The following is a 115,343-nucleotide window of genomic DNA, read 5'->3' on the forward strand; positions in this document are numbered from 1 at the left end:
AGGTGAAAGGTCATTAGCACCATGTCATTGCGAGCGCAGCGTGGCAATCGCACGGAAGCATAGCCGCTCTGCATAGTATGCGATTGCTTCGTCGTTCCTCCTTGCAATGACATGGGTCTTTTGTATTTCCAATGCTTGTATAATAAAGGAGTGATGTCAGCGCAAATGAACTTCTACTAAAGCTGGAAGCTTTAGTAATGCTAATGCTACACCACGGGTTACGCTATCACTAAACCCGCGACAGTGAAAGCCATTAATCCAAAAAATCCGTTTAATCCCGGTTCAGAAAAAATCAGCGAAATCAACGTAATCAAGAAAAAAATCAACGGTCACTCCTGGCCCATAGCATCCAGGTATTTTGACGGGATACTGTTAAACTCGGCCTTAAAGGTACGCACAAAGTATTTCTGGCTCTTGAAGCCAACCTTATGGCAAATTTGAGATATGGTAAGGTGACCGGTTTCCAGCAACTGTGCGGCACGTTTCAAACGCATGGAACGCACAAGTTCGTTAGGAGTTTTACCGGTCATTTGAAGTATCTTTTTATAAAGCGTGTAACGGCTTACAAACATCTCGCTGCTCAACTCTTCAACAGAGAAATTAGGGTTAGAGATATTGGCATCTATCAGCATTAGTACCTTTTTAATAAACATTTCCTCTGGCGAATCCACGTGCAACTCGGTGGGTGTAACATCTACCTGCTTTTGGTAGGTTTTGCGCATTTTTTCCTGCTGGCTGAGGATGTTCTTTATTTTAGAATGCAGGATCTCAAAATTGAAGGGCTTGGTCATATAATCGGTAGCGCCGGTTTCCAGGCCTTTGATCTGTTGCTCCTCTCCCGTTTGAGCTGTAAGCAATATTACCGGGATATGTGATGTACGTGAGTCTCCCCTGATTTTACGGCATAAGTCGATCCCATTCATTTCAGGCATGCTGATATCGCTTACTACCAGGTTGGGGTGCTGGGCCAGCGCCTTTTGCCAACCTTTTTTACCGTTTTCGGCCTCGATAATATTAAAGGCATCCTTCAGATTATCTTTAATGTAAAATCTGAAGTCCTCATTATCTTCTACCAATAGTACCGTCGGTTTCTTGATATCTCGTGTTTCCTTTTGCTGGGCAGGTTTTACCTGGTCAGCATCCGTCATAAATTCCGTACTATGCTGCAAATGATATTCGGTATCAGTAAACAGTGTTTCATCAACCTTTTGCAATGGTAATATTACTGTGAAGCAACTCCCCTGATTATGTTCGCTCTCCACAAAAATCTCGCCCTGGTGCAGCTTCACAAACTCCTTAGTAATGGCAAGCCCGATCCCGCTGCCCTGATTTAACATAGAACCGGGAATATCATGTTGAAAGAAAGGGTCAAAGATCCTTTCCCTTTTATCAGCCGGGATCCCTATGCCGGTATCCACCACCCTTATCTCCAATAGGTACCCGGTATCTTCATCGCAGCGTTTCAGGTTAAGCAACACGCTTACCTGTCCTCCCTCATGTGTAAACTTGTAAGCGTTTGAAAGCAGGTTAAACAGTATACGCTCAATTTTATCATGATCAAAACTGGTAACAAACTCTTCGTTATCGGTATCAAAAACAAATTTGATGTGCTTTTGATCAGCTATATCGGTAAACGACCACGACAAATCTTTAATAAAGTTGATAATGTTACCCGATCGTTTATACAATTTAAGTTCCTGGTATTCCATTTTCCGGAAATCCATTAGCTGGTTAACCAGGTTGAGCAGGCGTTTGGCGTTGCGGGTGATCATCGTAAGTTGGCGCCGCGTTTCGGGTTCGCTTACCTGTTTCAGAATCTTATCAACCGGTGCCATAATAAGCGATAATGGCGTACGGAACTCATGGCTTATGTTGGTAAAGAATTTGATCTTCATCAAATCAAGTTCATGCATACGCTGGGCTTTTTCCCGTTCTTTTTCAATAGTGAATTGCTCCCGCAGCTTTTTGATGCCCCTCTGCCTGAAATAAAACAGAGCTCCAATACCCAGCAGACCGTAAATCACATAAGCCCAGGTAGTTTTCCAAAACGGCGGCAGGATTCTGATATGCAGGGCTATTTCTTTTCCATTCCAAAACTCATTTTGAGTTGCCCGCACCTTAAAGGTATAATCACCGGGCTCAAGGTTGTAGGTGGCCTTCCGGAGCTTATTATCAACAGAGATCCAGCCATCATAAAAACCTTCCATAGCATATTGCAGCTTTACCTTATCGGGATTAAAAAAGGTAAGCGCCGCAAATTCAATCGAAAATACGTTTTGATCGTAGTTAAGTACTATTTCCTTAAGCTCAGAAATGGATTCAGGTAATATTACCCTGCCGTTAACCTTTTCGCCTACGCCAAGGCTTTTATCAAACAGTTGAAAATCGGTAAACAGTAATGCCGAACTGCTTTTGTTAAAATGCAGGGCCGATGGCTTAAAAATATTAAAGCCATTACCTCCGCCAAAAATCAATTCCCCTTCACGGGTTTTTACCGATGAATTTTCGGCAAACTCGCGCCCCTGCAAACCATCGGCCTCATTATAGTTTATGAAATTGAACTTAAGTTGTGGCTTGCTTCTGTTTACAATAATATTTGAAAGCCCGTTTGGTGTGCTCACCCATATATTGCGGTTTTCATCTTCCCTGATATCGATAGTTGTATTATCGGGCAGGCCATCCTGTTTGGTAAGGGCTGTAAATTTTTTAGTATCCGGGTTAAAAATATTAAGTCCTTCGCGGGTACTGATCCATATTAATCCCCGGCTATCTTCTAAAATATTATTGGTATTGTTATTTACCAGGCTGTTAGGATCTTTATCGTCATGCAGGTAATGCATAAATTTGTTATCCTTCTGCACCAGTACATCAACACCATAAGCAGTTACTATCCATATGTTTTTACGCCTATCCTCAAGCAAGGCACTTATGTAGTTTGAATGAATGTTATTTTTGCTGATATCTCCGTCAAACTTATAACTCGCTACTATCTGCCTGTTTTTATCGAGCTTATTTAAACCGGCCGACAAAGTGCCTACCCAAAGATTTTGTTCGCTATCTTCCATAATAGAACAGATCCTGTTTTCAGAAATGCTGTTCGGTACCCCATCGCTGTGCTGATAATGTTTAAATGTTTTACCATCATAACAATCAAGGCCGCCATAATAGGTGCCTATCCACAGCTTTTGCTCGTGATCAACAAATAAGCAAACCACCACATTATTACTGAGGCTGTTTTTATCATTGGCATTGTGCAGGTATTGTTTAAAGCTTCCGGTTTTACGGTTCCAGTAAATAAGGCCGCCGCCGTTTGTACCAATCCAGATATTGCCCAGCTTATCTTCGGCAAAATTATTTACGTCGCTAAAGGGCAGGCTGTTTGCATCGCTTAAGTGATGTGTATAACCTGCAAATTTGATAATGCTTGGATGGTAATAGCTAAGCCCTCTTTTGTAAGTTCCACACCATACAATGCCTGAGTAATCGCGATAAACACAGGTTACACTGTTTTGCCCCACTGTTTTGTCATCATCCTCGCGGTTTAAGAGGTAGCTTAATTTAAAATCCTGCTTATCAAGCAGGTTTATACCTCCATGATCTGTAGCTATCCACATCCGGTTTTGATCGTCCTCGGCCAGGTCCGATACTACATCCGTATTCAAACCAACACCGGCCTGGCCTTTGCCAATATGCTTAAAGATGCCTTTTTGCATATTGAGGTAAAACACACCCGATGAATAGCTTGGTACAAATACCCAGATATCATCCTGCCTGTCGATATATATTTTGTATGACGAGCTCAGGCCCGGAGGCAACTCACCCAAAGCTCTGCGGTAGTTAACTTTGTAAGTAACCGGATCAAGCCTTTCCAAAACCCCTGTGCTGGATACCAGCCAGATACCTTTCTTTGAATCGACAGAAAGATCGGTAACCAAATTGGAGGAAATGGAACTACCGTCATTATCCTTATGCACCAGGTTAGTAAGTAGTTTTGCTTTGGGATCATATTTATATACACCCTGATTTTTATTATGGTGCAAAAACCAGAAATCGCCAAACCTGTCGCTTTTAATGGCTGCTATGTAAGGGTCATACAGTTTTATTTTATACAGGAAATCTTTATAGTTGCGGGTAAATTTTTCTGTCGCGGGATCATAAATATTAAACCCCATACGGGTCTCGATCCAGAGCTTATTTTCCGGGCCGGGGGTTATACTAACTATGTAGTCGTCATCTAACGTAGTTGTATCATTACTGACATGTTTAAAGGTCTTGATCTTGTAACCATCATACTTGTTAAGCCCCGACAGGGTGCCAAACCACATAAAACCTTTACTATCCTTGTAAACGCAGTTGACCTGGTTATGAGACAATCCGTTGTTAATATCAAGCCTTGAAAACTGAAATGGGTTTGATTGCGCACTTAAAAATGCCGGCAAATACAGCATAGTAAGGCAACATATCAAAATTTTACACTTCATTAACTATATTTTAGGGGCTGTGTTACGCTATATAAATTTTAACTTTTAGGTTTGCAGGCAAATAAGTTTAAACATTTAACCCAAATGGTCAAAAGGATTTAATTAGCCGTAATTTAATCTGCCATTAACACTGTATTTGATAATTTGCCTGCTTAAATACCGGTACCGATTTTGGCCGGTGTTTTGCTAAAGCATTTATAATTGGTATATTATCAAATGTACTTTTAATACACAGGTAAGATATAATACTTTTTTTACATTATTTGGTTTTAAATTAACAAAAAGGTTTAAATCATTACTACAAACAGCACAATAAAGCATTGATACATAATACTTTTATTTCATTTTATCAACCGGGCAAAGGTTTTCAAAACGATTTAAAAAGTGTTTTCAATGAAATAAAATAAATACGGCAAACAAAGCCCGGCGGGTTTTGTAGAAATAACCGTATATTAATACAAGTACCTATTGAATGGATAATACGCAAAGCATACCCAGGCATCCAAAAAGGTTCTCTAAGCTTAAGCAAAGCCTGAGCGACTTTTTTTTGACGCTTTATAAGATAAATCAATTTATCCTCCGTTTTTTCAGGGAGGCCTTTGTACCACCTTTTGAACTTAAAGAAGTTGTACGCCAGTGCTATGAAGTAGGAGTACGTTCATTTACGCTGATATCTGTTACCGGTTTTATTGTTGGCGTTATTTTCACCAAACAATCAAGGCCATCATTATCCCAATTTGGGGCCGAATCATGGCTGCCCTCCCTCGTATCAATAGCTATCATGCGTGCACTTGCGCCGTTGGTTACCGCATTAATTGCATCGGGAAAAGTAGGGTCAAGTATCGGCGCCGAGCTGGGATCGATGCGTGTTACCGAGCAGATAGATGCCATGGAGGTATCGGGTACTAAGCCATTTAAATACCTGGTATGTACCCGCGTACTGGCTACTACGCTTACTATTCCAATTTTATCAACCTACACCGGTTTTGTGGCCTTGTTTGGGGGTTATTTAAATGTTACCCAAAACGAAGGCACCACATGGACAACCTTTATCCAGGAAGTTTTTGAACCCTTAACCTTTACCGATTTTGTGGCATCGCTCATCAAATCAATTGTATTTGGTTTTACCATAGGTATTGTTGGTTGCTACCAGGGTTACAACTCAAACAAGGGCACCGAGGGCGTAGGTAAAGCAGCGAACGGCGCGGTAATTACTGCCATGTTCCTGGTGTTTATTGAAGAAGTTATTATTGTACAGATAACCGGCTGGTTCCGCTAATTAACTGAGATATGAGAAAAGCAGCAGTACAGGCAGATCATAATAACCCGGTTATCAGTATCAGGGGGCTTAAAAAAGCTTTCCAGGATTATGCGGTGCTTAGGGGCATTGACCTTGACCTTTACCAGGGCGAAAATTTGGTTGTACTTGGTCGTTCGGGTACAGGTAAATCCGTACTGATCAAGATTATATCGGGCCTGCTTAAGCCTGATGAGGGTATGGTGAAAGTATTTGATCAGGATATTGCCCATATTACAGAAGATGAACTGCAAAAGCTCCGCATCAGGATAGGCTTTTCATTCCAGAACAGCGCATTGTACGATAGTATGACCGTGCGCAAAAATCTGGAGTTTCCTCTGGTACGCAATAAACGGAACCTCACCCGCGGAGAGATCAACACCGCGGTTGAAACTGTGCTTGATGCGGTTGGGCTTTCGCAAACCATTAACCAGATGCCCTCTGAGCTTTCGGGCGGGCAACGTAAGCGGATCGGGATTGCCCGTACGCTGATCCTGAACCCCGAGATCATGCTGTATGATGAGCCTACAGCCGGTCTCGACCCTATTACCTGTATTGAGATCAATGACCTGATTAACGAAGTACAGCAACGCTACAATACTTCATCCATCATCATAACACACGACCTTACCTGCGCCAAACAAACCGGCGACAGGATTGCTATGCTCTTAGACGGGCAGTTTCAGCGTACCGGCACTTTCGAAGAAGTATTTAATACAAACGACAGCCGCGTGAAACCTTTTTACGATTACAACTTTATTGAATAACAACACTTAGATAAGATATACCATTATCATGGATCCAGCAGAAAACAGAAAATCAATCATAGTAGGCATATTCCTGGCACTTGGCCTCGTATTATTTATATTGGGGGTATTTACCCTGGGCGGTCAGCAAAAAGCCTTTGTTAAAAATATAAAGCTTAGCGCGGTGTTTACCGATGTTGCCGGTTTAAAGAAAGGCAATGCCATTTGGTTTTCGGGCGTTAAGGTAGGAACTATCAGCAATATCAATTTTATCGGCCCATCAGAAGTTCAGGTATACATGAATGTTGACGAGGCTGCCCAACAATATATCCGCCGCAATGCTATGGCCAAAATCGGGTCGGACGGCTTAATAGGTAATAAGCTTATTGTGATAGAGGGTGGCACCGCACAGGCGCCGGTAGTAGAAGATGGAGATGTTCTGCAATCAGAAAAAATGCTCTCGACCGATGATATGTTAAAAACCCTGCAAGACAATAACCAAAACCTGCTGGCCATCACTAACGATTTCAAATCATTAAGTCATAACATACTGCAAGGCAAAGGTACTGTAGGCGCTTTATTGGCCGACAGCACTATGGCTATACAGCTGCGTGGCGCCATGCGCAACCTGCAGGCTACCACCCAAAGCGCGGCTTTAATGGCGGTGCAGCTCGATAAGTTTAGCCGTAAAATGAATACCAAAGGTGGCCTTGCCGATAAAATGCTTACGGATACAGCCACATTTGCTCAAATTAAACAGGCAGTAACCCAGTTACAGCAAACTGCAGCAAACGCTTCAACGCTTACCAATAACCTTACCAAGGCAAGTAACAAACTTAATAGTACCGATAATGCGCTGGGTGTATTATTAAACGACCAGAAAGCGGCAGTGCAAACACAATCAGCTATTAATAACCTGCAGGCAGCATCAATTAAATTAAATGATGATCTTGAAGCTGTGCAACATAACTTTTTCCTGAGAGGATTTTTCAAAAAACGTGAAAAAGCAAAGGCTGATAGCTTAAAGGCGAAGCAGTAGCCCGTTTTCCATAAAAGATGTCATTTCGATAGAGCGGAGGTGGGAACGGGTGTTAGGGCGAAAGAGAAATCTTATACACCCTGCTAAGCGATCATGTCAGGTTTGCCGCACGTATAAGATTTCTCACTCGTACCTCGTTTCGAAATGACATTAGATTCATTTCCCTCCCCTTTAAACAAAAAAGTGCGTCCCGTATCTCACCCCGGAACGCAAATCCCGATAACATCTCAAAGCTATCGATCAACTAAATCAGGTTAAATCTCAGCCTGTACTTTATTACACACCTATATCCTGCCATTATTTTAAACAATTAAAAACCAACACCTTAAACAATAACCCATTCCTCTCCAACTGCTTGATTCTGCACATATCATGTTCAATTACGGTCATATAATTGGTTAAGGCTGGTCTTTCCCATTTTTTAATTTTATTTTCACCTTACCTCCTAATCAACTAATAGGGAAACATGACATACAGTCTATCATATGAAACGGAAATAAATAAAATGGTTAATATTAATGCCCCGGTTTTAAAGGTGTGGAGTGCCCTGACAAATCCGGCATTAATTAAGCTATGGATGTCTGATTCAGCAATTAATGTGATATCCGACTGGCAGGTTGGAAGCTCAATAATTTTCCGGGGAGATCTGCACTGGACGAGTTTTGAAAACAGGGGCACTATCCGGCAATTCGATCCCGAAAAGGTTTTTCAATATAGTTACTGGAGCTCGCTTTCAAACCTGCCCGATATACCTGAAAATTACACGGAAGTCCGTTTTGTACTAACTCCCACTGAGGATAGCACCACGGTTAGGCTTACGCTCACTAATTTTCCGGATGAAATAATTTATAAGCATGTTAATTTTTATTGGAGTGTAACACTTAACATATTAAAAAAATTGTGTGAACAATTATAAATTAATATTAAAGCTCATACCAGTCATCTATAGGGAATTTTACCAATAACACCACAAACTTCTGCATGTTACACCAGGGTAACACCTTAGTAAACTATTATACAATTACATACAACATACAGGAGTGTGAAATATAGTACCCGGTTGCACACATTTTGTGCAATTTCTCTTTAATTTGTAACATAGTTTTTATATATTCCGTTGAATAATAAAATATACTATTTTAATTGACCCCCTAATTTGAATACGCGGTTACAAACACCTGCACTCATGGTCCAGAGCAAATCGGCGGCCGTACTGAACCTGTACAATAATTACTCAGCAAAACTTCTGGGTTATATTTATGAGGTTGTGCAAAATAAGCTGGTAGCTGAGCAGTACCTTGCAGCTGTTTTTAACGATGTACCAAACGAGCTTGAGGAGTTTTCAAAAAACGGAACAAGCGCCCTTTGCCGCCTGCAAATAATGGCACGCAAAAAATTGGTCCACTTTTTTGAGGCGTTGGAAAATGATACCGACAAAAGAGCCTGGGAAAATTTACCCCGCATTAATAACTGGTATGTAGCTTTAATGACGCCCTTTCAACAGCAGGTTTTTTGCGGTATTCATTACCAGTGCAAATCGGCAGGAAATATTGCTACAGAACTGAATAAAACAGAAGAAGAAATCAGAAAAACGTTAAAAGAATGTTTTACCATTATCCGGAACGGGAGGAACAATGAAAGAGTACATTGATAGTGGGATACTTGAAGTTTTTGTAATGGGTGTGGCTACCGATGAGGAAGTAAAGGAACTGATGTATATGAAAGCCAAATATCCTGAGGTAGACGACGCCCTTAGGCAACTGGAAGCCGATATGGAAAAGTTAGCCGCCAACATGGCTATTACCCCGCCTCCGGGAACCTGGGACAGGATTGAGGATGAAATCAACGATCTTATCCGCAGGGAGAACTTCGTTCAACCTGTTAAATTCCGGACAGATCATGGGCATAATGGTTATGAAAAAGCAGCTCCTGCCGATCAGTTCATCCCAATCGAGTCTGAATCGAACCATATGCGCCTGCATAAATCATGGCGATGGGTATTTGCTGCCGTATTTGTATTAGGAAAAATCTTTTTAGGCTTCGCGATATATTTTTACCTCGAAAACCGTCAAACTCAGCAACAGTTGCAGGAGCTAAAAACCGAAATAAGGGAATTAAAGAAGAAGTGATTAGAGGTTGGAGGTCAGAGATTAGGTTTCCTGTTCGTTTAAAATATTTGAGGCATCCATTGGGATGCCTTTTTTTGCTTTGAATTTAAAAATAACCTTAACTTAACACATAACAAAAGGCGTTAAAGCCCGATGAAACTCAAAAAATGAAAATATTAAATGAAGATAACAAGTTGTTTTACTTGAAATCAGTGAATCTTAATGAACAATCCAACACAATATCATTATTTTTCAGGCAGGAGTTCCTATTTTTCTTAACCAAAGATTCTGCAAAATACTTGCAAGACTACCAAAATGTCTTACTAATGCTTTACTTTGATGATCCGCTAACAGCCAGCGAGAATTTCAAACTATTGAAAGACTTTTACTTGGATGATACCCTTTCTATAGACGAAATCAGCCCCAAAGAAATTGAATTTATTGGCAAACATGATCTCATTATAAAAGTAACCAATTATGTTGAACAGGTTATTGATCAATTCGCTGATGACTGGGTGGAAAGATATAAATATGCTTCGCAGTGTTATTTTGATACTATAAGTAAGAATAATGAACTCCACAGCTTGATGAATGAGATCAAGATTGTGCTCGAAACTACAAAAATTCAATATCAGGATAATGCGGCAGTAGATGTTTTATATCATACGATAATTGAAAAAATAAAAATTCATGAAAATAACTTATGGAAAACGATTATTTAACCAGCGTAAAAAAGCAATTTGCCTATTACAAATCTCTTGGCGAAAAAACTTTTGAGCAGCTTACCGACGAACAGCTATACTGGCAATATAACCCTGAATCAAACAGTGTTGCCATGATCGTGAACCATATGTCGGGCAATATGATTTCCAGGTGGACTGACATTTTTACCTCCGATGGTGAAAAGCCCACCCGTAACCGTGAAGCTGAATTCGCCCCATCTACCTCCACCCGTCAAACAGTTTTAGATACCTGGGAACAGGGCTGGAAATGTTTGTTTGGTACGCTTAATAAATTAACTGCCGATGACCTCAGCAAGATCATCTATATCCGCAACCAGGGGCATACTGTTATGGAAGCCATAAACCGCCAGTTGGCCCATTACCCCTATCACGTTGGCCAGATAGTTTTTTTAGGCAAGATGCTGTGCAACGAAAACTGGCATTCATTGTCTATCCCAAGAGGCCAATCTGAAAGCTATAATGCCGATAAGTTTGCCAAAGAAAAACGCAAAGCGCACTTTACCGACGAGGAATAGATCCACTTATCCCCTCTTATGACATCCTATCTCTTCATCTGCCTTAAACACGCACTTTAAAATATTTTTCAAATAAATTTCCGCAACCGATTAATTGCATTTATATTTGCAATCAAACGGTTGCAAAAAGAGATTTTATGAGAAGAGATGTATTTCAGGCCATTGCCGATCCTACCCGCAGGGCCATTATTAGTCTGCTGGCCTTACAGGCCATGACGCCCAATGCCATTGCCGAACATTTTCAAAGCAGCAGACAGGCTGTATCTAAACATATCCAGATCCTGAGCGAATGCCAATTGGTGAGCCAAAAACAAACCGGTCGCGAAATCTATTATCATTTTAACGCTCAAAAAATGAAAGAGGTAGATGTTTGGATGGATCAGTTCCGCGCCCTGTGGGAAACCCGTTTTAGCCAGTTAGACAATGTTTTACAAAACCTAAAAAACAAACAATCATGACAAACAACGAAGCTGTATTTACCAAAGACCTTCAAAACAAAAAGTTAAATGTGGTAAGGACTTTTGATGCGCCGCTTAACTTAGTATGGCAGGCATGGACCGAAAGCGAAATCCTTGACCAATGGTGGGCTCCAAAACCTTATCGTGCCGAAACCAAAACCATGGATTTCAGGGAAGGAGGTTACTGGTTGTACGAGATGGTTGGCCCCGAGCATACCGAACATCCAACATGGTGCAAGGAGGAATACAAAACTATTGTAGCCCGGCAAAAAATTGCCAATGCGGTTTCCTTTTGTGATGAGAATGCTGTAACAAATACCAGTTTCCCTGTCATGAACTGGGAAAAGAACTTTACCAGCGAAGGCGAGCAAACCACCGTTAATATCGATATCTATTTTGATAAAGTGGAAGACATGCAAACCATCGTTGGCATGGGATTCCAGGAAGGTTTCACCGCCGGCTTAAGCAACCTGGATCATTACCTGAGCACCGCTTTTAAAATCAGGAAAGACCTGAAGCCAAACAACGCCGCAAGGGTTACCACTTATTTAAACTTCCCTGGCAATACCGAAGAGGCTTTAACTTTTTACAAAGAGGTTTTTAAAGGGGAGTTTACCGGTAAAAAACTTACACGTTTTAGCGATATAGAGTTGCCTGCGGAGGTCCGGATGAACGAAGCTGATAAAAAACTGATCATCCATGGTGAACTTACCATTATGGGCGGCCACGTACTGATGGCTACCGACGCGCCGGAAAGTATGGGTTTTAAATTGCAAACCGGCAATAACATGCACATTAACGTTGAGCCCGAAAGCCGCGAAGAAACCGAACGTTTATTCAATGAGCTTTCGGCAGGAGGCAATGTGACTATGCCATTAAGCGATATGTTTTTCGGGGCATACTTCGCAGAGCTTACAGATAAGTATGGCATTAACTGGATGCTGAATTATCAGAATGTCTGAACCGGGATTTGGGGGGATTTCTGGGATTAATAGGATTTTACTTACGGATTTAACCTTGCGCTCGTTTGCAACGAGCGCTTAATGTGGCTTAGCGATTGCATCGCGGCCCGCATTACAAATGCGAAACCATATTAAACACTCATCACAGATGAGCGCAAGTTGGGGGAATCTTCCAAATAAAAAAATCCGAAATCCCAATTCTCAATTCCCAAATCAAAATCCTATCTTTGCCCATGCAAGAAAAAATCCTCATTCTTGACTTTGGTTCGCAATTTACCCAACTTATAGCGCGCCGCGTCAGGGAGCTCAATATTTATTGTGAGATCCACCCCTTCAATCATTATCCCGAAATTGACAGCACTGTAAAAGGTATCATCCTTTCAGGCAGCCCCTATTCTGTAAGGCAGGAAGACGCTCCTCATTTCGATTTTGAAAAATTCCACACCACACGCCCTATTTTAGGCGTTTGCTATGGTGCTCAATACGTTGCCCATTTCCACGGCGGCGAAGTATTGCCATCAAGCACCCGCGAATACGGTCGTGCCAACCTGGAATATATTAAACAGGATAACCCTTTATTTAAAGACGTTCCCGGTGGTTCACAGGTATGGATGTCGCATGGCGATACCATTGCTACCATTGGCGATAACTTTGAGGTAATTGCAAGTACCGATAGCGTTAAAGTTGCCGCTTACCAGGTAACCGGAACCCAAACTTATGGGATCCAGTTCCACCCTGAAGTTACCCACAGCATTGACGGCAAGCAATTGCTGCAAAACTTTTTGGTTGACATATGCGGATGCAAACAAGACTGGACACCGGATTCATTCATCGAAACCACGGTTGCTGCTCTTCGCGAAAAACTGGGCGATGATAAAGTAGTGCTTGGCTTATCAGGCGGTGTTGATTCATCGGTTGCGGCAGTATTGCTTCACCATGCTATAGGCAAAAACCTGCACTGTATATTTGTTGATAACGGCCTTTTGCGTAAAGATGAGTTTGAGCAGGTGCTTGATTCATACCAACACATGGGCTTAAATATAAAAGGCATCGACGCCAAACAACGCTTCTACGACGCATTGGCCGGCTTAACCGATCCTGAAAAGAAACGTAAAGCTATCGGCCGCGTATTCATCGAAGTATTTGATGATGCCGCTCACGAAGTACAGGATGTAAAATGGCTTGGCCAGGGTACCATCTACCCGGATGTTATCGAATCGGTATCAGTTAAAGGCCCTTCGGCTACTATCAAATCGCACCACAACGTAGGTGGTTTGCCTGATTTTATGAAACTTAAAGTTGTTGAGCCGCTTAACACCTTGTTTAAAGACGAGGTAAGGAAAGTAGGCAAGGCTTTAGGTATCGATCCTAATATTTTAGGTCGCCACCCATTCCCCGGCCCAGGCTTGGCTATCAGGATCCTGGGCGATATCACACCCGAAAAAGTGGCGATATTACAGGAAGCTGATGCAATTTATATAAACAATTTACGTGCTGCCGGGGTTTACGATAAAGTTTGGCAAGCCGGTGCTATATTTTTACCGGTACAATCGGTAGGTGTAATGGGCGATGAGCGTACTTACGAAAACGTGATTTGCCTCCGTGCCGTTGAATCGGTTGACGGAATGACCGCCGACTGGTGTCATTTACCGTACGACTTGCTGGCTAAGATCAGCAACGAGATCATCAACAACGTAAAAGGAATTAACCGGGTAGTATATGATATCAGTTCAAAACCACCGGCCACTATTGAGTGGGAATAAGTGGTTAACGTTTTTTTGCATAACCTTGCTGCTGGCCGCATGTTCACCAAAAACGCGGCCGGTAGCAACTACCGTAAAAAAACCGACTGATAATACCGAAAAAAAGCCCGGCAACACCACCGAGAAACCGGCAGAAAAGGCTTCGGAACAAAAAGTGGCAAATATAGCCATGCTTTTGCCCCTTAATCTTGAGCACTTAAATCCGGCTCAAAAATACAGTCCTTTACAACTAAGCCAGGCTAACATAGCTGTTGAATATTACCAGGGATTTAAACTTGCCCTTGATTCGCTTACCGCTTATGGCAATAACTATAAGCTGCAGATTTTTGACTCAAGAGATGAAGTCATGCAAGCGCATGACCTGGCTTTAAACGCGTTTGTCCGTTCAAGCGATTTGATAGTTGGCCCTGTTTTTCCGGATGGCGTAAAGGCATTTTCCGGTGCGCTATCCTATTCAAAGGGGCCTATTCTATCGCCTTTATCACCGGCTAACCCGGCTACTATCAACAGCAAAAATTTGATCACCGCTATCCCTCCGCTTGAATATCATGCCTGGGGCGCCGCCGAATACATCAACAGAACGGTAAAACCCAAAAAGATCTTTATCCTGCGCTCCGGCTTTAACCAGGAGAATGATTACGCGGTTAATTTTAAAAAAGCCATTGACAGCTTAAGCAAAAAGAAAGTAAAGGTTATCAATGTATATGTTGTACGCGGAAAGCTGAGCAGCTTATTGCCGCAACTTTCAAAAACCGAGAAAAACGTATTTGTGATCCCTGCTATTGATCAGGCATTTTTAGGCGTAACCTTACGGTCGTTAGATACGCTGAACAAGCACTATCCTGTTATGGTGTTCGGGCACCCAAGCTGGGACAAGTTCAGCTTCCTGAAACCACAGCTTCTACAACGTTTGAATACGCATATCACTTCAACCGAAAAAATAAATTACAAAGCCGGGGCTACAATAACATTTTTACGTAACTATAGGCGGGCATATCACGTTGAACCGACCGAATACGCTATTAAAGGTTTTGACGAGGGGTTATACTTTGGCAGGCAGCTTTTTGCCGATAAAGGTTTAGCTTCAATTGAGGGGACCGATTTTACCGGCTTGCATAACGGCTTCCATTTTATTAAAAAGCCGGGACAGGGCTGGATCAATACCCATGTAAATATATTAATGTACACTAACTTTGAGCTAAAACAGGTAGAATGAAGGCTATAAATCAGCTTAAAACGTTTCAGCGAATTTTGGGTGAATACCCTGCCGATACGCCACTAAGTAAATTTTTACCCGGCTTTTACCGGCAAAACAAACAAATGGGCTCAACCGACAGGCGGGTTGCCAACCGGTTGGTGTATAATTACTTTCGCCTGGGCAAAGCACTGCCTGATGTACTTGAAGACGAACGCCTGTTAGTCGCAGAATTTTTATGTAATACCCAAACTAACTCCTACCTCCAAAACTTCAAACCTGAGTGGGCGGTATGTGTAGGATTTAGTGACGACGATAAACTCGCCCTCGTAAAAACTGCTTACCCGGATTTTAAACTGGAAGATGTTTTTCCCTGGAGCAACCAACTTTCGGACGGAATTGATAGAGAGGCTTTCCTGAAATCATTTTTTTGCCAACCCGATCTGTTTATCCGGGTACGCAACGGCTATGATCATTTGGTAAAGGCTGAGCTAACCAAAGCACAGGTTGTTTTTAAGGATGAGGGTAACGGCTGCTATTCTCTGCCTAACGGGACACGCCTCGAAACCATATTCCCCAAACAACACTGGTTTGAGGTGCAGGATTATTCATCGCAGCAAACGGGTAATTACTTTAAGCCACAGCGTTGGGATAGCTGGTGGGATGCCTGTGCGGCATCGGGAGGTAAATCCTTATTATTACATGAGGATGAGCCTAATATCAAGTTGGTAGTATCTGATATACGTGAATCTATACTGGCTAACCTTGATGAGCGCTTTCAATTGGCCGGGTTAACCAAATACCAGAAAAAAGCCCTCGATCTCACCCAAAACATTGATTCGGTAATGCATGATTATGCTTTTGATGGGATTATCCTTGACGCTCCCTGCAGCGGCTCCGGCACCTGGGGACGTACTCCCGAAATGATAGCCCAGTTTGATCCGCATAAAATAGAGTTTTTTCAAAAACTCCAAAAAAGCATCGCCCAAAACGTAGTGAAATATCTTAAACCGGGTAAGCCGCTTATCTACATCACCTGCTCGGCTTTTAAAGGCGAAAATGAAGATGTGGTTGATTATTTGGTAAATGAGCTTGGTTTAAAACTTGAAGAGAAGGCGGTTTTAAAAGGCTATGAGCGTAAAGCTGACACCATGTTTGTGGCGAGGTTGAGCCCCCCGGCCTTCTAAAGGGGGAGATCCCCCCTACACTGTCCAGTCAGTCAATGTCAATAAGTGTATTTTATCATCGCTCTTTATTTGGCGGGGACAACGGTAAGAAATCAGCAAAATGCTTTTCAAGTTCCCCCTTTAGGGGGCCGGGGGGCTACAAATGCGTATTACTCCTGAACAGCTTAATAGCTATAGCCAGCAAAATTATCCCGAATGCCTTGCGCAGTACACTCAACCCTATCGGCCCAAGCAGCCTTTCAAGCCACTTTACATTTTTAAGTACAAGATATACCACCAGCGTGTTTAACACAATACCTACAAGGATATTTTGTGTTTGATATTGCGATTTAAGCGACAATAAGGTAGTCATGGTACCGGCACCAGCAATAAGCGGGAAAGCCAATGGAACAATGGATGCGGCCTGCGGTAATTCCTCTTTAAAAAAGTCAACACCCAGGATCATTTCCATGGCGATGATGAAAATAACAAGTGAGCCCGCTATCGCGAATGAAGAAATATCCAGACCTATTACAGCAAGCAGCTCATCGCCAATAAAGAGAAAAGTCACCATAAGCACCAGCACAGCTATACTGGCCTTTTCCGATTCGATATGGCCTACCCGTTGCCTGAGCTGAATAATTACCGGTATGGCGCCCAAAATATCAATAATAGCAAACAGGATCATCGTAACCGAAATGATCTCTTTAAATATAAACGGGTGCGGCATGGTGTCTTGAATTTATTCTTTTTTCTTTAACCGGATACTTAGCAGCAAAGCAGCCAAAATATAGCATGAAGATAAGAAGAAAATAGCATGTACCGATAGCAAAGCTGCAAAGCCCGCGGTAACCGGCCCAAGGGTTTGCCCTATAGAAGCATACGATTGATTGATCCCCAATATTTTGCCTTGTTCTTTATGATCAATATGATCGGCAATAATAGCGTTGAGCATAGGGTTTCGTAACCCATTGAACAAACCATAAATACAAATGCCAATAACAAAAGGAATAAAATGATGGGTGAGCCCTGTTACAAACATTGCAGCGAAACAAAGCAGCGTAGAGAGCATCAGAATTGTTGATTTGGACGAGAACCACTTCGTGAACAGCGGCAAGCAGAGTTGCATGATAATGCCACTTACACCGAAACCGGCATACAAAATACCGATCTGAGTAGGGTTGATCTTCAATACATCAACACTAAAGGTTTGAAAGCCTATGATCATGGTAAACTGCGCCATGGTAAGCATAAAGCCGGTAAACACCGCCGTACCAATAACAGGGCGTTTAAGGGTTGTTGCCAGGGCCGTGAACGAGAACTTAGTTTTCTCCGAATCCTTTTTTGTTTTATCTGGCGGATTAGTTTCCTTCAAAAAGAATAGGCTACAGAGCGTGCCAATAAGCGATATCCCCGCCGCGAAATAAAAAGGAACCTGCATGCCATACCTGTTTAGCAAACCGCCTATGGCTGGCCCAATCACAAAGCCGAACCCGAACGCCGAACTCAAAATACCAAACCTTTTGGCCCGGTTATCGGGTCTGGCCGTATCCGATACCATAGCTTGCGCTACAGATACGTTACCACCGGTAAGGCCATCCAGGATCCGCGCGGCAAAGAGCATGATCATGCTGCGCGCTTCGGCAAAAAGGATAAAGGAGATACAGGTACCTGTAAGGCTAATCACCAGTAAAGGCTTCCTCCCCCATTTATCAGAAAGGGCGCCCAACACCGGCGTAGCAAAAAACTGGGCTATCGAGAAGGATGCTGTAAGGATACCTAATGTTTCGCCTGTAATGCCAAAGGTTTTACCATATGAGTAAAGTATCGGTACAATGATGCCGAACCCCAGGGAGTTGATGATACATACAAATACTAATACCCACAGGTTTCTATCGCCCTTCATGAAGCGGTTTTATTGGTTTGACACCATAAAAAAGGGAATGTAACAAAAAAGGTTCTGAAAAATTCAGAACCTTTTTATTTATGATAACATTGTTATAATTACTCAACAAATTTAGGATTGATAGGATCATTTGCACCTTCAACCTTACCATGGCGCACATGCGAGCGTTTGATACTGTAGCCAAAATAAATGATAAAACCAATCAGCAACCAAACAATAAGCCTTGCCCAGTTTTCCCAGCCTTCGCTGGCAATCATACCTAAACAGATTAATGCGCCAAGCGGGCACACAATTAAATAAGCTGGCGTTTTGAACGGACGCTCGATATTTGGATCGGTACGGCGCAGGATAAAGATACCAATACACACCAACACGAATGCAAACAGGGTACCTATACTCACCATGTCACCTACAATACGGTCAGGAATGAAGCCTGCAAAGAAAGCCACAAAACCGAAGAACAACCATTGTGATTTGTATGGGGTGCTGTATTTAGGGTGCAGTTTTGAAAATACTTTAGGCACCAAACCGTCAGTACTCATCGTGTAAAACACACGTGTTTGGCCCAAAAGCATCACCAGGATAACTGAAGAGAAACCTGCAAGAATAGCCACTGTTACAAATTTGGCCAACCAGCCATAACCCGGCATAAACTTGTTGATAGCGTATGAAACAGAAGCCTCTTTACCGTTAATCAGGAAGTCTTTGTAAGGTGCCAAACCTGTTAATACGTGCGAGAACAGGATATAAAGGATAGTACAGAATACCAGCGATATCAGGATACCTTTTGGCATATCTTTTTGTGGATTTTTAGCTTCCTGAGCGGCAGTTGATACAGCGTCGAAACCAATAAAGGCAAAGAACACCACACTCGCGCCACGCAATACACCAAGCCATCCGTGGTTAAATGTATCGCCATAATTAATATCACCGGTACTGGTATGTACAACGCCGGCATCGGCAGGGATCATGTACGGAGTATGGTTAGCAGGGTTAATAAAGCCCCAGCCCAAACCGATGATCAGCAACACGATAGCAACTTTAACAATAACGATGATGTTGTTTACAGCAGCAGATTCGGCAGTACCACGGATCAGGAGCATCGACAACAGGAATACGATCAGGATGGCAGGCAGGTTCACAATACCATGAACCCCCATCTGATCTACATACATACCGGTTGTAGATATATTATGCTCCCATGGTGAATGGCACCACTCAAATGGGATGTGTACATTGAAGAATGTATTCAGGAACTCGTTGAAATACTGCGACCAGCCAATTGATACGGTAGCAGCACCGAGGGCATACTCAAGTACAAGGTCCCACCCTATGATCCAGGCAATCAACTCGCCCATGGTAGCGTATGAATAAGTGTAGGCGGAACCAGCGATAGGGATCATACTGGCAAATTCAGCATAGCATAAACCTGCGAGGGCGCAACCTGCAGCTGCAATGATGAACGAAATGGTAACCGCCGGACCAGCATGTTCGCCGGCAGCAGCAGCAGTACGCACAAATATACCGGCACCAATAATGGCACCAATACCCAGTGCAATCAGCGAGCTTAACCCAAGCGTGCGCTTCAGTGTTTTCTCAGTCTCCTTTGAAGCAGCAAGCAGTTGCTGAATGGGTTTCTTGATAAATAACTTCATTTTAAATTAGTAAGATCAGTCAAAAATTAAAAATTCACATTTTCCCCAAACGTACTTAAATTTATTGAAAACATAAAGAGCCGAATGAAACAACAGTTAAGTATTAATTATCAAAATATTAAACTGTTAAAGGCTATTAAATCTATAGAGATAGAGACTGAACCGTGATTTAGAGGATTAAAGGATTTCCTAATGCGGAGCACAGCAAGCTGCCTACTGTAAAACTGCCACTGCCAACTGTTACTGCTCCCCTTCCCGCTTTACCAGCAGCACCTCGTCATTATCTAACAACAGGTAGCCATATTCGTAATTAAAAAAATAAGTCGAGCCGGTTTTTGTTTGATAGATGCTGGTGATATGATCAAAATCAAAGCCTTTCGCCGTAAGTTTTTTACGGGTTGTTTTTGTTTTGCCTGTCGGGTTTAACTCTTCAAGCACACGTCGGTTACGACGCAGGATATTATTGATATTACGCACCAGGTTATAGCTGTTACTGTTAAGCTGGTTATTATAATTGTTGCGGCACAGATCATTACAAAACTTTTTATCGGCACGGCCTTGTAGTGGTGTTCCGCAATCTAAGCATACTCTTTCCTGGTTCATAGTATAAAGATAGCTATTAATTTATCCGTTTGCAAACGCTTACAAACGGATACTATCGACTATAAACGGTTATTATCCGGTTAATTTTTCCACTCTGTCCCATCTTTGTATCGTTGATTCAAACAAACATTAAACAGTAAATATTAAAACGATGAACTCATTAAGAAACAGTGTGCGCCTGGTAGGTAACTTAGGTATGGATCCTGAAGTAAAAGTATTCGACAGTAATAAAAAGATGGTGCGCCTATCCATAGCCACTAACGAAAGCTACAAAAACGACAAAGGCGAAAAAATAACTGATACGCAATGGCACAACCTCGTTTTCTGGGGCCCGCAGGCCAAACTTGCCGAAGACCTGCTTAAAAAAGGCGATGAAGTTGCTGTAGAAGGCAAACTGGCTAATCGTAATTACACCGATAAGGATGGCATTAAACGCTACGTATCAGAAATAGTGGTTAACGAATTTTTAAAAGTGGGCGCTAAAGGCTGAAAAGCAAATGGCGAGATCCTTAAAGCTACGGGACATTGGCGGGTAAAGCCAGTTGATTCAAGGGCGCAGGTATCGCCAAGGGAGGAACAACCGTCACCTGAAGTTTAAAATACGTTTTAAACTTCAGGTGTAATGCAATTTTATAATGATTGATTTGCCACTTAAAAAGGATACATACCCAATTTATATTTAAGGCGCGTCCAAAACACCCTTAGCCGATGATTTAGCGGATTCAATTGCCAATTGATATCAAATTTTTTATCCCTGTCCTCTTTCAGCGCCCTGTAATTCGGTATTGGAACCTTACAGTGCAGCATAGGCGGATCGATAATTATTGTATCCCGACACCTTGCATCTAATGAAGTTTTCAGATAATAAGCAATTTCAATTATTGTAACATTTCTTTCAGCCCTGTAAACGTATAAATTGATGTCGTGAAGATTATCAAAAAGTGAAAGCAATTGCGGCGTTACGTCGGCCAGCGACTGGGGTATCTTTTGATCATTCTTTTGTTTCCTCGACTTGTGCAGGTCACAAAAATCCTGCGTGCTGTTTTCTATTTCAGACGTAACGTACAAACAGTTGTCAGTTATTGTGTTCCATGACGCCTCCCTCGCCATTTCAAGTAAAGAAATCGTAGCGTCGGACAAATTATTATGCAAAGTAGTCTTGGTAATTGTATTCATATTTTCGTCCTTGACTTACGCGTCCGCCCCAAAAGCTTTGATATACGCCGTTCTTTCCACAATAGAATGAATTACCCCATCAAGTTGCTGTGATGTTGTATCAATATGTTCGATGATCTCTTTATTAAGCGGGTTTTGCAAGTCGTCGTTATCAAACAAATTAACCAAACCTAAAATAGTAGCTACCGGTTTACGCAACTCATGCGAACTGATATTAGCGATAGTTTGTAGCCTATTGTTCTGTTCCCGGATGTTATCTTCCGTCTTTTTGCTTTCTATTAATACCCGAAGAATATTTACTGTACGTTCGATAATACTCAACTCATCATCATTTGGCTCACGTATTGTGCGGTAGTAAATACCAAACACGGCTAAAACTTTTGAGTTTTTTGAACTCATTACCGGCGATGACCAGCAAGCTTTAAGGCCATAGGGTTTAACCAGATAGACATAGTCGGCCCAAAGCGGGTCATTCTCAATATCACTTACTATGACTTGTTTACGGTGAAATGCAGATGTACCGCACGACCCTATATTGGGCCCTATTGACAAACCTTCCAGCTGGTTGCTGTAATCCTGGGGTAACCGTGGCCCTGCAAGTGTATACAACCTTTCCTGTGCATCATCAACTTCTAACACCGAACAGATCATATCCGGGAAAATCCTTTCTATACCGGTAAGCAGTTCAACAACAGATTGCACAAGTGTATATTGTGCCATAGCGTTCAATTCCAGCACCCTTTTTTCAAGTTCCAATATCCATTCCTGCATTTTTATCTCCGTTATATCACGTATAAAAACAGCCAGTTGGTTATGGTAAGGATATATATTGATACGAAGCCAGCTGTTTGAATATTCATTTAGATATTGTACCTGTATTGATTTTTTACAGGTTAATGAAAGCTGAAACTCGCTCTCTACCTTTTCGGTTAAACCAAGGCTTTTGATTTCAATGAAATTGGCACCGTCAAGTTCATTTAAACTAACATTTACCATGGCCTGGAAAGCCGGGTTAAACGAAATTATATCCCAGTTGGCGTCAAGTACAATAAAACCCTCATTAAGACTTTGAATAGTGTGCTGAACGATATCGTTTTCGGGCTGCCCAATCATACCCGCAAGGGTATTGCCACTTGAGTAAATAAGGCCATCATCCTCATTTAATATCACCGACCAGATAACGCTAAAGTAGCAGCCATCTTTTGCCTTTATTCGGCTTTGATAACCTATCAGTTTTTTATGGATTAACAGGCTGGCTTGAGATTCGTCCTGTCGTTCCTTATCTGCGGGGTGACAAACGGCCGCTATATTTAAATCGGCTAAGTCCTCGTCATTATAATTAAATGTATTCCGGAAAGCATAGTTGGTATGCAGGATCACTCCATCCATATCCATGACAAAAAAAATGTCTTTTGAATGAGTGAAAAGGGATGTGAACCTCGTATCCATAGGCTGCCGGCATAACATATTTATAATAACTAAGTTATAAAAAATGTTTGCAATATTATCTAATATTTAAGGAGTAGTTGCGGCTACAGGTATTATTTTCCCGTTAAAGAACTTGCTTCCGGTTAAAGCAAAATCGGCGATGTATTTACCCATTTCAAATGCCATTACCGGCGATTCATAACCCGGAAAAGCTTGTTCAAGCATTTCGGTTTGTGCCGATCCTAATGCCAAACAATTTACTTTAATACCTTGTTCTGTTAGCTCCTGTGCCAAACACTCGGTTAGGGTATGTAAAGCCGATTTACTTGCAGAATAAGCCGCTAAACCGGGGAATTTCGCACTCCCCTGGAAGCCGCCCATACTACCGATGTTAAGGATATGTGATCCGGAAGGCATTAAAGGCACTAAAGCCTGGATAGCGCGCACGTGACCAATAAAATTGCTTTGCAGCATCTCCACAAAATCCGATTCAAGCAATTCTGTAAACGGTTTATTGATAAGCACCCCGGCATTGTTGATCAAAATATCAACCCGGTTATCAAAATGCGATGCTATAAAATGTTGCAAACCTTCATAGTCGTCATGAACAATATCAAACTTTAAGGCAAACAACTGGCAATCGGGGTTTAAACCATGAGCTATTTCCAGCAAACGTTCCAGTTTATCCTGTGAGCGGGCCAAAGCAATTACTTTGTGGCTGCCCGAAAGTATCAGTTCAATTACGGCTTCAAAGCCCACGCCACTACTGGCGCCGGTTATTATAATGTTCATATGCCCCCTACCCCCCTAAAGGGGGAATAATTGTTTGTTATTAATTTTATTTCCCAACGTCATTGTAAGGTACGAAGCAATCCCCAATTAGCGGAGCAGCCCTGTAAAGTTTGGAATTGCTTCGTACTTTATAATGACGTGAATGTAAGCTATTGATTATTTGGTTTGTTTTTTTTAAAAATTCATCTATAAATATGGGCGTTGCCTGCGGCCCGTGCTATCCGCTCATACTGCACAGGCATTAGCCACAAGGCCGGTATCCGCTACTATCACTAACGCGGCCCCGCGCACCATCGCTAAAATATATTTTACACGTCATCTCGGTTTTTTTCAGGTTCCTGATGATTGCTCGCAATGACGCTTGATTTTATACCCTAAGATGATAAATCATTGCTAAACTACCAATTTTTGCTCAACCGGGTGCTTGATCAAATAAAAACCATCACTGATAAGCTTACCGTACTCAGGCTCATTATGTCCTTTTTGTTCAAGAAAATATTTAATCTCGGCAGCTAATGCCGGCTCTACGCCTTCATGATCAAGTATTTCCAGTATCTCTAAAGCACAAAGCCAGTCATCGTGATGGTCTTTTTGCAATTGTAACCATACGTTACCTAAAAAGCCATAGTCGCCATGATTGATACGGCAATTCCGTACCTGCTGGTAAAGCCTGTGCAGTTCTTTGGTTTTATGATCATGCGCGGCATGATGGGTTTCTGTTTTTGATTTATAAACAATTGTTTCATAAGCTTCCCTGTCGGCCGCGCCGCAAAATACCGAAACGATCTCTCCGCCAACAGCCATATCATAAACGCCCCAGGCCGGATCAAACAACACCATTCCATCTTTATCGGTAACGGTGGCTTCATCAAAAGTAATTAGGTAGATCTTACCATCCGCATAAAGAATATTTTTGACAAGGCCAACTACCTTAATCCCGCTTTCAAAAAGTAATTCAGTTTTGTTACCTTTTACTATGCCGGCTGTTTTTAAATCATCTTCCGAAAAATCTTCCAAAGCAACATTGCTACCTTTCAATTTACCAACCGGCGAACTGAAACCATCCTTATGATAATCTTTACCGTGCCCTTTTAGTTGTTTATTATTAAACGCCAAAGCAGCTGGGCCGGTTGTTTTAATAAAATAAGGTTTACCATCGTCTCCGGTCTTAAAATCGGTAATGTTGCCCGAAACCTGCAATCCCGAACTATAAACCGCGGTGCAGGTATTTTTACTTTCAACAGCTTTCTGCAAGCCATAAGTACCGCCCTTTCTGAACGACATGCTATTGGCAAACTCTTCCAGCACATTGATCAGGTTTTGAAAATCAGGCGTTACAAAAAGCTGCGGCTGGGGTTTGGTAATATCATAGCTGTACTTTACAGCATCAATGGTATACCATAACTTTTCTACATGCTTTTGCATACAGGTCGAGCTCTCCCCAATCGACGAAAGCAAACCTGCTCCGTAAATCTTTGGCTCCTCCAACGTACCGATTAGCCCATACTCAACAGTCCACCAATGTAAACGGCTCAATAAAGCCATTTCTGAAGGCTCGCCCATATTTTCCTGGCAATAAGTTACCAGCTCCTCGGCTTTAATGATTTCCTCTTCATCGGCATCGGGCATTTCTTTTAATATCGATAAGGCACGGATAGCCTCATACAGTTCAAAATCCTGTGCCGAAAACATGGCCCTGGCCCCTATCGATCCAAAATAGCTCAGGTACTCATGGTAATCCTTATCGGCAATTATAGGCGCATGCCCTGCCGATTCATGGATGATATCAGGCGCCGGGGTATATTCAATATGTTTCAACTGGCGGATATCAGCTGCTATAACCAGTACCCGGTAAGCCTGGTACTCCATAAAGGCAGCCGGCGGGATAAAGCCGTCAACGGTAACCGCTCCCCAGCCAATTTTGCCGAGGGCATCATTCATTTCCTGCAAATTGGGAATGTGCTCAATGGTTAAACCGGCTTTTTGCAGGCCAGGGATATACGGATAGTAGGCAACATCCTTAAGATAGCTGTAATTCTGCCGCATGACGTAGCGCCAAACCGCATGATCAACAGGTGTGTAATGCTCGTAGTGCTGGTCGACTATAAATTGTTTTAAATGACCGGGCAATGCCGCAACCTGCGGATTATTAAAATCATTAAAAAGGCTCATTTGATAACTGGCGATTTATAATACAACACCAAGTTTAGCAGATGGTTGCCATGAAAACAAACTTCAGTTTATTATTATGAAATTAAACTTAAAACAGAATATTATTCTTCTATTGGGTGATTTTCCAATTTTGGTTCTTCTCCTTTTTTAAGTCCTGCGTCCAGGCGTTTCGGAACAAGTACGTAATAAACGCCTAATAAAGCCACAATAATTGAGATGAGATAAAATCCAAAGCTCAGGTAAACCGCCATATCTTCGGTCAGGTTAAACTGGCGGGCCAGCGTGAGGAACAGTGCATCGCGGATACCGCCACCGCCCAAACTAAACGGAATAATTGCCGCTAACGATGAGAAAAGAAATGACAGCAGATATGGAGCAAATTTACCGTTGAAATCCTGCGCAAGCAGTAAACAAACAATGGTGAGTAATTGCATGCTTTGTACACCTATGGCTTTCAAATGCGCCTGTACAAAGTTGTGGGTATATTCTTTAAAAAACTTACGGGCTACAAAATAATAGATCACCGAACCAACCGATACTATACCAAGCGGCCATGCCAGGTGATAAGGAAAACTTGGTATTAAAATAATCAGTCCCACTACTATAGCTCCTATAGCCCAAAAACCGCTAAGCCTGTCAAACAGGATAGCCCAGAATACTTTTTTTGTGGGTAAATGATAGCGTTTGTGCAGCAGGTAAATTTTGTAGCCATCGCCGCCGATACCGCCTGGCAATAGCACATTATAACACAAGCCAAGAAAATATAAGCGCAGGTTAAAGCGCCAGTCTAACCGTAAACCAATGGATTTGAAATAGCTTAATAACCGCCACGACGAAAAAAGCATTGAGCCAATATAACAGGCTATAGCTGCGGTTAACCAGGCGCGGTCGGCATGGACTAAGCGATATTTAATTTTCGCAAACGGAACCTTACTGAATACATAGTAAAGCAAACCGCCGGTTACTACTATAATAAGGATTACTTTTATAACGCCCCAAAGCTTACCTTTCCAGGTTTTATGTTCGGCACCTTCGTCAATGAGATCTTCTGTTTGTGTCATTCGGCTGCAAAGCTATGTTATTTTTTTATTTGGATGTACTGGATAGTCAATTAACAATTTTTCTTCATTTTGTTTTCACAAACATTAAAACCAGTAAATCAGGTTATTATTTCAGGGAGGGTGCAACATAAAATGGCAAAGGCGATCTCATGCCAGTGTAATCCCACTTTCAACTGAGTGTAATCATAATATTAAATGGGTGAAATCCTTGTTACAAAGTGTTATTTTTGCGCAAATTTTTTGGAGATGAGTAAAGTAAAAGTTGGTTTAGTACAAATGAGCTGCACTGCTGACAAACAGCAGAACCTGCAAAAAGCGATTGTTAAAGTAAGGGAAGCCGCTGCTAAAGGCGCGCAAATAGTTTGTTTACAGGAACTTTTCACCTCGCTTTATTTTTGCGATGAAGAAAATTACGACAATTTTAAGCTGGCCGAAGCTATCCCCGGCCCATCAACCGATGAACTTTCAAAAGTTGCTGCCGAGCTTAATGTGGTGATCATTGCTTCATTATTTGAGAAACGTGCTCAGGGTGTTTACCACAACACTACCGCAGTACTTGATGCCGACGGTAGTTATTTAGGCAAATATCGCAAAATGCATATCCCTGATGATCCGGGCTTTTACGAAAAATTTTACTTCACCCCTGGTGATTTAGGCTACAAGGTTTTCAACACCAAATTTGCCCGTGTAGGCGTATTGATTTGCTGGGACCAATGGTACCCTGAAGCCGCCCGCATCACTGCCTTAATGGGTGCCGATATATTATTTTACCCAACCGCTATCGGCTGGGCTACTACACAGGATGAAGCCACTAATGTTGAACAATACAACGCATGGCAAACTATCCAGCGTTCGCACGCGGTAGCTAACGGCATACACGTAGTAAGTGTTAACCGTGTAGGCGAAGAAGCCGGTGTAAAATTCTGGGGAGGTTCATTCTTTGCTAATCCATTTGGTGCAATTATCCATCAAACATCACATAATGATGAGGAAGTGGTAGTACAAGAGCTTGATCTGGATAAATCTGATTACTATAGAAGTCATTGGCCGTTTTTACGCGACAGAAGGATTGACAGCTATCAGCCAATAACAAAAAGGCTATTAGACGAAGACTAACGTCTTGAGTCCGAAAGTCAGCAAAGTCCGTAAGTCCGAAAGAAAAATTTTAGTATGAGTTTTAAATTTGAAAAACTAATTGTTTGGCAAAAGGCTGTTGACCTATCAGTCGACATTCATTATCTAACTAAAACTTTTCCAAAAGATGAGTTGTTTATTTTAACGTCTCAAATAAAACGGACTGCGGATTCTATTTCATTAAATATTGCTGAAGGTTCAACCGGGCAATCAAATGCCGAGTTTAATAAATTTGTGGGTTATGCTTTACGGTCGGATATTGAGGTTGTAGGATGCCTTTATTTGGCGCAAAAACGAACTCTAATATCTGAGGAAGATTTTTCAAAACTATATCAGCAATGTGAAGAAGTTTTAGCTATGTTGAATGGATTACGTAACTCCCTTAAATAACCAATTATATTAAATGTCATCTTTAAAAGATATATCAACTAAATCCGGACTTTCGGACTTTCGGACTTCCGGACTTTCGGACTCGCCTTTAGCACAAGGCTTCTCTTTCCCTGCCGAATGGGCTAAACATACCGCTACCTGGCTGAGCTGGCCTCACAAAGAGGCTTCATGGCCGGGTAAGATCGATACCATTTACGCGCCTTACATTGAGTTTATCAAAATAGTTGCCCAAGGCGAACTGGTACGTATCAACGTAGCAAACGAGGACATGAAAGCCTCAGTGATTTTCCAGCTGCAAAATGCAGGAGTTGATTTAAGCAAAATAGAGATCTTTGAATTCCCTACCAATGATGCCTGGTGCCGTGATCACGGTCCGGCGTTTTTGATAAACCCAACAACAAAGCAAAAAGCTATTGTCGATTGGGGCTATAACGCCTGGGGCGGCAAATACCCTCCTTTTGATCTGGATGATGTGATCCCTACCAAAATAGGCAATCACTTTGGCTTACCCGTATTTAACCCGGGGATTGTGATGGAAGGTGGCTCGGTTGACTTTAATGGTAAAGGCACTATTTTAACTACTACTGCCTGCCTGCTTAACAAAAACCGTAATCCGGAGCTTAGCCAGCAGCAAATTGAAAGCTACCTGCAAAACTATTACGGAGCAGAGCAGATCCTTTGGTTAGGTGATGGCATTATAGGTGATGATACAGACGGCCATATTGACGATATTACCCGTTTTGTAAACGAGGATACAGTGGTTACCGTTGTTGAGGAAGATAAGAACGATGAGAACTACCACATTCTTCAGGAAAACCTTGAAACCCTGAAAACCATGCGCCTGCTTAACGGCAAACAGCTTAACATTGTTGAATTGCCAATGCCCGACGCCGTAGTATATGAAGATACCCGCCTACCGGCATCTTACGCTAATTTTTACATAGCCAACTCGGCCGTGATTGTACCTACTTATCGTTCAAAAAATGACGATAAAGCACTTGACATATTAACCCAATGCTTTCCCGACCGTAAAGTTGTTGGCATTGACAGCACCGATATTATCTGGGGCCTCGGCAGCTTCCACTGCCTAAGCCAGCAGGAACCGGAATAAGCCCCACCCAACCCTCCCCTTCAGGGGAGGGCTTTAAAAGAATAGTAGAACGGAACAAAAATATCGATCTCCCCCTGTTACTTATTCTTTAGCCTATCATTGATTTTAGATTATTTATTTACGCTGCTCGATACCAAATATCTTATTAAATTGTTACAATCATCTAATCAGTATCACGAATGCATTTCTATAAGAAATATGTTGGCCCTATCTTGATAACAATCTGCGTTTCTTGCTTTTGCAAAAATTCTTTAGCTCAGAGTCCAAACGAAACATTTAACCGAGATTCATCAAAAACAATTACACTTATAGAATTTAAACATCGTGTGGGCAGAGCTACGAAACTTCTTAAAACAGAGAAGCTCTCAGCAATCTCAGATACAGACCATATTAATATTATGATGTGCCTGAATACGATATTTATGACTCATCTTTATAAAAATGGCCTATTCGAAGCCCGGTTTGAAGCAGCTGAATATAAAAATCTTGAAATTTTAGCAGATAAAAAAAACTATTCTCGTGACATTGTTAAAGTTTATTCTGAATGGGTTCCCAATAGAGGCATGGGTTATTACTTTCCGAAGCTAAAGATGGAATTATATGGTACTCCTATGAGATATGCAATATTCAATGTATTAGAATAACGTGCTATCTTCCCTTCTTCTTGACTCTTGACTTCCTGACTCTTGCCGCTCCGCCTCCTTTCACCGCCTTTATCCCCTGCTTTACCGACATCTCCCCCAACATCGCCAAGTATTGATTGCCCCGCCTGCTGCATCGCTGTAGATTTGGGTAACATTAAAACTTAAAGCGATGAACAACGATATAATAAACACCGAAAACAAAAGAAATGGCAAAATCATGTTAGGAATAATATTACTGGCAGCCGGTGGTTTATTTCTGATAGATCAGCTTAATGCCTTACTTATTCCTGATTGGCTTTTTAGCTGGCCAATGTGGTTCATAGCCTGGGGCGCTTACATGGGTGCCAAACACGACTTCAAGAAACCATCATGGATCTTTATGATACTCTTAGGCATAATATTCCTGGTAAATGATAACGTTAATGATGCCGACCGTATAACCTGGCCAATAGCATTGATGCTGCTTGGCGCCTGGATAGCCATCAGGCCGGCCAAACAAACCGACAGAGATTTCTGGGAAAAGAACGAAAAAGCTAAACAGCATTTCGACTTTGAGCAACCCAAAGCCGAAGCTTAAACTCAATCATCCATCATATATATCAAAGCCGGGGCATTTTAAAAAAGCCCCGGCTTTTTGTTGATATTTCCGGGTGTTCAACTTTTTCAGGTGTAAACACTTGCGTTTTTTGCCGAAAGTAAATAGCATTGAAAATCAACAACTTTGATTTTTGGTTTATTTTCAATCAATCAAACATGAACGCATCAATACTGATAATCAACAACTTAACTTTTCTAAAAATAAAAAGTTGAACACCCGTTTTTCAAAAAGTTGAACACTGGTTCGTGTCACTGAATGCATCGAATATTTATGCTACTTACTGATATAAAACCATGGCATTTTAAAAAGCCCAGATTTTAGATTTACGTATACAGTATCCCCAACTTTAACCTGGTCATAAAGCGATTTGGATACTTCGGTTTCTTCGCTTTCCCTCGGCCCCCATTTACTCAAAGTTAAATCATATGATGTGTGTTTACCTGTCGATATCCTTTGACTAAGTACTTGCGCTTTATACTCTTTTGGGGCGCTATAATCAAAATTGCAATTAATTATAACAGGGGCAGTAAAACCGTATAACAATACAAATGCCGCAGCGCTAAGCCAGGTTGTTTTGTTTGAACGTGCTTTTTCTTTCGAGCTCATTATTATCCCAAAAAAAGCAGCCCCTAATACAACTATCGCTGTAAACGCGGGCAAGAGCATATCTGTTAAATGCATCAGTTTAAAATCAACCAGTATCCTCAATAAAAGCCCAACTGCAGGCAGTATCAACGCTTTACTTAACGATGGATACATGGCCTGTTTCTTATTGTCAGCACTGTTAAGCACAACTACATCCCTTTTTAAATAAAACACAAACATAACTATCAAGGGCCATGCTATACCGGCTAAAACAGCATAATCGTAAGGCGCAGGATGTATAAACAGCCAAAAACACAAAGCGATACCTCCGTAATTAAAGTATGAGCAAAAGCGTTTTAACTTTTTTAGTTCGGCTAACCTTTCTTCGCTGCTGTGACCATAGCTATCATCATTTTGTATCTCCTCTATACCTTTTTGTTCTTGTTCGGCATCAAGATCTTTGCAATTCGAGGCTACCCATTGCAATATTTCGCTGCCATCGGCAAAATAGCTGTAGTCACTTAAAACTATTGCTTTTTTTGATTTATCGACAGGGCGTATTGTTATCCTTTTACCCTGGGCGGTGTCATAACCTTTAATATCGTTAATTAAAAGTTCTCTGCTACTGAAATAGCCCACTCGTTTTATGCCGTTGTTGGAGACAATTATTTTGCTTGCCTTCAATTCGAGATAGAGATAAAGTCCTAACATTATCAGTCCAATCCCTACTAGTACAAGCCACCAGCTTTTATCGGCGATAGAAGTATAGGTCAGATAAGCGCCCCCGATGACCATCGCCGCTATAAAGATGTACAAAAATATTTTCCACCCGATGCCGAGGGTGTATTCCTTTTCAAACACAATACCGCGGATTGGGCTAAAGTCCTGTTTCATTTTAATGATAAAGTTTAGTACGGTTATTTACTGATAAAAAACCGTCGCAACTTACAATTTTTTATTTTTGCCGAATGTTAAAAAATCAACCGCAACTTTTTCACCGCCAAAACATCCCCACTCACCGATTTCTTTAAATACATCGCCAATTTTTGTTTGGCTCAACTATAATGTTACCTTAGTTTTGGATATGATTTCAATTTGCAGATAATACAATGAACAACGATATAGAACATCCAAAAGATCCCAACAAAGGCAAGTCTGTTGCCGGGATCATTTTACTTGCTGTAGGCGGCATATTGCTGCTTCAGCAATTCCGAATTTTTTTCATACCCGATCATCTCTCCCTGTGGCCATTATGGCTTATTTTCTGGGGTATATATGTAGGTGCTAAACACAATTACAAAAAAGCATCATGGGTAATGCTGGTTGCTTTAGGTACTATATTCCTGATCACCCAAAACATTAACAATTCTGATCGTATAGTAGGCCCTCTGGCTGTAATTGGTTTCGGGATGTGGTTGATATTAAGGCGTAACAAACATTTTGATCCGCAGCAATGGAAACACGATTTCAAAGCAGAAAAATGGACCAACTGGGATAAAAAAGAGCCTTTTCAATTCGAAAAAACCGAGCCTGTGGACTATACAGTAAAAGATGAAGGAGATCCGATCCCCCCTGTTGATCCGTACACTCAAAAACAGCAGCAGTACAATACCAAATATTCAGGCGATGATTATATCGATACTGTATCCATTTTTGGTGGTGTTAATAAAACTATTCTCTCCAAACAATTTCGCGGAGGCGATATCGTAAACATATTTGGCGGCGCCGAGCTTGATTTTACACAGGCAGATATCAACGGCAGGATTATCATTGACATTACTCAAATTTTTGGTGGCACCAAAATCATTGTGCCATCAAACTGGCAGGTAGTATCAGATCTGGCAGCTGTTTTTGCAAGTGTTGATGATAAACGCATCAGGAGCACCGCAAGTGTAGGCAGCGAAAAAGTGCTGGTACTTAAAGGGGTATCCATTTTTGCAGGGGTAGATATTCGCAGTTATTAATTAAGGCAGATAATTACGAAAAGCATAAAACAACATGAACTGGTACGTAGCAAAATTAGTTTTCAGGGTGATAAGCGGGGATGGCGATCATCAGGCGCAATTTGATGAGCAATTAAGGTTGATCAGCGCGGATAGTGAATTAGTAGCTTATGAAAAAGCAAACCGTATAGGTCACGCCAATCAGGATAGCTTCAAAAATATTGAAAAGCAAACCGTTAAATGGCAATTTATAGATGTAGCCGAACTTAACCAGCTTGGCGAACTTGCAGACGGTACCGAACTGTATTACAATATACATGAAACGCCCGATGCCGACCTGTACATAGCCTGGGCGCACCATAAATCGGCCTTATTGGGCATCAGAAATTAAACCTTAAACCACAGAAAGCAACCCGTTTTGGAAGTTCCATCAATACAATCATCAAAACTATACGCGGCATTTGTAATATGCGGTGTGGCCTGGGCTGCACTGCAAACTTACATCATCCATAGTTTTGGTTTTTTATGGTTCACTGCCGCTACTGATGGCCTGTTGAGCGCCATATTGCTTTCATGCGCCTGCTGGCTTATCAATAATAACTTACGCTACTACCAACCCGGTAAAGGCAGTTACATTAACCTGTTTATATGGTGCGTTGCGCTTGCAGGCATTTGTACAGCCGGCTGCCGTTACCTTTTACCGTTAATAAACAGCGACACCATTTATACGGGTTTCCTGGCCCAATCATTAACCATCCGCTTGTTCACCGACTTTTTGGCCATCGGCTGGATGGCTATGATCAGCTTATTGTGGTTTTCGCAACTGGATCAGAAAGAAACCCTGAAACGTAAAACCGAAGCCGAGCAACTGGCTCGCGAAGCCGAATTATATAACCTGAGGCAGCAATTGCAGCCCCACTTCCTGTTTAACAGTCTTAACTCTATCAACGCGCTTATTGGCTTTAAACCTGATGAGGCCCGCAGGATGATCCACCAGCTATCCGACTTTTTACGCGGAACGCTTAAGAAAGACGATCAGCTGCAGGTGAGCCTCACTGAAGAACTTGCGCACCTCAACTTATACCTCGATATAGAAAAAGTACGCTTTGGTCATCGTTTACAAACCGAAATAAGCTGCGACCCAAAATGCGGAACCGCCATATTACCATCCATGTTGTTACAGCCTTTGGTTGAAAATGCCATTAAATTTGGCCTTTATGATACCATAGGCGAAGTTACCGTGAGCATTCGTGGTGAAATTGAGGATGGCTATCTGAATTTAATGGTACAGAACCCGTATGATCCGCAAACATCCAAACCAAAAAAAGGTACAGGTTTTGGTTTGCGGGGAGTGCAACGGCGATTATATTTGCTGTATGCCCGCAATGATTTAATGGAAACCCATGCGAGCGATGATCTGTACACAACCATTATAAAAATACCGCAACTATGAAGCGAGCTTTAATTATTGATGATGAACCTTTAGCCCGCATGGTTGTAAGGGAATACCTGCTTGATTTTAAAGACATTGAACTGATACAGGAATGTAACGATGGCTTTGAAGGTCTTAAAGCTATTCAGCAGCACCAGCCCGATTTGGTTTTTTTAGATATCCAGATGCCTAAAATTACCGGCTTTGAAATGCTTGAACTGGTTGAGCAGCCCCCTGCCGTGATATTTGCCACCGCATTTGATGAATACGCCATAAAAGCTTTTGAAGCCCACGCGGTCGATTATCTGTTAAAACCTTTCAGTAAAGAGCGCTTTAATAAAGCAGTAGAAAAATTCCTGGCTACGGCAGCTCCAAAACCTGCCCCTAAACAAACGGAAGAACTGCTGGAAACCGCAGCCACTCAATCCCCTGCACAACACGAGCGCATTGTGGTAAAAACCGGTACCAAAGTAAAGATCATCCCTGTTGCCGATGTTGAGTACCTGCAGGCCGATGATGACTATGTAAGCGTGATTACCAAAGAGGGCTCGTACCTCAAAAATAAAACCATGAGCTTTTTTGAGCAAACACTTGATCCTAACCATTTTGTACGTGTACACCGCTCATACATCGTGGCTATACCACAGATCACCCGTATAGATCCTTATGAAAAGGACGCACACCTCGCTATCCTGAAATCCGGCGCTAAAATCCCGGTAAGCAAAACAGGATATGTAAAGTTGAAGCAGGTATTGGGGATATAAGATCAACCGCTCACAAAAAATGTCATTGCGAGAAGCAGCACGGGCAAAGAGCACGCGGGGCGACGCGGCAATCTCGTCGCCAATGCATAGCAGCCTTGTATGTCCGATAGAATAGCTGCGAGATTGCCACGCTTCACTCGCAATGACATGGAGGTTATAACCAGCTTTTTCCGTTTATAAAAAATCCTTCATTCAATATAATTTTCTCTCAACAACTCCGTTAGCTACAATCATAGTTAACAACCTAATCAATGCCTAAACTGATCACATTGCTGCTATTAATTCTATTAATAGCCCTTCACAAAACCGAAATCCCCGACAGTAAACGGGCCAGCGATGTTCGCCTTAAAATATGGCCTAAACTTCAGAAAGAACTTAAAGACAAAGGCTTTGCCTCCTATGGTTCTGTTTACCTCCGTATTATCAAAGACGTCAGCGTACTTGAAGTATGGGTAAAATCGGCCAATAAATACCAGCTTTTTAAAACTTATGATGTGTGCACCTACTCCGGAGGTCTCGGTACAAAAACCCGCGATGGTGACGGCAAAAGTCCGGAAGGTTTATATACCATTGAACCTAAACAGCTTAACCCGGTAAGTAATTATTATTTAGCTATTAATGTTGGCTACCCCAACGTGGTTGATAAAGCCAAAGGCTATACCGGCAGCGCCATTATGGTACATGGACATTGTGCTTCGATAGGTTGTTACGCCATGACTGATGCCCGCATAGAAGAAATTTACACCTTGGTTTACGAAGCATTTGTAGCCGGCCAAAAACAAATCAGAGTTGACATTTTTCCCTTTAGGATGGATGATACAAATTTAAAGCGCTATTCCGCCTACAAACAAGATGCCTTTTGGCGCTCATTGAAGCCAGCGTATGAGCTATTTGAAAAACGGCAGCTACCGGTTGATTATCATCTTAAAGGAAAGGATTATGCTTATTGATGATTGATCCACATTGCAAAAAAAATGTCAATTGCGAGCGTAGCGTGGCAATCGCACGGAGGCAGGTCGGCCCTGTATAGCAGCGATTGCTTCGTCGTCCCTCCTCGCAATGACATTTTTTATTACATTCACGGCTATTCCCCACGCAGGTATCACTCCATTAGCAATACCATCAAAGCTTCCTCTACCCTTTCCACTTCCAACAGTCGTTTAGCTTTCAAATGCAATTGTAGTTCACGCGTTTGGCTATCGCCGATGGTGGCGTCGAGTACTTCTTTTATTTCGGGAGTTAGCGCGAAGGCCTCAATGGCCTCATCGGTGGGTATCGCCTCGAGGTTACCCAACTGTCCGAGGTTGTTACCGGTCAATATTCTCGAATTACGGATAGCATAAGGCAGAGCATCAACTCCTATACCTATTTTGGTGTTTGGTTTGGCTACTTTAAACAGGTTGTCGTTAGTAACACGGCAATACCAATCTCCGCCAAGACGGGCTACCAGGTCCATTTTGACCTGGTCTATCTTTCCGTCCTCGCCTAAAACAGCGTCACTAACGTGGATCAGTTTAATTTCGGCGAGTACAAGGTTACCGGCACCATGGCTTTGCCCTAATTCAATAACCTCGTTAACTACGCATTCCAGCTGCACATATGACTCGGCCACACGTGGCGGTTTTACCAGTTGCGATGGCAGCGGTGTTAACCCCGATTTAATAAACTCATTAACCCCCAACGGATACTCCACGCTTGACAGCGAGGTTTGCTGTACCATATCATAGTTAACAATATTGATCACGCACTCGGGCACTTCTTTTACATTTTCGAGCGTGTGCTTGGTAGTATTGTCCCTCACCCTGCGCGACGGCGAAAAAACACATATCGGAGGATTGGTACTAAAGAAATTAAAAAAGCTGAAAGGGCTCAGGTTTACGTTACCCGCTTTATCCACAGTAGAGGCAAGGCATATTGGCCTCGGCGCTATTACATAGTGCAAATAACTCTGAAGTTGAACCGGCGAAAGATCGGCTATGTTGATGGTAGGCATGGAGGTTGTACTTTTAAACCGTCATTGCGAGGTACAAAGCAATCGCGAACTTTACAGAGCGGCTCTGCTTATCGGGGATTACTTCGTACCTTATAATAACACAATCGTAAATTGTTGATTATTAAGATATTTTAATAATTTTATAACATGGGCGTTGCCTGCGGCCCGGGCTTTCCGTTACAAGTCCTCACCTTTCCTACCCTCACTCCCTACACACGCTGCGGGCTTTACACTGCAATCCCTAACGCGGCCTCCGCACAACATCCCTAAAATATATTTTGCTCGTCATCACGATTTTTTCCAGGAGCTCTCTGGTGATTACTCGCAATGACGCGTTTGTATTTCTATGGATAGTATTTTCTTATTTCTTCAACTTCAATATCGAAAAATCGCTATCTGCTTTCTCAATGATGTTACCCAGCATACCCAACCCTGTTACCTCCATTTCAACCAGATCACCGGGTTGCAGCCATTGCGGTTCATAATCAGCATTATTAAGTACACCGGTACCGTTCAGTTCAAGGAAGCAGCCGGTGCCTACCGTGCCAGAGCCTATCACATCGCCCGGCAAAACGTCGCAACCATAGGCAGCACGCTCAATGATCTCGGCAAAAGTCCAGTCCATATCGGCCATATTACCTGCCGATACCTGTTTGCCGTTCACCACACATTTCATCTCCAGGTTATAAGCATTCCCTGTATGACCAGGTTTTGCAGGCACTTTGTATTGCTCCAATTCATCGGGCGTTACCAACCACGGACCAATCACTGTTGAGAAATCCTTGCCCTTTGCCGGGCCAAGGTTTAGCAGCATTTCTTCCATTTGCAGGGTGCGGGCACTCATATCATTCATAATCATATATCCTGCAATAAAACTATCCGCTTCGGCTGCCGTTATATTGCGCCCTTTTTTATTCAAAACTACAGCCACTTCCAGTTCAAAATCCAGTTTCTTAAAATGATCGGGCATGCACTCAATTTCGCCGGGGCCTTGTATGGCATTATGATTGGTGAAGTAAAAAATAGGGTACTGATCAAACTCCGGTATCATATCCAGCTTACGGTTACGCCTCGCCGAAGCCACATGCTGCCTGAAAGCATAACCGTCGCGACATGACGTTGGGTGAGGTACAGGCGCCATCAGTTCAAAAAACAATTCCTCTTTAGCCTCTATTTTTCCCGACCGGATATCTTCATTAACCCGTGCAGCATGTTCCATCAGTTCGGGGCCTCCCCACAAAAACTCGTTCATATTGTCGGGGATCAACTTATCGCAGGAGTTTAAATTATAGATGTGGCCATTAACAAAAACGCCAAGATGTTCGCGGTCTTCGGTTTTATAGGATACTAATTTCATAGAGTAGCTTAATTGGTATAATCAAAGCTAATGATTTTTTGTTAGGTGAATGGTTGATTAAGTTGATTAGGTGAGTGGTTTCTTGCGCGGATATATTCCGCCGCCGAGCGGTGGCATAAATAAAAAACCACAAGGCAACCACTCACCTAATCAACCCAATCAACTACTCACCATTATTCAATCAACCACTCACCTAAATTTGCATCCTAAATATAATCCCGCTAACTTAGTATCATGTTACGCATACAAATGCATTTTCTGTATTCGTTGGGGTTAACCTCCATGAGCGATGCCTCATCGTTCAGAGATGCTATGCTTGCCAAGATCGTACTGGCGCAATACTAATATCTTCCATTCCCGCTATCTTCATTTTTTAACCATTATTTATTAATGGTTAGGGCAATGCTTTCGGACTTATTATTCCGAACACAAATCAGCATTTTATACGTTTTATTGTTAACCAATTAAACCAATTCATGCCTCTATATCATAGTTTAGGATCAATTCCGCCTAAGCGGCATACGCAATTCCGTAAGCCCGATGGTAGTTTATATGCCGAAGAGCTTGTTTCGACCGAAGGTTTTTCAAGCCTGTATTCGCTGGTGTACCATGCCTACCCGCCCACCATTGTAAAAACACTTGGTGAGCCCTACAGCGTGGAGCCTAAAATAGCGCGCGAAAAACACCTGAAGCATACCAGTTTGATAGGCTTCAACATACAACCAGAAGATGATTACCTGCAAAGCCGCAAGCCCGTACTGGTAAACAGCGACCTGCATATTTCGCTGGCTGCACCACGCCAAAGCATGACCGACTATTTTTACAAGAACAGTCAGGCCGACGAGGTGGTTTTCATCCATGAAGGTACCGGCACTTTAAAAACAGGTTTCGGCAATATCAAATTTCGGTATGGCGATTACCTGGTGATTCCCCGCGGCACCATTTATCAGATGGAGTTTGATGGTACGGCAAACAGGCTTTTTATTGTAGAAAGTTTCAGCCCTATCCGTCCGCCCAAACGTTACCGTAACCAGTACGGACAACTGATGGAACATTCGCCCTATTGCGAGCGGGATATCAAACTACCGGCCGATCTGAAAACTTATGATGAGCATGGCGATTTTAAAATCCTGATTAAAAAACAAGGACTCATTTATCCTTACATCTATGGCACCCATCCGTTTGACTTTATAGGCTGGGATGGCTTTCATTACCCCTGGGCTTTATCCATCCATGATTTTGAGCCGATAACGGGCAGGTTGCACCAGCCCCCACCGGTTCATCAAACATTTGAGGGCAACAACTTTGTGATTTGCTCATTTGTGCCCCGCAAATTTGACTATCATCCACTATCAATCCCCGCCCCTTACAACCACAGCAATGTGGATAGCGATGAGGTTTTGTATTACGTAGATGGTGATTTCATGAGCCGCAAAAGTGTGGTAAAAGGCCAAATTACCCTGCACCCCGGCGGTATCCCGCACGGACCGCATCCTGGCTCGGTCGAAAAATCAATAGGCAAAGAATCAACCGATGAGCTGGCTGTAATGATTGATCCTTTCAGACCGCTGATGTTAACGGAGGATGCTATTAAAATAGAGGATGAAAATTATTATAAAAGCTGGCAATATTAACTACTAACCCCATATCATTGCGAGCGTAGCGTGGCAATCGCATGCTATACAGAGCGAATCTGCACAGTTCGCGATTGCTTCGTTCCTCGCAATGACATATTTAAATTCATTAAAATGCACACTCAAACTTTAGATAAACAACCAACCACAACCGATTTCCTACCCCTTAACGGTACGGATTACGTTGAGTTTTATGTAGGCAATGCCAAGCAGGCGGCCCATTATTATAAAACAGCTTTCGGCTTTCAGAACCTGGCTTATGCCGGGCCTGAAACCGGTGTACGCGACAGGGCATCATACGTTTTGCAGCAGGGTAAGATCAGAATTGTACTTACCACTCCCTTACACTCCGAACATCCCATTGCCGAGCATATTAAAAAACATGGCGATGGTGTAAAAGTGCTGGCACTTTGGGTTGATGACGCTTATGATGCTTTTGAGCAAACCACTAAACGTGGCGCCGAACCTTATCAGCAACCACAAACCTTAACTGACGAGCATGGCGAAGTGCGTACGAGCGGCATTAAATTATATGGCGAAACCGTGCACATGTTTGTTGAGCGTAAAAACTACAAAGGTTTGTTTTTACCCGGCTATCAAAAACTGGAAAGTAATTATAACCCAACAGATGCCGGACTGTTATATGTTGACCATTGCGTAGGCAATGTAGGCTGGCATAAAATGAACGAGTGGGTTAATTTTTATGAAGAAGTTTTAGGCTTCCGTAACATCCTCACCTTTGATGATAAAATGATCTCGACAGAGTATTCGGCTTTAATGAGCAAGGTAATGAGCAACGGGAACGGCTTTGTAAAATTCCCGATCAACGAGCCTGCCGAGGGCAAGAAGAAATCACAAATTGAGGAATATCTTGAATTTTATGAGGACGAAGGTGTACAACATCTTGCCCTCGCTACCCATGATATTGTAGCAACCGTTACCGAACTGCAAAACCGTGGCGTTGAGTTTTTAACCGTACCCTCAACTTATTATGATGACCTGATTGATCGCGTTGGTCATATAGATGAAGACCTCGAGCCCCTGAAACGTTTAGGCATCCTGGTTGATCGTGATGACGAGGGCTACCTGCTGCAGATCTTTACCAAACCTGTTGAAGACAGACCTACATTATTCTTCGAGATCATCCAGCGCAAGGGCGCAAAATCATTCGGGGCGGGCAATTTTAAAGCCCTGTTTGAAGCAATTGAGCGCGAGCAGGAAGCACGGGGAAATCTATAGATAGATTTGAGACATTAGATATGAGATTTGAGAAATAGTTTTAAGCCGGGCGTTGCCCGGCTTTTTTGTTGCAATTTATTATTTTTAACTCATGCATAAATACCTGACCTTCTTCCTCACACTGTTGTGCTCTGCAGTATTCGGCCAAAAAAGTTTGAGCAGCAAAGGCGATAGTCTATACGAGGCGAAAAACTTTGTTCAGGCCGGACATTGTTACCTGCTATCGGCCCAACAAGCAGAATTTAAAGCTTCGGCCACCGGCGATTATTATAATGCGGCCTGTTGCTATGCGCTATCGGGTAAAACAGATAGCGCAATGATCATATTGAAATTAGCTGTAAACAGCGGCTATAAAAATGCCATACACCTGATCACAGACTCAGACCTCAATTCATTGCATCAAATGCCCGAATGGCGACCGCTGCTCAACTCCTTAGAAAAGCAGGCTAAAGGATTCACCGATGATCCCTTAAAAGCCAAACTTGTAACCAGCGATATTAAAAACTTCTGGACGGCTTATGACCGTGCTCAAAAAGACACAGCCAACCGGCTTAAAATTTACAAACAATATTATGTTGACCCTGGATCAGCAGGCTTGCAGGATTATTTTGCATACAAAGTTATACACATGAAAAACTTTGTAAAAGGTCATGATAAAAAGCAAAAGTTTTATGCGGCCATCCGCAAAAACACCTATACGGTTGATAAACAAAAGCCGCAGATGATGGCATCGTTTGTAAAACTTAAAGAGCTTTACCCGCAGGCTAAATTCCCGGATGTATATTTTGTAATCGGTGCATTTTCATCGGGAGGCACTTCATCAGATAATGGCCTGCTCATTGGCCTTGACCAGGCAGTTCGTACGCCTGATATACCGGTAGATGAACTTACCCTTTGGGAAAATAACAACTTTGGTAAGCTTGATTACATTCATAACCTTGTAGCTCACGAACTTATTCACTTTAACCAGGATGGCATGTTAGGCGGCGATACCACACTACTCCGGGCCGTTTTGGTTGAAGGCATGGCCGACTTTTTGGGCGAACTGATTTCTGGCCATACTGCTAACGAGCGCCTCCATGTGTGGGCAAAAGGACGCGAAAAACAAATATGGACCGATTTTGAAAAAGAAATGTATTTAAAGCGCGGCTACAATTGGATAGCCAACTCCAATCAGGAAACCGCTGATAAACCAGCCGATCTGGGTTATTGGGTTGGCTACCAGATCTGCAAGGGCTACTATGATAATAGCCCGGATAAAAAGCAGGCTATTTATAATATGCTGAACATCAAAGACTATAAAGCTTTTTACGAGAAGAGCGGAACAAATAAAAAGTTCAGCAACTAACATAAAATACTGTACTGTATAGGCTTTTAAGCCGGGCATTTGCCCGGCTTTTTATTTGGCAGCCATTAGGTTATATTTGGTATAACTAATTAACGATTTTATGAAAAAAGCTTTACTTATCCTTACCGCTGCCATACTAAGTGTTAACTGCTTAGCCCAAAGTTCACCATCCGCCAAACCCGTTTACGATGCCGCCCTTGCAAAAAAGCTTGGTGCCGATGATTATGGCATGAAAAAATATGTAATGGCCTTCCTGAAAGAAGGCCCAACGCAACTGAAAGATTCGGCTGCTAACATGCAGCTGCAAATGGCGCACCTTAAAAATATTGGCAGGCTTGCTGCCGAGGGCAAGCTGGTAGTAGCCGGTCCGTTTTTGGACAACCAGCCCTTACGTGGCATTTTTATTTTTAATGTAGAAACTGTAGAGGAAGCCCAAAAACTTACCGAAACCGACCCGGCTATCAAAGCAGGGGCTTTAGTGATGGAGCTGCACCCTTTTTATTGCAGCGCTGCCCTGATGCAGGTTGTGCCCATACATAACACCCTTCAAAAGAAAAGCATGACTAACTAAATGGATGCCGTACAATTTGTACTTGAACAGCTTAAAGAAAAAGCTGACGCTACCTATTTAAAAGGGATGGCCCGCTTTGGAATTGATAGTTCAAAAGCTTTAGGTGTAAGGCTACCCGAGATCCGTAAACTGGCAAAAGTCATTAAAAAAGACCATGACCTGGCGTTAGGCCTTTGGGATACACAAATACATGAAGCCAGGATGCTGGCCTCCATGATAGCCGACCCTCAACAGGTTACACCTCAATTGATGGATAAATGGGTAAGCGATTTTTACTCCTGGGACATTTGCGACCAGGTTTGCGGCAATCTCTTTGACCGTACCCCGTTCGCCATTGATAAGGCTATTGAATATAGTAGTCAGGAAGAGGAGTTTGTGAAACGTGCCGGCTTTGTTTTGATGGCCGAATACGCCATCCATAATAAAACTGCACCAGATGAAGTATTTATAAACCTGTTCCCCATCATGGAGCGGGAAGCCTGGGATAACCGGAATTTTGTTAAAAAGGCCGTTAACTGGGCTTTACGTCAAATAGGCAAACGAAATATTACACTAAAGGTTAAAGCTATTAATACTGCAAGAAATATTTATAACCAACCCGCCAAATCAGCAAAATGGATTGCCAATAATGCACTTAATGAACTAATAAGCAAATAGAATATATAATATTTTTCCATAAAATTAAATGCAGATAAATTGCCTGTAAAATAGGACATTATAATACTCAATAATAGTTCACCCATATTCACTAACTTAGTGCCCACCATTTTTTACAATCAAATTACATCGGAGTGTTTTATTGAAGATATCTTCAACTCTTAATGTATTTAAGTACAGTACAGGTTATTTTACAAAATATTACTTCAATTAGGAGTACATATAGCAAGATATTTTAAAAACCGTAAATACCAGTAAAAGAATACATTATAAAGTATCAAAAATATTATATTTGAGGCTGAGCAAATGTGGAATAATGAATGGGAGGAAAGTCACAGCCAAACAACTGATGGTTGTAAACTTAAAAACTTTAAATCGTGGCACATATTTTAGTAATAAGCATGTGTCAAAAAACAAATTGAATTAGTGAACGGATTGTTGATATGAGTTTTTCGGAAAAGGGTAAACTTTCTGGCGATGATATATATCTTACCCCTTTGATCAATGATCTGGATACGGGTATCTGGAAGTATAATTTCAATACAAAGGAAGTAAAGTGGTCGACAGGCTTTTATAAGGTATTGGATTTTCAATTAAATGAAATTGAATGCAATGCCTATACTTTTTTTGAGCATTTACTTTATCATGGTGATAAACCGGTTTTCCTTAACGCCATCAATAACCGGATTACCGAAAATGCCCCTCCGCTGCAATTACGCTTTTTAACAAAAAAAAATGGATACCAGTGGTTTGAAACCACCATTAGGAAACAGGACAATGAGCATGGCTGTATAGCTTACGGTTCGCTTGTAAACATCAACCGTTACAAACATAACGACCTATTATCGGCACACAACCAGATTATTAATGATGATGCCTTTAAAACGGCACGCCTTGGGAGCTGGGAGATTAATGCCCAAAGCACTGGCACCATTGAGCTGTCAACACAGGTATATGACTTATTTGATCTTCAAAATCACTTAAACCTTAGTGTTGAAGAGTTTATTAGCTTTTTTGAGCCGCCATACCGGCCTGTTTTGCAAAATGCTATTAACCTTACCTTTGAGCATAGCCGGCCCTTTGACATTAATTTACTACTGCGCTCGGCCAAAAACAATATGTTATGGTTGAAGGTAAAGGGCATACCCGTAATTAACCATTTCGGCAAATGTACTTCTATTAAAGGCATTGTGCAGGATATCGACAGCGAAAAAAGAAAACTGCTGAAACTTGAGCAGTCGATAAATTTACTGACCGACCAAAACCGCCGTCTGCAAAACTTCGCGTACATTGTATCTCACAACCTTCGCTCGCATACAGGTAATCTTCAGTTTATGGTAAACCTGTTTGAACAAACCGAAACAAGTGAAGAACGGGAGGAGATCTTTTCGCACATAAAAACCATCAGTGATAGCCTGGATCTTACTATTGAACACATTAACGAAATAGTTAAGATCCAAACAGAAATTACCAAAGAGCGGAAAATAGTTGAATTGGAGCCGATGTTCAAAAATATCTGCTCGGCGTTAAAGAATAACATTGAAGCTATAAACGCCCGCATTGAAGGTGACTTTACGCAATGCCCCGAGATTAGCTATATCCCGGCCTACATGGAAAGTATTTTGCAAAACCTGCTTACCAACTCGTTAAAATACAGCCACCCCGACAGGCAGCCTGTTATAAAATGCTACACTTTAACAGAAGGAAATCACATTTATCTGATTTTTGAAGATAATGGCCTCGGTATTGACCTGGAGCGTTATGGCGACAAGATTTTCGGTATGTACAAAACTTTCCATCAAAATACCGACGCTAAAGGCATTGGCCTGTTTATTACCCGTAACCAAATTGAAGCATTAGGCGGCAGCATCAAAGTTGACAGCACAGTAAATGTTGGCACAAAATTTACTATCAGACTGGCATAATTAAATTAACGAGAGATGATTGCAGAGCGAAATCCGGTTAACACCTGGATTGTGGATGATGATAGTATTTATGTTTACGGCTTAAAAAAATTAATAGGTATAAAGGAACTGAATACCCGGCTTAGCCATTTTATAAATGGAGAAGAAGCTATTGTTGCATTAGAAAAAGCAAACGAAGATCGTAACCTACCTGATGTAATATTACTGGATATTAATATGCCGGTTATGGATGGTTGGGAATTTATGAATGAATTTGCGAAAATAAAACCCCGATTAGGGAAAAAGATTGCAGTTTATATCGTGAGCTCATCAGTTGATCTGAATGATATTCACCGGGGTAAAAATATTTCTGAAATTACCGACTATATTTTCAAGCCGGTAAAAACCAACCATCTTACAGAAATTTTTGATCAAACTATTCGGCAGGCAAATGAAAACATAATGAAATACGGAACATAATAAATGCTCCGTATTTCTTTTATTGCTTAACTAAAACCGATGTGGATATAAAGTATTGAGAGGTATCTTTAAATGTAAGTTGAACCTTCCCTCCTGCATTGCTCAATTGACCGTACGAAGTATTGCTACCTGAAAAGGTAAACTTTATTCTGCTACTACCACTTATTGTCCAATTGCCAGTAGTGGATTCACCTTTCGATCCAATAATTGTGAAACTATCCGGAGTTCTTGAAACGTAGCAATCCTCAGCTCCCACATAAGCCGCAGCCCATGTTCCATCATCTTTAAGCGTGGTTTGGTTATCGCTCATACAAGGTGAAGCTGTACTTGTATACGTTTCAGATACACCTGTTCCAATGTTCAAATTAGTTTCAGAAACAAGAACATATTTACCGGCAAATGCGCTTTTAGGATTGCTGTTTTCTTTCTTGCAGCTATTACCGGCAAATAATATTGTTAAAATCAGGCTTAAGAATAATAATCTTTTTTTCATACAGGCAGGTGTATCAACACTGGATTATTCAATATAACTTTCAAGTATTTTAAAGCCGCCTGTTGTTTCCAGCTCAATTTTATCGATGCTTTTTGGCAACAGGATACATTCGCCCATTTTAACGGCGTACGCTTCATTGTTATATTTTACGGTATATCCGCCTTCAACACAAACATGGATCACAAATGAATCAAGTGCCGAATAGTCTTTCGACGTACTTTCATCAAAATCAAGCACATTGGTTGTAAAGTACGGGCAGCTAACCAGTTTTACGGTTTCATTTTCTTTAGGCTCGTATAACGTTTTGTATTCGGGATAATGCCTGTAATCTATAGCAGCAAGAGCCTCTTCTGTATGCAACTCGCGTTTGTTACCTTTATCATCAACGCGGTCAAAATCGTAAATACGATAAGTGATATCAGATGTTTGCTGAATTTCGGCAATCAGTAAACCTTTACCTATTGTATGTACCCTGCCTGCCGGTAAAAAGAAAACGTCGTCAGCAACTGCTTCTTCCCTGTTCAGAATATCCATGATATGGCCGCTGTTTAAAGCGTCTACATATTTTTGCTCGGTCATGTCCTGGTTAAAACCGGTAATCAATGTCGAACCCGGATCGGCCTCGATGATATACCACATTTCGGTTTTACCAAATGAGTTATGGCGCTCTTTAGCCAGTTTATCATCAGGGTGCACCTGTACCGAAAGGTCATCATTGGCATCAATAAATTTTACCAATAAAGGAAAGATATTACCGAAGTGATCATAAACCTTTTTACCAACCAACTCATCTTTGTATTGCTCCAGTAAATCAGCTAATGATTCACCTTCAAGCGAGCCGGAAGCCACAACCGAAACATCAGATTTTACGCCTGATATCTCCCAGGTTTCGCCGCAGTTTGGCAGGCTGCCAAAATCCTTATGCAAATAGGTTTTGATCTTTTGACCGCCCCATATCTTGTCTTTATAAATGGTTTTAAATTTTAATGGATATAATGCCGACATAGTGTTGTGTATTTTGCCTGCTAAGTTAGGAGTTAAATGTTTAATTGAAAATGCTAAATTGATTTACTTAATATGTTGTATAACAAAAAAGCCCATGCTCATGCACGGGCTTCTTAATATAAAGCTATCGGAAAATTACTTACCTAAGCGTTTTTTCAGGTTCTCGTCAATTGCAGCTAAAAACTCTTCAGTGTACAGGTAATCGGTACCATGCTCCACTTTTGGTTTAATAGTGATGGCCAAATCTTTGGTCATTTTGCCGCTTTCAACTGTTTCGATACAAACTTCTTCCAAAGCTTTGCAGAAGTTGATTAATTCTGTGTTTTTATCCAGGATACCACGGAATTCCAAACCTCTTGTCCATGCAAAGATAGATGCAATCGGGTTAGTTGAGGTTGGTTTACCAGCCTGGTGGTCACGATAGTGACGGGTTACTGTACCATGGGCAGCTTCGGCTTCCATTACGGTACCGTCCGGGGTAACCAAAGTTGAGGTCATTAAACCCAATGAACCAAAGCCTTGTGCTACAGTATCAGACTGGACGTCGCCGTCATAGTTTTTACAAGCCCAAACAAAGTTACCGTTCCATTTCAGGGCCGATGCAACCATGTCATCAATTAAGCGGTGCTCGTAAGTGATGCCAGCAGCGTCAAACTTCTGTTTGTAATCATTTTGATAGATCTCTTCAAAAATATCTTTGAAGCGGCCATCATATTTTTTAAGGATGGTATTTTTGGTTGAAAGGTATAAAGGCCAGCCTTTCATTAAAGCCTGGTTAAAGCAGGCATGAGCAAAACCTCTGATAGACTCATCGGTATTGTACATGGTTAATGCAACACCATCACCTTTGAAGTTAAATACTTCGTATGATTGCTCAGGGCCTCCATCTTCAGGAGTAAACTTAACAGTAAGTTTACCTTTACCTTTGGTTAAGAAATCAGTAGCACGGTACTGATCACCAAAAGCATGACGACCGATACAGATAGGAGCTGTCCAGTTAGGTACCAAACGAGGTACATTTGACATAACGATCGGCTCACGAAAAACTGTACCATCCAGGATGTTACGGATAGTTCCGTTTGGTGATTTCCACATTTGTTTTAACCCAAACTCAGCAACCCTTGCTTCGTCGGGAGTAATAGTAGCGCATTTGATACCAACGCCATATTGTTTAATAGCGTTAGCTGCGTCAATAGTTACCTGGTCGTCGGTTTGGTCGCGGTACTCGATACCCAAGTCATAGTATTTGATATCAAGATCAAGATACGGGGTAATCAATTTGTCTTTGATGAATTTCCAGATAATTCGGGTCATTTCATCGCCATCCAGTTCAACTACCGGATTCTCTACTTTTATTTTTGACATGCCTGATGTGGTTTTTGTTATACAAACGGCCAAATATATAAAATTGACTTTATCAATTTTATCAAATAATGCAATGAAAAATTATAGATTTCGTTATAATGACAATTATTACTACCAGCATTGTTGTTTTTATAAACTTTGGTGCTATTTTTATAAAATAAAAACGCTTACCATAAAACAAACTCCTTTTAACCGGAGTTATCGTTCATTATGATAAAACTCATACTAAAAACCTCCATTATAATCCTGTTGTGTTCCGTATCATTTTTAGCAAAAGCCCAGATAGGTTTTGATTACGCCCAATATGATGTTGGCTTTGCTGCAGGTATTAATCAGGCCAGCTCGGTTGATGTACAATCTCTAAAAACAACCCCCTCTATAAATCTTAACTTTACCTACAACCAAAGCCCCTTTTTAAATTATATAGTAAATTTAGAAGTAGGCCGGTTAAAGGGAGGTTCGCCCAATACTGCTACACAAAGGCAGTTTGAAAATCATTTCAGTGCTTACTCATTCAGGGTGCAGGTACAGGCAGGCGAGTTAATTGACTACTCGAAAAGTGCTGTTGCAAACGCCTTTAAAAACCTCTATGTATCCTCGGGTTTGGGATATATCAATAATAACGTTGTGTACAGGACAGACGATGCCCTTTTATTGGAGCATGACCAGGTATTACCTTTTACACCTAAAACAAATGAAATATTTATACCGGTACGCTTAGGTTATGAGTTTAAGTTTTTTAACAGCTACAATCAGCCTTCCGTTAAAATTGACCTGGGTTATCAATACAACTTTATCATGGGCGATAATCTTGACGGCTATGTTGCCGGAGCTCATAATGACGCATATTCACAAATTACATTAGGCTTTAAATTTGCTATCGGTGGCGTTACTTCGTACCGAAAACAAATCCATTATTAAGCTTTAAGTAAAAATCTTTTTTTTAACTTGATTTGCTTTTTGGCAGGGTTTTTACTGTGTATATTTATATTATAAAAACACAGAACTATGAACAACGATCAAATTGACGAAGCAGGTTTCAATGACGATCTCCCCGATCGCGACGAAACGCTGAGGGACGAATTGGGAGAAACAATCGATACAGAAGATCTTAGCTACAATCCCGACGATAACAGCTACGAATACGACGTTAAAAGTGATGATCCGGATTATGACCATCCCGATCCATATCATACCACAGCAAAAAACGGCGAGGATTTTAACTCCACTTATGATGAAGCAAACCCATACGATGTTGATGGCGAATTTGATGAAGACCGTTCGCTTGAAACTGATGTAGATGAATTAGGAATGCACATTGATAATGGAGAAAGTGTTGAAGTTGATCCTGTTGATGCCGCCTTATCTCATACGCCCGAAGATGACCGGGATGATCTTGACGAGGAAGGGTACCCCAAAAACGACAGGGAACATCTGAAATAATTTTGTTAACTGTTGAGTTGTAAATTTTAATTAGTTACACAACTCAACAGTTAATCAAAGTCGAGATTAAACCTGCTCTTTAATTCCAGCAGCTCCGGGTTACGGGCTGCCATATGCTGAAACTTTTCGGGTGCGGTATAAGGTTTGCGTACTACTTTTTGCTCATCAACCCGGGCATTTACCTCAATAGTAAAATTCTTGAGGTTACTGCGCAGATAATTAAGCATAATCGGCTTTTCATCCCTGAAAATATTTTCCTGCACCATATTGCCTACTATTACCTCAAAAACGTAAGGCTTCAGCATACGCGGTGCATTGGATGTAAAAATGGTTACCAGATTTTTCTTCCCTTCTTTTTTTGCGTATGCTGCAAAATCACTCCAGCATTGCAAAAACGCATCCATGGTAAAATCCTCTTTATCATCGCCTTTTAAATAAGGATCTTCCTCTTCAAGTAATTGCTCCTGCGTTTTTACCTCGCCGGTTAATGAAGGCGTAAGCGTACTGCGCAACGGCATTACTATCCTGGGTTTTTCGGCTGGCGAGGTGTCTTTTGCTTGTGCAACCGGTGTTGCTGTTTCTTTTACAGGTGTGTTGTATATAGGGGCGGCCTCGCTTGCTATAGATACAGCAGGGCTTGCCGGGGTGCTATTAGCAGGCGTTATTGCTGAGGTATCAGGTTTTTTTTTTAATCCCCCGTCGGTAGCGGGCGTTACTGTTAGCGGTGTGGTTGCCAGGTTAAATACCGATGGCAGATGGCACATCTTGAGTAACGCTAACTCAACCTGCAGCCGTTGGTTTTTGCTGAGCTTATAACTGATATCGCACTGGTTGGCGATATTCATGGCCGAGAGCAAAAACGAAACCGATGCGTGCTGCGATTGCTGCAGATATTTTGTCCTGATGCCCTCGCTTACTTCAAGCAGTTTTATTGTTGATTGATCCTTTCCAACTAACAGGTTTCGGAAATGTTCGGAAAGGCCCGCTATAAAATGAGCACCGTCAAACCCGCGCGAAAGGATCTCGTCAAAAAACACTAATACTTTTGCGGTATCCTCCTTAAGCAGGCTTTCGGTTATATTAAAGTAGTAATCATAATCCAGTATGTTCAGGTTATCGATAACCGAACGATAAGTGACTTTTCCACCGGAAAAGCTTACAATCTGGTCGAACATGGAAAGCGCGTCGCGCAAACCTCCGTCGGCCTTTTGCGCAATAATGTGCAAGCCATCCGGTTCATAACTGATATTCTCCTTGCCGGCAATTGATGCCAGGTGCCCGGCCATATCCTCAACCCTGATGCGGTTAAAATCAAAGATCTGGCAGCGGGATAGAATAGTTGGAAGAATTTTATGCTTTTCGGTAGTGGCTAATATAAATATGGCATAATGAGGCGGCTCCTCAAGCGTTTTCAGGAACGCGTTAAAAGCGGCCTGCGATAACATGTGCACCTCATCAATAATATAAACCTTGTAGCGTGCTGCCTGTGGCGGAATCCTCACCTGCTCAATTAAACTGCGGATATCATCAACCGAGTTGTTGGATGCAGCATCAAGTTCGTGAACATTAAAGGAGTTTCCATTTTCAAAGGCTTTGCATGACGCACACTCGCCACAGGCTTCACCATTAGGCTGCAAATTGGTGCAGTTAATAGTTTTAGCCAGGATCCGGGCACAGGTAGTTTTACCCACACCACGCGGCCCACAGAACAAAAATGCCTGTGCCAGCTGGTTATTTTTTATAGCGTTTTTGAGCGTATTGGTTATATGTTGCTGACCAACAACGGTTTCAAAAGTAGCCGGGCGATACTTACGGGCCGAAACAATGAAATTATCCACAAGTGCTAAGGTAGTGAGAAATTAGATTTGGTGAAAGAGCGCTTTTGCTAAAATTTTGAACACTCATATCCGTTAAAAACCTTAATTTTGAAATAAGCGCCAAAAACTATGCAATTATCCGATCTTGATGTATCAAAAACTTACACTTACGCTGACTATCTGAAGTGGACATTTGACGAACGACTGGAGCTTATTAAAGGAAAGATCTTTAAAATGAGTCCGGCTCCGGGATCGGTGCATCAATTAATTTCAGGAGCCATTTTTGCTGAACTTTATAATTATCTAAAAGGAAAACCCTGTAAAGTATTTCATGCGCCTTTTGACGTAAGATTAAATAAACGCTCTATAAATAATAAGGATATACAAACTGTTGTACAACCCGACATCAGTGTGGTTTGTAACCCCCTAAAAATTGATGAAAAAGGTTGTCTCGGGGCTCCTGATATTGTGGTTGAAATTTTATCGCCCGGAAACAACAAGAAAGAATTGCAAAACAAATACGAAGTGTACGAAGAAAACGGGGTGCTTGAATACTGGATCATTCATCCATCCGAGAAAACTTTTCTCAGATACAGCCTTGTTGAAAACCGGTATCAGGCCTCCCGTTTACTTACTACAGGGGATGAGGTTACCACACCGATATTACCAGGTTTTGTATTAAAGCTTGACGAATTATTTGCAGCGGCTAACAGCTGATGCCTTTATTGCAAATCATCATCGGGCAAATGATCATCATCTTCAGGATCGGGTTCCCCCATATCATCATCTACCTGTATTTCATGCAGATCTTCCTTATCATCAAGTATATCGTCAAAATCCTCATCTTCCTGATCGTTCCAGTCGCCTTCAAGAGGATCATCTCCTCCCCCGTACATCAGGATCTCATCAAACGAAAGTGGACTAGCTTTTTCTGTTTGAACAGTTACGAATTGCATAGATTAAAGATTTTATATTTCTGAAACCCCAAACTATAACAGTTGTTTTACGCAAGTTTATTTTTATTCACTGAAAATTACGAATCTACCTTTTCTTTACGATTATCGCTGAACTTTTTAAAGCCTTTAGAAAAAGCATTTGCATTAATTAAATCTCGAGCATCTCTTAATTTTTGTACGTAATCTTCCAGCATTTCTTCATTCAAATTACTTCTGTTTACTAAATGCCTTATTGGAGCATATAGCCTTTCAACATGGTCTGATAGTAAGCCATTATCTCTTTCCAATATACTATTTATAATGGAGCAAAAACCCAGCACCAAATCTTCTAAAACTCTTGGATCTAATGCCACTTCTGGCCTTTCTAAAGAACGCCCACGTGTTATAGACAAATTCCTCGTCAAAGACAATATTTCCTCTAATAAATCTCTTTCATCCCTAAGTCCCTTTTCATTAGAATTAGCGTTTTTAGGAGATTTTTTTAATTCCACTTCAATTTTCTCAGATAACTTTGGCCACCACATTTCAAAGACATTTTCAAATACCTCAACTGTTAATGAGCTGTCGCCCAACTCTTGGTTAATCATACGAGCGACTTTCTTTATTTCCTCTTTACTAAATTTTGCAGCTTGAAATTGGATTAAAGGCCCCTGAATATCTGCGGGATCAATTCCAAATAATATAGGACATACTTTTGAACTATCAATATTTTTCGATAAAGCGCCAGCTTCAAACATTATCCACGCGCTGTTTAGATTATCCTTCGTAAGACAAATTATCCCCACTTTACTATCATCTAATTCCTTCGATATCTCCGTTCCCCATCTTGTCCCTTTAGTAATATCATCAGGGGAATAATATGGCTTTACCGATTGAATCACACTTGGCAACCATTGCCTTATAATTTCGGCAATATTTTTCGACGTATCACCAGACCAACTTATAAATACTTTCATCTTATTATTATTGTTAAAGGTTTATTATTCCAAATATAGTATCAAAAACAATAACTCAATCAAAAATCACGAACTAAAAACATTTGAAAATCACAAAACTATTTGTACATTTGCAGCCCCGTTAATAGCGGGTAAATAATTAAAAATCAAGTATAATGCAACAGTACGAAATCGTGATCGTTCTAACCCCGTTGCTTTCAGAAGAAGTTGCTAAAGAGGCAAATGCCAAATTTAGCAAGATCTTAACTGATGGCGGAGCCGAAATTGTCCAGGAGGATAATTGGGGTTTGAGAAAATTAGCGTACCCTATCCAAAAGAAAACTACAGGGTACTATCACTTAACTGAATTTAAGGCTCCGGGTGAATTAATTAACAAATTGGAGGTAGAGTTAAGGCGCGATGAGCGTGTATTGCGTTTCCTGACCATTGCTTTGGACAAACATGCCATTGCTTACAATGACAAAAAACGCAGCGGTGCTTTCAACAAAAAACCAGCAGCTAAAGCAGAGGAGGCAGCAAACTAATGGCTAACGAACAAATTAAATACGTTACCGCTCCAAAAGTGGAGGATAACCGCAAAAAATACTGCCGTTTCAAAAAGAACGGTATCAAGTATATCGATTACAAAGACGCAAACTTTTTATTAAAGTTCATTAACGATCAGGGTAAAGTATTACCACGTCGTTTAACCGGTACTTCATTAAAATTCCAGCGCAAAGTAGCTCAGGCTGTTAAACGCGCCCGTCACATCGGTTTATTACCTTACGTTACAGATTCATTAAAATAATAGGAGATTTAAGAAATGGAAGTTATTTTAAAACAAGATGTAAAAAACCTGGGTGATAAAGACGATATCGTAAATGTGAAACCAGGTTATGGCCGTAACTACCTTTTACCAAAAGGCTACGCCATATTAGCTACTGAAAGTGCACGTAAAGTTTTAGCTGAAAACTTAAAACAAGCTCAATTTAAGCAAGAAAAAATCCGTAAGGATGCCGATGCTATTGCAGCCCGTTTAGAAGGTGTTAAACTTAACATTGGTGCTAAAGCCGGCGAAACTGGCAAAATCTTCGGTGCAATCAACACTATCCAAATTGCTGATGCATTGAAAAAAGAAGGTTTTGAAGTTGACCGTCGTCGTATCACTTTTGACCAGGAGCCAAAATTTGTTGGTGAATACGTAGCCAACATCAACCTGCACAAAGAAGTTAAAGTTCAGGTTCCGTTTGAAGTAGTAGCGGAATAATTATATTTCGGAATTCGGAGTTTCGATTTCGGATTTTGAAAAATTTAAACAGGTGTTTTGTTAATTCAAAACACCTGTTTTTTTTTGATCAGAATTAAATAAAACAACTCCGGAATCGAAAATTCGAAATCCGAAATCAAGAATATTTATTTCGGATTTCTGGAAAAAATTTAGAATTTTAGAGGGTGTTTTGCTTTCGCGAAACGCCCTCTCTTTTTATAAGGAAATATTATAGCAGTGTTAAAGTTCTTCAGTAAAAACAACCAGAAATCGAAGTCGAACGCACGAAATTCAAAATCGGATTCTAAATATTACGGCATACCTAAACTTATCTTCAGGATCTTTAAACTGGCTTTTCTGCTATTTTTCGGCCTGAGTTTATTGGGTGTGATATTTTACCGCTTTGTTAACCCGCCTTTTACCTGGCTGATGATTGAACGCGGCTTTCAGCGCAAATCTGCCGGCAAGGAATGGAAGATTGATAAAAAATGGAAAGACTTTGACGACATCTCCGATAACATGAAGCGTGCTGCAGTTGCCGCCGAAGATCAAACTTTCCTGGAACACCATGGCTTCGATTTTAATGCTATTGAAAAAGCTATTGAAAAAAACTCGCACAGCAAAAAACTGATTGGCGGTAGCACTATATCACAGCAAGTAGCCAAAAACGTTTTCCTATGGGAAGGCCGTTCCATACTTCGCAAAGGCATTGAAGCTTATTTTACTGTGTTGATAGAAACTTTCTGGAGTAAAAAACGCATTATGGAGGTTTATCTCAACGAAATTGAAATGGGCGATGGCATCTATGGTGTTGAGGCTGCTTCGCAGGCCTATTTCCATAAATCAGCGTCGGATTTAACCCGCCAGGAAGCAGCTGCTATTGCTGTTATTTTCCCGAGCCCGCTAAAGTGGTCGGCCACCAACCCTACCAAGTATTTAAAGCACAGGCAATATCTTATCATGAAGAATATGAAAAGATTAGGGCCGCTGGATTTTTAGACCCAATAGAAAAAATTGTCATTTCGACGAGGAACGAGGAGAAATCTTATGCGCCATACTTTGCAAACTATACAAGGCGGTTTACATGATGTAGAAGATTTCTCTTTCGCGCCGCCGCTCATGCCCATCCTCTGCTCCATCGAAATGACATCGTTTATAACTTACTGCAAGTTATTATAACAAGCCGTCGCTTTTTTATTTCAACATCGCTGTAACCTTTTGTAAATTAAGGCTATCTTCATTACACAACCGATATAGCCATGTCAAAACAAAACCTAAAACTCAGCATAATCCTATTTGTGTTTTTATTTGCTAAAAACATTGTAAACGCACAAGTTAAAAGTGATACCCCTATCCCTTTTACTGATAAGGACATGGTGCAATGGGATTACCATTCAAAAACCATTGGTGAGGATTATACTTTATATGTACATTTCCCGCCGGGATATGATACTACTAAAACCAAATACCCGGTATTATACATGACCGATGGCGACTGGAACATGACCGTAGCCATGAACTGCTTTAACATGCTCAGGCAGGACTATGAAACCACCGAGGCGCTTATAGTAGGCATTGGCTATGGCAACCGCCCCAACCAGCGTAGCCGTGACCTGAACCCTGCTACCGGCGGGCCAAAGTTCATTTCATTTATTGAACAGGAGGTAATCCCATTTATACAAAGCAAGTATCGTGTAAACGATAATAAAGCCTTATATGGCTATTCTTTTGGCGGCATGTTCACAACCATGGTTTTATTTGAGCACCCCAACCTGTTTAACATGATCTTTATAGGGGCGCCCGGTAACAGTGGCAGTGAACTAATCCCTTCGGCAAAAAAATATTTTGCCAATAATCATGATCTTAACAGCCGGGTATTTTTAGGCGTAGGTTCTTTTGAGCTCTTAACCAGCAGAAATATCGAGGAATTTAAAACCTATATGGAAAGCCAACATTGTAAAGGGCTTGACATCGCTACGGCAATCACCCCAAATGCCGGGCACGGGGCAGCTTTGGCGCAAGTAATGCAAAACGCAATAAAATTTGCCTATTGCAAACAACATAAGGCTATTAATATACCTGCAAAGCAACTGGAACAATACGCAGGCAATTACCAGATAACCGGCGATGACAAAAACAAATTCAGGACTTACGTTGCTGAGGGCAAGCTATACTTCATCCAAAATGATGCAATACCTATGGTAATTGCACCATATGCAAAAGCGTCATTTTTTATGTATGAAAACGAACGGGCCGATATAACCTTCCACACAGAAGAGAACAAAATGTATATGCTCTTTAGCTTTCCTGGCGAGAAGCCAACGAGGTTGGATAAAGTAAAATAAGCTTTTCCTTTTTTATTTATACTTCCAATGCCTTGATTTACCCTCGGTAAGCCATTCCGCAGCTGTTTCCATACGTTTAAGGCGAGTGGCTTCTGTCTTTGCTTCAGTTATCCACTCTATATATTCCTTTTTCTGCGAGTAGCTAAACTGGTTCAGATTAAGCCAGGCCTGCGGGTGGGCTTCTAAAAATTTCACAAAGTAATCCGGCACAACTAATTCATCGCGCTGGGCAGGCGTCTTTTTCTGCGAGGCAGGCCTGGGTTTATTATCTTCATTTAGGGCCAATGCCTGTTGTATAAACTGGATCAGCACTTCTTTCGGCGGCAGATCATCAATACTAGTTAAGCGGCCAAAGCTACCGGCAGCCTGATCGGCCAGGCTCAGTATCTTTTGCGGATCGTATAATAACGATGCTTTCCAAAACCCAAATGAACAATGCTGCTTGAAGGCAGCCATATTACAAACCACACCTTTGTAATCAAAAAATGGCATGCTCCATTTCATCGTTTCGGTTATCATGGGCGAAGCTTCGTGCACTACAACCCTCAGGTAGTTTAAAATTGGCTTTGCAAAATCTGGCGACTTTTCAATGTAGGCGTCAATTCGGTTATCATAATGTTCCATAAAATTAAAGGTAATAATTTCAACATGAATTTAAACATGGTGTCGCTTTTGCAATAGGAGGCACCTACGGAGCCTTGAAATTAATTCTCTTCTTCTATAAACACGCCACCCCTACGGGGTAGGTATTTGCAATTGATTTGCACTCCGGAGGAGTGACGTGTTTATAGCAAAATTATAAAAGCTGTATTTGGCTCCGTAGGCGCCCCCTCTCTGCAATAAGAATATATAAACACAAAAAAGCCCCTCCAAATAATCGGAGAGGCTTCCAAAAAACATATTATAATCAATTATTGATTAACAAACCTTTTAGCGTTTACTTTACGCTCGTTTTCGGTTAGGTAGATTTTACGTAAACGCATGCTTTGCGGTGTAACTTCGATGTATTCATCAGCCTGGATATACTCCATTGATTCTTCTAATGAGAATTTGATAGCTGGTGCAATACGCACGTTATCATCACTACCTGATGCACGCATGTTGGTTAACTGTTTACCTTTAACAACGTTGATCACCAAATCGTTATCGCGGATGTGCTCACCAAGGATCTGACCTTCGTAAATATCAACACCCGGATCAACGAAGAAACGGCCACGATCCTGCAGTTTGTCAATTGCATAAGCAGTTGTGTTACCTTTTTCCATCGAGATCAATACACCATTTGAACGGCCAGGGATTGGGCCTTTCCATGGCTCATAAGCTTTAAAGCGGTGTGCCATGATGGCTTCACCTGCAGTAGCGGTCAATACGTTGTTACGTAAACCGATGATACCACGTGAAGGGATTTCAAACTCTAAGTGCTGCAAATCGCCTTTTGGCTCCATGATCAACAGGTCACCTTTACGTTGTGTTACCAGTTCAATTACTTTACCGGCAACATCACCCGGTACGTCAACTATAAGGGTTTCAACCGGCTCGCATTTAACACCATCAATGTGTTTAACGATAACCTGTGGCTGACCTACCTGTAGCTCGTAACCTTCACGACGCATAGTTTCGATCAATACAGACAAGTGAAGGATACCACGGCCATAAACCAGGTATGAGTCAGGCGATTCGGTTTCAACAACCTTCAAGGCCAGATTTTTCTCCATCTCTTTGTACAGACGGTCGCGCACGTGGCGTGAAGTAACAAATTTACCTTCTTTACCAAAGAAAGGTGAGTTATTGATGGTGAACAACATGTTCATTGTTGGCTCATCAATTTTGATAACCTCTAATTGTTCAGGGTTTTCAAAATCGGCAATAGTATCACCAATGTCAAAACCATCAATACCTACTACAGCGCAGATATCACCAGATTTTACTTCTGTAGCTTTTACTTTACCCAAACCTTCAAATGTGTAAAGTTCTTTGATCCTTGATTTTTGGATGGTACCATCACGTTTTACCAAAGATACAGGCATGTTTTCTTTGATAGTGCCACGAGCCACACGACCGATAGCGATACGACCTACGAAAGAAGAATAATCTAACGAAGTGATCTGCATTTGCAGTGTACCTTCAGCAATAGGAGCCGGTGGAATGTTTTCTAATATAGCATCCATCAACGGGAAGATATCTTCCGTTGGTTTTTTATAATCTGTGCTCATCCAGCCTTGTTTTGATGAACCGTAGATAACCGGGAAATCCAGCTGCTCTTCGGTAGCTTCAAGGTTGAAGAATAATTCGAAAATTTGTTCGTAAACTTCTTCAGGGCGACAGTTCTCTTTATCAACTTTATTTACAACCACAATTGGCTTAAGGCCTAAAGCCAAAGCTTTTTGAGTTACGAAACGAGTTTGAGGCATAGCACCTTCAAAAGCGTCGCAAAGTAATAATACACCATCGGCCATTTTCAATACACGCTCAACCTCGCCACCAAAATCGGCGTGACCAGGGGTATCAATAATGTTGATCTTAACATCTTTATACCTTACAGATACGTTTTTTGAAACGATGGTGATACCACGCTCACGTTCAAGGTCGTTGTTGTCGAGGATCAGCTCTCCGGTTTGCTCATTGTCCCTGAAAATGGCACAGCTGTGCAGGATTTTATCAACCAAAGTAGTTTTACCGTGGTCAACGTGCGCAATGATTGCGATATTTCTTATTTTTTGCATGAAAATGCTCCCTAAAATTTGGCGCAAAGGTACGCTTAATATATGAGATTATAAAGTGTTTACAAGTTATAGTTGATAATTAATGTAATCAAAGTATCAAAAGACAAGTTGCTTCACCTTATCTCCCAAAAGCCCAAACCAAAAACTTGGCCATTGCTTTGCCCCAGGTAGCCGTGTCATGGGTACCTCCTATTACTTCAACATATTGAATTTCTTCCGGGCGTTTAAAGCCTTTAATCTCCATTTCTTTGATCAGATCAATGGTATCATCAATAGCATCAATAATGCCGTTCTTATTGCGGTCGCTGGTTTCATCTTTGGTACCGGTTTGCAGCCAGGCGCTAATCGCCGGTTTGGTTTTAGTTTCCCTGATTACCTGGTGCATCAGTCTGTCATTATCAGTATAACCTTTGGCAAGATCTCTCCCCCTCCACCAAAATGAGCCGGAAAAAACACCTACCTTATCAAACAGTAAAGGGTTGTTCCAAACAATATCAAAAGCAGATAAACCGCCAAGCGAAAAACCCGCGAAAGCTGTTGTTTCAAATTCATCAAAACCTGTCAATTGCTCCAGTTGAGGCAACAATTCTTCTTTTATAAATTGTGTATAGATATCAGCTTTAGCGCCACGGCCTTTAAAATCGGGTTTACCGGCAATGCCATATTCGTCCAGACGGTCATTACCGGCATGAATAGCCACGATCAGCACCGGTTTAAGGCGATTGGTGTTGTATAATGTTTCAAGTGTGTTTTTTAGCCCCAGATTTTCAAGTTCCTGCCCGTCGTTAAGCAACAACAGGTTTAGCGGTTCAGCAATATCGTTATCCCCTGGTTTCAGAATGGTTAAAGTCACTTCCCGCCCAAGTAATGCAGAAGTTATGTTTATATCTTGTTCGGTTATCGTCATTTCAGTATCAAGCCAGCCCGGGTACATCTCTTTCTAAATTAAAATTAAGGGCGCAAAAATAAGCTATACTTTTTACTTTTTGGCCGCTAAGGATTAATATTATCAGGCTGTTGCCTTTTTCAAACAAACCTCCTAACTTACAATCATTATAAAAACTACACTGCTTTGACCGAAAAATTTCACCGCTGGCACTCTCCAAACACCAACACCGACCTCGAAATGCTGGTTTTCGGCGACCGTGGTTACCCCGTAATACTTTTTCCTACCACCAAAGGCCGCTACTATCAAAACAAAGATTTTGGCCTGATCGAAAGTGTAAAATGGTTTGTTGACAATGGTTTAGTGAAGATTTACTGCCCCGATACCATTGATGACCGTAGCTGGTATAACAAAAGCATCCATCCAGCCGACAGAGCCAAAACCTATGCCGGGTATGACCGTATGCTGATGAATGAACTTATTCCGTGGGCCATGCATGAAACAGGCGTTGGTAAAGTAGCTGTTGCCGGCTGTAGTTTCGGCGGATATCATGCCGCCAATTTTGCGTTCAAGCACCCCGAAAAAGTACGGCATTTATTTACTATGGGCGGAGCTTTCGATATTAAGATGTTTACCGATGGCTATTATGATGATAATATTTTTTACAACAACCCGGTTGATTTTTTGCCGGGCAGCAATCATCATGACCTCTGGCAAATGAACATTGTACTTGGTACATCCGAGTATGACATATGCAAAGGATATAACATCCAGCTCTCAAACATTTTAAAACAAAAAAACATTAAACACTGGCTGGATATCCGCCCTTTTGCCAATCACGACTGGCCCATCTGGCGCGAAATGTTCCCGCATTATTTATCAACGATTAAATAACCAATTATTGAATTAATGAATTAGTGAGTTAGTGAATTAAGAAGCCCAAAGAAAAAAAAACATATAAACACCTACTATCATGAAAAAAATCGGTATCTTATTCGGACAGGAAGATTCGTTTCCACAGGCATTTGTTGATCGTGTGAACCAAAAGGCAGAAAAAGACATCAGCGCCGAATTTGTACGGCTGGATAAGGTAATGCAGGCCGAACCGCTTGACTATGCTGTAATCATTGACCGCATTTCGCAGGATGTGCCTTACTATCGCGCGGCTTTAAAAAACGCCGCTATTTGCGGTACGGCAGTTATCAACAACCCTTTTTGGTGGAGCGCTGATGAAAAATTCTTTAACAACGCCCTTGCTGTAAAGATAGGGGTTCCGGTACCTAAAACAGTGATCCTGCCATCAAAGGAGCTGCCCGACGATACTACTAACAAATCCTTCCGGAACCTGGCTTACCCCTTGGACTGGAACGGCATTTTTAATTATGTTGGTTTCCCGGCCTACATGAAACCTTTTGATGGCGGCGGCTGGAAAGAGGTTTACAAAGTAGAAAATGAAAAAGATTTTTTCAGCAAATACGATAAAACCAAACAACATGTTATGATGCTGCAGGAAGAGGTTGTTTTTGACGATTACTTCCGCTGCTATTGCATTGGCGGCAAACACGTGCGCATTATGCAGTACGAGCCACGTAATCCGCACCACCTGCGTTATGAACATGGTAAAGCACCGGCAGCTAAAAAACTGCTGGATACCGTTAAAGATTATGTTATAAAATTAAACCAATATTTAGGTTACGATTTTAACACTGTTGAGTTTGCCGTTCGCGATGGTATTCCTTATGCTATTGATTTCTGCAACCCTGCCCCCGATGCCGAAGTTACCAGTGTAGGCCAGGAAAACTTTGACTGGGTGGTTGAAACCGCTGCCGATTATGCCATTGAACGCGCCAAACAACAAAAAGATGGCCTGGACAACCTTACCTGGGGTGAGTTTGTAAAAACCTCGGCAGCTAAAACACCGTTGGTTGCAGCTGTTAAAAAAGCCGTTAAAGCTGAAGTCTCAGTAGCTGTGGTTGACCATGCTATTGAAGCAGAAGGAAAAGCTAAGAAAGCTAAAGCAATTGAAGCACCTGTTGCAAAAGCTGCTGCGGTGAACGAACCGGTTGCGAAAGCCGCAGCTGTGAAGGAGCCGGTTGCTAAAGCAGCAGCCGTAAAAGAAAAAGCAGCGCCTAAACCTAAAAAGGCTGCTAAGAAATAAGGGTATGTGCGATTCCCCTCTTGAGAGAGGGGTGTAGGGGTGTGTTATCGCGTGTAGAAACACACCCCTTCCATCACACCGCCCAACGCGCCCCCTCTCAAGAGGGGAGTTTTGAAGAAGAAGAGTACTAACCCCAACCAATTATGAACGAATTTACCTTAGGTGTTGAAGAAGAATTTATGGTGATTGATCCCGTATCGCGGGAACTTAAATCGCATGAGCAAAGAATTGTGGATGCAGCCCAAAAAATCCACGAAGACCAGGTAAAGGCCGAAATGCACCAGGCCGTAGTTGAGGTGGGCACACATATTTGCCGCAATACCGAAGAAGCCCGTAAAGAAGTAAGTAAGCTTCGTACTACAGTGGCGCAACTGGCCGGAGACATTGGCTTACGGATTGGTGCTGCGGGCACACATCCCTTTTCGCACTGGCAACACCAGTTAATTACTGATAACCCCAGGTATTTCGAAATTGTGGATGAGATGCAGGAAGCAGCCCGCTCAAACCTCATTTTTGGTCTGCATGTACATGTGGGCATCCAGTCGCGGGATATGGCTATTCATATCGCCAACCAGGTGCGTTATTTTTTACCGCATGTGTACGCACTTTCAACCAATTCGCCGTTTTGGGAAGGGCGAAATACAGGTTTTAAATCATTCCGCACCAAAGTTTTTGACAAATTTCCGCGTACCGGCATCCCCGATTATTTCAGCAGTATTGAAGAGTACGACCGCTACATTAAGCTGCTGGTAAAAACCAATTGCATTGATAACGCCAAAAAAATTTGGTGGGATATCCGTGTACACCCCTTCTTTGAAACTATCGAATTCCGCATTTGCGATTGCCCCATGCTGGTTGATGAAACCATTGCTTTTACCGCTTTATTCCAGGCTTTATGTGCTAAACTGTACAAGTTGCGGGCGCAAAACATGAAGTTCATTAATTATTCGCGGGCGCTCATCAATGAAAATAAATGGCGTGCTGCCCGTTACGGAATCGACGGTAAAATGATTGATTTTGGCAAGGAAATGGAGGTGAATACCCGCTCGCTGATATTGGAATTACTTGATTTTGTAGACGATGTGGTTGATGAGCTTGGCTCTCGCGATGACCTGCAATATGTACACAATATCCTGGAGCATGGCACCGGTGCCGACAGGCAACTGGCCATTTACCAGCAAAATAATAACTTTGCCGACGTAGTGGATTATATCACTTCGCAAACTTTGAAGGGGTTGTAGGCCCCACCCAAACCCTCCCCTAAAGGGAGAGGGCTTTAATGAGCAGGGCTGTCAATATTTAATTACAAACAAAAATTTAAAAGTCTTCCCCTTTAGGGGGAGATTTAGAGGGGGCTTATGAAACCGGAAATAAAAGTGGCCATACTTGATTTGTATGATGGGATAGCGAACGAGGGTATGCGCGGTTTCCAGGATATTTTGAAGCGATATAAAACCGAACATGATCTGAATTTAAGTTACCAGATCTTTGATGTACGCCGTAAATGTGAAATGGCCGATCTCAATTTTGATATTTATATATCAAGCGGAGGGCCTGGCAATCCATTGGAAACTGAGGGTACCGAGTGGGAAAAGAAATACTTTAACCTGGTTAATAAGCTGGAAGACCATAACCTGTCAAATAATACCAACAAAAAACATGTGTTCTTCGTGTGCCATTCTTTTCAGCTGATGTGCCGCCATTATAAACTGGGTGATATTAATATGCGCCGCTCACCCTCATTTGGTGTGCTGCCGGTTAATAAAACGGATCTCGGGTTAAACGAGCCACTATTTGAAGGTTTGGCCGAACCTTTTTATGCTGTTGATTCGCGCAGCTGGCAGGTGATCAATCCCGATGAAAAACGTTTTAAAGAATTAGGCATGCAATTAGTTGCGATTGAAAAAGAACGCCCTCATGTTGATTTGCCGAGGGCTATGATGGCCATCAGGTATAACGATTATTTCTTTGCAACACAGTTCCACCCCGAAGCAGATGCAGCGGGCATGAAAGGGATGTTGCTTCGCGAAGAAAAAAAGCAGGATGTGATCAGCGAGCATGGCGAGGTTAAATATAAAGAGATGCTGGAACGCCTCGACGATCCGGATAAAATAACACATACCCAGCATACACTGATCCCTAATTTTTTGGATGCAGCGGTTGGCCCCACCCAACCCTCCCCTAAAGAGAGAGGACTTTTAGAAGTTAAAGAAGAATAAATAGTTTATTATAAATCATAATAAAAAAGTCTCCCCTTCAGGGGAGATTTAGAGGGGCTAATCATGAATCCATCAGTCCGAAAAACTTTTAACGAAACATTCAGTGAAGAGAAATACACACAATTCCTGGATAAACTCAATAACGGCTTAAAGGAACCTGTCCCCTTCCGCGTTGCGGAAACGCCCGTTTTTTTGACTGCTGATTTCCGTGATAAGCTCATTGCTGCCGGTAATGACATCGTGGATACCATCCTGAGGCCCGATTTCAAAGAAATTACCGAACGTGCCATTCCCGATTTTTGGCGGGTGGCCAACGAAAATGATCACCCTCATTTTATCGCTTTGGATTTTGGTATCTGTAAAGATGAGCAGGGTAATATCGTACCCAAACTAATAGAATTGCAGGGTTTCCCTTCCCTTTACAGTTTCCAGGTACATTTAGGAGATACTTACCGTGAGGTTTATGATATCGCTGCTGATGAAACCATCTTTTTTAGTGGATTGAATAAAGAAAGTTATCTCGATCTGCTTAAAAAAACAATTCTCGGCCCTTACCAACCCGATGAAGTGGTACTGATGGATGTGAGTGCCCCGGAGCAAAAAACGGCGGTCGATTTCTATCTTACTCAAAAATATATTGGTACACCGGTGGTATCTTTAAGCGATCTGATCCAGGATGGCAAAAAGCTATATTATATAGCAGGCGATGAAAAGAAACAAATTAAACGGATTTATAATCGTTTAATATTTGATGAGATAGCCGGCGATCCGGAGATCTTCACCAAGGTAGCCGATATCAGGCAGCCCCTTGAGGTTGAATGGATCACTCACCCCAACTGGTTTTACCGGATCAGTAAATTTACCATGCCCTTTTTAACGGGTGATTACATCCCCCCAACACAGTTTTTGCACCAATTAAAGCAAATCCCTGCCGATTTGGAAAACTATGTACTTAAACCATTGTTCTCTTTTGCAGGTCAGGGGGTAATTATTGATATTAGTAAGGAAGACATTACGGCCATTACCGATCCTGACAACTGGATCTTACAGCAAAAGGTAAATTATGAGCCTGTTGTACAATCGCCTGAGGGTGGTGTAAAAGCTGAGATCAGGTTACTTTACCTTTGGCCCGAGGGGGATGAAAAGCCTACGCTTGCCATTAATCTTGCGCGCTTAAGCCGCGGAAAAATGATAGGCGTACGTTATAACAAGGATTACGATTGGGTTGGCGGCACAATTGCATTTATGCCCCGTTAAACTTTGTACTAATTACCCTGTCTGTACGTATATATTAAATAATGTTTAATTTTGTCTTTATGAATATGCAAATCATCATTATCGCGATACTTTTTGCAGGCGCTGTTTTTTACATCGGCCGTATGATGTACCGGGCACTCACTACTAAAAAAAGCTGTGGCGGCAATTGCAAATGCGGTGTCGATTTTTCGGGTATCGAACCTGGAAAAACTGCCAAATAATGCTATATTCCCATTTCATACAATCTTCATAAGTAACCTATACTTTTAATAAAGTAATTTTTCTTAATGTCATCAAGCAAGCAAGTTTTTCAGGCTGATAATCCCGGTAGGTGGAACCGTTTTAAATGGCTAAGCCGCGTACTACTGGCTGCATTGGTTATTGGTATTATAGCTGTAATTGTAACTATCCGCTCAACCTACTACCCCGAACTCCCCAATCTTAATCCTGCTCCCAAAAAGATGACCAAAGAGGAGCTTGAACAATTAAAAAAATCAACTAAATTTAAATCATTCAGAATACAAAAATCTGAAATTGAAGCACTTGAACGGGCAAAAAGATTACACCAGCTTAAGCAACCCAATAATAAAGACCGCATCAACGCCGCTTTTTACCGCGCGTGGGAACCGCAGGCCTATAATTCGCTGGTAGTGAACATTGCCCACCTGGATATGGTAGTGAGCGAAGGCTTTTTTATAGCGCCAAAAACAGATACGGTGATCACCAAGCTCGATACCGGGCTCATGAACCTCAATAAAAAGTACAACAAGCCTATTGTTGTATCGCTTTCAAACTATGTAAACTATGACAACGCCCACGGCGGATACGATACTAAAGATGTTGATCGGATTGTTAACAGTAAAACCCTTCGCGGTAATTTCATCAATAGCATAGTTAACGCGCTTACCAAAAATAAATTAAAAGGCATTAATGTTGATTTTGATGAACTGCGCGATCGCAACAGTAAAAATTACATTGCTTTTCAAAACGAGCTTTATAATACCCTTCATACTAAAGGCTTCCTGGTTACGCAAAACGTAGTGCCCGAAGATGAAGCTTTTGACATTAAAAGACTTCAGCATGTAAATGATTTCCTGTTCATCATGGCTATTGATGAGCATTACGAAGCTACAAATGCCGGCGATCTTTCAAATCAGCGCTGGGTTGAACAAATTTTGGATGATGTTTGTTCAAAAGTACCGTCAGAGAAAATAATCTTAACTTTTGCAGGCGGCGCCTATGACTGGCCGGAGGGTAGTGTAGGTAAAACCATTGGCTATCAGCAGGCGATAAGTACCGCTGAGGAACAAAAAAGCAAGATAACTTTTGACCCTAATTCGGCCAATTTACACTTCACTTATATGGACAAGGACAGCCTTGACCATACCATTTACTTTACCGATGCGGCAACAAACTTTAACGTGATCCGCATGGCCGATGACTGGGCTACCGGAGGTGTGGCTTTATGGCGTTTAGGTGCCGAAGATCCGCGCTTGTGGACATTTTTCCAGAAAAACCTGTCGATAGATTCTTTGAGAAAAACAGGTATCGACATGCGCAAACTTACATCTGTGGGTTTGAACAACCGGGTAAATGTTGATTACGACGGCGATGGCGAGGTACTTGACCTCATCACAACACCTACCACCGGCGAGATCAATGTAAAAATGGATACCTCCACATTTACAATTCTCGATCAGCACTATATAAAATTACCAACTAAATATGTAATCCGCAGGTATGGTTATGCCCCTAAAAAAGTAGTTTTGACTTTTGACGACGGACCCGATCCTGATTTTACCCCGCGCATTTTAGATATCCTTAAAGCCGAAAAAGTACCCGCCGCATTCTTTGTAGTTGGCTCTATGGCCGAAAAGAATATGCAGCTGCTGCGCCGTGAATATGAGGAAGGCTACGAAATCGGTAACCACACCTTCTTCCACCCCGATATTTCGACCATTAGCTTAAAAAGGGTGATATTGGAGCTTAACTCTACCCGTAAGCTTATTGAATCGGTAACCGGTAGAAGCACGATTTTGTTCCGCCCGCCGTTTAATGCCGATGCCGAACCGCAAACCCTTGCAGAAGTTATCCCGGTTGCTGAAAGCCGCCGTCAAAGCTATATCACCATCGGCGAATCTATCGACCCATGGGACTGGCAGCCCGGCGTAACTGCCGATAGTATTATTGCCCGCACCATCAGGCAAAAAGATAACGGATCGATGATATTGCTGCACGATGCCGGCGGTGATACCCGCGAAGAAACTGTTAAGGCCCTGCCAGAGATCATCCATTACTTTAAATCGCACGGTTACCAGTTCACCACCATTGCCGATGTGCTTGGTAAAACCAAAGATGACCTGATGCCGCCAATCAAACCAGATCCAAGCACCGGTATTTTCGGTCCGGCTTATGATGTCTTTATCCACGGTTATTACTACATTAACTGGGCTTTGATCTATGTATTCCTTTCGGCTATCTTCCTGGCTATTGGCCGTATTGTGCTTATAGGTATTTTAGCTGTAAGGCAGCGAAGCGTAGATCAAAAATCTAAAAAGCTCAATCGTGATACTGACGTAATGCCACCGGTGAGTATCATCGTTCCAGCTTATAACGAGGAGGTGAATGCAGTGGCAACAATACAAAGCCTGCTTAAAACAGATTATCCTTCGTTCGAGATTATTTTTGTTGATGACGGATCAAAAGATAAAACCTTTGAGGTAGTAGAAGCTGCCTATAAAGGTAACCCGCTTATCAAGATCCTGACCAAACCAAACGGCGGCAAAGCATCTGCATTAAACTTTGGTATCACCCATGCACAAAATGATTTTGTGGTTTGTATTGACGCCGATACCCAGCTCAAAACTGATGCTGTTTATCAACTGATGACCTACTTTACCGATGAGGAAATAGGTGCAGTAGCCGGAACAGTTAAAGTTGGTAACGAAACCAATATCATTACCCGCTGGCAGTCGATAGAGTATATCACCGCGCAAAACATGGACCGCCGTGCATTTGACCTTATCAACAGCATTACGGTTGTACCAGGAGCTATCGGGGCATTCCGTAAATCGGCCATTTTCCGTGCGGGCGGTTTTACCTATGACACCCTTGCTGAGGATTGCGATTTGACTATGCGTATTCTGAAACAAGGCTACGTGGTACGTAACTGTGCCGAAGCCGTTGCTTATACCGAAGCGCCTGAAACAATAAACATGTTGCTTAAACAGCGTTTCCGCTGGAGCTTTGGCGTAATGCAGAGCTTCTGGAAAAACCGCGACGCACTGTTTAACAAAAAGTACAAGTTTTTTGGAATGGTGGGGATGCCTAACATCCTGATTTTCCAGATCATATTACCGCTATTCTCTCCCCTGGCAGATTTGATGATGCTATTTGCCCTATTTGGCGAAAAACCGGAGAAGATGCTGCTTTATTATGTAGCCTTTGTGGTGGTTGATTTCATTGTAGGTATCATTGCTTTCCGCATGGAAAAAGAGGACTACAAAAAGCTCGTCTACATTATTCCGCAGCGTTTTATGTGGAGGCAGCTGATGTACTACGTACTGTTTAAATCACTGAGAAAAGCATTAAAAGGCGAGTTAAGCGGTTGGGGGGTGCTCAAGCGTACCGGTAACGTTAAAGTTGACGGTTCGGGCACCAAAAAATCGCAGCCTGTTTATATCGTTATCGGCGTTGCAATAATTGCCGCAATTGTGTACCTGCTTTATAAACACTATAGTTAAATACCATAAAACTATCCATAGCTTTTTGCCGCTGTTTAAAAACAGCGGCATTTTTTTTACCCCTTTGATAAAACCGGCTAATTATACTTTAAAGCTCAGGTTCAATTTCCAAAAAATGGGACGGTATCGATATAAAAAATATTTCTTATTACTGTGATATTTCAAAGATAAGTTCGACATTCAACGCAGGTTAAACCTAACCGATATAAACCATCAACGCTTAGCAAATGAAAGCTATCGAAATTATTTCCATTCCTGTAACCGATCAGCAGGCAGCCAAATCCTTTTACCTGAAATTAGGTTTCGAGATTATGGTTGAAGCCAATTTTGAAAATCAAACCTGGATCCAGATGTCATTCCCCGGCTCGCCGGTTTCCATCACACTGGTAAACTGGTTCCCGGAAATGTCCGCAGGCAGTGTACGCGGTTTTGTAATTAAAACCGACGATCTGGACAAAGAAATAGAAGAGCTAAGAGCAAAAGGCCTTGAAGTGGCCGATGCTGAAAAAACACCATGGGGCAGGTTTGCAACAGTTAAAGATCCGGACGGCAATTCGCTGAGTTTGCATGGAAAGTAATTAACTTCAGATGGCAGATTCCAGATGTGCAAATTACAAATGTGCAGATGTAGGAAAATTCAAATTATAGATTTACTAATCATTTATGTCTGAAATCCGCACTTCAATAAATTCATCTGCACATTTGCACATCTGAAATTTGCACATCAATCTGCATATTTGCACATCTGGAATCTGCACATTAAAATCGCATGCTAAAAAAGTACTCCGCCCTTCTGTTTGTTCTTTTGATTTTATGGGGCTGTAATCCCAACAACACCAAACAACCCGATGCTGATATTTATAAAGTTGTTAAAGTGAAAGACGGCGATACGTTAGGTTTACTTACCAGCGACAATCAGCAGCTTACCGTCAGGCTTGCCGAGATTGATTGCCCCGAAAAATCACAGGCCTTTGGACAGGCAGCTAAAAAATTCACTTCCGACCTGTGCTTTGGCAAAGAAGTGAAATTAGTCGGCAATGAGCGTGACCGCTATGGCCGTACCGTGGCACAGGTTGTGCTTACCGACGGCACCAACGTAAATTATGCATTGGTAAAAAACGGTTATGCCTGGCAATACAAAGCCTACTCCAAAAACTCCGAACTGTCCACCCTGGAGCAACAGGCCCGTACAAATAAACTTGGCTTATGGCAGGATGCGAACCCTACCCCTCCCTGGGATTTCCGCAGGGAAAAGAAACAACCCAAAACAGATTCACTTCAAACACAGAAACCTAAAAAACATTACCATAAGCGTAAGCCAAAGCTTGAATATGCAGCCTAAATGGTTAACTTTAGGGGCATATCACCAACAATGAAGTTTACAAAGGCATTCATATCCATATTTTTAACATTACTGCTCATATGGGCACTGCAAACCAAATTAGGCGTTGTGCCGCCATTGGGGAAATTTTTGAGTCCGGCCGATGGTTTTTGGCAAAACGCAGAAAGTAAAAACATTTTGCTAACCCGTGATCTGAAACTTAAAGGCCTGCAAGGTAAGGTTACCATTAAGTTTGATGAGAACCACATCCCGCACATTTTTGCTGAGAATAAGCACGACCTGTATTTTGCCCAGGGCTACATGACCGCTACCGATCGTTTATGGCAGATGGATATCCAAACCCGCCAGGCTGCAGGCAGGCTGGCCGAAGTTATTGGCCCCAAAGTACTGGATATTGACCGCTATCACCGCCGAATGGGCATGGTTTACGGTGCTGAAAAAACAATAAAAGCAATGATGGCCGACCCAGTAATCAGGGAGATGATACTGGCTTATACCGATGGTATTAACAGTTACATTCACCAGCTAAGCCCAAGAGATTACCCTATAGAGTTTAAGCTGCTTAACTATGCTCCTGAAGACTGGAAGCCTGTCAACTGCGCATTTTTACTCAAGCTGATGTCTGAAACATTGGCCGGTGGTTCAAATGAATTTGCCATGACCAACATTCTACGGAAATTTGGCCCGGCTACTACCAATGATCTCTTCCCGGATTATCCTATGCACGAGGATCCAATTATCCCGGTAGGAACAAAATGGGATTATTTTAAACCCCTGCCTATCCCCCAACCGTCCGCACATTTTTTGGCCAGTATGACCGACAGTGCCAATACCAGGCCCCGTGTTGAAGGTATAGGTAGCAATAACTGGGCAGTAGCCGGCAGTAAAACAGCAAGTGGCTATCCTATTTTGGCTAATGATCCGCACCTTAACCTTACTTTGCCTTCTATCTGGTACCAAATACAGCTTTCTGCTCCGGGCATAAATGTTTATGGTGTATCGTTACCGGGGGCTCCCTGCGTTATTTTAGGGTTTAACAATAATATCAGTTGGGGCATTACCAATGTTGATGCTGATGTATTGGACTGGTACCAGGAAAAATTCAGAGACGCAAAAATGGACGAATACTGGTATAACAACCAATGGAATAAAACCACACGCCGCATAGAAAAAATTGATGTGCTTGGCCAAAAGCCAGTTTATGATACGGTTGTTTATACCCATCACGGTCCGGTTGTTTATCAAAATGATGTCCAAAAATCCGACGGGGCAGATTTTGTTCCTGTAGGGCATTCGCTGCGATGGATAGCGCATGAGCCATCAAACGAACTCATGGCTATGTACCTGCTCAACACAGGCAAAAATTATGACGACTACCGCAAAGCACTTACCTTTTTCAGCGCCCCGGCATCAAATTTTGTTTTTGCCAGCAAAGATGATATTGCCATTACTCCCAACGGTAAGTATCCGCTTAAATACAAAGATCAGGGTAAATTTATTTTAGACGGCACTGATCCTGCCGATGACTGGCATGGTTGGATACCATTTGAACATGACCCCACAGTTAAAAATCCGCCGCGCGGTTTTGTAAGTTCGGCTAATCAATCATCAACAGATCCTACTTATCCATATTATATCGATTGGTCTTTTGCATCGTACGAACGCGGCAAACGTATTAACGATAGGCTGTCGGTTATGACCAAAGCTACTGTAGACAGTATGCGCATCCTGCAAACCGATGTGTACAGTATTAGGTCGCAGGACATTTTGCCAACTATGCTCAAATATATCGATACAGCAAAACTTGATGCCACAGAGCTTTTTGCCTATCATAAGGTTATCAAGTGGGATAAAAACGTTTCGGCCAATTCAATAGGCGCTACTGTATTTGGCGATTGGTGGTCGCAGCTGTATAATGCTATATGGGCCGATGATTTTGCAGATAAGAACCTGCAAAACAACTTCCCATCAATGGACCGTACCGAACGATTGCTATTAAAGGAACCCGGTTCCAAATGGTTTGATGACATCCGCACACCGGCAAAGGAAACAGCGTCAGATATAGTTAATAGAGCTTTTGCAGCTGCAGTAAAAGAAATTACCAGCCGATGCGGAAAACCAGGGGCAAACTGGCGATGGGGAAAATATAAAAAAATGGACATTGCCAGCCTATCGCGCCAGCCGGCTTTTAGCTCAGGAAATTTTGAGTCGGACGGCACAGGCTCAACCGTTAACGCTTTAAATGATAACCATGGCCCATCGTGGCGTATGGTAGTACAAATGGGGCCAAAGGTAAAAGGCTACGGTATTTTCCCCGGTGGTGAATCAGGTAACCCCGGCAGTTTCTTTTACAACGATATGTTCAAAACCTGGAATGAAGGTAAATTGAAAGAACTGCTTTTTATGCAATCGGCCAGTGAGCAATCGCCCCGCATTAAATCAACTTATACATTAACCGGTAAATAATAGCAATATGTTATTCCTCATCATACTTATCCTTTCATTTGCCAGCGGATATTTTTTGCCCTGGTGGATAGTTGCCGTCATCTCTTTTTTAACGGCGCTTTTTATCGGCACTACAGCAAAAAGCTCCTTTTGGCAGGCGTTTGTGGCAGTTTTAATTGTTTGGATGGTATTAGCACTTTTTAAAAGCGTTCCTAATGATCATATCATGGCCACCAGGATAGCCCATTTATTTCACTTACCCGGCTGGGCTTATATACTGGTAGTAACAGGTGTTTTAGGTGGCCTCGTTGGCGGGATGTCGGCGCTTTCGGGCTTATTGCTCAAGCGGGCATTTCAAAAGCATTAAAACAAAAAATGCCCGGCTAAAAAGCACGGGCATTTTTGTTACGGATACGTTTTTAATTAAAACGAAGCCAATGTTTCTTTTAATGTTTTAACTGCTTCGGTAGGGCTGGTTGCCTGGGCAAAAATATCCTGCGAGGTTGCTTTTGCACCGTAATAAGCAGCGTTCGAATCCTTATCAATACCAAGGTTTGAACCGTTAATGCTTATACCCGCAAATAAGCCTTTACTGCGCGAATAAGAATAAACCTCGGCCTGCAGTTTATAGTCGGTACTTGCTGTTGAACTGCGGCCAACCGGGCCCGCAGCTGCCGAAATATCGCCGCCAATGGTAAAATCGCCGTTTTTAACTTTGGTTAGCACGCCTTTGTTACGGAACACCAATACCAGATCCACCGATTGCACGCCAATCTGTAAACCAAAGCTACCGCCTGTTAAGGTAACAAATACAGGGTCGCTCCATTTGCCGTTACCTAATTTTACCATAGCTACGCCTTTCCCGCGTTTACCGCCAATACCAAAACCGGCGTTGATCATTTTAGGAATGATCACAATACCTTCGTATTCTTCTAATAACTGATGAGGGATACTTTCCTTCATCTTGGCAAACTCTTTCAGCACATTTGACGCGTTATGGATGCGCTCCGTTTGCTTGCTGTCGTCATCGGCAGGTTTTGCCGATATCATTACAAAAAAGAGACCTAACAAAACCGGGAGTCTCAAAAATTTTAATGTTTTCATGGGGATGGATGGTTAATATGATTAATTGTTATCTGCTTCTATACTAAAATAACCCCCAAAACACGTACTTGTTTTTTAATTTTATGTAATCTCAAAGTCAAACACGCTCAATTTTGCATATAAAACAGCATGCCTGTGCATTTCTGGCATGCAAATATTCAACATGAGCATTTTCGGCAAATATTTCAGATATCAGTTCATCCACATCGGCATCACCAACAAGCCGGGTTAAAACCATTTGTTGTGCCTTGCTGTAACCAATCAGCGACAGCGGAAAACTTTTTTTGTTAGCCTTAATTTCGGGCGGGAAGCGATAGATATCGCTATATTCTTCAACATCCGCAGCATTGATAAAAACCGGCCCCGGTTGGTTATAGGCATTTTCAATTTCAAAAGGTGAATGTTTCAATAAAAGGCGCTTATCAACATTACGTTCAAACGGCTTAAGCGAAACCCGGCAGGGCCCAAGCCCGGTGGCTAACTGTTCAACCACTTCGCCTCCAAAGTCGTCAGTCATGGTAGTCCTTATTTTTTGCGCAAATGATTTGGGAAGGGGTACAATTTTAAATGTGTTCATGATTATGGTGTTTTTATAGATCAAAGGTCGGGTTAGCCATAAAGCACTTCAACCCGAAACTTGCGGTGTTTATCTGAACCGGGATTTTTAGGATTAAAGGATTCACCGGGTGCGTGGTAATAACAAGCAGACAAAATCCATTAATCTGAAAAATCAGTTTAATCCAGGTTCAGATAATCTGCACATCTGAAATCCGCACATCTGCATATTCTAAATTCTTATCTTTGCCCCCAATGAACAAACCCGGTAAACAGCAGGTATTTTCTATCAGTACCGAAGAGCAATTTAACGCAACCGCCTTGCAGGTTTTCAATTACCAGGCAAAGCATAACCCGGTTTACAGGCAGTTTACTGAGGGATTAAAAATTGATCCGGCATCAGTTATATCTTACCAACAGATCCCATTTCTACCTATTGAGTTTTTTAAATCGCATACTGTATTAAGTACAGATGAACCGGTTGAGGTTACGTTCACCAGTTCGGGCACTACCGGCATGATCACCAGCAGCCATAGGGTAACAGACCCATCCTGGTACGAGGATAGTTTTCGTAATGCATTCGAGCTCTTTTATGGCGATATCAGGGATTATACCGTTTTAGCCCTGCTCCCCTCCTACCTGGAACGCGAAGGCTCATCGCTCATTTATATGGTTGATGACCTTATAAAGCAATCAAATAATCCTGATAGTGGCTTCTTTTTGTATAATCACGACGAGCTGTTTCATCAGCTTAAAAAGCAACAGGCGGTCGGGAAGCCTACGCTTTTAATAGGCGTAACTTTCGGTTTGCTCGATTTTATTGAAAACTACCAGGTTAACTTTCCTGAGCTTGTTGTAATGGAAACCGGCGGTATGAAAGGCCGCAGAAAAGAGATGATCCGCGAGGAATTGCATGATATTTTAGGTAAAGGCTTTGGTGTAAAACACATCCATTCTGAATATGGAATGACCGAACTGCTGTCACAAGCCTACTCCAAAGGTGATGGTATTTTTAATTGCCCCCCTTGGATGAAGATCATTATCCGCGATACTAACGATCCGCTGAGCACGTTACAAACTAATAAGACAGGCGGTATCAGCGTTATTGACCTGGCAAATATAAACTCCTGTGCCTTTATTGCCACACAGGATTTGGGCCGGATTTACGCTGATGGCTCCTTTGAGGTATTGGGCCGCTTTGACCAGTCGGACATTCGCGGCTGTAATTTGCTGATAGCCTAATATTTGTTGAGAACCAGGAAGTCAAGAATTAAGAGCCAGGAAAATTGTTGAATAAGATTTTTTCTTGAGGCTTAACGCCTGATTCTTGAATCTTTAACAGGTATAATTGTTATTTTTGCGCGCATCATAAATGCTAAAAACATGATTGAGAAATTTTTAACAGAGGAACAGGATCCCAAAGCAGTTGAAAAGGTTTATTCGCGTCTTGTTGACCTGCTGTCAACCGGTGAGGAGATTATTTACATAGCCGTTCAGAAAAAACCGCTGGTTAACCTTTTTCCCGACTGTATAGCTATAACCAACAAACGTGTATTGTTTTTTACCCCGGCCAATCTGGGTTTATCCATTAAGTTTGTTGATTTTGTTTGGAAAGATATTGTTGACGTACATACCAAAGAAGAGATCATTGGTGCCGTATTCAGCGTAAGGACTACAGGCGGAGCCGAAATGGCCGTTGATTACCTCCCTAAAGTTCAGGGCCGTAAACTGTACCAGTACGCCCAGGAACGCAAGGAAGTGGAACGTGAAGCCCGCCGCCAGCGTGAACTTGAACAAAAACGTGCCGAATCGGGCGCTATCCAATTAGAGAACTCGCCCGCACGCGCTTTTGTACCGCCTGCGTCTCCGCAACCGTTTTCTCAACAAAATGGCTACACTGCGCCTGCTGCACCGGTAACACCACCTGCACCTGTTGCTACACCAGCGCCGGTAGTACAGGAAGCACCTGCACCAGCCCCGGCTGCTAAACCGGATGAGCTTACCGAAAAATTAAAAAAGCTAAAAACCTTGTTTGATAACGGCCTTATCTCGCAGGAAGAATATAACGCCAAGAAACTGGATCTGCTGAGCGACCTGTAGAGGTCATTAAATCATTAAAAAGGGGCGACAGATTTACATCCATCGCCCCTTTTGTTATTAATTCGCTGTTTATTTATAGCAGCGCATTTAAATTTCGAAAGTGCTGTTTATATTCAATTTTTTTATTTGAATTCATATAGCTATTGCAATTTTCAATAATCAATCGTAATATTGCGATATATATATTCATGGGACTTACAAAAACAGAAATATTCACCGATGAGCAAAACGCGCTGGCTACCATGCTGAAAGCATTGGCGCACCCCGCCCGTATTGCCATCCTGCAATATCTGATCAAAACCAATGCGTGTATTTGCGGCGATCTTGTTGATGAACTGGGTTTGGCACAGCCGACAATATCACAGCATTTAAAAGAACTGAAAAACGCCGGGCTGATACAAGGCACCATTGAGGGTGTAAGCGTATGTTACTGTATCGAACCGAAAGCCTGGGAAAAACTGGAAAATCAGTTAGGCCAGTTTATGCAGTCATACAGTAAAGCCAAATCCTGCTGCTAAAAAAATTTGAACAAATCAATCGCAATATTACAATAAAACAAGTAAGGGAGAACTAAGCATGAACAAAACAGATAGCCTGAACTGGAGCCAGTTCAAAGAAGAACTGGTAAAGAACCCCGATCTGAATTTGCAGTTCCAGTATGCAGAAAACAAATGGGTTGATGCCTCTTACCACATTACCGAGATCAAACAGGCCCCGATTGTTTCTGTTGATTGCGGCGGCGTGATGAATAGCTGGACAGAGATCATCGTACAACTTTGGGAACCTGAAAACGAGCAGCAGGAAAGATCAATGAAAGTAAGCAAGGCGCTATCTATTGTGGCTATTGTTGAAAAATCACTACCGCTTAATCCGCATGGAACGGTTAAAATCGAGTTTGGAAACTCTGAATTTGATATCCGCCAAATGTTCCCCGGCGGGTTTATCATTGATGGCAATAATCTGATTGTTGACCTGCGCCCGGATGCCGTTCAATGCAAAGCCATCACAAGAGGCGGAAGCTGCGGCACAAATGATAAAGGCGAAGAATGCTGCACGCCTGCACCTGCAAAACAAAAAGTTGAACTGAAAAACCTTGCTGTTGCAGCGGGAAGCTGCGCACCTGGCTCGGGCTGCTGCTAATAACCAACCGATTTCTGTCACTTATCACTTTAAAACCACAATGATGCAAATACGACCGATGACCGCAAGAGACTGGGAAAGCGTTCTTCGTATCTACCAGGAAGGGATTGCAACCGGGAATGCTACATTTGAAACGAGCGCCCCTAATGGCCCTGCATGGAATAAAGCGCACATGGAAAAGCACCGTTTCGTTGCCGAGATTGATGGCAAGATAGCCGGATGGGTTGCTTTAACACCGGTTTCAAGCCGCTGCGTTTACGCCGGTGTCGCCGAAGTGAGTGTTTATGTAGGGTCAAACTATCAGGGGAAAAAAGTCGGGTCGGCTTTACTCGAAAAACTGATCGGCGATACCGAAGCGCAAAACATCTGGACGCTACAAGCCGGGATATTTCCTGAAAACGCCGCAAGCATTGCTTTACATGAAAAGCACGGGTTTCGGCAAATCGGTTACCGGGAAAAGGTCGGCAAGATGAACGGTATATGGCGCAACGTATTGCTACTGGAAAGAAGAAGTAAAGTTACAGGGATCAACTAAAGGAGAGAACATGAAGAACATTTTAGTACTATGCACGGGTAATAGCTGCCGTAGCCAGTTGGCTGAAGGTTATTTAAGGTTTTATGCCGGGGATAAGGCAAATATCTATAGTGCCGGAATCGAAACACATGGCGTTAATCCCAAAGCCATACAGGTGATGGCCGAAGATCACATTGATATCACCAAACACACTTCAAACCATGTGGACGAATACGCAGCCATTCCGTTTGATATGGTGATTACCGTATGTGATAACGCCAATGAGGCCTGCCCGTTTTTCCCTGGCGATGTGCAGCGTTTCCATCAAAATTTTCCCGATCCTGCAAAAGCGACAGGCACACCGGAAGAAATCATGGATAAGTTCCGCGACGTAAGGGATACGATTAAAATCTTTTCAGCAGACTTTGTAAAAGAGCATGTGGCATGAGAACGGAACGGTTGAAAAAATGAATCGGCAAACGCTTTTTTATTTCATCAATTAATCGCAATATTGCAATATGGGAGTAACTAAAACAGCAAATTTTACAGACGCACAAAATGAACTGGCGGTAATGTTAAAAGCATTGGCGCACCCTGCCCGTATTGCAATTATTGAACACCTGATCAAAGCCAATGAATGTATAGGAAGCGATCTGGTCGATCTGCTTGGCCTTGCACAACCGACAATTTCCCAACATTTGAGAGAACTTAAAGACGTCGGGATCATCAAAGGAAAAATTGAAGGCACCAGCATGTGTTACTGTATCAACGATCAAACCTGGTCAAAATACAGAACGCTGCTTGCAAGCTTTTTTGTCGAGGTAAATTGTGATGACAGTTGTTGTTAAGCTTTTTTTTGCCAACATTAATCGCAATATTGCTTTAATGCAATAAGTAATTTAATAAATTATGATCGGAACAAATTTAAAACATTAACCACCCGGTAAATCACATGTTAGCAAACAACTGCGCCCCCGTGGCCGAACGTAAAAAATTAGGTTTCCTTGATCGTTACCTAACCCTCTGGATTTTCCTTGCCATGGCAATTGGCGTAGGGATTGGCTATTGCTTTCCCTCGTCATCCGGATTTATCAATTCCTTTTCAAGCGGGACGACCAATATCCCATTAGCGATTGGCCTGATCCTGATGATGTACCCGCCGCTTGCCAAAGTGAAATACGAGAACATGGGGCAGGTTTTCAAGGACACTAAAGTATTAAGCGCCTCACTGGTGCTTAATTGGATCGTTGGCCCGGTACTGATGTTTGTATTGGCAATCACCTTACTGCGGGATCATCCGGCTTATATGGTCGGGTTGATCCTGATTGGCCTTGCCCGCTGTATTGCGATGGTGGTGGTATGGAATGAACTGGCCGAGGGCAACCGTGAATACGCCGCAGGATTAATCGCTTTAAATAGCATCTTCCAGGTATTGCTATACAGCGTTTATGCTTACCTGTTCATTACGGTATTACCGCCATTGTTCGGATTGCAAGGATTGGCGGTGAACATCACCATTGGCGAGATTGCCAAAAGTGTGGGTATTTATTTAGGGATACCGTTTGCAGCAGGCGTTATCAGCCGTTACACGTTAATCAAAATCAAAGGTGAAGAATGGTTTCAAACCAAATACGTACCGTTCATTTCGCCGATAACCCTGATCGCCTTGCTCTTTACCATTGTAGTAATGTTCAGCCTTAAGGGTAACCTGATCGTGCAAATACCGATGGATGTTGTGAGGATCGCTATCCCGCTGGTGATTTACTTTGCCATCATGTTCGTGATCGCGTTTTTCCTGGGCAAATCGTTCGGTGCCGATTATTCACGTAGCACTTCAATTGCCTTTACTGCTACCGGCAATAACTTCGAGCTGGCGATTGCTGTAGCCATTGGCGTATTCGGCATTAACTCCGGTGAAGCATTTGCCGGGGTGATCGGGCCACTGGTAGAAGTGCCCGCCCTGATCGCATTGGTAAACCTTGCCTTTTACTTCCGTAAAAAATATTACACGTCTAAAAATTTAACTGCCGTAGAATAATGAAAATTGCACTTTTCTCCGATATCCATGCCAATCTTCCGGCCTTAGAAGCCTTTTTTGCCGATGTGGCAACCCGTAATACCGATGCCATTTATTGCCTGGGCGACTTGGTAGGCTACAATATCTGGCCTAACGAAGTGATCGACGAAATCCGTAAACGCAATATCCCGACTATTACGGGCAACTATGATTTTGGGATTGGCCGTCACAGCGATGATTGCGGTTGCGCCTATAAAACCGAAGAAGAAAAAGCTTTGGGTAATGTATCTATTGCTTATACCAACGAGGTTGTAAAAGACGAGCAGCGGGCTTATTTGCGTACCTTGCCCGCGCATATCCGTTTGGAGTTTCAGTTAAATCATGACAAGCTCAATGTGCTGCTGGTTCACGGCAGCCCGCGCAAGGTGAATGAATACCTGTTTGAAGACCGCGACGAAAAAAGCCTGATCCGGATTATGGAGCAAGCCGATGCGGATATCATGTGTTTTGGGCATACCCATCAGCCATATCACAGGATATTGCCTTCGGTGATCGCAGAAGATAGGCATTACCGTCATGCCATTAACATCGGCTCGGTCGGCAAACCGAAAGATAAAGACCCTCGGGGCGGTTATGTGCTGCTGCATATCAATGAAAACAGCTCGATCAAAGATAAAGACAGTGTACAGGTTGAATTTATCCGATTTGATTACGATATCGAAAAAGCGGCCAAAGCGGTTGAAGATAGCCCATTGCCGAATGAATATGCAGAAATGTTACGAAACGGCTAATCAGAACAGCCTTTATGCTGATATTCGCATCATCGACACCACAAGGTAAGAACAGGACGAAGATATAGCGCTAAAATGTTGACGGGCTGAGCGCACAGACAGTGTCCTTACCTAAGTCACCGGATATTTTTCGGTGGAAATGAACGCCTTCACCAGTAATGAAAGTATAAAACCAAGCACCAAGCTCCAGTATATATTCCAGGTCATATAGAAAAGCACGGTCGCTATTTTGATGATTTATTGCATGTTATTCCAATTATCACGACAAAATAGCGACCGCACTGTTTGCAGATTTACAGAAAAATCAGTTTGATATAAACGGATTTTGCCTGATCACCCGACATGCACTGCGAATAACAGCGATGGGAAAATGGCTGCTTTCGGCCACCAGCGCAACATAGGCTGTTACATGGTCGTCTGTTTTAATCTTCATCGTCACTGCCCGACTGCCTGGATTCCAGATAGAAAGCCCCTTTGGTAACCGCTTTCACATTGGCTGGCAGGTCGGTCATCGGGATGACTGCGATATAGCCTAACTCGCTGGTACCCGTCGCCACTTCCACTTTTTTGAAAGCGTAGCGATTGGCATTTTGCCCGGTCATTACGAAGATGTATTGCTTTCCGGCAGTACGCACTACTGCTTCAGCAGGCAATGCCGGTGTCATTTTGCTGCCGGTACTGATCAGCGCGGTCACGTACATGCCGGGAATGAGGTTCTGATGCTCCCGGTTATCAATCTCCGCATGAACGATCACCCCCTTGCTTTCATTTTCAAAGGATTTATTAATGCCGTTGATGCGACCGGTAATCACCATGTTTTGCTGATTCGTTAACTGAAAATCCACTTTCTGGCCCATTTTTACAGCCATCAGGTCTTTTTCAAATACGATCAGGTCGCAATGTATCTTGGAATTATCCACCACCTCCATGATAGAAGTGCCGGGTTGCACGTAGGTGCCCGTGTTCGCCGTGATCTTTCCAACCGTGCCGCTAATCGGCGAAATCACCGGAAAACTGGAAACTATGCTGCCGCTGCTGATCTTTTCGGGTGAGATACTCAATTGCTTCAATTGACTTTCGTAAGCCTTTAATCGTGCCCGTTCGGCCTTATAAGTCGCCATAGCGGATTGATAGGATTTGCCCGTACCTGCGCCGGCTGTTTGTAACTGGTTCTGGCGATCATACTCGGCAGCCACATAAGTAAAGTTATTTTTTGCTGCCAGGTAGTCTTGTTCGATCTTGATGAGTTCCTGGTTATTCACAGCGGCCAACACCTGGCCTTTATGAACCTGCTGGCCTTCCAATACGCTGATGTGGCTGATCAAGCCGCCCGATAGCAAACTCACGTCGGCTTTGTTCTGCGGCGGTACCGCCAATTGTCCGCTCGCCTTGATCACTGCATCGAGGTTCTTTTGCGGGATAGGCCCAATCTCAATACCCACATTTTTCATTTGCTGCGCAGTGAGTTCTAATCCATTCGGTTTTGATGGCTTCGCCTCTTTCGATACGGCTTTTCCATTGTCTTTTTCTTTTTCGCCGGATGAGCCTGAACAGCTTGCCAGCAGCATTGCGGTGATAATTACCGCTGTATATATTTTGATGTTCATGATTATTGTCCCTGATAAAATTGTAATTGAATAGCCGACTGGTCCAGCCTGCCTAAAGTTTCGAGATAGCCCAAGCGGGTTTGTATAGCCGCTGATATGTTTTGGATATATTCTATATAGCCAATCTCGCCTAATTTAAACGATACCTGTGCAATGCGTAATTGCTCGTCAGCCTGTTTCAGGCCCGTGGCGGTATAATAAACTGCTGCCTGCTGATATTTTCGGTATTGTTGTAGCTCCTGCTGGTATTGTATGCTTAATTCTAATCGTTTCTGCTGTAAGTTTGCTTCAGCGATCTGCGCACCGATCTTTTCCGACTTGATACGTGAATGGTAAGAACCACTGAACACCGGCAAAGCCAAACCTATCTGAAAACCGCCAATGCGCGTACCAGGTGAATAATTGCGATTAATATTAGCGGGATTGAAAGCGCCGACTAATAACTGCCGGGTATATCCCAATGTGATATCAGGCATCAATTTGGAGCGTTCTACAGCCGCCTTAGCTTTTGCAACCTCTATGTGCTGTAAACCTAATATCGTTTGCGGGTTAGCTGCGGTATTCACCGTATCCGATAAACCGGGCAAGGCTAAAGCTATATCGCTTTCAGCAACAACCAATGGTTCAACCGTGTTCAACAAGCGTTTTAAAGCCAGTTCATTAGTACTCAGGTCAGCTTGTGCGCTGATTTTCGATACCTGCACATCCTGATACCTGTTTTTGGCCGAGATCAATTCGAGGTTGGAAGCCTCACCGGCTTTAACACGAACTGTCGCCCGCTGTACAAAGCCATTATAAATGCTATCCTGGAAGTTAAGTACACGCAGGGTTTCGCGGCTGAGCAGGTAAGCATACCATGCGTTTCGCACTTGCCGGGTTATTTCGGCTTGGGTTACCCGTCCTGAATGTTCGGCCAATTTAATCTGCTGATACGCAAGTTTACGTTGATTGGAATATAATCCCGGCCAGGCAATGTTTTGGCTTATACTTAATCCATTATCGATATTACCGCCGCTGGTCGGGTCTTGTGTAAGTATCAGTTCGGTCTTTGGCAAATCGAATGCCGCGCCTTTCAGCGATTTAGATTGCTCTATTGATAAATTCGCCGAACGTACCTCCAGGTTATTTTGTAAAGCCCGGCTGATGGCGCTATCCAGCGTTAAAGCAGGCTTGGTTTGTGCCTTTGTGCTACCGGCAAACAAACAAAAACCAATAACCAGCACACCTAATACCTTGCCCGTTTTACTCGCAGCTATTGTGTTGCGGTTGAACAACAGATAAAGGCAAGGTAACACGAATAACGTTAGGAAGGTGGCTGTCATCAAGCCGCCAATCACCACAGTCGCCAGTGGTTTTTGCACTTCGGCGCCCGCACTGGATGATAAAGCCATCGGCAGGAAACCTAACGAGGCTACCGCCGCAGTCATCAATACCGGGCGCAATCTTGTTTTGGTACCTTCCAATACGCGCTGATAAATATCATCCATACCTTCGTCTTTGAGCTGATTGAAATAACCGATGAGTACAATACCATTTAGTACTGCAACTCCAAACAAGGCAATAAAGCCCACGCCGGCGGAGATACTGAAAGGCATATTGCGAATGAGTAGCGCCGCGATACCGCCGATAGAAGCCAGAGGCACAGCGGTAAAAATGAGCAGGCTTTCTTTGACCGAGCGGAAAGTTACATACAGCAATACCAGTATAAATAACAGTGCTACCGGTACGGCAATGGATAGCCTTGCCCTTGCCGCCTGTAAGTTTTGGAACTGCCCGCCATACGACAAATAATAACCTGATGGCAGTTTTAAACTCTTATCAAGTTTTTGCTGTATCTCTGTCACCGTGGATTGTACATCCCGGCCCGTCACATTGAAACCTACGTAGATGCGGCGCTTGCCATCTTCGCGGGAGATCTGCGAGGGAGCTTCCTGAAAGTCAATATCGGCAACCTGGTTAAGTGGTACTTTATTACCCGATGCAAGCGGGATGAGGAGGTTCTGCACGCTGCTGATATTTTCACGCAGGCCACGGTTCAGACGCACCACCATATTAAATCGCTTTTCGCCCTCGAAGACAACACCGGCAATGCTGCCCGCAAAGGCGGTTTTCAGGATCATATTTACATCGCTGATGTTCAGTCCATATTGCGCCATTTTATCCCGGTTATAGTTGACTTGTATCTGTGGCAGGCCGCTCACTTTTTCTACAAAAATGTCTGATACACCTTTGACGGGCTTGATATCCGCTGCAATCTTATTCGCCTGTGACGCCAGTTCGTCCAGGTCATCGCCGTATATCTTAATAGCCACATCCTGACGGATACCGGTCATCAGTTCATTAAAGCGCATCTGCATGGGTTGTGATATGGAAGCATGAATACCCGGTAACCCGGCCAGCGTTTCTTCCATTTTAGCCATCATCTGTTCGCGGGTTTTGGCGGTTTTCCATTCCGCTTTGGGCTTCATGGCCAGCATCATATCGCCGCGTTCCATCGGCATTGGGTCGGTTGGTATTTCCGAGCTCCCAATGCGCGTAACGGCTTGCCTGATCTCCGGGAAACGGTCTTTCAACAATTTTTCCGCCTTGCTAAAAGATTTAACTACTTCGGTTAACGAAGTGCCCTGCATCATGGAAATCTCAACAGTGAGATCGCCTTCTTCCAGCGTTGGGATAAACTCGCCGCCCATCCGGCTGAATGCCCAGATGGCAATACCGAAAATAGCGAACACAATGGCTATAGTTAAAACTTTAAAACGGAGCATACCTATCAGGGCCTTTTGATAAACGTGCTGACAAAAGCCGATGATCCGGTCGGAGATATTTGGTTTATGTTCGGTTTTACGGCTCAGGAACAAAGCGCTGGCCATCGGTACATAAGTGAGGGAAAGGATAAAGGCACCTAAAATGGCAAAAGCCACGGTTTCTGCCATCGGCCGGAACATCTTGCCCTCGATTCCGACAAGGGATAACAAAGGCAGATAAACGATCAGGATAATGATCTGACCGAAGGCCGCCGACTGCATCAGCTTGCCTGCACTGCCGTGTACTTCCCCGTTCATCTGATCACGCGAAAGTTCCTTGATATTTTCCCTGGTATAGTTCCCGGCAGTGATATGATGTACTACGCTTTCCACAATGATTACTGCGCCATCTACGATCAAACCAAAGTCTATCGCGCCCAGGCTCATTAAGTTGCCCGATACACCGAATAACCTCATCAACAAAAAGGCAAACAGCATCGCCAATGGAATCACCGAAGCAACCACTAAACCAGCACGAAGGTTACCTAATAAGAGCACCAATACAAAGATCACAATCAGCGCACCCTCTAATAAATTGCGCTTAACGGTATCAATAGCACGGCCTACGAGTTCGGTACGATCAATAAACGGCTCGATGACAACGCCTTCGGGAAGGGACTTTTGTATCTGAACCATGCGTTCTTTCACATTTTTGATCACCTGACTGAAGTTCTCGCCTTTGAGCATCAGCGTTACGCCGGCAACAACTTCGCCTTCACCGTTGCGTGTCACTGCACCATAACGTGTAGCTGTGCCCATTTGTATGGCGGCTACATCCCTTACGAGTATAGGCGTACCACCACTGTTTTTAATGACGACCTTGCCGATATCATCGAGCGTTTTAACCTGGCCTAAACCGCGGATGAAATAAGCATTGCTTTGCTGTTCGATATAGGAACCGCCGGTGTTTTCATTATTTTTTTGTAAAGCGTTATAAACTTCCGGAATAGTCACGCCGAAAGAATTAAGCTTGTCATTATCAAGAGCTACCTCGTATTCCTTCACATAACCGCCCCAGCCGCTAACCTCCGCTACACCAACAGTACCAGCCAATTGTGTCCGCACCAGCCAATCCTGGATGGTACGCAGGTCAGTAGCGGTATATTTATTTTCGTATCCTTTTTGAGTGTGGATGCTATATTGGTAAATCTCACCGAGACCGGTAGTGATGGGGGCCAATGATGGTTCACCTGCTCCCCGCGGGATATTGTCTTCGGCTTCTTTTAATTGAGCGCCAACCTGTTCCCGCGCCCAATAAATATCCACATTATCTTTAAATACTAATGTAATTACGGAGATACCCGAACGAGAGATCGACCGTTTTTCTATGATACCGGCAATGTTAGCCATCGCGAGTTCTACAGGAGCGGTAATATATTGCTCCACTTCCTGTGCGCCTAATGTCGGCGCCTGTGTAATGATCTGTACCTGGTTATTGGTAATGTCGGGCTGCGCATCTACCGGCAGGTTGATTGCAGACCAGATGCCTGCGATCGCCAGTACAAGTGTCAGTATACCAACCGTCACCTTATTCCGTACAGAGAACGAAATAATTCTGTTAAACATGAATTTGCAATAAAATAATACGACAATACAGGCCATAGCGAAGCCAGCCTGTTTAATTCAAAAAAAAGAAGAGCGTATTAACTTAATTGGGGCGGTTGCCAGATGGGAAGGGCCTGATCACGCAAAGGTTCTACGCGCAGTTCGGAATAGTTTTGAGAAATGGGCTGCTCATAAACGTTAAGTACTGTATAAGTGCGCGCCAGGTTACGTGAAGTAGAACAGCAGTTACAATTGCAAAAAGGTGGGCAGGTTTCCTGGCAAGAACCAGGATCATTTTTGTGAGTGGTGCTAACTGCTGTACGATTAACAACGGTCGAAAAATCATCTTTGTCCTTGCAGGGTAACATTGCAAGAATGGTCATATACAAGCTTAAGATGATCGCAAACCATTTCATTAACACAAAAGTAGCAATATAATTATATCAAAAATGAGCAAATTAGACTTTTCAGATTTCATTGGATGCCAAAGTGCTTAACATACTGATTGACAATTGTGCGAAAATAAAAAAGGGGAAAATTTTGATTTTCCCCTTTTGTGATCCCATTTGGATTCGAACCAAAGACCTACAGATTAGAAATCTGTTGCTCTATCCAGCTGAGCTATAGGACCATCGCATTTTGATTACAAATATACATATGGTTTCGAACCCATAATATACTATATAATTTTTTGCGGTGCAAATATGCAAATTTATGCTGAAAATAACAATCAATTAGTAAATTGATTTGCTATAAGCTGCTCAACAGCTTGTTAATGTAATGCGGGCTCTCGTTTATTCTTGTTTTTGATGCTTTCACAAAAGCCGTCTGTGCGTCCGAAGGTGTAACCACTGTCTGTTGCCCAATCAATAAAATCACCTATCCTGCGGACAAAAGCCTCCCCCGAGTTTTTTGAAACATAGCCCGGAAAACCGAACTTTTCTTTATCGTGCAGATCGGTAAACTCCCAGGGGTGGAAATACAGGTTCAGATAACCATCTTTTTTATAGGTTGCCGAAGCCATACGTTTCAATAAAGACAACGGCAAATTATGAAAGCTTAACCAAAAAAGTGGAAAGCGTATCAGTGGCGAAACCGAAGCCGGGATCTGCAGCACATCATGATCATAAAACCAGGTGCGTGGTTTATCAAAATTATTATACCGCCCCGGAAGCCAGGTTGGATTTATAGATGAGTTATATTCATAACCGGCTTTTGCAATTTTCTCCTCGTCAACAGGCATCATCCGGGCCATACGGAAACCTGTTACTTCAGTTCCGGAAATATCCTCCAAAGCCAGTTTTGACTGCCTTAAATGCTCTATTTTAAAATCTGAATGATAATACCCGTGCGATGCTATCTCATGCCCGTCGGCAACCATTTGCTTGATGATACCGGGTCTGTTAATGGCATAATTAGCTGTACAAAAAAAGGTAACTTTTATGTTTTTCTGCCTCAATAAACCGAGTATTTTGTTGGTACCCTTTGTTGAAATATCAAGCTGCTCATCAAAAGTTATTGATTTACCGTACTCAAACGGCATATCAAACTCCTCAACATCAAATCCTAATAAAATCATTATCTACAATAACAACATTTGATGACCGGATAATATAATGCGGTCGATGTTTTGACTGCATAAAAATTTTGCCCACGTATACCCCTATAACGCTCATTACAAGCAATTGAAGACCGCCAAAAAAGGCTATCGTAGCAATAATTGATGCCCAGCCCGAAACTGCGTACCCCAAAAAGTAGCTTACCAGCACATATGGTATATACAAAATAGCCAGTGATGAAACCGTTAAGCCAATTAATGATACGATGTAAAGCGGCCTTGCACTAAAAGCAACAATACTACCTACAGCAAGTTTAACCAATTTTGAAAATGAGTAGCTTGCTTCGCCCGTATGGCGTTTTGATGGCACATAAGGAATCCCTACCTGCTTGTATCCAGCCCATTTGATTATGCCGCGGAAAAAGATCTCGTATTCATCAATGAGCTTAAGCTGTTTTACAACTTTTTCGTCAATCAGCCTGAAATCGGCAGTGCCGTTTTCCATTTTGATATCCGAAAGCATGTTGAGGCCTTTGTAAAACAATTTTGAAGTAACTTTCTGATACCCTTTGCCGTGCGGGTTTTCGCCTTCGCGATAGGTGTAAACGATATCGTAGCCATTTTCCCAAAGTTTCAACATCTTCAGAATCAGTTGCGGCGGATGCTGCAAATCTGCATCCATGGTTATAACCGCATTACCATTGGCCATTGCAATGCCGGCTTTAAGAGCATAATCTTTACCAAAATTGCGCGAAAGCTCAACGTAAAAAACATTGGGATGCAACTCGGCATTGATCTTTAATTCATTCAGGGTGTTATCCCGGCTACCGTCGTCAACAAATATCAGCTCATAAGCATATCCCGTAGGCGAAAGGGTTTCGCGGAGTTGCTCAATTAAATAACTAATATTCTTTTCTTCGTTGTGAGAAGGTATAACAATAGAGATTTTTTTATCAGCAGGGTATATCATAGTTATACTATGGAATTTTAATTGTAACAGGCGGTATTAAAATTATATTTGATTGCAATTTCACGCACGCTAAAATTACTTTACGCTAAATCATTACAAAATGTAACTATCATGAGTAATTTTAACAGAAAAGTGCAAAACCCATCAAACGTAACTATACTGTTACAAACATAAATAATAATTATTTGTTAACCCGCAAATTCCCAGTTTTTACATTAAAAATACAATCAATTAATCTTTACTGTATATCCTGATACTTTTAAACCCTCGCCGGGTTCAGTGCACTTTCTTCTTTTTTGGCAAAATCCCTGGTAAGTGTTTCGTAAATTATTTTAAGCCAGATCAAAAAGCAGGGTATCGATTTTAGTTTATAAGGGACGATATATTGAGTGCGGATAAAAGACGGAAACAGGTCTGAAGGAGAAAGACTGGTTACCAAAAGTGCCAAAACCAGCAGGAAAATCTCAAACCCGGTTACCGGACGGTTCAGATTCATAAACCAAACGGCTACCCCAACAAAAGCAATGATATAGGTTGATGATTCGGCCGAACTACTAAATATCACCGCAAAAATCAGCACCGACGAAAGGATGAGGCGCTGATATTCCAAAACCCTATAAGCGCCTATACGCAGGTATGAAAGGCCAAACAGCACCAATGCAGGCCCTATTACATACATATTTTTGAGGTCCTCATAGTGAGAAATTCTGCGGATAAAACCGGTAACACAAATCTCCTGCATTACCGAATGTTGATTACCCGAGTTTTTGATCACCAGATCGGTATACCAATCATGATAAGTTTGGATAATAAACGAAGGTGATGAAATAGCCATCGGCAAAACAAACAACACTACCGACCAAAATATAAAACTCAAAACAAATTTGGGTTTGTTGTTTGAAAAGAAAAAGAAAGCCAATCCAACAATACCATAAAGCTTGATAAATGCGCCGAGGGCTATCATCAATGCAGCCCAAAAATCCTGCTCCCGCTTTATAAAATTAAAACTTAAAATGATCAGCGCTGCGATCATGGGGTTACTTTGCACATTGGCCGATGCTGTCATTAGTTCATGCGCACACAGCAAAAGCACAATAACATACTGGTCTTTTTTTAACGGCAACAATTGAATAGCTTTAAACAGGATGAATGCATTAAACAGCACCCATAAAATAACCCCAATACTATCCGGTAATAAAGAAAAAGGCGCCATGATTATCGAAAATATGGGCCCGTAGTGGTTCAGGTCGTAATAATGCTCGGGCTGGTAAGCATACAGGTTATGCTGATGAACGGTATTTAAAAAGTTATATTTAAATATGGTGTAATTGTTAAAGCCCTGGTGGGCTAAAACGCCTTTAATTACCAAAAATAGACTTAGGCCAAACCATAAAGAATAAACAAAAGGTTTGTTGGTGATAAGCTTAGCAAGTTTTTGCACGGATTAGGGGTCTTTAAATTTTATGCGAAGATATAAATATGTCACACAATTATTACAAATCCGGAAATTAACTCGCCTGTACTATCTTTGACCAAACCCAATCATTACCATGAATTCAAACCCCTCTCCCATTAACCATAATCCCGACCGTCGTAAATTTATAGGCCAGTTAGGTGCTTTAGCGGGTACTGCAGCATTGCTGTCGGCCCCTTTTGCTGCGGATGCTATCACACTTGCCAAGCCTGCAGAGAACATAACTGTAGGGCAAATTATCGACCTGTTTATGAAACAGGTGCCCGGCGCTCCGTTTCCTAATACGGTAGATACCTTAAAATCGGGCAATCGTGATATTGTGGTTACCGGCATAGTTACTACCATGTTTGCCACCATTGGCGTTATTGAAAAGGCAATAAGCTTAGGGGCTAATTTTATAATAGCGCACGAGCCAACTTTTTATAACCATGCCGATGAAACCACCTGGTTAACTAACGATGATGTATATCAGTACAAAAAACAACTGCTGGATAAGCACAACATAGCCGTATGGCGCAACCACGATACCATACACAGTCTTAAACCCGATGGTGTAGGCATAGGCTTATTAAAGCAGCTTGATTGGGTAAGCTACTACAAACCGGAAACAGGTAACCTGTTAAGCATCCCTTCTACTTCGTTAAGCTCTTTGATCGAAACACTGAAAAAGAAACTAAAGATTGAAAAGGTACGCTACATTGGTAATCCAACCCAAAGCTGCCAGAAAGTGTTGTTGCTTCCGGGAGCGGCAGGTGGCAAAAGGCAGATCATCGAAATGAGCACCAAAAAACCTGATGTGCTGATTTGCGGCGAAATTTCGGAATGGGAAACTGCCGAATATGTACGGGATGCACAAGTCAAAGGCGATAAACTTTCATTGATTGTATTAGGTCATATTGCCAGCGAAGAGCCGGGCTCAGAATTTATGATTGGCTGGTTACATCAAAACGTACCGGGCATTAAAGCTACACACATCCACCCTTGCAATTCGCTGGCGTTTATGTAACACATTTGCAATACAAAATACACGTTTTAGCATTAATTAAAGCCAATATTTTGCTAAATATGGTAACATTACGTACAATTGTAAATTACTCTGTTTTTAAATGTAACGGGAAACTGCTTATCTGTAAACTTTACATTTAAAAAAAGGTATAGTTGACCTGATTAATTATTGATAACAATGGTATGAAAGTGCTATTTAAAGTTTAATTTATATTAAAAAGTAGCTATAATTTAAGTAAAAATCGCAATTTTCAATTTTTGAAATACAAAGTGTTTTTTTTACAATAAGTTAATCCTACTTTTATCCGATTTTTAAAAAAACAAAAATTTATGATCATAATTGCTGACGGTGGCTCAACCAAAACAAACTGGTGCCTGGTTACCGAAGAGGGAAAAAAAGTTTACTTCAATACCGAGGGTTACAACCCATACTTTTCAAGTACAGAGTATATTATACAGTCACTGAACGAGAGCCTGCCTACCGATCTTGAAAAAAATCAGATCACCGAGGTAAATTATTACGGTGCCGGTTGCTCAACCCCCGAAATGCGTAAGATTGTTGAGGAAGCTATGAAAGTGGTTTTCGTTGGCGCAAAGGTTAATATTGGTCATGACCTGCTTGCTGCTGCACGTGCCCTGCTTGGCAACACCGAAGGGTTTGCCGCTATATTAGGTACCGGAACCAATACCTGCATTTATGATGGTAAAGAAGTTGTACACAATATTGATTCGGGCGCTTACATTTTGGGGGATGAAGGCAGTGGTTGCTACATCGGCAAAAAGCTGCTAACTGATTACCTGCGCGGCTACATGCCGGAGCCTGTACGTGCCCTTTTCTGGGAAACTTACAAACTTACTCCTGATGATATTAACGAGCAGGTTTATACCCAGCCACGTGCAAACCGTTTTTGCGCAAGCTTCAGCAAATTTGTTTACGATAACAACGTACACATCGAATATTCACGCAACCTGGTACGTACCTCGTTCGAAGATTTCTTCCGTAACCTGGTAACCCACTACCCTGATTATCAAAAATATACCTTCAACTGCATTGGTTCGGTAGGCTATAACTTCCGCAACGTACTGGAAGAGGTAGTTACCGAAAACGGCATGGTTGTTGGCAACATCATCCGCTCGCCTATAGATAACCTGGTTAAATACCATTTGGAATTAGCACCTTCTTCTTTATAATAGAAGAGAGTCGCAAGTCCAAAGTCGGAAAATCCGAAAGATAGAATAAAAAAAGAGGTTGAAATTTCGACCTCTTTTTTTTATTCTATTGTAAACGTCCCGACTTATCTTCTGACTTTCAGACCTCCGACTTCCGGACTTAAGACTTACACCAAATTCATCTCTCCCTGAAAAATCTTGCCGTACTTACGTTTATCAAACTTATACAGCTTGGCAGCACGGTAGGATACACCTTTCTGTTTTTCATCCAGCTCTTTCAAAAAGCCGTAACTCAGCATTTTTTTGCGGAAGTTACGTTTATCCAGCTTTTTATCTAACACAGCCTCGTAAAGCGACTGTAGTTGTGTAAGGGTAAATTTCTCAGGTAATAATTCAAACGCTATTGGCTGGTAGTGCAAACGGCGTTTTATTTTATTAAAGCCAGTTTTGAAAATCTCGCTGTGGTCAAAAGCCAGTTTAGGCAGCTCGCTTACCGGGTGCCAGAACGCTTTTTTGGCATATTGCGTTACCGGGCGTAACTCTTTTTGGCCGTTTATACGGATCAGCGCATAATAGGCAACCGTAATTACACGGCCTTGCGGGTGACGATTTACCTCGCCAAAGGTGTGGAACTGTTGCATGTGCAAATCGCGCAAGCCTGTTAGTTCGTATAATATACGCTCGGCTGCATCATCAATGCTTTCGTCCTGCTCAACAATATAGCCGGGCAGCGCCAACCAATCCTTATACGGCTCCTCGTTCCTTTCTATAAGCAAAATTTTAAGCTCTCCGGCTTCAAAGCCGAATATCACGCAGTCAATCGAGAATACGGAATCAAACTTGGGTAACATTAGTTCCAAACTATTGGTGAGATTTAGTTAATAAGTTTAAATATATACCTTAATCTCTAATCCAAAAAAAAAATAAATAAAATTTAATGGTGTAATTTACACACAGTATCTTCGTACCGTAAACTTAAGGAGTGAAAGATGCGTAAAATATCAAAAATTGGGGTTTTAACTTCAGGTGGTGATGCCCCCGGAATGAACCCTTGTATACGTGCCGTAGTTAGAACTGCACTATATAACGGACTGGAAGTTGTAGGTATAAGGCAAGGTTATAAAGGCCTTATTGACAACGACATGTACGAGATGGACAGACGCTCGGTAAGTAATATCCTTAACCTTGGCGGCACCATTTTAAAAACCGCACGCTGCCTGCCTTTTAAAACCGACGAAGGCATGGAGCAGGCTTACCAACACGCTAAAGCCCGTGGCATTGATGCCCTTGTTGTTATTGGCGGCGACGGTACTTTTACCGGTGCCCTGCGCTTTTCGCGCAAATATCCCGACATTGCTGTGATGGGCGTTCCGGGTACTATTGATAATGACCTTTGCGGCTCAACCTATACCCTTGGTTTTGATACCGCTACCAATACCGTTATCCAGGCTATCGACAAAATCCGCGATACTGCCGATGCGCACGACCGCCTTTTCTTTATTGAGGTAATGGGCCGCGATTCGGGCGCTATCGCTTTACGTGCCGGCATTTCATGCGGTGCCGAGGCTATTTTATTGCCCGAGCGTGCTACTGCCATTGATGATTTGATTGCCAACCTTAAAGAAGGCCACATGAACAAGAAATCATCGAGCATTGTAATTGTTGCCGAAGGCGATAAAAACGGCGGTGTTTATGGCGTGGCAAAAGCTGTGCAACAAGAAGTTAAGAATTACGATATAAAAGTTACTATCTTAGGCCACTTGCAACGGGGCGGTGCACCATCAAGCTTTGACCGCATTTTGGGCAGCAGGCTTGGTTTTGCAGCAGTTAACGCTTTGATTGCCGGCGAATCACAAAAAATGGTAGGTTTGCAGGCAAATCATATCCTGATGACAGACCTTGAAGCAGCACTTAACCAGCATGAGTTTAAGCTTGAGGAAGATCTTTTACAAATGATGGATATATTATCGATATAGATTATTAATGATTGCAGTTGTTTATAGCGGATCGTACTTTGCACATTGGAGGCTCACTGATAAGGGAAGAACTGTTGCTTCCTTTAAAACCAATGGCATTAACCCCTATTTTAACGACGAGAAGCACATCCTTCAACTGCTCAATAAAAACATCAATCTCATACACCACGCCGAAGAAATAAAACGTATTTTCTTTTTCGGCGCGGGCGCATCGTCAGACGAACGGAAGAAGATAGTACACAACGCTTTTTCAACATTTTTCAAATTCGGCAAAATATCCATTGAACATGATATTGCCGGGGCTGCCATTGCCTGTTGTAAAAACGAGCCGGGCATTATAAGCATTTGCGGCAGCGGCAGCAACGCCGCCTGGTATGATGGTAAACGCGTTTGGCCCAATAACTACGGCTTAGGTTATATCCTTGCCGATGAAGGATCGGGCAACTGGCTGGGCAGGCAGCTCATCAAGGAGTTCATGAACGATACCCTGCCCCCATCCATCCGCAAAAAGTTTATTCACAAGTATGATGCCGACCGTAAAAACCTGCTCGAAAAGGTTTATCGCCAAAAGCAACCTGCTTTATTTTTAAGCTCTTTTACCGATTTTTACCTCGATAACAAGAACGATCATCATCTGCAAAACGTCATAAAAAAAGGATTTAGCAAGCTAATTTCTACATATTTGTTACCTTTATATCAGCAACACCCGGGTACGTCTGTTCACTTTGCAGGCTCCGTTGCTTTTAATTTTCAGGAACACTTGTATGAAGCTGCCGCCGAAGCTGATCTGCAAATCACTAACATAATTAAAGAACCCATAAATAATTTATTAACCTACTATTCAAGTAAAAATTAAAAAATCATGAAAATAGGAATTAACGGTTTCGGCCGTATTGGCCGCCTGGCATTCAGGGCTGCAATTGAAAGACCAGACATTGAAGTTGTTGGTATTAATGACCTTGTTGAGCCAGATTACATGGCTTACATGTTAAAATACGATTCAACCCATGGTCAGTTCAAAGGTACCATTGCTGTTGAAGGCGGTCATTTGGTTGTTAACGGTAAAACCATCCGCGTTACTGCCGAAAAAGACCCTGCTAACCTTAAATGGAATGAAGTAGGTGCTGAGGTTGTAATTGAATCAACCGGTTTGTTCTTAACTCAGGAAACTGCTCAAAAACACATCGACGCCGGTGCTAAAAAAGTAGTAATGAGCGCCCCTGCAAAAGATGATACCCCTACATTTGTAATGGGTGTTAACCACAAAGCATTAAAAGCCGATCAAAACATCGTTTCAAACGCTTCATGTACTACCAACTGTTTAGCTCCTATCGCTAAAGTATTGGACGATAGCTTCGGTATCGAAGAAGGTTTGATGACTACTGTACACGCTGTTACTGCAACTCAAAAAACAGTTGACGGCCCATCTGCAAAAGATTGGAGAGGTGGTCGTGGTGCTTACCAAAACATCATTCCTTCATCAACAGGTGCTGCTAAAGCGGTTGGTTTAGTTTTACCTCAGTTAAAAGGTAAATTAACAGGCATGAGCTTCCGCGTACCGGTTGCCGACGTATCTGTAGTTGACTTAACTGTACGTTTGAAAAAAGGTGCATCTTACGAAGCCATCAAAGCAGCTATGAAAGCAGCTTCTGAAGGCGAATTAAAAGGCATCCTTGGTTACACTGAAGACGAAGTTGTATCTGAAGACTTTAAAGGTGACGCACGCACTTCAATTTTTGACGCTAAAGCCGGTATCGGTCTGAATGATAACTTTGTTAAGGTTGTATCTTGGTACGATAACGAGTGGGGTTACTCAAACAAACTGATCGACCTTGTTCAGGAAATTGGCAAATTATAATTGCTGATTTTAGATATAAAAACGCCCTTCGGATAACCGGAGGGCGTTTTTTTGTTTTTAACCTGATTTGGGGTAATTTTTCGGATAGACAGCTTTTTTATACCTGGGTTTTCTTGTCTTGTTTGTTAAAATCCGATAATCCTATGAATCGAATAAATCCAGGTTCAGACATTTTTTTATTACCGCCTAGCTTATATCTTGATTAAAAGTCACGAGTACGCCACGCTTTTCCCAACATTGTATACTCGCGCCAGTTGGGTTGGGAACGGATCAACATCCATAGCTTTTTTGTCATTAAATCAACGGTCAAAAGCTTCGCAAAAAATGACCTAATGACGATTTATCAAATGCCCTAATGACTAACTTAAAGAAGTCGCCTGTCAAAACTAAAAGGCTCTCTTTTTAAAAGTTTCACATCAAAGGCATCAGGATGTAAAGGATTAAGCAGATAATTAAATTCGGACGGAACAATTGACGACGGAACTTTCATCAATAAATGCTCCTGTTTCTTCAAAAAAACATCGCCAAGCTGACGCAAAACTACAGAACCGGATATATCCCGCCAATCGTTAGGTAAATGTTCAATATTTACTGTGGTTATTTTATCATCCGGTACCTCAACCTCCGCGAGACAATAATTACCCGGAATTATTAGCGGATCTAAGTGAACCAGCACCTCAAGCACAGCTAAGGAGCGTGATGAAGCAAGGTATAACATGGGTTTGCCTTCGCTGTTCCAGCGGCCGCCATACAAACGTGCGCCGGTGCCGCTCAGGTCGGCAGCATAATTACATTTGGTAATACGGTAAAGCACCATCAGGCAAAAATGCCATGCTCTATACGGCCAAGCTCTTTGAAAACCATATCAAAGCCTGCCGAAGTATCCAGAATGGTTACAGGGGCCTCTCCCCTGAAAACTACAGAGGGAGTTTTCACCCAGATCTTGAATTTTTCCATCGATTCAAAAACCTCTTCGCCACGGGTATAAAGCCGCGCAAGCTCAATAGCCTTTTCAGCGTATTCGGTTTTGATGATGGCGTCATCCTCGTAGCGTTGTAAAGTGCGCTCAGAGATATGTAATATATTGGCAAGCTCCTGGATATTTAATGAGATCTTTTTAGCGAAGGAAAGCAAGGCACTTTTAGCAAATCCTTTACGCGCCAAACCAATGATATCAAAATCAGAAGACGCTTTTGCTGATTTTGAACCATTTAATAAACTATAAAACGAAGGTATCGCGTCCTGAACAACATAAGCTGCCATTGGTTCATTAACCTCATTTTTAGTATCCGGTTTTGATTTATGCGACATATATACAAATATAATTACCATTTGTCGCATTTCAAATATAACCCAACAAAAAAGCGATAGGTTTTAGCCTATCGCTTTTTATCATTGGGTCATTGTTCATTAAGTCATTGACCTGTGATTTTAAGACTTACGAAGTTTTGGAAACTTCGTAAGTCTGGTAAGAGTTATTCTGCAATTATTAGAAAATAATTCTTTTTACCCTTTTGAGCTACGATGAATTTACCACCGATCAACGCATCAGCATTATAAATATCATCAGCAGTACCTATCTTAACTTTATTAATAGCAACACCACCGCCTTGTATCATCTTTTTAGCTTCACCTTTTGATGCGAAAACCGCTGTTTTTGCAGCTAACAAATCGGCAGCGTTAATGCCTTGTTGCAATTCGCTTAACGCTATTGTATAATTAGGTACGCCGGCAAACAAACCCAAAACCTCAATTTCATTCAGCTCGCTTAAAAATTCGATACCTATATTACCAAATAAAAACTCCGAAGATTTTATTGCCTTTTCGTATTCAGCTTCGCCATGCACACGAATAGTGATATCCTTAGCCAATGCTTTTTGCAATACACGTGTGTGTGGTGCGGCATCATGCTCAACCTCCATTGCTTCAATAACCTCACGATCAAGCAAAGTAAAAATACGGATGTATGATTTGGCGTCAACATCGGTAGTATTTAACCAAAACTGGTAAAACTGATATGGCGAAGTACGCTCAGCATCAAGCCAAACAGCTCCGCTTTCGGTTTTACCAAACTTGGTGCCATCGGCTTTTTTGATCAGATTAGTGGTTAGGGCAAAAGCCTCACCGCTGTCTTTCCTGCGAATAAGTTCAGTACCTGTAACAATGTTACCCCATTGATCGCTACCGCCCATTTGTAACGAACAGTTATGGTGTTTCCACAGGTAGTAAAAATCGTAACCTTGTACTAACTGGTAAGTAAACTCGGTGAATGACATACCGGTGTCGCCCTCCAAGCGTTTCTTTACCGAATCTTTGGCCATCATATAGTTAACCGTAATGTGTTTGCCCACATCGCGGATAAAATCAAGAAAAGTAAAGTTTTTGAACCAATCATAATTGTTCACCATTTCGGCACTGTTGGCGCCGGTATTAAAATCGAGGAAACGGGTAAGCTGTTTTTTTACTGCCTCCAGGTTATGCTGAAGCACATCCTCTGATAATAAATTACGCTCGGCCGATTTACCTGAAGGATCTCCCACCATGCCGGTAGCACCGCCAACCAAGGCATAAGGTTTATGACCTGCACGCTGAAAGTGGATCAGGGTCATGATCTGGGTAAGGTGACCAACGTGCAATGAATCGGCAGTTGGATCAAACCCGATATATCCCGAAGCCATACCTTTATTTAACATATCCTCGGTTCCGGGCATTTCGGTATGCAGCATGCCGCGCCAGCGTAATTCTTCAACAAAGTTCATATCAAGTTCTGTTTCAAAAAGGTGCAAATATAAATGAAATTGACACACTAATTTTCATTAATTAAATCGAATTACACGAACTACAAAGACATCCATTTCAAATTCGTGCAATTCGATTTAATTAATGTCAACTTGAAGAGTATTCGTGTTTATACAGGTTAACTACAGGTAAAATCTGTTTCAAATAATTACTTATATTTTGTATCTTGAGCAAAACCGGGTATTTTGCAAGGCAAGGCTTATGAATTTTTTATCGCATTTTTATTTCGACAGGGATACTACCAACTGCTACCACGTGCTGGGAACAGTACTGCCCGACCTGTTGAAAAATGCCGATAAAAACATCATCCTTCATCCCGAAAAATTGCACCACACTGATAACGAGGTTAATTCAATCATAGCCGGATGGAACAAACACCTTGATGTAGACCGGTATTTTCACTCATCCGTCTTTTTCACCACCCGTTCGCATGAGCTAAAAAAGTTATTGGCGCCAGCCTTGCATGGCTCGCCCGTAAAACCATTTTTTTTAGGGCATATTGCACTTGAACTAATTATTGACAACCTGCTGTTAACCACAGGTAAAATAAGCGTTACTGAATTTTACGATCATTTAGATGGCTGCAAGGACGATAAAATAAGAAGCTTTTTAACTTTTGCCGGGCTTGAGGATACTGCCGTTTTCTTTAAATTTTACGAAGGGTTTAAAAAAAGCCAGTACCTGCATACCTATGCCGAAACCCATCAGATTGCCTATGCGCTAAAACGAATCTGCATGCGAGTTTGGAAAAATCCATTCACACCTGAGCAAGAGGTAATCATGGATGAGATCTTAAGCAGCTACCGCGAAGAAATACTGAATAATTTTATGCAGATTTTTGAAGAGATAGATGGCAAGCTCGGGTAAAAATGAGCACTCAACTAATAGCTTTAATGAGACCATCAAAGTCTTCTATTAAAAGCAATTCGTAAATAGCCTCAACTTCATTCCAGCTTTTAGCCTGATATCTTATTTCCTGATTATCTGCTACACATATCATATTTAGTGATTTATCTGTCTCCAAAATATATTCTTCTCTTCTGTTCCAACCCAAAAAGCGCCATGTTCGTCGTCCATCGCTTGTGTCTCAGCAATGGCTTTTCGTACATTTTCCATGTCTATATCATCTTCATGATCAGACCATGATCTTTGCAAATATTTAGTCATAACTCATTAATTTATAGCACAGATAACAAGATAAAGCATGTTATCAAATGGTTTATTCAGCGTAAAATCCCCCTCAACTTTAACTCCTACCCGCTTAATCTGCCAAAAAACTCATAAAAACACCTAAAATATAAGCAATTAACATTAAAAAATTTCTTTTTTCAATAAAATATATCCGTACCTTTGCAGTCCCAATTAACAAATTGGGAAAAGGAGAAAAATTATTTAATGGCAAAAAAACAAGAAGCAGAAAAAGAATTAAAAGCGAAAGAAGCTGAACTGGGTACAGTTAAAGCGTCTGGCGAAAAAGAAACAATTGAATCAGAAGCTGATTCAATATCTATTGAAGAGATCAAATCAAAGATCGCCGCTACACCAGCCGAAGATTTTGACTGGGATGCTGACGACAAAAAATTTGGTAACTACAGCGATGACGACCGTGAGAAATTTGAGAAATTGTATGATGGAACTTTCAGCTCTATCACCAAAGGCGAAATCATCACCGGTACTGTTGTTAACGTTAACAACAAAGATGTTGTACTTAACGTAGGTTTCAAATCAGACGGTTTAGTATCAGTATCAGAATTCCGTGACACACCAGATCTGAAGATCGGTGACAAAGTTGACGTTTTTGTTGAGTCGCAGGAAGATGCTAACGGTCAGTTAGTGCTTTCACGCAAACGTGCAAAAACTCAAAAATCATGGGAGCGCATTAATTCAGCCCTTGATAACGATGAAATCATCACCGGTTTTGTGAAAAGCCGTACTAAAGGTGGTTTAATTGTTGACATTATGGGCGTTGAAGCCTTCTTACCTGGCTCACAGATCGATATCAAACCTATCAGGGATTACGATGTGTATGTAGGTAAAACTATGGAATTCAAAGTTGTTAAAATCAACCACGAATTCAAGAACGTTGTGGTATCGCACAAAGTGCTTATCGAAGACGATCTGGAAAACCAAAAAACTGAAATTGTTGCCCGCCTTGAAAAAGGTCAGGTATTGGAAGGTACCGTTAAAAACATTACCGACTTTGGTGTATTCATTGACCTTGGTGGTGTTGACGGCTTACTGCACATTACAGATATTTCATGGGGCCGTATTGAGCACCCACGCGAAATTTTATCATTGGATCAAAAAATCAACGTTGTTGTGCTTGACTTTGATGACGAGAAAAAACGTATCGCTCTTGGCTTGAAACAATTAACCCCTCACCCTTGGCAAAGCCTTTCTGAAGACATTCAGGTTGGTTCAAAAGTTAAAGGTAAAATCGTTACCGTTGCTGATTACGGCGCATTCCTTGAAATCATCCCTGGTGTTGAAGGTTTGATCCACGTATCAGAAATGTCATGGTCACAAAACCTGCGCAACCCTCAGGAATTCCTGAAAGTTGGCGACGAGATCGAAGCTCAAGTATTGACTTTAGACCGCGAAGAGCGCAAAATGTCATTAGGTGTTAAACAATTAACTCCTGATCCATGGCAAAACGCTGCTGAAAGGTACGCAGTTGGTACTCAGCACGTAGCTACAGTTAAAAACATGACCAACTTTGGTGTGTTTGTTGAACTGGAAGACGGCATCGACGGCTTAATCCACATCTCTGACCTTTCTTGGTCTAAAAAAGTTAACCATCCTAACGAATTCACTAAAGTTGGTGAAAAATTAAACGTGGTTGTACTTGAACTTGATGTTGAAAACCGCAAACTGAGCTTAGGCCATAAACAGCTTGAAGAAAACCCTTGGGATACTTTTGAAACTATCTTCACTATCGACTCGATCCACGAAGGTACTGTTATCAAAGTAACTGACAAAGGTGCTATCGTTGCTTTACCTTACGGTGTTGAAGGCTTTGCGCCAACCAAACACCTGGTTAAAGAAGACGGTAAGAGCTTAAAAGCTGAAGAAGCTGCTGAATTCAAAATCATTGAATTTAACAAAGAAAACAAACGTATCGTTATTTCACACTCACGTATCTGGGAAGAAGCCCGCGCTGATGCCCGCGTACAGGAATTTGAAAACCGCAAAAAAGAAGCAAAAGCTGCTACTAACGCGGTGAAAAAAGTGAAAGATTCTGTTGAAAAATCAACTTTAGGCGATCTTAGCGTATTAGCTCAATTAAAAGAGCAAATGGAAGGTGCTGAAAACAAAGCCCGCAAGGCTGCACCTGCTGCTAACAGCTCTGAAGAAGAAGCATAATTTTAGCTTAACACTTTATACAAGCCTCCCGATAAATCGGGAGGCTTTTTTGTTGGGGCATTTTTTAGAAATTTTCACTTGCGCTCGTTTGTAACGAGCGCTTAATATGGCTTGGCGATTGCATCGCCTTTACGTTACAAACGCAAACCCAGGTTACGCACTCGTTTTAAACAAGCGCGATTTTGTTTTTATATATTTGAATATGCCCACCGGAGAAACCAACCTCAATACCCTGCTCAAAAACATGACACCCATGCTCAATGAAGATGATTATGTTTATTGCACAACAACATCTTTGAATAGCATCAATACCGATGACATCATTGCCTTTGTCAAAGAACAGGAAGCCATAACCCTCATCCTCAAAAAAGAAACCGCAGATAAGCTAAATCTCGCATACAGCTATGTTGCCGCCTGGATCACTTTAACCATCCATTCATCACTGGAAGCAACCGGGCTTACCGCAGCATTTGCAACCGCATTGGCTAAAGAAAACATCAGCTGTAATGTGGTGGCAGCCTACTATCATGACCACATTTTTGTAGCTAAAAAAGATGCGGAAAAGGCGATGGCGGCTTTGAAGAAGCTATCTGAATAATCCTCATTCCCGACTCCCACCTGTCACGCAAACTTTACAGGGCCGCCATAAAAACGACTCTGTAAGTAGGGGATTGCTTCGTTCCTCGCAATGACGCCGTGAAGAGCGCCTGTTAAAAAAGAGTTGCGACTAAACTCCACTTTCAAAACTCATCCTCCAAAACTCAAAACAAATTATTACTTTTGCCCAAATCCACCCATACGATGCAAAATCTAACACTGCTCGACGGACAAAAGTTTCAAATCACCATACAACGTTTATGTCGCCAGTTAATTGAAAATCATAACGACTTTTCAAATACGGTATTAATTGGTATTCAGCCACGCGGCATTTATTTAGCCAAACGCGTAGCCGAAGAATTAAGAAAAATCCTTCCGGGTAAAACCATACTACAGGGCGACCTCGATATTACCTTTTACCGCGACGATTTTCGTCGCCGCGAATCACAACTGGTACCTAATCAAACCAAAATAGATTTTATTATCGAAGGTAAAAAAGTGATCATGATGGATGACGTGCTGTGGACAGGACGTACCATCCGTGCTGCCATGGATGCCATGCAGGCATTCGGCAGGCCCGAAAAGATAGAGCTGCTGGCTTTGGTTGACCGTCGATACTCACGCCATATCCCGGTATCTGCCGATTATGTGGGCATCGAAGTTGATTCTATCGCATCACAAAAAGTAGTAGTGAGTTGGGAAGATACGGATGGAGAGGATAAGATAGTGCTGGTTTCAGAATGATTTCGGAATTTGGATGTTCGATTTCGGATTTATTTTAATGTCGGAATTCGGATGTTCGATTTCGGATTTACTTAATTAAGAATGTTTGATTTGATAATTTATAATGGATAAGAACGAGCTAAAGCAAAGAACAAAAAAATTTTCAATAGACGTTATTAAGTTTGTTGAAACAGCGCCTCGTTTGCGTTCACTTGATATTTTAACACATCAGTTATTACGAAGTTCGACATCCGTTGGAGCAAATTACAGATCAGCATGCCGTGGAAAATCGACGGCTGACTTTATAAATAAGATTGTGATTGTTGAAGAAGAAGCCGATGAATCAGTTTACTGGTTAGAATTAATGGAAGAATCTGGACTGATAAGCTCAATAACCTTACCTCTGCTTAAAAAAGAAGCGAATGAACTTACTGCTATATTCACAGCAATAGGCAAAACAGCAAAAGAAAAACAACGATTAAGCAAATCAGAAATAAAAAAATAAAAATTCGGCATTCGAAAATCAAAAAATAAAAAATCCGAAATCGAAAATCCGAATTCCGAAATCAAAATAACATGGCAGGACTGAGCACACGACACTTATTGGGTATAAAAGATTTGAACCGGGCAGATATTGAGCTGATATTTGAAACTGCCGACACTTTTAAATCTGTTTTAAACCGACCGATCAAGAAAGTGCCATCGCTGAGGGATGTTACCATTGCCAATATTTTCTTTGAAAATTCAACCCGTACCCGTTTATCATTTGAGCTGGCCGAAAAAAGACTTTCGGCCGATGTGATCAACTTTGCGGCATCATCATCATCGGTAAGCAAGGGCGAAACGCTGATTGATACGGTAAACAACATCCTGGCTATGAAGGTTGATATGGTGGTAATGCGACACCCCTATGCCGGCGCGGGCATCTTCCTGTCGAAACACGTAAAGGCACAGATCGTGAACGCGGGTGACGGCGCGCATGAACACCCTACCCAGGCTTTGCTTGACGCCTTTTCTATCCGCGAAAAATATGGTGACGTGGCAGGCAAAAAAGTGGTGATTGTGGGCGATATCCTGCACTCGCGCGTGGCGCTTTCCAATATCCTTTGTCTTAAACAATTGGGTGCCGAAGTAATGGTTTGCGGACCAACTACGTTGATCCCTAAATATATCGGTTCATTGGGTGTAAAGGTTGAACATAACCTTATTAAAGCACTTAATTGGTGCGATGTAGCCAATATGCTCCGCATTCAGCTGGAACGTCAGGACATCAAGTATTTCCCTTCACTTAGGGAATACACTATGCTTTTCGGTCTTAACAAAACCATTCTCGATTCATTAGATAAAGAAATCACCGTTATGCACCCCGGCCCTATCAACCGCGGCGTGGAAATCACCAGCGATGTGGCCGACAGCAAGCAATCTATCATTCTCGACCAGGTAGAAAACGGTGTAGCCGTACGTATGGCAGTGCTTTACCTGCTGGCCGGTCAAACACCAACCATATAACAGCATGTTTCAGGTATGAAATTTGATTTTAAAACATATCTGAAACATACTTATAAAACTCAGTTGGTTTATCTTGCTGTTATCGTCGCCTTGTATATTTACGACAATGACAACCTTATTTTCCTTTTATTTTTCCCATTCTCGTTTATACAGGGCTATTATCGCTATCAGTACAAACTAACCCAGGCCGAAAAACTTAAGGCCAAAGGTCTCACCGAAGAAGATATGGAGAATATCAGCTTTGTAAAAAAATGGGAACACGCCCGCAAGCGTGGTATTTGGAACTATTGCATTATCGATGGTGGATTTATTGCCGGTTTAGCTTTATCTATTATAAGCAGTATGATCTGGTTTACGTTGAGCGGAAAAACCGACTTCCACGCCCTTCTTGCCGAACCAATAGATATGTTTGCTTTTATTGGTTACAATTATATAATTGGAGCAGGTATTGCCGTTATGATATTTCGCATGAAATGGAAATACAACGAAAAACGCTTTATACGCTTAACCGATCCTTTGGCCAATAACTACTTTGCCAAAGATTACCAGGATATTTAAAGTCAATAGCCTTTAGTCGTAAGTCTAATTCCTTTTACTTCTGACTAAAGACTAAATGACATTTCAATATAACACGAAATTACTTTTCATGAAATTAAGGTTCTGTTTTATCTTACTTTTATTTACCCCGGGCATCACCTTCGCCCAAAGCCATCAGCAATATAAAACCGACTCGGTATTTGTGCTGGTGAAAAAATTCTTCAACACCAAGCAAGCCGACTCTATTTACGCCTTAACCGGCCCAAACTTCAGGCATGCGGTAAGTGCAGGGCAGTTCCGAAGCCTTAGCGAGCAACAATTATTTCCTTTAAATGAGATCAAGGGCTCAACCGTTATCAGTTTTGTTAATAACAAAGTGAGCACGTATAAGCTGGTATTTCAGTCTGTAACGCTGCAACTGCTCATGAGCCTCGACGCAGGTAATAAGATAGAACTCTTCCTGTTTCAGCCCTTTAAAGATGTTACTGCGGATAAAACCACACAGGTACCCACATCCAACAAACTGCTCAATACGATGGATAAACAGGTGGATGAAATTGCCCGTCCGTACATTCAAAAAGCAAACACCGTGGGTCTAAGTATAGGTGTATTCAAAGACGGGCAGACCAGTATATATAACTATGGCGAAACGGCACGCGGCAATAATCAACTGCCAACAGCGAATACACTTTTCGAGATCGGTTCCATCACCAAAACATTTACAGCCACTCTATTGGCCTATTACGCCAATGAGGGTAAAGTAAAACTAACCGACCCAATCACCAAATACCTGCCCGATTCGGTAAAAACCAATGCAGCATTAAACGCCGTAACCCTCCAAACCTTAAGCAATCATACATCCGGGTTGGCCCGGATCCCTGAAAACCTTCAGTTCGATTCGGCCAGTGCGGCTAATCCTTATAAAAGTTATAATAAGCGATTGTTATACAGCTATTTGAAAACCTGCAAACTCAATAGCAAGCCGGGCGAGCAATATGCATATTCCAATTTAGGAGTAGGTTTATTAGGGACAATATTATCGCAGGTAAGCGGTAAAACATTTGATCAGATGGTGCAGGAAGTGATTTGCAGTCCGTTAGGGATGAAAAATACGGTACAACATTTAAGCGCTTTACAACTCTCTCACTTTACTAAAGTATACAGCCAGTACGGTGATGCAACAGTAGCCTGGGATTTTAACGTTCTTGCTGCCTGCGGAGCCCTGCATTCAACGGTAAATGATCTGCTGATATATGCAAAGGCCAACATGATCAGTGGCGCTGATAAGCTATCAAAGGCCTTTGAACTTACCCATCAAATAACTTACAGGAAGGATGCCAAAATAGCTCTTGGCTGGCATATTATTTTAGTTGATGGCGTTGAATACATTTTCCATAACGGAGGCACATACGGCAGCAGCAGTTTTTTAGCTTTTAATGCCGATAAAAAGCTGGCAGTGGTTGTGTTATCAAATGCAGCTGAAAGTACAGACGCTGTGGGGACGGGGATTATTAAGAAGTTGCAGTCCGAAGTAAAATAACATGAATATTTCTGATTTTTATACTATCGATACCAAATTTTCATCGAAGACATTTCACACCGAACCTGTTGATGCCGTTACAGTGATGACCCGGTACGATGACCTAATAAAAGGAGACTTTGAAGAAATTAAATTTCCTTTAAAGTTTCAACAACAATGGGGCAATAAACTTTTAGATATTTTAAATACAGGCACGCCAAGTTTATATCTGATTTCTAATAAGCTTAAAACTTTGCTTCAGGAAAAGCAAGTTACCGGCTGGACAAGCTTTGAAATTGAATTACTTGACAAAAAAGGATTGGAGGTTAAGGGATATTATGGATTTTCTGTTACAGGAAGATGCGGGCCGGTGGATGAAAACAAGAGTGAGATTATAGCAAAGCATTTTGATAGCGGGTTCATAAACCATTACCGCAAAGGGCTATATATAGGCCTCGACCAATGGAATGGAAGTGATTTTTTCTACCCGGATGGAACATCCCACCTAATCACTACAAAAAGGGTAGTCGACATTTTAATTGATTATAAAATATCAAATGTTCAATTTGAAAATCTTACAGAAATTGAAATGATGATTCTGTAAACAAAAAGAGCCCAAAAACTTTTCAGTTTTTTGGCTCTTTTCCTCCCTCCGCACTATTCAGGTAGTTGATTTTGAAGAAGAAATTTTCAAATCTTCAAATCAACAAATTTTCAAATTAATTAATACTTCAAAGTCGATCCGTTCCTGATCTCATCTGATGCTGCTTTTACCAGCTTGTCATCGGCTTTCAAATCGCCACCGAAGATCTCGATGCTATCGCCGTTAGTCAGGCCTTTTTTAACATCAACCCAAACAGCTTTATGATCGACAACCTTAATTACAAAAACTTTTTCGGTTGAAGTTGCTACAGCTGATTTTGGCACTACATATGTACTGTCGCCTGCCGGTAGTGGTACGCTAACTTCGGCAAACATATGCGGGATCAGTTTTTTGCTTTTATTGTAAACGTCCATTTCCAGGCGTTCGGCACGTAACTTTTCGTCAAGCGCGCCTGCTATACGTTTTACCTGCGCGGTAAACTTTTCGCTTGGCAATGCCCTTACCGTAAAATTAACTTCGCTTTTGTTGCTTAGCGCGCCGGTATAAATTTCCGGTACAGAAACAACTAAACGCATCCTGTTTTGATCCTGTACTGTAAACAACGGATCAGTGGTTTTACCTCCCGGGCCAACATAGGCACCCAGGTTAACATTACGACTGGTGATCACGCCATCAAACGGGGCACGGATCTCCAGGTAAGCCAAATTAGCCGATACTTCCTTCAAGCCGGATTTAGCAGCATCAACGTTAGCCAAATCGGCATTCTTTTTAGCTTCAGCCTGCTCCAAATCGTTTTGTGAAACAGTACCGGGAGTTTTGCTGGTGCTTACCAACCTGTCGTAAGTAGCTTTACTGGCAAAATAAACAGCCTCATATTGCTTGATGCGTGACTGAGCCGCTGCCAATTGCGAGTTAATTTCCGGTGCTTCAAGCACAGCTAAAAGCTGGCCCTGATGTACCTCCGAGCCAATATCAACCAAAAGCTTTTTAACATAGCTGTTGGTTTTGGCATACAGGTCAACTTGTTGGTAAGGGATCAGCTCACCCGGAATGGTGATAACACTGCTTAACCTGCCCTTAGTTACCGGCACTAATTGTACAGTTGGGGTTTCAACAGCTGCCTGCTGTTGTTCCTCTTCCTGCTCCTCCTTTTTTTCGTTATCATCTGAGTGGCAGGCGCTCAGGGAGCTTACTGCCATAGCTAAAACAGCAAGCAGTAATATTGATTTATTTTTTAGCTTATTCATGATGGTGCAAAGGGACATAAAATTTACTTTCTTTATCTTCAGGGTCTAATGAAACAGATTGTGTGCTGGCATTGCCTTGTACCCAGGCAAAAACCAATGGCAATATCAGCAATGCTGCAAAGGTAGACGCGATAAGACCACCGATAACAGCGCGGCCCAATGGTGATGTTTGATCACCACCTTCGCCTAAGCCCGATGCCATAGGGATCATACCTACAACCATCGCCAAACTGGTCATCAATATCGGGCGTAAACGTAAGGCTACTGCTTCACGTGCTGCTTTCAAGGCGTCGCCATTGTGTTTGCGGAGCTCCTCAGCGTTGGTGATCAACAGTACAGCGTTTGATATAGATACACCCACCGACATGATCATACCCATATATGATTGCAGGTTAAGCGTAGCCCCTGTTATTTTAACCAGTAACAACGAACCAAACAATACCGCAGGTACCGTTGACAGTACCACAAATGATATTTTAAACGACTGGAAGTTAGCTGCCAGCATCAGGAATATCACCAATACCGCCACAACCAAACCGCCCTGTAAGCTATCAAGCGTAGCTATTAAAGTTTGGCTAAGGCCATGCAATTCAACTGTTAAACCGCGTGGAGGGGCGCCCAATTCATCAAGAGCTTTCTGTACATCGCGGGTAGCTGTGCCCAGGTCTTTTTTGTTGATGTTAGCTGTTACCGAAAGCGTCGGCACGGCACCTACGTTATCGTCTTCACCAAAAGTGGTTCCTGTTTTAACATCGGCAACGTCTCCAAGTACAGGGCGGGCCTGGTTGGCCAGTACCGGGATCTCTTTCACATCGTTCAGGCTGGCCATCTGATATTCCGGAACCTGTACCTGCACAAGATAACTTAGGTTCGATTTCTCATCAATCCAGTTATTCTTTTCAGTAAACCTTGATGATGATGTTGACGCTATCAGTGAACGTGATATATCATTCAAACCTACACCTAATTGCGCCGCACGCTGCCTGTCGATATTGATATCGATAGTAGGATAGTTAAACGACTGTCCTATCTGCACATCGCGCAGGTATTTGATGCTTTTTAGTTTTTCAATGATCTTAAACGCGTACTCAACGTTTTGCTTTTTGTTTTTACCGGTAAGTGCAACCTCAATAGGTGTTGGCGAACCCTGGCTCAGAATCTTGTCCGTTAATTCAATCGGCTCAAACGATAATTTAATTTCCGGCAATTGCTTAGCCATCTGATACCTGAATTTTTCTTTCAGATCATCGAGATTAACCTTATAATCCTCTTTCAAACTCACCTGCATAACAGACTCCTGCGGACCCGCCATGAACAGGTATATAGGGTTGGTTGAGAATGATGACGGGTGCGAACCAACAAATGTCGATGTGATTTCAATATTCTTCTTGCCTACTATATCGCCTAAAATACGTTGTGCTTTAACAGCAACAAGTTCGGTACGCTCTAAACGTGTACCGTCCGGGGCACGCAGCCTCACCTGGAAGGTTCCCGAGTTTACTTTAGGTAACACGTCGCGACCAATGGTATTGAGCAGTAGTACTGCCAGGGCAATTGCAGCTACTGCATAAACAGATACAATCAGCGCACGTTTAGGCAGCATGCGGTCCATCAGGCGCATAAAGCTATCCCTGAATTTATCAAACCGGGTAGCTTCGTGGCCTTTATGCTCAAGTACCGCCTTCATGGCTTTCTCTTTCTGCTCCCATGGCTCACCTTCATCTTCTAAAGCGAAACCATCTTTGTGGCTGTGGTCTTCGTGTTTGTTGATCATGATCCAGTTGGCCATGATAGGTACAAAGGTTTGCGCCAGGAAGTAAGATACGATCATGGAGAAACCGATAGCCAATGCCAGCGGCAGGAACAACGCTCCCGGGATACCGTTCATGGTAAAGGCCGGTGCAAACACCGCCAGGATACAGAACAGGATCAGCAATTTAGGGAAGGCGATCTCCTTACAGGCATCCCATATAGCTAACGCCTTAGGTTTACCCATATCAAAGTGCTGGTGAATATTCTCGATGGTCACCGTCGACTCATCCACCAAAATACCGATAGCCAGCGACAGACCGCTCAGCGTCATGATATTGATGGTTTGATGCGCCAGCGACAGGAAGAAAATTGCCGAAATAACGCAGGTAGGGATAGTAAGGATCACGATAAGCGCGCCGCGTTTATCACCCAAAAACAACAATACCATCAAACCTGTCAGTACCGCACCAATCGCCCCCTCTTCGGCCAAACTTTTCACCGCGTTGATTACGTAAACCGACTGGTCAAACACAAACGACAGTTTCACATCCTCCGGTAACAAAGCCTGGAAGCGGGGAAGCGCTTTTTTAAGGTTTTGTACCACATCCCATGTTGAAGCGGTAGCCGATTTGGTGATAGGCAGATAAACCGAGCGTTTGCCGTTGATAAGCGCGTAACCGTTGGTGATATCGGCTCCATCTTCAATAGTGGCCACATCTTTCATAAACACGGTTTGAATACCGTTTTTATATAGCGGAATATCGCCAAAATCCTGAACCTTCTTAATGGTAGTATTAGCCGGCGACAGGTAGTTATAATCACCTATACGCACGTTACCTGCAGGCGTGTTCTGGTTATTCTCACGCAGGGCAGCCACAACCTGGTCGGGGGTTAAGTTGTGCGAGCGTAACAGGTTAGGGTCGGCTTTGATCAGGATGGTACGTTGGTTACCGCCAAAAGGCGCCGGAGCAACAAGACCCGGAATTGAGGTAAATGATGAACGTACATAAACCAAAGCATAATCGAGCAACTCGTTATTGCTTCGGGTAGCGCTGC

The 115,343-nt window shown here is 42.2% G+C and carries 111 protein-coding genes and 1 tRNA gene (1 of these 112 only partly in view); 73 read left to right on the forward strand and 39 right to left on the reverse strand.

Annotated elements, in window-relative coordinates; translation table 11 throughout:
* Window positions 1-329: 329 nt before the first annotated feature.
* On the reverse strand, window positions 330-4,481 hold the full coding sequence (locus AC59JO_RS03500; protein WP_497303449.1) for a two-component regulator propeller domain-containing protein: 4,152 nt from the start codon (window positions 4,479-4,481) through the stop codon (window positions 330-332).
* A gap of 472 nt (window positions 4,482-4,953) precedes the next feature.
* Here AC59JO_RS03500 and AC59JO_RS03505 point away from each other — a divergent pair, with 472 nt between their 5' ends.
* The 13 genes from AC59JO_RS03505 (at window position 4,954) to AC59JO_RS03565 (ending at window position 16,494) form a co-directional block, all read left to right on the forward strand.
* The gene (locus tag AC59JO_RS03505; protein ID WP_413669220.1) at window positions 4,954-5,760 is read left to right on the forward strand and encodes an MlaE family ABC transporter permease; all 807 of its coding nucleotides are present in this window, start codon (window positions 4,954-4,956) and stop codon (window positions 5,758-5,760) included.
* Window positions 5,761-5,771: 11 nt separating this feature from the next.
* A complete protein-coding gene (locus AC59JO_RS03510; protein WP_413669221.1) occupies window positions 5,772-6,545 on the forward strand; it encodes an ABC transporter ATP-binding protein in 774 nt (257 codons plus the stop codon).
* Between the two features lie 28 nt (window positions 6,546-6,573).
* Window positions 6,574-7,563, forward strand: coding sequence for an MlaD family protein (locus AC59JO_RS03515; protein ID WP_497303452.1), 990 nt, complete (start codon window positions 6,574-6,576; stop codon window positions 7,561-7,563).
* A gap of 466 nt (window positions 7,564-8,029) precedes the next feature.
* The gene (locus AC59JO_RS03520) at window positions 8,030-8,479 is read left to right on the forward strand and encodes an SRPBCC family protein (RefSeq protein ID WP_413669223.1); all 450 of its coding nucleotides are present in this window, start codon (window positions 8,030-8,032) and stop codon (window positions 8,477-8,479) included.
* A gap of 270 nt (window positions 8,480-8,749) precedes the next feature.
* The gene (locus AC59JO_RS03525; protein ID WP_497303454.1) at window positions 8,750-9,214 is read left to right on the forward strand and encodes a hypothetical protein; all 465 of its coding nucleotides are present in this window, start codon (window positions 8,750-8,752) and stop codon (window positions 9,212-9,214) included.
* Window positions 9,198-9,692, forward strand: a complete 495-nt coding sequence (locus AC59JO_RS03530) for a hypothetical protein (RefSeq protein WP_413669225.1) — start codon at window positions 9,198-9,200, stop codon at window positions 9,690-9,692. Before AC59JO_RS03525 ends, AC59JO_RS03530 begins: the two co-directional genes overlap by 17 nt.
* Window positions 9,693-9,838: 146 nt before the next feature.
* Window positions 9,839-10,393 (forward strand): hypothetical protein, encoded by a 555-nt coding sequence (locus tag AC59JO_RS03535; RefSeq protein WP_497303456.1) that lies wholly within the window; start codon window positions 9,839-9,841, stop codon window positions 10,391-10,393.
* Window positions 10,375-10,929: a DUF1572 family protein gene (locus AC59JO_RS03540; protein WP_497303458.1), complete on the forward strand. Its 555-nt coding sequence runs from the start codon at window positions 10,375-10,377 to the stop codon at window positions 10,927-10,929. The genes AC59JO_RS03535 and AC59JO_RS03540 overlap by 19 nt, the downstream gene beginning before the upstream one ends.
* A gap of 137 nt (window positions 10,930-11,066) precedes the next feature.
* The gene (locus tag AC59JO_RS03545) at window positions 11,067-11,387 is read left to right on the forward strand and encodes an ArsR/SmtB family transcription factor (RefSeq protein ID WP_091217982.1); all 321 of its coding nucleotides are present in this window, start codon (window positions 11,067-11,069) and stop codon (window positions 11,385-11,387) included.
* Window positions 11,384-12,349, forward strand: coding sequence for an SRPBCC domain-containing protein (locus tag AC59JO_RS03550; RefSeq protein ID WP_497303460.1), 966 nt, complete (start codon window positions 11,384-11,386; stop codon window positions 12,347-12,349). The genes AC59JO_RS03545 and AC59JO_RS03550 overlap by 4 nt, the downstream gene beginning before the upstream one ends.
* Before the next feature lie 233 nt (window positions 12,350-12,582).
* The gene (guaA, locus tag AC59JO_RS03555; protein WP_413669228.1) at window positions 12,583-14,112 is read left to right on the forward strand and encodes a glutamine-hydrolyzing GMP synthase; all 1,530 of its coding nucleotides are present in this window, start codon (window positions 12,583-12,585) and stop codon (window positions 14,110-14,112) included.
* A complete protein-coding gene (locus AC59JO_RS03560; protein WP_413669229.1) occupies window positions 14,069-15,328 on the forward strand; it encodes an ABC transporter substrate-binding protein in 1,260 nt (419 codons plus the stop codon). The genes guaA and AC59JO_RS03560 overlap by 44 nt, the downstream gene beginning before the upstream one ends.
* Window positions 15,325-16,494 carry an RsmB/NOP family class I SAM-dependent RNA methyltransferase gene (locus AC59JO_RS03565; RefSeq protein ID WP_497303463.1) on the forward strand — a complete coding sequence of 390 codons (1,170 nt, stop codon included), beginning with the start codon at window positions 15,325-15,327 and terminating at the stop codon, window positions 16,492-16,494. The genes AC59JO_RS03560 and AC59JO_RS03565 overlap by 4 nt, the downstream gene beginning before the upstream one ends.
* Before the next feature lie 136 nt (window positions 16,495-16,630).
* Here the strand turns inward: AC59JO_RS03565 and AC59JO_RS03570 are convergent, their stop codons facing one another.
* The 4 genes from AC59JO_RS03570 to AC59JO_RS03585 all read right to left on the reverse strand — a co-directional run bounded on the left by AC59JO_RS03570 (window position 16,631) and on the right by AC59JO_RS03585 (window position 20,637).
* A complete protein-coding gene (locus AC59JO_RS03570; RefSeq protein ID WP_090528400.1) occupies window positions 16,631-17,203 on the reverse strand; it encodes a MarC family protein in 573 nt (190 codons plus the stop codon).
* A 12-nt stretch (window positions 17,204-17,215) separates the two neighbouring features.
* Window positions 17,216-18,379: an MFS transporter gene (locus tag AC59JO_RS03575; protein ID WP_497303466.1), complete on the reverse strand. Its 1,164-nt coding sequence runs from the start codon at window positions 18,377-18,379 to the stop codon at window positions 17,216-17,218.
* A gap of 98 nt (window positions 18,380-18,477) precedes the next feature.
* Window positions 18,478-20,034: an amino acid permease gene (locus AC59JO_RS03580; RefSeq protein WP_413669232.1), complete on the reverse strand. Its 1,557-nt coding sequence runs from the start codon at window positions 20,032-20,034 to the stop codon at window positions 18,478-18,480.
* A 240-nt stretch (window positions 20,035-20,274) separates the two neighbouring features.
* Window positions 20,275-20,637 carry a hypothetical protein gene (locus AC59JO_RS03585; RefSeq protein WP_176628881.1) on the reverse strand — a complete coding sequence of 121 codons (363 nt, stop codon included), beginning with the start codon at window positions 20,635-20,637 and terminating at the stop codon, window positions 20,275-20,277.
* 151 nt (window positions 20,638-20,788) lie between these two features.
* On the opposite strand from AC59JO_RS03585, the gene AC59JO_RS03590 reads away from it, so the two are divergent.
* A complete protein-coding gene (locus AC59JO_RS03590; RefSeq protein WP_354486110.1) occupies window positions 20,789-21,127 on the forward strand; it encodes a single-stranded DNA-binding protein in 339 nt (112 codons plus the stop codon).
* 161 nt (window positions 21,128-21,288) lie between these two features.
* Here AC59JO_RS03590 and AC59JO_RS03595 read toward each other — a convergent pair whose 3' ends face one another.
* From AC59JO_RS03595 to AC59JO_RS03615, 5 genes are all read right to left on the reverse strand, one after another.
* Window positions 21,289-21,813: a hypothetical protein gene (locus AC59JO_RS03595; protein ID WP_497303469.1), complete on the reverse strand. Its 525-nt coding sequence runs from the start codon at window positions 21,811-21,813 to the stop codon at window positions 21,289-21,291.
* A 15-nt stretch (window positions 21,814-21,828) separates the two neighbouring features.
* Complete coding sequence (locus tag AC59JO_RS03600) at window positions 21,829-23,280, reverse strand: PAS domain S-box protein (RefSeq protein ID WP_497303471.1); 1,452 nt, start codon at window positions 23,278-23,280, stop codon at window positions 21,829-21,831.
* A gap of 48 nt (window positions 23,281-23,328) precedes the next feature.
* Window positions 23,329-24,033, reverse strand: a complete 705-nt coding sequence (locus AC59JO_RS03605; protein ID WP_497303473.1) for an SDR family NAD(P)-dependent oxidoreductase — start codon at window positions 24,031-24,033, stop codon at window positions 23,329-23,331.
* Window positions 24,034-24,426: 393 nt separating this feature from the next.
* Window positions 24,427-26,205, reverse strand: coding sequence for an aromatic amino acid hydroxylase (locus AC59JO_RS03610; protein WP_497303475.1), 1,779 nt, complete (start codon window positions 26,203-26,205; stop codon window positions 24,427-24,429).
* Between the two features lie 101 nt (window positions 26,206-26,306).
* Window positions 26,307-27,266: a lysylphosphatidylglycerol synthase transmembrane domain-containing protein gene (locus tag AC59JO_RS03615; protein WP_413669239.1), complete on the reverse strand. Its 960-nt coding sequence runs from the start codon at window positions 27,264-27,266 to the stop codon at window positions 26,307-26,309.
* Between the two features lie 246 nt (window positions 27,267-27,512).
* Between AC59JO_RS03615 and AC59JO_RS03620 the strand changes: the two genes are divergently transcribed.
* From AC59JO_RS03620 to AC59JO_RS03640, 5 genes are all read left to right on the forward strand, one after another.
* Window positions 27,513-28,382, forward strand: coding sequence for a carbon-nitrogen hydrolase (locus AC59JO_RS03620; RefSeq protein WP_413669240.1), 870 nt, complete (start codon window positions 27,513-27,515; stop codon window positions 28,380-28,382).
* Between the two features lie 54 nt (window positions 28,383-28,436).
* Window positions 28,437-28,790, forward strand: coding sequence for a four helix bundle protein (locus AC59JO_RS03625; RefSeq protein ID WP_497303478.1), 354 nt, complete (start codon window positions 28,437-28,439; stop codon window positions 28,788-28,790).
* Window positions 28,791-28,803: 13 nt separating this feature from the next.
* A complete protein-coding gene (locus AC59JO_RS03630; RefSeq protein ID WP_497303480.1) occupies window positions 28,804-29,901 on the forward strand; it encodes an agmatine deiminase family protein in 1,098 nt (365 codons plus the stop codon).
* A 179-nt stretch (window positions 29,902-30,080) separates the two neighbouring features.
* On the forward strand, window positions 30,081-30,545 hold the full coding sequence (locus AC59JO_RS03635) for a hypothetical protein (RefSeq protein ID WP_413669243.1): 465 nt from the start codon (window positions 30,081-30,083) through the stop codon (window positions 30,543-30,545).
* A 169-nt stretch (window positions 30,546-30,714) separates the two neighbouring features.
* Window positions 30,715-31,122: a LiaF transmembrane domain-containing protein gene (locus AC59JO_RS03640; RefSeq protein WP_413669244.1), complete on the forward strand. Its 408-nt coding sequence runs from the start codon at window positions 30,715-30,717 to the stop codon at window positions 31,120-31,122.
* Between the two features lie 294 nt (window positions 31,123-31,416).
* Here AC59JO_RS03640 and AC59JO_RS03645 read toward each other — a convergent pair whose 3' ends face one another.
* The gene (locus AC59JO_RS03645) at window positions 31,417-32,622 is read right to left on the reverse strand and encodes a hypothetical protein (RefSeq protein ID WP_497303482.1); all 1,206 of its coding nucleotides are present in this window, start codon (window positions 32,620-32,622) and stop codon (window positions 31,417-31,419) included.
* A gap of 215 nt (window positions 32,623-32,837) precedes the next feature.
* Between AC59JO_RS03645 and AC59JO_RS03650 the strand changes: the two genes are divergently transcribed.
* The 5 genes from AC59JO_RS03650 (at window position 32,838) to AC59JO_RS03670 (ending at window position 36,817) form a co-directional block, all read left to right on the forward strand.
* Window positions 32,838-33,692 (forward strand): LiaF transmembrane domain-containing protein, encoded by an 855-nt coding sequence (locus AC59JO_RS03650; protein WP_497303484.1) that lies wholly within the window; start codon window positions 32,838-32,840, stop codon window positions 33,690-33,692.
* A 34-nt stretch (window positions 33,693-33,726) separates the two neighbouring features.
* Window positions 33,727-34,062, forward strand: coding sequence for a DUF4288 domain-containing protein (locus AC59JO_RS03655; protein WP_413669247.1), 336 nt, complete (start codon window positions 33,727-33,729; stop codon window positions 34,060-34,062).
* Between the two features lie 27 nt (window positions 34,063-34,089).
* A complete protein-coding gene (locus AC59JO_RS03660) occupies window positions 34,090-35,124 on the forward strand; it encodes a sensor histidine kinase (protein WP_244281115.1) in 1,035 nt (344 codons plus the stop codon).
* Entirely contained in the window at window positions 35,121-35,867 is a 747-nt protein-coding gene (locus tag AC59JO_RS03665) for a LytR/AlgR family response regulator transcription factor (RefSeq protein WP_091218063.1), read from the forward strand. The genes AC59JO_RS03660 and AC59JO_RS03665 overlap by 4 nt, the downstream gene beginning before the upstream one ends.
* A gap of 251 nt (window positions 35,868-36,118) precedes the next feature.
* On the forward strand, window positions 36,119-36,817 hold the full coding sequence (locus tag AC59JO_RS03670) for a L,D-transpeptidase family protein (RefSeq protein WP_497303487.1): 699 nt from the start codon (window positions 36,119-36,121) through the stop codon (window positions 36,815-36,817).
* 152 nt (window positions 36,818-36,969) lie between these two features.
* Here the strand turns inward: AC59JO_RS03670 and AC59JO_RS03675 are convergent, their stop codons facing one another.
* Together AC59JO_RS03675 and AC59JO_RS03680 are read right to left on the reverse strand one after the other, a co-directional pair.
* Complete coding sequence (locus AC59JO_RS03675; protein WP_497303489.1) at window positions 36,970-37,860, reverse strand: flavin reductase family protein; 891 nt, start codon at window positions 37,858-37,860, stop codon at window positions 36,970-36,972.
* A 361-nt stretch (window positions 37,861-38,221) separates the two neighbouring features.
* Window positions 38,222-39,217, reverse strand: a complete 996-nt coding sequence (locus AC59JO_RS03680) for a fumarylacetoacetate hydrolase family protein (protein ID WP_091218073.1) — start codon at window positions 39,215-39,217, stop codon at window positions 38,222-38,224.
* A gap of 476 nt (window positions 39,218-39,693) precedes the next feature.
* Here AC59JO_RS03680 and AC59JO_RS03685 point away from each other — a divergent pair, with 476 nt between their 5' ends.
* The 7 genes from AC59JO_RS03685 to AC59JO_RS03715 all read left to right on the forward strand — a co-directional run bounded on the left by AC59JO_RS03685 (window position 39,694) and on the right by AC59JO_RS03715 (window position 47,050).
* On the forward strand, window positions 39,694-40,851 hold the full coding sequence (locus AC59JO_RS03685; protein WP_497303492.1) for a homogentisate 1,2-dioxygenase: 1,158 nt from the start codon (window positions 39,694-39,696) through the stop codon (window positions 40,849-40,851).
* A 114-nt stretch (window positions 40,852-40,965) separates the two neighbouring features.
* Window positions 40,966-42,090 (forward strand): 4-hydroxyphenylpyruvate dioxygenase, encoded by a 1,125-nt coding sequence (hppD, locus tag AC59JO_RS03690; protein ID WP_497303494.1) that lies wholly within the window; start codon window positions 40,966-40,968, stop codon window positions 42,088-42,090.
* Between the two features lie 91 nt (window positions 42,091-42,181).
* A complete protein-coding gene (locus tag AC59JO_RS03695) occupies window positions 42,182-43,438 on the forward strand; it encodes a gliding motility protein GldB-related protein (protein ID WP_497303496.1) in 1,257 nt (418 codons plus the stop codon).
* A 100-nt stretch (window positions 43,439-43,538) separates the two neighbouring features.
* Window positions 43,539-44,009, forward strand: coding sequence for a YciI family protein (locus AC59JO_RS03700; protein WP_413669252.1), 471 nt, complete (start codon window positions 43,539-43,541; stop codon window positions 44,007-44,009).
* Complete coding sequence (locus AC59JO_RS03705) at window positions 44,010-44,666, forward strand: DNA alkylation repair protein (protein ID WP_497303498.1); 657 nt, start codon at window positions 44,010-44,012, stop codon at window positions 44,664-44,666.
* Window positions 44,667-45,109: 443 nt separating this feature from the next.
* Complete coding sequence (locus AC59JO_RS03710; RefSeq protein ID WP_497303500.1) at window positions 45,110-46,591, forward strand: sensor histidine kinase; 1,482 nt, start codon at window positions 45,110-45,112, stop codon at window positions 46,589-46,591.
* 15 nt (window positions 46,592-46,606) lie between these two features.
* The gene (locus AC59JO_RS03715) at window positions 46,607-47,050 is read left to right on the forward strand and encodes a response regulator (protein ID WP_497303502.1); all 444 of its coding nucleotides are present in this window, start codon (window positions 46,607-46,609) and stop codon (window positions 47,048-47,050) included.
* A gap of 19 nt (window positions 47,051-47,069) precedes the next feature.
* On the opposite strand, the gene AC59JO_RS03720 is transcribed toward AC59JO_RS03715, so the two are convergent.
* The 3 genes from AC59JO_RS03720 to AC59JO_RS03730 form a co-directional block, all read right to left on the reverse strand.
* Window positions 47,070-47,543 carry a hypothetical protein gene (locus AC59JO_RS03720; RefSeq protein ID WP_413669256.1) on the reverse strand — a complete coding sequence of 158 codons (474 nt, stop codon included), beginning with the start codon at window positions 47,541-47,543 and terminating at the stop codon, window positions 47,070-47,072.
* A 24-nt stretch (window positions 47,544-47,567) separates the two neighbouring features.
* Complete coding sequence (locus AC59JO_RS03725; protein ID WP_413669257.1) at window positions 47,568-48,548, reverse strand: type I phosphomannose isomerase catalytic subunit; 981 nt, start codon at window positions 48,546-48,548, stop codon at window positions 47,568-47,570.
* A gap of 135 nt (window positions 48,549-48,683) precedes the next feature.
* A complete protein-coding gene (locus AC59JO_RS03730; RefSeq protein ID WP_497303505.1) occupies window positions 48,684-49,913 on the reverse strand; it encodes an NADP-dependent isocitrate dehydrogenase in 1,230 nt (409 codons plus the stop codon).
* Between the two features lie 210 nt (window positions 49,914-50,123).
* Here AC59JO_RS03730 and AC59JO_RS03735 point away from each other — a divergent pair, with 210 nt between their 5' ends.
* A complete protein-coding gene (locus tag AC59JO_RS03735) occupies window positions 50,124-50,834 on the forward strand; it encodes a hypothetical protein (RefSeq protein WP_413669259.1) in 711 nt (236 codons plus the stop codon).
* 87 nt (window positions 50,835-50,921) lie between these two features.
* Window positions 50,922-51,356: a hypothetical protein gene (locus AC59JO_RS03740; RefSeq protein WP_413669260.1), complete on the forward strand. Its 435-nt coding sequence runs from the start codon at window positions 50,922-50,924 to the stop codon at window positions 51,354-51,356.
* A gap of 50 nt (window positions 51,357-51,406) precedes the next feature.
* Here AC59JO_RS03740 and AC59JO_RS03745 read toward each other — a convergent pair whose 3' ends face one another.
* Entirely contained in the window at window positions 51,407-53,194 is a 1,788-nt protein-coding gene (locus tag AC59JO_RS03745; RefSeq protein ID WP_413669261.1) for a DNA polymerase III subunit gamma/tau, read from the reverse strand.
* 108 nt (window positions 53,195-53,302) lie between these two features.
* Here AC59JO_RS03745 and AC59JO_RS03750 point away from each other — a divergent pair, with 108 nt between their 5' ends.
* Window positions 53,303-53,890, forward strand: coding sequence for a Uma2 family endonuclease (locus AC59JO_RS03750; protein WP_413669262.1), 588 nt, complete (start codon window positions 53,303-53,305; stop codon window positions 53,888-53,890).
* A gap of 5 nt (window positions 53,891-53,895) precedes the next feature.
* On the opposite strand, the gene AC59JO_RS03755 is transcribed toward AC59JO_RS03750, so the two are convergent.
* On the reverse strand, window positions 53,896-54,129 hold the full coding sequence (locus AC59JO_RS03755; RefSeq protein WP_497303508.1) for a hypothetical protein: 234 nt from the start codon (window positions 54,127-54,129) through the stop codon (window positions 53,896-53,898).
* A 77-nt stretch (window positions 54,130-54,206) separates the two neighbouring features.
* Window positions 54,207-55,085, reverse strand: a complete 879-nt coding sequence (locus AC59JO_RS03760; protein WP_497303510.1) for a toll/interleukin-1 receptor domain-containing protein — start codon at window positions 55,083-55,085, stop codon at window positions 54,207-54,209.
* Window positions 55,086-55,240: 155 nt separating this feature from the next.
* Here AC59JO_RS03760 and rpsF point away from each other — a divergent pair, with 155 nt between their 5' ends.
* From rpsF to AC59JO_RS03785, 5 genes are all read left to right on the forward strand, one after another.
* A complete protein-coding gene (gene rpsF, locus AC59JO_RS03765; RefSeq protein WP_091218122.1) occupies window positions 55,241-55,609 on the forward strand; it encodes a 30S ribosomal protein S6 in 369 nt (122 codons plus the stop codon).
* On the forward strand, window positions 55,609-55,872 hold the full coding sequence (rpsR, locus tag AC59JO_RS03770) for a 30S ribosomal protein S18 (protein ID WP_022833472.1): 264 nt from the start codon (window positions 55,609-55,611) through the stop codon (window positions 55,870-55,872). Before rpsF ends, rpsR begins: the two co-directional genes overlap by 1 nt.
* 15 nt (window positions 55,873-55,887) lie before the next feature.
* On the forward strand, window positions 55,888-56,331 hold the full coding sequence (rplI, locus tag AC59JO_RS03775; protein ID WP_090528515.1) for a 50S ribosomal protein L9: 444 nt from the start codon (window positions 55,888-55,890) through the stop codon (window positions 56,329-56,331).
* Window positions 56,332-56,661: 330 nt separating this feature from the next.
* Window positions 56,662-57,330, forward strand: coding sequence for a monofunctional biosynthetic peptidoglycan transglycosylase (gene mtgA / locus AC59JO_RS03780; RefSeq protein ID WP_394339793.1), 669 nt, complete (start codon window positions 56,662-56,664; stop codon window positions 57,328-57,330).
* Between the two features lie 260 nt (window positions 57,331-57,590).
* The gene (locus AC59JO_RS03785; protein ID WP_497303514.1) at window positions 57,591-58,676 is read left to right on the forward strand and encodes an alpha/beta hydrolase; all 1,086 of its coding nucleotides are present in this window, start codon (window positions 57,591-57,593) and stop codon (window positions 58,674-58,676) included.
* 12 nt (window positions 58,677-58,688) lie between these two features.
* Here the strand turns inward: AC59JO_RS03785 and AC59JO_RS03790 are convergent, their stop codons facing one another.
* The 3 genes from AC59JO_RS03790 to AC59JO_RS03800 form a co-directional block, all read right to left on the reverse strand.
* On the reverse strand, window positions 58,689-59,300 hold the full coding sequence (locus AC59JO_RS03790) for a YdeI/OmpD-associated family protein (RefSeq protein WP_413669265.1): 612 nt from the start codon (window positions 59,298-59,300) through the stop codon (window positions 58,689-58,691).
* 287 nt (window positions 59,301-59,587) lie between these two features.
* On the reverse strand, window positions 59,588-61,399 hold the full coding sequence (gene typA, locus AC59JO_RS03795) for a translational GTPase TypA (RefSeq protein ID WP_413669266.1): 1,812 nt from the start codon (window positions 61,397-61,399) through the stop codon (window positions 59,588-59,590).
* A 118-nt stretch (window positions 61,400-61,517) separates the two neighbouring features.
* Window positions 61,518-62,333: an alpha/beta hydrolase gene (locus AC59JO_RS03800; protein WP_497303516.1), complete on the reverse strand. Its 816-nt coding sequence runs from the start codon at window positions 62,331-62,333 to the stop codon at window positions 61,518-61,520.
* Window positions 62,334-62,471: 138 nt separating this feature from the next.
* Between AC59JO_RS03800 and AC59JO_RS03805 the strand changes: the two genes are divergently transcribed.
* The 11 genes from AC59JO_RS03805 (at window position 62,472) to AC59JO_RS03855 (ending at window position 75,816) form a co-directional block, all read left to right on the forward strand.
* Window positions 62,472-63,179 (forward strand): alpha/beta fold hydrolase, encoded by a 708-nt coding sequence (locus AC59JO_RS03805; protein WP_497303518.1) that lies wholly within the window; start codon window positions 62,472-62,474, stop codon window positions 63,177-63,179.
* Between the two features lie 79 nt (window positions 63,180-63,258).
* On the forward strand, window positions 63,259-64,443 hold the full coding sequence (locus AC59JO_RS03810) for an ATP-grasp domain-containing protein (RefSeq protein WP_497303520.1): 1,185 nt from the start codon (window positions 63,259-63,261) through the stop codon (window positions 64,441-64,443).
* Between the two features lie 143 nt (window positions 64,444-64,586).
* Window positions 64,587-65,684: a carboxylate-amine ligase gene (locus AC59JO_RS03815; RefSeq protein WP_413669272.1), complete on the forward strand. Its 1,098-nt coding sequence runs from the start codon at window positions 64,587-64,589 to the stop codon at window positions 65,682-65,684.
* Between the two features lie 117 nt (window positions 65,685-65,801).
* Complete coding sequence (locus tag AC59JO_RS03820; protein WP_497303522.1) at window positions 65,802-66,662, forward strand: type 1 glutamine amidotransferase; 861 nt, start codon at window positions 65,802-65,804, stop codon at window positions 66,660-66,662.
* A gap of 63 nt (window positions 66,663-66,725) precedes the next feature.
* Complete coding sequence (locus AC59JO_RS03825) at window positions 66,726-67,919, forward strand: hypothetical protein (RefSeq protein ID WP_497303524.1); 1,194 nt, start codon at window positions 66,726-66,728, stop codon at window positions 67,917-67,919.
* 59 nt (window positions 67,920-67,978) lie between these two features.
* Window positions 67,979-68,140, forward strand: a complete 162-nt coding sequence (locus AC59JO_RS03830; protein ID WP_091218164.1) for a FeoB-associated Cys-rich membrane protein — start codon at window positions 67,979-67,981, stop codon at window positions 68,138-68,140.
* Between the two features lie 66 nt (window positions 68,141-68,206).
* Window positions 68,207-71,662 carry a trifunctional glycoside hydrolase family 18/polysaccharide deacetylase/glycosyltransferase family 2 protein gene (locus AC59JO_RS03835; RefSeq protein ID WP_497303526.1) on the forward strand — a complete coding sequence of 1,152 codons (3,456 nt, stop codon included), beginning with the start codon at window positions 68,207-68,209 and terminating at the stop codon, window positions 71,660-71,662.
* Window positions 71,663-71,889: 227 nt separating this feature from the next.
* Complete coding sequence (locus tag AC59JO_RS03840; RefSeq protein ID WP_497303528.1) at window positions 71,890-72,240, forward strand: glyoxalase superfamily protein; 351 nt, start codon at window positions 71,890-71,892, stop codon at window positions 72,238-72,240.
* A gap of 191 nt (window positions 72,241-72,431) precedes the next feature.
* Window positions 72,432-73,004: a thermonuclease family protein gene (locus AC59JO_RS03845; protein WP_413669277.1), complete on the forward strand. Its 573-nt coding sequence runs from the start codon at window positions 72,432-72,434 to the stop codon at window positions 73,002-73,004.
* 30 nt (window positions 73,005-73,034) lie between these two features.
* On the forward strand, window positions 73,035-75,470 hold the full coding sequence (locus tag AC59JO_RS03850) for a penicillin acylase family protein (RefSeq protein WP_497303530.1): 2,436 nt from the start codon (window positions 73,035-73,037) through the stop codon (window positions 75,468-75,470).
* 7 nt (window positions 75,471-75,477) lie between these two features.
* Window positions 75,478-75,816, forward strand: a complete 339-nt coding sequence (locus AC59JO_RS03855; protein WP_497303532.1) for a hypothetical protein — start codon at window positions 75,478-75,480, stop codon at window positions 75,814-75,816.
* A 56-nt stretch (window positions 75,817-75,872) separates the two neighbouring features.
* On the opposite strand, the gene AC59JO_RS03860 is transcribed toward AC59JO_RS03855, so the two are convergent.
* Window positions 75,873-76,553 carry a lipid-binding SYLF domain-containing protein gene (locus tag AC59JO_RS03860; protein WP_413669280.1) on the reverse strand — a complete coding sequence of 227 codons (681 nt, stop codon included), beginning with the start codon at window positions 76,551-76,553 and terminating at the stop codon, window positions 75,873-75,875.
* Between the two features lie 97 nt (window positions 76,554-76,650).
* Window positions 76,651-77,130: a DUF1203 domain-containing protein gene (locus tag AC59JO_RS03865; RefSeq protein WP_413669281.1), complete on the reverse strand. Its 480-nt coding sequence runs from the start codon at window positions 77,128-77,130 to the stop codon at window positions 76,651-76,653.
* Between the two features lie 233 nt (window positions 77,131-77,363).
* Between AC59JO_RS03865 and AC59JO_RS03870 the strand changes: the two genes are divergently transcribed.
* From AC59JO_RS03870 to AC59JO_RS03910, 9 genes are all read left to right on the forward strand, one after another.
* Window positions 77,364-78,350 carry a LuxE/PaaK family acyltransferase gene (locus AC59JO_RS03870; RefSeq protein WP_413669282.1) on the forward strand — a complete coding sequence of 329 codons (987 nt, stop codon included), beginning with the start codon at window positions 77,364-77,366 and terminating at the stop codon, window positions 78,348-78,350.
* Window positions 78,351-78,491: 141 nt separating this feature from the next.
* Window positions 78,492-79,208 (forward strand): PH domain-containing protein, encoded by a 717-nt coding sequence (locus AC59JO_RS03875; RefSeq protein WP_413669283.1) that lies wholly within the window; start codon window positions 78,492-78,494, stop codon window positions 79,206-79,208.
* A 188-nt stretch (window positions 79,209-79,396) separates the two neighbouring features.
* Window positions 79,397-79,726, forward strand: a complete 330-nt coding sequence (locus tag AC59JO_RS03880; RefSeq protein ID WP_413669284.1) for an ArsR/SmtB family transcription factor — start codon at window positions 79,397-79,399, stop codon at window positions 79,724-79,726.
* A 58-nt stretch (window positions 79,727-79,784) separates the two neighbouring features.
* Entirely contained in the window at window positions 79,785-80,348 is a 564-nt protein-coding gene (locus AC59JO_RS03885) for a DUF6428 family protein (protein ID WP_413669285.1), read from the forward strand.
* A gap of 40 nt (window positions 80,349-80,388) precedes the next feature.
* Entirely contained in the window at window positions 80,389-80,883 is a 495-nt protein-coding gene (locus tag AC59JO_RS03890; RefSeq protein ID WP_413669286.1) for a GNAT family N-acetyltransferase, read from the forward strand.
* Window positions 80,884-80,893: 10 nt separating this feature from the next.
* The gene (locus AC59JO_RS03895) at window positions 80,894-81,310 is read left to right on the forward strand and encodes an arsenate reductase ArsC (RefSeq protein ID WP_497303536.1); all 417 of its coding nucleotides are present in this window, start codon (window positions 80,894-80,896) and stop codon (window positions 81,308-81,310) included.
* Between the two features lie 70 nt (window positions 81,311-81,380).
* Window positions 81,381-81,710, forward strand: a complete 330-nt coding sequence (locus AC59JO_RS03900) for an ArsR/SmtB family transcription factor (RefSeq protein WP_413669288.1) — start codon at window positions 81,381-81,383, stop codon at window positions 81,708-81,710.
* Window positions 81,711-81,814: 104 nt separating this feature from the next.
* The gene (gene arsB, locus AC59JO_RS03905; RefSeq protein WP_497303538.1) at window positions 81,815-82,900 is read left to right on the forward strand and encodes an ACR3 family arsenite efflux transporter; all 1,086 of its coding nucleotides are present in this window, start codon (window positions 81,815-81,817) and stop codon (window positions 82,898-82,900) included.
* Window positions 82,900-83,670 (forward strand): metallophosphoesterase family protein, encoded by a 771-nt coding sequence (locus tag AC59JO_RS03910; protein WP_497303540.1) that lies wholly within the window; start codon window positions 82,900-82,902, stop codon window positions 83,668-83,670. The genes arsB and AC59JO_RS03910 overlap by 1 nt, the downstream gene beginning before the upstream one ends.
* Before the next feature lie 304 nt (window positions 83,671-83,974).
* On the opposite strand, the gene AC59JO_RS03915 is transcribed toward AC59JO_RS03910, so the two are convergent.
* The 8 genes from AC59JO_RS03915 to AC59JO_RS03950 all read right to left on the reverse strand — a co-directional run bounded on the left by AC59JO_RS03915 (window position 83,975) and on the right by AC59JO_RS03950 (window position 93,595).
* Window positions 83,975-84,103, reverse strand: a complete 129-nt coding sequence (locus tag AC59JO_RS03915; RefSeq protein ID WP_413669291.1) for a hypothetical protein — start codon at window positions 84,101-84,103, stop codon at window positions 83,975-83,977.
* Window positions 84,093-85,277, reverse strand: coding sequence for an efflux RND transporter periplasmic adaptor subunit (locus AC59JO_RS03920; RefSeq protein WP_497303542.1), 1,185 nt, complete (start codon window positions 85,275-85,277; stop codon window positions 84,093-84,095). The genes AC59JO_RS03915 and AC59JO_RS03920 overlap by 11 nt, the downstream gene beginning before the upstream one ends.
* Window positions 85,278-85,279: 2 nt before the next feature.
* Complete coding sequence (locus AC59JO_RS03925) at window positions 85,280-89,647, reverse strand: CusA/CzcA family heavy metal efflux RND transporter (protein WP_497303544.1); 4,368 nt, start codon at window positions 89,645-89,647, stop codon at window positions 85,280-85,282.
* A gap of 77 nt (window positions 89,648-89,724) precedes the next feature.
* Entirely contained in the window at window positions 89,725-90,042 is a 318-nt protein-coding gene (locus tag AC59JO_RS03930) for a DUF6660 family protein (RefSeq protein ID WP_413669294.1), read from the reverse strand.
* 141 nt (window positions 90,043-90,183) lie between these two features.
* Window positions 90,184-90,257: transfer RNA gene (locus AC59JO_RS03935), tRNA-Arg, on the reverse strand.
* Window positions 90,258-90,398: 141 nt separating this feature from the next.
* Window positions 90,399-91,205, reverse strand: coding sequence for a polysaccharide deacetylase family protein (locus AC59JO_RS03940; RefSeq protein WP_413669295.1), 807 nt, complete (start codon window positions 91,203-91,205; stop codon window positions 90,399-90,401).
* The gene (locus AC59JO_RS03945; RefSeq protein WP_413669296.1) at window positions 91,186-92,154 is read right to left on the reverse strand and encodes a glycosyltransferase family 2 protein; all 969 of its coding nucleotides are present in this window, start codon (window positions 92,152-92,154) and stop codon (window positions 91,186-91,188) included. Before AC59JO_RS03945 ends, AC59JO_RS03940 begins: the two co-directional genes overlap by 20 nt.
* 259 nt (window positions 92,155-92,413) lie before the next feature.
* On the reverse strand, window positions 92,414-93,595 hold the full coding sequence (locus tag AC59JO_RS03950; RefSeq protein WP_497303547.1) for a glycosyltransferase family 87 protein: 1,182 nt from the start codon (window positions 93,593-93,595) through the stop codon (window positions 92,414-92,416).
* Between the two features lie 109 nt (window positions 93,596-93,704).
* Here AC59JO_RS03950 and AC59JO_RS03955 point away from each other — a divergent pair, with 109 nt between their 5' ends.
* Together AC59JO_RS03955 and AC59JO_RS03960 are read left to right on the forward strand one after the other, a co-directional pair.
* Window positions 93,705-94,634, forward strand: a complete 930-nt coding sequence (locus AC59JO_RS03955; RefSeq protein WP_497303549.1) for a Nif3-like dinuclear metal center hexameric protein — start codon at window positions 93,705-93,707, stop codon at window positions 94,632-94,634.
* A 329-nt stretch (window positions 94,635-94,963) separates the two neighbouring features.
* Window positions 94,964-95,824 carry an N-acetylglucosamine kinase gene (locus AC59JO_RS03960; protein WP_112567531.1) on the forward strand — a complete coding sequence of 287 codons (861 nt, stop codon included), beginning with the start codon at window positions 94,964-94,966 and terminating at the stop codon, window positions 95,822-95,824.
* A 146-nt stretch (window positions 95,825-95,970) separates the two neighbouring features.
* On the opposite strand, the gene AC59JO_RS03965 is transcribed toward AC59JO_RS03960, so the two are convergent.
* A complete protein-coding gene (locus AC59JO_RS03965; RefSeq protein ID WP_371328320.1) occupies window positions 95,971-96,663 on the reverse strand; it encodes an NUDIX hydrolase in 693 nt (230 codons plus the stop codon).
* Window positions 96,664-96,792: 129 nt separating this feature from the next.
* On the opposite strand from AC59JO_RS03965, the gene pfkA reads away from it, so the two are divergent.
* From pfkA to gap, 3 genes are read left to right on the forward strand one after another with little or no spacing between them, the layout of a single operon-like run.
* Complete coding sequence (gene pfkA / locus AC59JO_RS03970) at window positions 96,793-97,779, forward strand: 6-phosphofructokinase (RefSeq protein ID WP_413669299.1); 987 nt, start codon at window positions 96,793-96,795, stop codon at window positions 97,777-97,779.
* A gap of 7 nt (window positions 97,780-97,786) precedes the next feature.
* Window positions 97,787-98,635 carry a hypothetical protein gene (locus tag AC59JO_RS03975; RefSeq protein WP_413669300.1) on the forward strand — a complete coding sequence of 283 codons (849 nt, stop codon included), beginning with the start codon at window positions 97,787-97,789 and terminating at the stop codon, window positions 98,633-98,635.
* A gap of 6 nt (window positions 98,636-98,641) precedes the next feature.
* Window positions 98,642-99,637, forward strand: coding sequence for a type I glyceraldehyde-3-phosphate dehydrogenase (gene gap, locus AC59JO_RS03980; protein WP_413669301.1), 996 nt, complete (start codon window positions 98,642-98,644; stop codon window positions 99,635-99,637).
* A gap of 364 nt (window positions 99,638-100,001) precedes the next feature.
* On the opposite strand, the gene AC59JO_RS03985 is transcribed toward gap, so the two are convergent.
* The 3 genes from AC59JO_RS03985 to tyrS form a co-directional block, all read right to left on the reverse strand.
* The gene (locus AC59JO_RS03985) at window positions 100,002-100,454 is read right to left on the reverse strand and encodes an RES family NAD+ phosphorylase (RefSeq protein WP_413669302.1); all 453 of its coding nucleotides are present in this window, start codon (window positions 100,452-100,454) and stop codon (window positions 100,002-100,004) included.
* Window positions 100,454-100,948: an Xre family toxin-antitoxin system antitoxin gene (locus AC59JO_RS03990; RefSeq protein WP_413669303.1), complete on the reverse strand. Its 495-nt coding sequence runs from the start codon at window positions 100,946-100,948 to the stop codon at window positions 100,454-100,456. Before AC59JO_RS03990 ends, AC59JO_RS03985 begins: the two co-directional genes overlap by 1 nt.
* Before the next feature lie 164 nt (window positions 100,949-101,112).
* A complete protein-coding gene (gene tyrS, locus AC59JO_RS03995; protein ID WP_413669304.1) occupies window positions 101,113-102,396 on the reverse strand; it encodes a tyrosine--tRNA ligase in 1,284 nt (427 codons plus the stop codon).
* Window positions 102,397-102,637: 241 nt separating this feature from the next.
* Here tyrS and AC59JO_RS04000 point away from each other — a divergent pair, with 241 nt between their 5' ends.
* Entirely contained in the window at window positions 102,638-103,303 is a 666-nt protein-coding gene (locus AC59JO_RS04000) for a hypothetical protein (RefSeq protein WP_413669305.1), read from the forward strand.
* A gap of 135 nt (window positions 103,304-103,438) precedes the next feature.
* Here AC59JO_RS04000 and AC59JO_RS04005 read toward each other — a convergent pair whose 3' ends face one another.
* Complete coding sequence (locus tag AC59JO_RS04005) at window positions 103,439-103,603, reverse strand: hypothetical protein (protein ID WP_413669306.1); 165 nt, start codon at window positions 103,601-103,603, stop codon at window positions 103,439-103,441.
* Window positions 103,604-103,831: 228 nt separating this feature from the next.
* Here AC59JO_RS04005 and rpsA point away from each other — a divergent pair, with 228 nt between their 5' ends.
* The 8 genes from rpsA (at window position 103,832) to AC59JO_RS04045 (ending at window position 111,288) form a co-directional block, all read left to right on the forward strand.
* The gene (gene rpsA, locus AC59JO_RS04010) at window positions 103,832-105,799 is read left to right on the forward strand and encodes a 30S ribosomal protein S1 (RefSeq protein WP_413669307.1); all 1,968 of its coding nucleotides are present in this window, start codon (window positions 103,832-103,834) and stop codon (window positions 105,797-105,799) included.
* A 202-nt stretch (window positions 105,800-106,001) separates the two neighbouring features.
* Window positions 106,002-106,397 carry an ACT domain-containing protein gene (locus AC59JO_RS04015; RefSeq protein ID WP_497303554.1) on the forward strand — a complete coding sequence of 132 codons (396 nt, stop codon included), beginning with the start codon at window positions 106,002-106,004 and terminating at the stop codon, window positions 106,395-106,397.
* Between the two features lie 203 nt (window positions 106,398-106,600).
* Entirely contained in the window at window positions 106,601-107,140 is a 540-nt protein-coding gene (gene pyrR / locus AC59JO_RS04020; RefSeq protein ID WP_497303556.1) for a bifunctional pyr operon transcriptional regulator/uracil phosphoribosyltransferase PyrR, read from the forward strand.
* Between the two features lie 103 nt (window positions 107,141-107,243).
* Window positions 107,244-107,624: a four helix bundle protein gene (locus tag AC59JO_RS04025; protein WP_413669310.1), complete on the forward strand. Its 381-nt coding sequence runs from the start codon at window positions 107,244-107,246 to the stop codon at window positions 107,622-107,624.
* 71 nt (window positions 107,625-107,695) lie between these two features.
* The gene (locus AC59JO_RS04030; protein WP_091163068.1) at window positions 107,696-108,628 is read left to right on the forward strand and encodes an aspartate carbamoyltransferase catalytic subunit; all 933 of its coding nucleotides are present in this window, start codon (window positions 107,696-107,698) and stop codon (window positions 108,626-108,628) included.
* A 15-nt stretch (window positions 108,629-108,643) separates the two neighbouring features.
* A complete protein-coding gene (locus AC59JO_RS04035) occupies window positions 108,644-109,186 on the forward strand; it encodes a hypothetical protein (RefSeq protein WP_413669311.1) in 543 nt (180 codons plus the stop codon).
* An 88-nt stretch (window positions 109,187-109,274) separates the two neighbouring features.
* Window positions 109,275-110,705 carry a serine hydrolase domain-containing protein gene (locus tag AC59JO_RS04040; RefSeq protein WP_497303559.1) on the forward strand — a complete coding sequence of 477 codons (1,431 nt, stop codon included), beginning with the start codon at window positions 109,275-109,277 and terminating at the stop codon, window positions 110,703-110,705.
* A gap of 1 nt (window position 110,706) precedes the next feature.
* Window positions 110,707-111,288, forward strand: a complete 582-nt coding sequence (locus tag AC59JO_RS04045; protein ID WP_497303561.1) for an imm11 family protein — start codon at window positions 110,707-110,709, stop codon at window positions 111,286-111,288.
* Between the two features lie 119 nt (window positions 111,289-111,407).
* Here AC59JO_RS04045 and AC59JO_RS04050 read toward each other — a convergent pair whose 3' ends face one another.
* Together AC59JO_RS04050 and AC59JO_RS04055 are read right to left on the reverse strand one after the other, a co-directional pair.
* Window positions 111,408-112,535, reverse strand: coding sequence for an efflux RND transporter periplasmic adaptor subunit (locus tag AC59JO_RS04050; RefSeq protein ID WP_413669314.1), 1,128 nt, complete (start codon window positions 112,533-112,535; stop codon window positions 111,408-111,410).
* On the reverse strand, window positions 112,528-115,343 hold the 3' portion of the coding sequence (locus AC59JO_RS04055) for an efflux RND transporter permease subunit (RefSeq protein ID WP_413669315.1). It continues 430 nt past the right edge of the window; the window shows 2,816 of its 3,246 coding nt (coding positions 431-3,246); its start codon lies off the right edge, out of view; its stop codon occupies window positions 112,528-112,530. Before AC59JO_RS04055 ends, AC59JO_RS04050 begins: the two co-directional genes overlap by 8 nt.

This window comes from Mucilaginibacter sp. A5337, assembly GCF_059690695.1.

What these genes read in the sequence shown, in the direction of transcription:
- AC59JO_RS03925 (WP_497303544.1), bottom strand. Translation starts at nt 89,647, where the DNA reads ATGTTTAACAGAATTATTTCGTTCTCTGTACGGAATAAGGTGACGGTT.
- AC59JO_RS03715 (WP_497303502.1), top strand. Translation starts at nt 46,607, where the DNA reads ATGATTGCAGAGCGAAATCCGGTTAACACCTGGATTGTGGATGATGAT.
- AC59JO_RS03700 (WP_413669252.1), top strand. Translation starts at nt 43,539, where the DNA reads ATGAAAAAAGCTTTACTTATCCTTACCGCTGCCATACTAAGTGTTAAC.
- AC59JO_RS03755 (WP_497303508.1), bottom strand. Translation starts at nt 54,129, where the DNA reads ATGCAATTCGTAACTGTTCAAACAGAAAAAGCTAGTCCACTTTCGTTT.
- AC59JO_RS03975 (WP_413669300.1), top strand. Translation starts at nt 97,787, where the DNA reads ATGATTGCAGTTGTTTATAGCGGATCGTACTTTGCACATTGGAGGCTC.
- AC59JO_RS03915 (WP_413669291.1), bottom strand. Translation starts at nt 84,103, where the DNA reads ATGAAGATTAAAACAGACGACCATGTAACAGCCTATGTTGCGCTGGTG.
- AC59JO_RS03815 (WP_413669272.1), top strand. Translation starts at nt 64,587, where the DNA reads ATGAACGAATTTACCTTAGGTGTTGAAGAAGAATTTATGGTGATTGAT.
- AC59JO_RS03675 (WP_497303489.1), bottom strand. Translation starts at nt 37,860, where the DNA reads ATGCCTACCATCAACATAGCCGATCTTTCGCCGGTTCAACTTCAGAGT.
- AC59JO_RS03885 (WP_413669285.1), top strand. Translation starts at nt 79,785, where the DNA reads ATGAACAAAACAGATAGCCTGAACTGGAGCCAGTTCAAAGAAGAACTG.
- AC59JO_RS03525 (WP_497303454.1), top strand. Translation starts at nt 8,750, where the DNA reads ATGGTCCAGAGCAAATCGGCGGCCGTACTGAACCTGTACAATAATTAC.
- AC59JO_RS03500 (WP_497303449.1), bottom strand. Translation starts at nt 4,481, where the DNA reads ATGAAGTGTAAAATTTTGATATGTTGCCTTACTATGCTGTATTTGCCG.
- AC59JO_RS03530 (WP_413669225.1), top strand. Translation starts at nt 9,198, where the DNA reads ATGAAAGAGTACATTGATAGTGGGATACTTGAAGTTTTTGTAATGGGT.
- AC59JO_RS03610 (WP_497303475.1), bottom strand. Translation starts at nt 26,205, where the DNA reads ATGAGCCTTTTTAATGATTTTAATAATCCGCAGGTTGCGGCATTGCCC.
- AC59JO_RS04000 (WP_413669305.1), top strand. Translation starts at nt 102,638, where the DNA reads ATGAATTTTTTATCGCATTTTTATTTCGACAGGGATACTACCAACTGC.
- rpsR (WP_022833472.1), top strand. Translation starts at nt 55,609, where the DNA reads ATGGCTAACGAACAAATTAAATACGTTACCGCTCCAAAAGTGGAGGAT.
- AC59JO_RS03740 (WP_413669260.1), top strand. Translation starts at nt 50,922, where the DNA reads ATGAACAACGATCAAATTGACGAAGCAGGTTTCAATGACGATCTCCCC.
- AC59JO_RS03865 (WP_413669281.1), bottom strand. Translation starts at nt 77,130, where the DNA reads ATGAACACATTTAAAATTGTACCCCTTCCCAAATCATTTGCGCAAAAA.
- AC59JO_RS04040 (WP_497303559.1), top strand. Translation starts at nt 109,275, where the DNA reads ATGAAATTAAGGTTCTGTTTTATCTTACTTTTATTTACCCCGGGCATC.
- AC59JO_RS03570 (WP_090528400.1), bottom strand. Translation starts at nt 17,203, where the DNA reads ATGCCGCACCCGTTTATATTTAAAGAGATCATTTCGGTTACGATGATC.
- AC59JO_RS03505 (WP_413669220.1), top strand. Translation starts at nt 4,954, where the DNA reads ATGGATAATACGCAAAGCATACCCAGGCATCCAAAAAGGTTCTCTAAG.
- pfkA (WP_413669299.1), top strand. Translation starts at nt 96,793, where the DNA reads ATGCGTAAAATATCAAAAATTGGGGTTTTAACTTCAGGTGGTGATGCC.
- AC59JO_RS03575 (WP_497303466.1), bottom strand. Translation starts at nt 18,379, where the DNA reads ATGAAGGGCGATAGAAACCTGTGGGTATTAGTATTTGTATGTATCATC.
- AC59JO_RS03535 (WP_497303456.1), top strand. Translation starts at nt 9,839, where the DNA reads ATGAAAATATTAAATGAAGATAACAAGTTGTTTTACTTGAAATCAGTG.
- AC59JO_RS03850 (WP_497303530.1), top strand. Translation starts at nt 73,035, where the DNA reads ATGAAGTTTACAAAGGCATTCATATCCATATTTTTAACATTACTGCTC.
- AC59JO_RS03830 (WP_091218164.1), top strand. Translation starts at nt 67,979, where the DNA reads ATGAATATGCAAATCATCATTATCGCGATACTTTTTGCAGGCGCTGTT.
- typA (WP_413669266.1), bottom strand. Translation starts at nt 61,399, where the DNA reads ATGCAAAAAATAAGAAATATCGCAATCATTGCGCACGTTGACCACGGT.
- AC59JO_RS03840 (WP_497303528.1), top strand. Translation starts at nt 71,890, where the DNA reads ATGAAAGCTATCGAAATTATTTCCATTCCTGTAACCGATCAGCAGGCA.
- AC59JO_RS03880 (WP_413669284.1), top strand. Translation starts at nt 79,397, where the DNA reads ATGGGACTTACAAAAACAGAAATATTCACCGATGAGCAAAACGCGCTG.
- AC59JO_RS03890 (WP_413669286.1), top strand. Translation starts at nt 80,389, where the DNA reads ATGATGCAAATACGACCGATGACCGCAAGAGACTGGGAAAGCGTTCTT.
- AC59JO_RS03560 (WP_413669229.1), top strand. Translation starts at nt 14,069, where the DNA reads ATGATATCAGTTCAAAACCACCGGCCACTATTGAGTGGGAATAAGTGG.
- rpsF (WP_091218122.1), top strand. Translation starts at nt 55,241, where the DNA reads ATGCAACAGTACGAAATCGTGATCGTTCTAACCCCGTTGCTTTCAGAA.
- AC59JO_RS03620 (WP_413669240.1), top strand. Translation starts at nt 27,513, where the DNA reads ATGAGTAAAGTAAAAGTTGGTTTAGTACAAATGAGCTGCACTGCTGAC.
- AC59JO_RS03990 (WP_413669303.1), bottom strand. Translation starts at nt 100,948, where the DNA reads ATGTCGCATAAATCAAAACCGGATACTAAAAATGAGGTTAATGAACCA.
- AC59JO_RS03845 (WP_413669277.1), top strand. Translation starts at nt 72,432, where the DNA reads ATGCTAAAAAAGTACTCCGCCCTTCTGTTTGTTCTTTTGATTTTATGG.
- AC59JO_RS03810 (WP_497303520.1), top strand. Translation starts at nt 63,259, where the DNA reads ATGAAAAAAATCGGTATCTTATTCGGACAGGAAGATTCGTTTCCACAG.
- AC59JO_RS03920 (WP_497303542.1), bottom strand. Translation starts at nt 85,277, where the DNA reads ATGAACATCAAAATATATACAGCGGTAATTATCACCGCAATGCTGCTG.
- AC59JO_RS03545 (WP_091217982.1), top strand. Translation starts at nt 11,067, where the DNA reads ATGAGAAGAGATGTATTTCAGGCCATTGCCGATCCTACCCGCAGGGCC.
- hppD (WP_497303494.1), top strand. Translation starts at nt 40,966, where the DNA reads ATGCACACTCAAACTTTAGATAAACAACCAACCACAACCGATTTCCTA.
- AC59JO_RS03605 (WP_497303473.1), bottom strand. Translation starts at nt 24,033, where the DNA reads ATGAACATTATAATAACCGGCGCCAGTAGTGGCGTGGGCTTTGAAGCC.
- AC59JO_RS03945 (WP_413669296.1), bottom strand. Translation starts at nt 92,154, where the DNA reads ATGATATACCCTGCTGATAAAAAAATCTCTATTGTTATACCTTCTCAC.
- AC59JO_RS03695 (WP_497303496.1), top strand. Translation starts at nt 42,182, where the DNA reads ATGCATAAATACCTGACCTTCTTCCTCACACTGTTGTGCTCTGCAGTA.
- gap (WP_413669301.1), top strand. Translation starts at nt 98,642, where the DNA reads ATGAAAATAGGAATTAACGGTTTCGGCCGTATTGGCCGCCTGGCATTC.
- AC59JO_RS03655 (WP_413669247.1), top strand. Translation starts at nt 33,727, where the DNA reads ATGAACTGGTACGTAGCAAAATTAGTTTTCAGGGTGATAAGCGGGGAT.
- AC59JO_RS03680 (WP_091218073.1), bottom strand. Translation starts at nt 39,217, where the DNA reads ATGAAATTAGTATCCTATAAAACCGAAGACCGCGAACATCTTGGCGTT.
- arsB (WP_497303538.1), top strand. Translation starts at nt 81,815, where the DNA reads ATGTTAGCAAACAACTGCGCCCCCGTGGCCGAACGTAAAAAATTAGGT.
- AC59JO_RS03615 (WP_413669239.1), bottom strand. Translation starts at nt 27,266, where the DNA reads ATGACACAAACAGAAGATCTCATTGACGAAGGTGCCGAACATAAAACC.
- AC59JO_RS03520 (WP_413669223.1), top strand. Translation starts at nt 8,030, where the DNA reads ATGACATACAGTCTATCATATGAAACGGAAATAAATAAAATGGTTAAT.
- AC59JO_RS03590 (WP_354486110.1), top strand. Translation starts at nt 20,789, where the DNA reads ATGAACTCATTAAGAAACAGTGTGCGCCTGGTAGGTAACTTAGGTATG.
- rpsA (WP_413669307.1), top strand. Translation starts at nt 103,832, where the DNA reads ATGGCAAAAAAACAAGAAGCAGAAAAAGAATTAAAAGCGAAAGAAGCT.
- AC59JO_RS03645 (WP_497303482.1), bottom strand. Translation starts at nt 32,622, where the DNA reads ATGAAACAGGACTTTAGCCCAATCCGCGGTATTGTGTTTGAAAAGGAA.
- AC59JO_RS03895 (WP_497303536.1), top strand. Translation starts at nt 80,894, where the DNA reads ATGAAGAACATTTTAGTACTATGCACGGGTAATAGCTGCCGTAGCCAG.
- AC59JO_RS03785 (WP_497303514.1), top strand. Translation starts at nt 57,591, where the DNA reads ATGTCAAAACAAAACCTAAAACTCAGCATAATCCTATTTGTGTTTTTA.
- AC59JO_RS03510 (WP_413669221.1), top strand. Translation starts at nt 5,772, where the DNA reads ATGAGAAAAGCAGCAGTACAGGCAGATCATAATAACCCGGTTATCAGT.
- AC59JO_RS04030 (WP_091163068.1), top strand. Translation starts at nt 107,696, where the DNA reads ATGGCAGGACTGAGCACACGACACTTATTGGGTATAAAAGATTTGAAC.
- AC59JO_RS03725 (WP_413669257.1), bottom strand. Translation starts at nt 48,548, where the DNA reads ATGTCGGCATTATATCCATTAAAATTTAAAACCATTTATAAAGACAAG.
- AC59JO_RS03955 (WP_497303549.1), top strand. Translation starts at nt 93,705, where the DNA reads ATGAATTCAAACCCCTCTCCCATTAACCATAATCCCGACCGTCGTAAA.
- AC59JO_RS03750 (WP_413669262.1), top strand. Translation starts at nt 53,303, where the DNA reads ATGCAATTATCCGATCTTGATGTATCAAAAACTTACACTTACGCTGAC.
- AC59JO_RS03565 (WP_497303463.1), top strand. Translation starts at nt 15,325, where the DNA reads ATGAAGGCTATAAATCAGCTTAAAACGTTTCAGCGAATTTTGGGTGAA.
- pyrR (WP_497303556.1), top strand. Translation starts at nt 106,601, where the DNA reads ATGCAAAATCTAACACTGCTCGACGGACAAAAGTTTCAAATCACCATA.
- AC59JO_RS03720 (WP_413669256.1), bottom strand. Translation starts at nt 47,543, where the DNA reads ATGAAAAAAAGATTATTATTCTTAAGCCTGATTTTAACAATATTATTT.
- AC59JO_RS03635 (WP_413669243.1), top strand. Translation starts at nt 30,081, where the DNA reads ATGCATTTCTATAAGAAATATGTTGGCCCTATCTTGATAACAATCTGC.
- AC59JO_RS03685 (WP_497303492.1), top strand. Translation starts at nt 39,694, where the DNA reads ATGCCTCTATATCATAGTTTAGGATCAATTCCGCCTAAGCGGCATACG.
- tyrS (WP_413669304.1), bottom strand. Translation starts at nt 102,396, where the DNA reads ATGAACTTTGTTGAAGAATTACGCTGGCGCGGCATGCTGCATACCGAA.
- AC59JO_RS03820 (WP_497303522.1), top strand. Translation starts at nt 65,802, where the DNA reads ATGAAACCGGAAATAAAAGTGGCCATACTTGATTTGTATGATGGGATA.
- AC59JO_RS03800 (WP_497303516.1), bottom strand. Translation starts at nt 62,333, where the DNA reads ATGTACCCGGGCTGGCTTGATACTGAAATGACGATAACCGAACAAGAT.
- AC59JO_RS03790 (WP_413669265.1), bottom strand. Translation starts at nt 59,300, where the DNA reads ATGGAACATTATGATAACCGAATTGACGCCTACATTGAAAAGTCGCCA.
- AC59JO_RS03855 (WP_497303532.1), top strand. Translation starts at nt 75,478, where the DNA reads ATGTTATTCCTCATCATACTTATCCTTTCATTTGCCAGCGGATATTTT.
- AC59JO_RS03870 (WP_413669282.1), top strand. Translation starts at nt 77,364, where the DNA reads ATGAACAAACCCGGTAAACAGCAGGTATTTTCTATCAGTACCGAAGAG.
- AC59JO_RS03600 (WP_497303471.1), bottom strand. Translation starts at nt 23,280, where the DNA reads ATGTTATGCCGGCAGCCTATGGATACGAGGTTCACATCCCTTTTCACT.
- AC59JO_RS03640 (WP_413669244.1), top strand. Translation starts at nt 30,715, where the DNA reads ATGAACAACGATATAATAAACACCGAAAACAAAAGAAATGGCAAAATC.
- AC59JO_RS03515 (WP_497303452.1), top strand. Translation starts at nt 6,574, where the DNA reads ATGGATCCAGCAGAAAACAGAAAATCAATCATAGTAGGCATATTCCTG.
- AC59JO_RS03540 (WP_497303458.1), top strand. Translation starts at nt 10,375, where the DNA reads ATGGAAAACGATTATTTAACCAGCGTAAAAAAGCAATTTGCCTATTAC.
- AC59JO_RS03760 (WP_497303510.1), bottom strand. Translation starts at nt 55,085, where the DNA reads ATGAAAGTATTTATAAGTTGGTCTGGTGATACGTCGAAAAATATTGCC.
- AC59JO_RS04025 (WP_413669310.1), top strand. Translation starts at nt 107,244, where the DNA reads ATGGATAAGAACGAGCTAAAGCAAAGAACAAAAAAATTTTCAATAGAC.
- AC59JO_RS03625 (WP_497303478.1), top strand. Translation starts at nt 28,437, where the DNA reads ATGAGTTTTAAATTTGAAAAACTAATTGTTTGGCAAAAGGCTGTTGAC.
- AC59JO_RS03985 (WP_413669302.1), bottom strand. Translation starts at nt 100,454, where the DNA reads ATGGTGCTTTACCGTATTACCAAATGTAATTATGCTGCCGACCTGAGC.
- AC59JO_RS04045 (WP_497303561.1), top strand. Translation starts at nt 110,707, where the DNA reads ATGAATATTTCTGATTTTTATACTATCGATACCAAATTTTCATCGAAG.
- AC59JO_RS03825 (WP_497303524.1), top strand. Translation starts at nt 66,726, where the DNA reads ATGAATCCATCAGTCCGAAAAACTTTTAACGAAACATTCAGTGAAGAG.
- AC59JO_RS03730 (WP_497303505.1), bottom strand. Translation starts at nt 49,913, where the DNA reads ATGTCAAAAATAAAAGTAGAGAATCCGGTAGTTGAACTGGATGGCGAT.
- AC59JO_RS03940 (WP_413669295.1), bottom strand. Translation starts at nt 91,205, where the DNA reads ATGATTTTATTAGGATTTGATGTTGAGGAGTTTGATATGCCGTTTGAG.
- AC59JO_RS03630 (WP_497303480.1), top strand. Translation starts at nt 28,804, where the DNA reads ATGTCATCTTTAAAAGATATATCAACTAAATCCGGACTTTCGGACTTT.
- AC59JO_RS03930 (WP_413669294.1), bottom strand. Translation starts at nt 90,042, where the DNA reads ATGAAATGGTTTGCGATCATCTTAAGCTTGTATATGACCATTCTTGCA.
- AC59JO_RS03580 (WP_413669232.1), bottom strand. Translation starts at nt 20,034, where the DNA reads ATGAAGTTATTTATCAAGAAACCCATTCAGCAACTGCTTGCTGCTTCA.
- AC59JO_RS03900 (WP_413669288.1), top strand. Translation starts at nt 81,381, where the DNA reads ATGGGAGTAACTAAAACAGCAAATTTTACAGACGCACAAAATGAACTG.
- AC59JO_RS03710 (WP_497303500.1), top strand. Translation starts at nt 45,110, where the DNA reads ATGAGTTTTTCGGAAAAGGGTAAACTTTCTGGCGATGATATATATCTT.
- AC59JO_RS04035 (WP_413669311.1), top strand. Translation starts at nt 108,644, where the DNA reads ATGAAATTTGATTTTAAAACATATCTGAAACATACTTATAAAACTCAG.
- AC59JO_RS03860 (WP_413669280.1), bottom strand. Translation starts at nt 76,553, where the DNA reads ATGAAAACATTAAAATTTTTGAGACTCCCGGTTTTGTTAGGTCTCTTT.
- AC59JO_RS03875 (WP_413669283.1), top strand. Translation starts at nt 78,492, where the DNA reads ATGATTGAGAAATTTTTAACAGAGGAACAGGATCCCAAAGCAGTTGAA.
- AC59JO_RS03585 (WP_176628881.1), bottom strand. Translation starts at nt 20,637, where the DNA reads ATGAACCAGGAAAGAGTATGCTTAGATTGCGGAACACCACTACAAGGC.
- AC59JO_RS03650 (WP_497303484.1), top strand. Translation starts at nt 32,838, where the DNA reads ATGAACAACGATATAGAACATCCAAAAGATCCCAACAAAGGCAAGTCT.
- AC59JO_RS04005 (WP_413669306.1), bottom strand. Translation starts at nt 103,603, where the DNA reads ATGACTAAATATTTGCAAAGATCATGGTCTGATCATGAAGATGATATA.
- AC59JO_RS03670 (WP_497303487.1), top strand. Translation starts at nt 36,119, where the DNA reads ATGCCTAAACTGATCACATTGCTGCTATTAATTCTATTAATAGCCCTT.
- AC59JO_RS03735 (WP_413669259.1), top strand. Translation starts at nt 50,124, where the DNA reads ATGATAAAACTCATACTAAAAACCTCCATTATAATCCTGTTGTGTTCC.
- AC59JO_RS03705 (WP_497303498.1), top strand. Translation starts at nt 44,010, where the DNA reads ATGGATGCCGTACAATTTGTACTTGAACAGCTTAAAGAAAAAGCTGAC.
- rplI (WP_090528515.1), top strand. Translation starts at nt 55,888, where the DNA reads ATGGAAGTTATTTTAAAACAAGATGTAAAAAACCTGGGTGATAAAGAC.
- AC59JO_RS03595 (WP_497303469.1), bottom strand. Translation starts at nt 21,813, where the DNA reads ATGAATACAATTACCAAGACTACTTTGCATAATAATTTGTCCGACGCT.
- AC59JO_RS03550 (WP_497303460.1), top strand. Translation starts at nt 11,384, where the DNA reads ATGACAAACAACGAAGCTGTATTTACCAAAGACCTTCAAAACAAAAAG.
- AC59JO_RS03910 (WP_497303540.1), top strand. Translation starts at nt 82,900, where the DNA reads ATGAAAATTGCACTTTTCTCCGATATCCATGCCAATCTTCCGGCCTTA.
- AC59JO_RS03665 (WP_091218063.1), top strand. Translation starts at nt 35,121, where the DNA reads ATGAAGCGAGCTTTAATTATTGATGATGAACCTTTAGCCCGCATGGTT.
- AC59JO_RS04050 (WP_413669314.1), bottom strand. Translation starts at nt 112,535, where the DNA reads ATGAATAAGCTAAAAAATAAATCAATATTACTGCTTGCTGTTTTAGCT.
- AC59JO_RS03960 (WP_112567531.1), top strand. Translation starts at nt 94,964, where the DNA reads ATGATCATAATTGCTGACGGTGGCTCAACCAAAACAAACTGGTGCCTG.
- AC59JO_RS04015 (WP_497303554.1), top strand. Translation starts at nt 106,002, where the DNA reads ATGCCCACCGGAGAAACCAACCTCAATACCCTGCTCAAAAACATGACA.
- guaA (WP_413669228.1), top strand. Translation starts at nt 12,583, where the DNA reads ATGCAAGAAAAAATCCTCATTCTTGACTTTGGTTCGCAATTTACCCAA.
- AC59JO_RS03835 (WP_497303526.1), top strand. Translation starts at nt 68,207, where the DNA reads ATGTCATCAAGCAAGCAAGTTTTTCAGGCTGATAATCCCGGTAGGTGG.